The sequence below is a fragment of the Thalassoroseus sp. genome, assembly GCF_984380535.1.
Window position 1 is genome coordinate 1 of the sequence record NZ_CFHRBF010000013.1, and the last position, 115,343, is coordinate 115,343.

At 54.1% G+C, this 115,343-nt stretch carries 100 protein-coding genes and 1 tRNA gene (1 of these 101 running past the window's edge); 54 read left to right on the plus strand and 47 right to left on the minus strand.

Features of this window, described 5'->3' with window-relative positions:
* The 16 genes from AC5DDB_RS18130 to AC5DDB_RS18205 all read left to right on the plus strand — a co-directional run.
* Window positions 1–644 (plus strand): AAA family ATPase (locus AC5DDB_RS18130; RefSeq protein ID WP_491741164.1); only part of this gene is annotated, 644 nt, incomplete at its 5' end.
* 82 nt (window positions 645–726) lie between these two features.
* On the plus strand, window positions 727–1,671 hold the full coding sequence (locus AC5DDB_RS18135) for a hypothetical protein (RefSeq protein WP_491741165.1): 945 nt from the start codon (window positions 727–729) through the stop codon (window positions 1,669–1,671).
* A 5-nt stretch (window positions 1,672–1,676) separates the two neighbouring features.
* Window positions 1,677–1,919: a hypothetical protein gene (locus tag AC5DDB_RS18140; protein WP_491741376.1), complete on the plus strand. Its 243-nt coding sequence runs from the start codon at window positions 1,677–1,679 to the stop codon at window positions 1,917–1,919.
* 41 nt (window positions 1,920–1,960) lie between these two features.
* A complete protein-coding gene (locus tag AC5DDB_RS18145) occupies window positions 1,961–2,335 on the plus strand; it encodes a hypothetical protein (RefSeq protein WP_491741166.1) in 375 nt (124 codons plus the stop codon).
* Window positions 2,336–2,457: 122 nt separating this feature from the next.
* The gene (locus AC5DDB_RS18150) at window positions 2,458–2,652 is read left to right on the plus strand and encodes a hypothetical protein (RefSeq protein WP_491741167.1); all 195 of its coding nucleotides are present in this window, start codon (window positions 2,458–2,460) and stop codon (window positions 2,650–2,652) included.
* Between the two features lie 76 nt (window positions 2,653–2,728).
* The gene (locus AC5DDB_RS18155; RefSeq protein WP_491741168.1) at window positions 2,729–2,950 is read left to right on the plus strand and encodes a MoaD/ThiS family protein; all 222 of its coding nucleotides are present in this window, start codon (window positions 2,729–2,731) and stop codon (window positions 2,948–2,950) included.
* Window positions 2,951–3,051: 101 nt separating this feature from the next.
* Complete coding sequence (locus AC5DDB_RS18160) at window positions 3,052–4,017, plus strand: hypothetical protein (RefSeq protein WP_491741169.1); 966 nt, start codon at window positions 3,052–3,054, stop codon at window positions 4,015–4,017.
* A gap of 1,179 nt (window positions 4,018–5,196) precedes the next feature.
* Window positions 5,197–6,621, plus strand: coding sequence for a TolC family protein (locus AC5DDB_RS18165; RefSeq protein WP_491741170.1), 1,425 nt, complete (start codon window positions 5,197–5,199; stop codon window positions 6,619–6,621).
* Window positions 6,622–6,632: 11 nt separating this feature from the next.
* A complete protein-coding gene (locus AC5DDB_RS18170) occupies window positions 6,633–8,060 on the plus strand; it encodes an efflux RND transporter periplasmic adaptor subunit (RefSeq protein ID WP_491741171.1) in 1,428 nt (475 codons plus the stop codon).
* Window positions 8,061–8,174: 114 nt separating this feature from the next.
* Window positions 8,175–11,600 (plus strand): efflux RND transporter permease subunit, encoded by a 3,426-nt coding sequence (locus AC5DDB_RS18175; protein ID WP_491741172.1) that lies wholly within the window; start codon window positions 8,175–8,177, stop codon window positions 11,598–11,600.
* A gap of 46 nt (window positions 11,601–11,646) precedes the next feature.
* Window positions 11,647–12,138, plus strand: a complete 492-nt coding sequence (locus tag AC5DDB_RS18180; protein WP_491741173.1) for an EexN family lipoprotein — start codon at window positions 11,647–11,649, stop codon at window positions 12,136–12,138.
* A gap of 102 nt (window positions 12,139–12,240) precedes the next feature.
* Window positions 12,241–12,582: a DUF3147 family protein gene (locus AC5DDB_RS18185; RefSeq protein WP_491741174.1), complete on the plus strand. Its 342-nt coding sequence runs from the start codon at window positions 12,241–12,243 to the stop codon at window positions 12,580–12,582.
* Between the two features lie 436 nt (window positions 12,583–13,018).
* Entirely contained in the window at window positions 13,019–13,399 is a 381-nt protein-coding gene (locus AC5DDB_RS18190) for an efflux RND transporter permease subunit (RefSeq protein ID WP_491741175.1), read from the plus strand.
* A 15-nt stretch (window positions 13,400–13,414) separates the two neighbouring features.
* The gene (locus tag AC5DDB_RS18195) at window positions 13,415–13,570 is read left to right on the plus strand and encodes a hypothetical protein (protein ID WP_491741176.1); all 156 of its coding nucleotides are present in this window, start codon (window positions 13,415–13,417) and stop codon (window positions 13,568–13,570) included.
* 99 nt (window positions 13,571–13,669) lie between these two features.
* Window positions 13,670–13,990, plus strand: coding sequence for an IS630 transposase-related protein (locus AC5DDB_RS18200; RefSeq protein ID WP_491741177.1), 321 nt, complete (start codon window positions 13,670–13,672; stop codon window positions 13,988–13,990).
* Window positions 13,991–14,016: 26 nt separating this feature from the next.
* Window positions 14,017–14,586: a transposase gene (locus AC5DDB_RS18205; RefSeq protein WP_491741178.1), complete on the plus strand. Its 570-nt coding sequence runs from the start codon at window positions 14,017–14,019 to the stop codon at window positions 14,584–14,586.
* A gap of 17 nt (window positions 14,587–14,603) precedes the next feature.
* Here the strand turns inward: AC5DDB_RS18205 and AC5DDB_RS18210 are convergent, their stop codons facing one another.
* From AC5DDB_RS18210 to AC5DDB_RS18225, 4 genes are all read right to left on the minus strand, one after another.
* Window positions 14,604–16,925 carry a protein kinase domain-containing protein gene (locus tag AC5DDB_RS18210; protein ID WP_491741179.1) on the minus strand — a complete coding sequence of 774 codons (2,322 nt, stop codon included), beginning with the start codon at window positions 16,923–16,925 and terminating at the stop codon, window positions 14,604–14,606.
* A 75-nt stretch (window positions 16,926–17,000) separates the two neighbouring features.
* Window positions 17,001–18,839, minus strand: coding sequence for a TRAFs-binding domain-containing protein (locus AC5DDB_RS18215; RefSeq protein WP_491741180.1), 1,839 nt, complete (start codon window positions 18,837–18,839; stop codon window positions 17,001–17,003).
* A gap of 259 nt (window positions 18,840–19,098) precedes the next feature.
* Window positions 19,099–19,713 carry a hypothetical protein gene (locus AC5DDB_RS18220; protein ID WP_491741181.1) on the minus strand — a complete coding sequence of 205 codons (615 nt, stop codon included), beginning with the start codon at window positions 19,711–19,713 and terminating at the stop codon, window positions 19,099–19,101.
* Complete coding sequence (locus AC5DDB_RS18225; protein ID WP_491741182.1) at window positions 19,706–20,008, minus strand: hypothetical protein; 303 nt, start codon at window positions 20,006–20,008, stop codon at window positions 19,706–19,708. The genes AC5DDB_RS18220 and AC5DDB_RS18225 overlap by 8 nt, the downstream gene beginning before the upstream one ends.
* Before the next feature lie 194 nt (window positions 20,009–20,202).
* Between AC5DDB_RS18225 and AC5DDB_RS18230 the strand changes: the two genes are divergently transcribed.
* Window positions 20,203–20,829, plus strand: a complete 627-nt coding sequence (locus AC5DDB_RS18230) for a hypothetical protein (protein WP_491741183.1) — start codon at window positions 20,203–20,205, stop codon at window positions 20,827–20,829.
* A gap of 242 nt (window positions 20,830–21,071) precedes the next feature.
* Here AC5DDB_RS18230 and AC5DDB_RS18235 read toward each other — a convergent pair whose 3' ends face one another.
* The 10 genes from AC5DDB_RS18235 to AC5DDB_RS18280 form a co-directional block, all read right to left on the minus strand.
* Window positions 21,072–21,383 (minus strand): LamG-like jellyroll fold domain-containing protein, encoded by a 312-nt coding sequence (locus AC5DDB_RS18235; RefSeq protein WP_491741184.1) that lies wholly within the window; start codon window positions 21,381–21,383, stop codon window positions 21,072–21,074.
* 112 nt (window positions 21,384–21,495) lie between these two features.
* A complete protein-coding gene (locus AC5DDB_RS18240) occupies window positions 21,496–21,879 on the minus strand; it encodes a hypothetical protein (RefSeq protein WP_491741185.1) in 384 nt (127 codons plus the stop codon).
* 425 nt (window positions 21,880–22,304) lie between these two features.
* Entirely contained in the window at window positions 22,305–22,739 is a 435-nt protein-coding gene (locus AC5DDB_RS18245; protein WP_491741186.1) for a hypothetical protein, read from the minus strand.
* 11 nt (window positions 22,740–22,750) lie between these two features.
* Window positions 22,751–23,824 carry a hypothetical protein gene (locus AC5DDB_RS18250; RefSeq protein WP_491741187.1) on the minus strand — a complete coding sequence of 358 codons (1,074 nt, stop codon included), beginning with the start codon at window positions 23,822–23,824 and terminating at the stop codon, window positions 22,751–22,753.
* Complete coding sequence (locus AC5DDB_RS18255) at window positions 23,821–24,420, minus strand: hypothetical protein (RefSeq protein ID WP_491741188.1); 600 nt, start codon at window positions 24,418–24,420, stop codon at window positions 23,821–23,823. The genes AC5DDB_RS18250 and AC5DDB_RS18255 overlap by 4 nt, the downstream gene beginning before the upstream one ends.
* Complete coding sequence (locus AC5DDB_RS18260; protein WP_491741189.1) at window positions 24,417–25,520, minus strand: TOTE conflict system archaeo-eukaryotic primase domain-containing protein; 1,104 nt, start codon at window positions 25,518–25,520, stop codon at window positions 24,417–24,419. The genes AC5DDB_RS18255 and AC5DDB_RS18260 overlap by 4 nt, the downstream gene beginning before the upstream one ends.
* Before the next feature lie 364 nt (window positions 25,521–25,884).
* Entirely contained in the window at window positions 25,885–26,133 is a 249-nt protein-coding gene (locus AC5DDB_RS18265; protein WP_491741190.1) for a hypothetical protein, read from the minus strand.
* Between the two features lie 580 nt (window positions 26,134–26,713).
* Window positions 26,714–27,040: a helix-turn-helix domain-containing protein gene (locus AC5DDB_RS18270; protein ID WP_491741191.1), complete on the minus strand. Its 327-nt coding sequence runs from the start codon at window positions 27,038–27,040 to the stop codon at window positions 26,714–26,716.
* A 330-nt stretch (window positions 27,041–27,370) separates the two neighbouring features.
* Window positions 27,371–29,338 (minus strand): hypothetical protein, encoded by a 1,968-nt coding sequence (locus AC5DDB_RS18275; protein WP_491741192.1) that lies wholly within the window; start codon window positions 29,336–29,338, stop codon window positions 27,371–27,373.
* Between the two features lie 69 nt (window positions 29,339–29,407).
* A complete protein-coding gene (locus AC5DDB_RS18280; protein ID WP_491741193.1) occupies window positions 29,408–30,688 on the minus strand; it encodes a tyrosine-type recombinase/integrase in 1,281 nt (426 codons plus the stop codon).
* Here AC5DDB_RS18280 and AC5DDB_RS18285 point away from each other — a divergent pair.
* Window positions 30,687–30,809, plus strand: a complete 123-nt coding sequence (locus AC5DDB_RS18285; RefSeq protein WP_491741194.1) for a hypothetical protein — start codon at window positions 30,687–30,689, stop codon at window positions 30,807–30,809. The two genes, AC5DDB_RS18280 and AC5DDB_RS18285, sit on opposite strands and share 2 nt — an antisense overlap.
* 71 nt (window positions 30,810–30,880) lie before the next feature.
* On the opposite strand, the gene AC5DDB_RS18290 is transcribed toward AC5DDB_RS18285, so the two are convergent.
* From AC5DDB_RS18290 to metF, 5 genes are all read right to left on the minus strand, one after another.
* Window positions 30,881–30,966, minus strand: a tRNA-Leu gene (locus AC5DDB_RS18290).
* A 127-nt stretch (window positions 30,967–31,093) separates the two neighbouring features.
* Window positions 31,094–31,747 (minus strand): DUF998 domain-containing protein, encoded by a 654-nt coding sequence (locus tag AC5DDB_RS18295; protein WP_491741195.1) that lies wholly within the window; start codon window positions 31,745–31,747, stop codon window positions 31,094–31,096.
* Between the two features lie 14 nt (window positions 31,748–31,761).
* Entirely contained in the window at window positions 31,762–35,478 is a 3,717-nt protein-coding gene (gene metH / locus AC5DDB_RS18300; RefSeq protein WP_491741196.1) for a methionine synthase, read from the minus strand.
* A 49-nt stretch (window positions 35,479–35,527) separates the two neighbouring features.
* A complete protein-coding gene (locus AC5DDB_RS18305) occupies window positions 35,528–36,304 on the minus strand; it encodes a hypothetical protein (RefSeq protein WP_491741197.1) in 777 nt (258 codons plus the stop codon).
* 24 nt (window positions 36,305–36,328) lie between these two features.
* Window positions 36,329–37,228: a methylenetetrahydrofolate reductase [NAD(P)H] gene (gene metF, locus AC5DDB_RS18310; protein ID WP_491741198.1), complete on the minus strand. Its 900-nt coding sequence runs from the start codon at window positions 37,226–37,228 to the stop codon at window positions 36,329–36,331.
* A 399-nt stretch (window positions 37,229–37,627) separates the two neighbouring features.
* Between metF and ahcY the strand changes: the two genes are divergently transcribed.
* Window positions 37,628–38,974 carry an adenosylhomocysteinase gene (ahcY, locus tag AC5DDB_RS18315; protein WP_491741199.1) on the plus strand — a complete coding sequence of 449 codons (1,347 nt, stop codon included), beginning with the start codon at window positions 37,628–37,630 and terminating at the stop codon, window positions 38,972–38,974.
* Between the two features lie 110 nt (window positions 38,975–39,084).
* Here the strand turns inward: ahcY and AC5DDB_RS18320 are convergent, their stop codons facing one another.
* Window positions 39,085–40,626 (minus strand): glycerophosphodiester phosphodiesterase, encoded by a 1,542-nt coding sequence (locus AC5DDB_RS18320; protein WP_491741200.1) that lies wholly within the window; start codon window positions 40,624–40,626, stop codon window positions 39,085–39,087.
* Window positions 40,627–40,902: 276 nt separating this feature from the next.
* Here AC5DDB_RS18320 and AC5DDB_RS18325 point away from each other — a divergent pair, with 276 nt between their 5' ends.
* The gene (locus AC5DDB_RS18325) at window positions 40,903–42,150 is read left to right on the plus strand and encodes a M14-type cytosolic carboxypeptidase (protein WP_491741201.1); all 1,248 of its coding nucleotides are present in this window, start codon (window positions 40,903–40,905) and stop codon (window positions 42,148–42,150) included.
* Window positions 42,151–42,200: 50 nt separating this feature from the next.
* The gene (locus AC5DDB_RS18330) at window positions 42,201–43,937 is read left to right on the plus strand and encodes an amidohydrolase (protein WP_491741202.1); all 1,737 of its coding nucleotides are present in this window, start codon (window positions 42,201–42,203) and stop codon (window positions 43,935–43,937) included.
* A gap of 5 nt (window positions 43,938–43,942) precedes the next feature.
* On the opposite strand, the gene AC5DDB_RS18335 is transcribed toward AC5DDB_RS18330, so the two are convergent.
* Together AC5DDB_RS18335 and AC5DDB_RS18340 are read right to left on the minus strand one after the other, a co-directional pair.
* On the minus strand, window positions 43,943–44,143 hold the full coding sequence (locus tag AC5DDB_RS18335) for a hypothetical protein (protein WP_491741203.1): 201 nt from the start codon (window positions 44,141–44,143) through the stop codon (window positions 43,943–43,945).
* Window positions 44,144–44,279: 136 nt separating this feature from the next.
* Window positions 44,280–44,843: a Cif family virulence factor gene (locus tag AC5DDB_RS18340; RefSeq protein ID WP_491741204.1), complete on the minus strand. Its 564-nt coding sequence runs from the start codon at window positions 44,841–44,843 to the stop codon at window positions 44,280–44,282.
* A gap of 193 nt (window positions 44,844–45,036) precedes the next feature.
* Here AC5DDB_RS18340 and trpB point away from each other — a divergent pair, with 193 nt between their 5' ends.
* From trpB to AC5DDB_RS18360, 4 genes are read left to right on the plus strand one after another with little or no spacing between them, the layout of a single operon-like run.
* A complete protein-coding gene (gene trpB, locus AC5DDB_RS18345; protein ID WP_491741205.1) occupies window positions 45,037–46,245 on the plus strand; it encodes a tryptophan synthase subunit beta in 1,209 nt (402 codons plus the stop codon).
* Window positions 46,246–46,302: 57 nt separating this feature from the next.
* On the plus strand, window positions 46,303–47,133 hold the full coding sequence (gene trpA / locus AC5DDB_RS18350) for a tryptophan synthase subunit alpha (RefSeq protein WP_491741206.1): 831 nt from the start codon (window positions 46,303–46,305) through the stop codon (window positions 47,131–47,133).
* Window positions 47,134–47,189: 56 nt separating this feature from the next.
* Window positions 47,190–47,537 carry a co-chaperone GroES gene (locus AC5DDB_RS18355; RefSeq protein WP_491741207.1) on the plus strand — a complete coding sequence of 116 codons (348 nt, stop codon included), beginning with the start codon at window positions 47,190–47,192 and terminating at the stop codon, window positions 47,535–47,537.
* A gap of 58 nt (window positions 47,538–47,595) precedes the next feature.
* Complete coding sequence (locus AC5DDB_RS18360; RefSeq protein WP_491741208.1) at window positions 47,596–48,789, plus strand: molybdopterin-dependent oxidoreductase; 1,194 nt, start codon at window positions 47,596–47,598, stop codon at window positions 48,787–48,789.
* A 61-nt stretch (window positions 48,790–48,850) separates the two neighbouring features.
* Here the strand turns inward: AC5DDB_RS18360 and AC5DDB_RS18365 are convergent, their stop codons facing one another.
* Entirely contained in the window at window positions 48,851–50,809 is a 1,959-nt protein-coding gene (locus tag AC5DDB_RS18365) for a DUF1598 domain-containing protein (RefSeq protein ID WP_491741209.1), read from the minus strand.
* A gap of 417 nt (window positions 50,810–51,226) precedes the next feature.
* Between AC5DDB_RS18365 and mutM the strand changes: the two genes are divergently transcribed.
* Complete coding sequence (gene mutM, locus AC5DDB_RS18370; protein WP_491741210.1) at window positions 51,227–52,072, plus strand: DNA-formamidopyrimidine glycosylase; 846 nt, start codon at window positions 51,227–51,229, stop codon at window positions 52,070–52,072.
* A 16-nt stretch (window positions 52,073–52,088) separates the two neighbouring features.
* Here the strand turns inward: mutM and AC5DDB_RS18375 are convergent, their stop codons facing one another.
* A complete protein-coding gene (locus tag AC5DDB_RS18375; protein WP_491741211.1) occupies window positions 52,089–53,576 on the minus strand; it encodes a PQQ-binding-like beta-propeller repeat protein in 1,488 nt (495 codons plus the stop codon).
* Between the two features lie 209 nt (window positions 53,577–53,785).
* Between AC5DDB_RS18375 and AC5DDB_RS18380 the strand changes: the two genes are divergently transcribed.
* The 6 genes from AC5DDB_RS18380 (at window position 53,786) to AC5DDB_RS18405 (ending at window position 59,680) form a co-directional block, all read left to right on the plus strand.
* Window positions 53,786–55,135, plus strand: coding sequence for an HD domain-containing protein (locus AC5DDB_RS18380; RefSeq protein WP_491741212.1), 1,350 nt, complete (start codon window positions 53,786–53,788; stop codon window positions 55,133–55,135).
* Window positions 55,136–55,318: 183 nt separating this feature from the next.
* A complete protein-coding gene (locus AC5DDB_RS18385) occupies window positions 55,319–56,113 on the plus strand; it encodes a sugar transferase (protein WP_491741213.1) in 795 nt (264 codons plus the stop codon).
* 116 nt (window positions 56,114–56,229) lie between these two features.
* Window positions 56,230–57,303, plus strand: coding sequence for a mannose-1-phosphate guanylyltransferase (locus AC5DDB_RS18390; RefSeq protein WP_491741214.1), 1,074 nt, complete (start codon window positions 56,230–56,232; stop codon window positions 57,301–57,303).
* Between the two features lie 2 nt (window positions 57,304–57,305).
* Window positions 57,306–57,788 carry a Holliday junction resolvase RuvX gene (gene ruvX / locus AC5DDB_RS18395; protein WP_491741215.1) on the plus strand — a complete coding sequence of 161 codons (483 nt, stop codon included), beginning with the start codon at window positions 57,306–57,308 and terminating at the stop codon, window positions 57,786–57,788.
* A 4-nt stretch (window positions 57,789–57,792) separates the two neighbouring features.
* Entirely contained in the window at window positions 57,793–58,479 is a 687-nt protein-coding gene (locus AC5DDB_RS18400; protein WP_491741216.1) for a HEAT repeat domain-containing protein, read from the plus strand.
* Between the two features lie 4 nt (window positions 58,480–58,483).
* Window positions 58,484–59,680, plus strand: a complete 1,197-nt coding sequence (locus tag AC5DDB_RS18405) for a class I SAM-dependent methyltransferase (RefSeq protein WP_491741217.1) — start codon at window positions 58,484–58,486, stop codon at window positions 59,678–59,680.
* On the opposite strand, the gene AC5DDB_RS18410 is transcribed toward AC5DDB_RS18405, so the two are convergent.
* Window positions 59,638–60,606: a DUF455 family protein gene (locus AC5DDB_RS18410; RefSeq protein ID WP_491741218.1), complete on the minus strand. Its 969-nt coding sequence runs from the start codon at window positions 60,604–60,606 to the stop codon at window positions 59,638–59,640. The two genes, AC5DDB_RS18405 and AC5DDB_RS18410, sit on opposite strands and share 43 nt — an antisense overlap.
* Window positions 60,607–60,674: 68 nt before the next feature.
* Between AC5DDB_RS18410 and AC5DDB_RS18415 the strand changes: the two genes are divergently transcribed.
* Together AC5DDB_RS18415 and AC5DDB_RS18420 are read left to right on the plus strand one after the other, a co-directional pair.
* Complete coding sequence (locus AC5DDB_RS18415) at window positions 60,675–62,111, plus strand: DUF1501 domain-containing protein (protein WP_491741219.1); 1,437 nt, start codon at window positions 60,675–60,677, stop codon at window positions 62,109–62,111.
* 157 nt (window positions 62,112–62,268) lie between these two features.
* On the plus strand, window positions 62,269–63,876 hold the full coding sequence (locus AC5DDB_RS18420) for a PAS domain-containing sensor histidine kinase (RefSeq protein ID WP_491741220.1): 1,608 nt from the start codon (window positions 62,269–62,271) through the stop codon (window positions 63,874–63,876).
* 192 nt (window positions 63,877–64,068) lie between these two features.
* Here AC5DDB_RS18420 and AC5DDB_RS18425 read toward each other — a convergent pair whose 3' ends face one another.
* Together AC5DDB_RS18425 and ispE are read right to left on the minus strand one after the other, a co-directional pair.
* Window positions 64,069–64,740, minus strand: a complete 672-nt coding sequence (locus AC5DDB_RS18425) for a septation protein SpoVG family protein (protein ID WP_491741221.1) — start codon at window positions 64,738–64,740, stop codon at window positions 64,069–64,071.
* A gap of 23 nt (window positions 64,741–64,763) precedes the next feature.
* Window positions 64,764–65,663, minus strand: coding sequence for a 4-(cytidine 5'-diphospho)-2-C-methyl-D-erythritol kinase (ispE, locus tag AC5DDB_RS18430; RefSeq protein WP_491741222.1), 900 nt, complete (start codon window positions 65,661–65,663; stop codon window positions 64,764–64,766).
* A 295-nt stretch (window positions 65,664–65,958) separates the two neighbouring features.
* On the opposite strand from ispE, the gene AC5DDB_RS18435 reads away from it, so the two are divergent.
* Window positions 65,959–66,735 (plus strand): hypothetical protein, encoded by a 777-nt coding sequence (locus tag AC5DDB_RS18435; RefSeq protein WP_491741223.1) that lies wholly within the window; start codon window positions 65,959–65,961, stop codon window positions 66,733–66,735.
* On the opposite strand, the gene AC5DDB_RS18440 is transcribed toward AC5DDB_RS18435, so the two are convergent.
* The 3 genes from AC5DDB_RS18440 to AC5DDB_RS18450 form a co-directional block, all read right to left on the minus strand.
* Window positions 66,718–68,730, minus strand: coding sequence for an alpha/beta hydrolase-fold protein (locus AC5DDB_RS18440; protein WP_491741224.1), 2,013 nt, complete (start codon window positions 68,728–68,730; stop codon window positions 66,718–66,720). The two genes, AC5DDB_RS18435 and AC5DDB_RS18440, sit on opposite strands and share 18 nt — an antisense overlap.
* 48 nt (window positions 68,731–68,778) lie before the next feature.
* The gene (locus tag AC5DDB_RS18445) at window positions 68,779–69,000 is read right to left on the minus strand and encodes a CDGSH iron-sulfur domain-containing protein (protein ID WP_491741225.1); all 222 of its coding nucleotides are present in this window, start codon (window positions 68,998–69,000) and stop codon (window positions 68,779–68,781) included.
* A gap of 105 nt (window positions 69,001–69,105) precedes the next feature.
* Entirely contained in the window at window positions 69,106–69,663 is a 558-nt protein-coding gene (locus tag AC5DDB_RS18450) for an RNA 2'-phosphotransferase (protein WP_491741226.1), read from the minus strand.
* A 95-nt stretch (window positions 69,664–69,758) separates the two neighbouring features.
* On the opposite strand from AC5DDB_RS18450, the gene AC5DDB_RS18455 reads away from it, so the two are divergent.
* Window positions 69,759–70,934: an amidohydrolase family protein gene (locus AC5DDB_RS18455; protein WP_491741227.1), complete on the plus strand. Its 1,176-nt coding sequence runs from the start codon at window positions 69,759–69,761 to the stop codon at window positions 70,932–70,934.
* Window positions 70,935–70,978: 44 nt separating this feature from the next.
* Here AC5DDB_RS18455 and AC5DDB_RS18460 read toward each other — a convergent pair whose 3' ends face one another.
* Window positions 70,979–71,455 carry a GNAT family N-acetyltransferase gene (locus AC5DDB_RS18460; RefSeq protein WP_491741228.1) on the minus strand — a complete coding sequence of 159 codons (477 nt, stop codon included), beginning with the start codon at window positions 71,453–71,455 and terminating at the stop codon, window positions 70,979–70,981.
* A gap of 298 nt (window positions 71,456–71,753) precedes the next feature.
* Here AC5DDB_RS18460 and AC5DDB_RS18465 point away from each other — a divergent pair, with 298 nt between their 5' ends.
* On the plus strand, window positions 71,754–73,250 hold the full coding sequence (locus tag AC5DDB_RS18465) for a hypothetical protein (RefSeq protein ID WP_491741229.1): 1,497 nt from the start codon (window positions 71,754–71,756) through the stop codon (window positions 73,248–73,250).
* 110 nt (window positions 73,251–73,360) lie between these two features.
* Here the strand turns inward: AC5DDB_RS18465 and AC5DDB_RS18470 are convergent, their stop codons facing one another.
* The gene (locus tag AC5DDB_RS18470) at window positions 73,361–75,985 is read right to left on the minus strand and encodes a hypothetical protein (RefSeq protein ID WP_491741230.1); all 2,625 of its coding nucleotides are present in this window, start codon (window positions 75,983–75,985) and stop codon (window positions 73,361–73,363) included.
* A gap of 538 nt (window positions 75,986–76,523) precedes the next feature.
* Between AC5DDB_RS18470 and AC5DDB_RS18475 the strand changes: the two genes are divergently transcribed.
* On the plus strand, window positions 76,524–79,811 hold the full coding sequence (locus AC5DDB_RS18475) for a heme-binding protein (protein WP_491741231.1): 3,288 nt from the start codon (window positions 76,524–76,526) through the stop codon (window positions 79,809–79,811).
* A gap of 78 nt (window positions 79,812–79,889) precedes the next feature.
* Here the strand turns inward: AC5DDB_RS18475 and AC5DDB_RS18480 are convergent, their stop codons facing one another.
* From AC5DDB_RS18480 to AC5DDB_RS18495, 4 genes are all read right to left on the minus strand, one after another.
* Window positions 79,890–80,828 carry a cell division protein FtsQ/DivIB gene (locus AC5DDB_RS18480; protein WP_491741232.1) on the minus strand — a complete coding sequence of 313 codons (939 nt, stop codon included), beginning with the start codon at window positions 80,826–80,828 and terminating at the stop codon, window positions 79,890–79,892.
* Window positions 80,829–81,090: 262 nt separating this feature from the next.
* Entirely contained in the window at window positions 81,091–81,291 is a 201-nt protein-coding gene (locus AC5DDB_RS18485) for a hypothetical protein (protein ID WP_491741233.1), read from the minus strand.
* An 86-nt stretch (window positions 81,292–81,377) separates the two neighbouring features.
* Window positions 81,378–82,847, minus strand: coding sequence for a DUF1501 domain-containing protein (locus AC5DDB_RS18490; RefSeq protein ID WP_491741234.1), 1,470 nt, complete (start codon window positions 82,845–82,847; stop codon window positions 81,378–81,380).
* Between the two features lie 98 nt (window positions 82,848–82,945).
* The gene (locus AC5DDB_RS18495) at window positions 82,946–88,042 is read right to left on the minus strand and encodes a DUF1549 domain-containing protein (RefSeq protein WP_491741235.1); all 5,097 of its coding nucleotides are present in this window, start codon (window positions 88,040–88,042) and stop codon (window positions 82,946–82,948) included.
* 218 nt (window positions 88,043–88,260) lie between these two features.
* Between AC5DDB_RS18495 and AC5DDB_RS18500 the strand changes: the two genes are divergently transcribed.
* The gene (locus AC5DDB_RS18500; RefSeq protein WP_491741236.1) at window positions 88,261–89,013 is read left to right on the plus strand and encodes a helix-turn-helix domain-containing protein; all 753 of its coding nucleotides are present in this window, start codon (window positions 88,261–88,263) and stop codon (window positions 89,011–89,013) included.
* Window position 89,014: 1 nt separating this feature from the next.
* On the opposite strand, the gene AC5DDB_RS18505 is transcribed toward AC5DDB_RS18500, so the two are convergent.
* The 6 genes from AC5DDB_RS18505 to AC5DDB_RS18530 form a co-directional block, all read right to left on the minus strand.
* Window positions 89,015–90,256 (minus strand): outer membrane protein assembly factor BamB family protein, encoded by a 1,242-nt coding sequence (locus tag AC5DDB_RS18505; RefSeq protein WP_491741237.1) that lies wholly within the window; start codon window positions 90,254–90,256, stop codon window positions 89,015–89,017.
* 188 nt (window positions 90,257–90,444) lie between these two features.
* Window positions 90,445–91,821: an adenosylmethionine--8-amino-7-oxononanoate transaminase gene (bioA, locus tag AC5DDB_RS18510; RefSeq protein ID WP_491741238.1), complete on the minus strand. Its 1,377-nt coding sequence runs from the start codon at window positions 91,819–91,821 to the stop codon at window positions 90,445–90,447.
* Entirely contained in the window at window positions 91,818–92,420 is a 603-nt protein-coding gene (locus tag AC5DDB_RS18515) for an alpha-ketoglutarate-dependent dioxygenase AlkB (RefSeq protein ID WP_491741239.1), read from the minus strand. Before AC5DDB_RS18515 ends, bioA begins: the two co-directional genes overlap by 4 nt.
* Window positions 92,421–92,425: 5 nt before the next feature.
* The gene (locus tag AC5DDB_RS18520; RefSeq protein WP_491741240.1) at window positions 92,426–92,917 is read right to left on the minus strand and encodes a gluconokinase; all 492 of its coding nucleotides are present in this window, start codon (window positions 92,915–92,917) and stop codon (window positions 92,426–92,428) included.
* Window positions 92,918–92,960: 43 nt separating this feature from the next.
* Window positions 92,961–93,950: a malate dehydrogenase gene (locus tag AC5DDB_RS18525; RefSeq protein ID WP_491741241.1), complete on the minus strand. Its 990-nt coding sequence runs from the start codon at window positions 93,948–93,950 to the stop codon at window positions 92,961–92,963.
* A 124-nt stretch (window positions 93,951–94,074) separates the two neighbouring features.
* Window positions 94,075–94,863: a type III pantothenate kinase gene (locus tag AC5DDB_RS18530; protein ID WP_491741242.1), complete on the minus strand. Its 789-nt coding sequence runs from the start codon at window positions 94,861–94,863 to the stop codon at window positions 94,075–94,077.
* Window positions 94,864–95,302: 439 nt separating this feature from the next.
* Between AC5DDB_RS18530 and AC5DDB_RS18535 the strand changes: the two genes are divergently transcribed.
* On the plus strand, window positions 95,303–96,010 hold the full coding sequence (locus tag AC5DDB_RS18535) for a peptidoglycan recognition protein family protein (protein WP_491741243.1): 708 nt from the start codon (window positions 95,303–95,305) through the stop codon (window positions 96,008–96,010).
* On the plus strand, window positions 96,007–96,882 hold the full coding sequence (locus tag AC5DDB_RS18540; RefSeq protein ID WP_491741244.1) for an alpha/beta hydrolase: 876 nt from the start codon (window positions 96,007–96,009) through the stop codon (window positions 96,880–96,882). The genes AC5DDB_RS18535 and AC5DDB_RS18540 overlap by 4 nt, the downstream gene beginning before the upstream one ends.
* A 63-nt stretch (window positions 96,883–96,945) precedes the next feature.
* Here the strand turns inward: AC5DDB_RS18540 and AC5DDB_RS18545 are convergent, their stop codons facing one another.
* Window positions 96,946–97,422 (minus strand): DinB family protein, encoded by a 477-nt coding sequence (locus AC5DDB_RS18545; RefSeq protein WP_491741245.1) that lies wholly within the window; start codon window positions 97,420–97,422, stop codon window positions 96,946–96,948.
* 31 nt (window positions 97,423–97,453) lie between these two features.
* Window positions 97,454–99,271 (minus strand): sensor histidine kinase, encoded by a 1,818-nt coding sequence (locus AC5DDB_RS18550; protein ID WP_491741246.1) that lies wholly within the window; start codon window positions 99,269–99,271, stop codon window positions 97,454–97,456.
* A gap of 248 nt (window positions 99,272–99,519) precedes the next feature.
* On the opposite strand from AC5DDB_RS18550, the gene AC5DDB_RS18555 reads away from it, so the two are divergent.
* A complete protein-coding gene (locus AC5DDB_RS18555) occupies window positions 99,520–99,843 on the plus strand; it encodes a hypothetical protein (protein ID WP_491741247.1) in 324 nt (107 codons plus the stop codon).
* 13 nt (window positions 99,844–99,856) lie between these two features.
* Here AC5DDB_RS18555 and AC5DDB_RS18560 read toward each other — a convergent pair whose 3' ends face one another.
* Both AC5DDB_RS18560 and AC5DDB_RS18565 read right to left on the minus strand, forming a co-directional pair.
* A complete protein-coding gene (locus AC5DDB_RS18560) occupies window positions 99,857–100,717 on the minus strand; it encodes an SMI1/KNR4 family protein (protein WP_491741248.1) in 861 nt (286 codons plus the stop codon).
* Window positions 100,718–100,738: 21 nt separating this feature from the next.
* Window positions 100,739–102,169, minus strand: a complete 1,431-nt coding sequence (locus tag AC5DDB_RS18565; RefSeq protein WP_491741249.1) for a sigma-54-dependent transcriptional regulator — start codon at window positions 102,167–102,169, stop codon at window positions 100,739–100,741.
* A 15-nt stretch (window positions 102,170–102,184) separates the two neighbouring features.
* On the opposite strand from AC5DDB_RS18565, the gene AC5DDB_RS18570 reads away from it, so the two are divergent.
* Both AC5DDB_RS18570 and AC5DDB_RS18575 read left to right on the plus strand, forming a co-directional pair.
* Window positions 102,185–102,364 carry a hypothetical protein gene (locus tag AC5DDB_RS18570; protein WP_491741250.1) on the plus strand — a complete coding sequence of 60 codons (180 nt, stop codon included), beginning with the start codon at window positions 102,185–102,187 and terminating at the stop codon, window positions 102,362–102,364.
* Window positions 102,365–103,244: 880 nt separating this feature from the next.
* Window positions 103,245–103,817 (plus strand): helix-turn-helix domain-containing protein, encoded by a 573-nt coding sequence (locus tag AC5DDB_RS18575; protein ID WP_166825192.1) that lies wholly within the window; start codon window positions 103,245–103,247, stop codon window positions 103,815–103,817.
* Between the two features lie 394 nt (window positions 103,818–104,211).
* Here the strand turns inward: AC5DDB_RS18575 and hpt are convergent, their stop codons facing one another.
* On the minus strand, window positions 104,212–104,730 hold the full coding sequence (gene hpt, locus AC5DDB_RS18580) for a hypoxanthine phosphoribosyltransferase (RefSeq protein ID WP_491741251.1): 519 nt from the start codon (window positions 104,728–104,730) through the stop codon (window positions 104,212–104,214).
* Window positions 104,731–104,834: 104 nt separating this feature from the next.
* Between hpt and AC5DDB_RS18585 the strand changes: the two genes are divergently transcribed.
* The 10 genes from AC5DDB_RS18585 to AC5DDB_RS18630 form a co-directional block, all read left to right on the plus strand.
* Complete coding sequence (locus AC5DDB_RS18585; RefSeq protein WP_491741252.1) at window positions 104,835–105,260, plus strand: arsenate reductase ArsC; 426 nt, start codon at window positions 104,835–104,837, stop codon at window positions 105,258–105,260.
* A gap of 66 nt (window positions 105,261–105,326) precedes the next feature.
* Window positions 105,327–106,094: a class I SAM-dependent methyltransferase gene (locus tag AC5DDB_RS18590; protein ID WP_491741253.1), complete on the plus strand. Its 768-nt coding sequence runs from the start codon at window positions 105,327–105,329 to the stop codon at window positions 106,092–106,094.
* Window positions 106,095–106,253: 159 nt separating this feature from the next.
* Window positions 106,254–110,264 carry a DUF1549 domain-containing protein gene (locus tag AC5DDB_RS18595; protein ID WP_491741254.1) on the plus strand — a complete coding sequence of 1,337 codons (4,011 nt, stop codon included), beginning with the start codon at window positions 106,254–106,256 and terminating at the stop codon, window positions 110,262–110,264.
* Entirely contained in the window at window positions 110,254–111,666 is a 1,413-nt protein-coding gene (locus tag AC5DDB_RS18600) for a DUF1501 domain-containing protein (RefSeq protein WP_491741255.1), read from the plus strand. Before AC5DDB_RS18595 ends, AC5DDB_RS18600 begins: the two co-directional genes overlap by 11 nt.
* 167 nt (window positions 111,667–111,833) lie before the next feature.
* Window positions 111,834–112,220 carry a 30S ribosomal protein S16 gene (gene rpsP, locus AC5DDB_RS18605; RefSeq protein ID WP_491741256.1) on the plus strand — a complete coding sequence of 129 codons (387 nt, stop codon included), beginning with the start codon at window positions 111,834–111,836 and terminating at the stop codon, window positions 112,218–112,220.
* Window positions 112,221–112,246: 26 nt separating this feature from the next.
* On the plus strand, window positions 112,247–112,942 hold the full coding sequence (trmD, locus tag AC5DDB_RS18610; RefSeq protein WP_491741257.1) for a tRNA (guanosine(37)-N1)-methyltransferase TrmD: 696 nt from the start codon (window positions 112,247–112,249) through the stop codon (window positions 112,940–112,942).
* 46 nt (window positions 112,943–112,988) lie between these two features.
* Window positions 112,989–113,351 (plus strand): 50S ribosomal protein L19, encoded by a 363-nt coding sequence (gene rplS / locus AC5DDB_RS18615; protein WP_491741258.1) that lies wholly within the window; start codon window positions 112,989–112,991, stop codon window positions 113,349–113,351.
* 3 nt (window positions 113,352–113,354) lie between these two features.
* Window positions 113,355–113,735 carry a YraN family protein gene (locus AC5DDB_RS18620; protein ID WP_491741259.1) on the plus strand — a complete coding sequence of 127 codons (381 nt, stop codon included), beginning with the start codon at window positions 113,355–113,357 and terminating at the stop codon, window positions 113,733–113,735.
* A gap of 47 nt (window positions 113,736–113,782) precedes the next feature.
* On the plus strand, window positions 113,783–114,814 hold the full coding sequence (locus tag AC5DDB_RS18625) for a DUF933 domain-containing protein (RefSeq protein ID WP_491741260.1): 1,032 nt from the start codon (window positions 113,783–113,785) through the stop codon (window positions 114,812–114,814).
* Between the two features lie 101 nt (window positions 114,815–114,915).
* A protein-coding gene (locus AC5DDB_RS18630; RefSeq protein WP_491741261.1) for a mechanosensitive ion channel family protein crosses the window boundary here: on the plus strand, window positions 114,916–115,343 show its 5' portion. Its footprint extends 574 nt past the window's final position; the window shows 428 of its 1,002 coding nt (coding positions 1–428); the start codon lies at window positions 114,916–114,918; its stop codon lies off the right edge, out of view.

The following is a 115,343-nucleotide window of genomic DNA, read 5'->3' on the forward strand; positions in this document are numbered from 1 at the left end:
GGACTGTTGGAAAAGTACCACCGCAAGGTGGCAACTCGCTGGCAGTCTATCCTACAGAGCGGACTCGCCAGGCGCTACGGATCGTCGATGCAATGAGCCCCTGTGTCGCCATGATCGACGAAGTTGAGAAAGCGTTTGCCGGAATGAACGCGAATGGAGACTCGGGTGTGGCATCGCGGATGTTTGGTCAGTTCTTGTCGTGGCTCAATGATCATCAGTCTGATGTGTTCGTGGTTTGTACCGCCAACGATGTGTCCAAACTCCCTCCCGAATTTGGTCGGAGTGAACGCTTCGACGGCATCTTCTTCCTCGACCTTCCCAGCCGTGAGGAACGGGATGCCATTTGGAGAATCTATCTCGGTCTGTATGAGATCGACCAGGACCAACCGTTACCGAACGATACAAACTGGACTGGTGCAGAAATCAAAGCATGTTGCCGGCTGGCAGCGCTGCTTGATGTGCCACTGATGCAAGCGGCTCAAAATGTCGTACCAGTCGCAGTGACTGCTGGTGAATCTGTCGAGCGTTTGCGGAACTGGGCGAGTGGGCGTTGTTTGTCGGCAAATCAGCCTGGCCTGTATCAACACGCACAGGGAAATCCAAAGTCGCGGCGACGTGAGAATCGCGACCCATCACAAAACTAGTCGAGCAGTTTTTTTTTGTTACAAAAGCCGTTAGGACTCCCTCTGGGTCTCCAAGCGGCTTTTCTCATTGAAAGGCCCAATCATGACGGAATTACTGGATGAACCAGTGACTCAAGAAACAGAAAGCCCAAGCAAACGGCTACGAACAACGATGGCCGCAGCCCGGCTTGGATTTACCTGGTTAGGGGTCAGGAAGTCCTTGACATCGGCTCAGAAGAATCAAGCCGCCGACTCGTTCGGTGCTGAGGGCAAGTTCCTCTCGGCGGGAAAGAAGCTGCTCGACACGACCCATCCAGCCTACAAAGCTGTGACCGCGATTCGAGGACGTACGATCGCCTATTGGAAAGGCGTGAGTCTGCCGTTTCCGGAGCCGGGAATTCGGTTAATTCAACAGCATTCTATTCACGAGTTCGATGAACACATCGCGGGATTCCGTGACGAGCTCGATGACGCGGTATTGGAGCTGGATCGTCACTACGAAGAGTTGCGAATGGCCGCGCGGGAACGGCTCGGTGAATTGTTTGACTCCAGCGACTATCCCGCGTCGCTCGTCGGCATGTTTGCGATCGAGCACGATTATCCAAGTGTGGAACCTCCAAACTATTTGCGGGACCTCAGCCCGGAGTTATACGAAGGTGAATGTCGACGGGTGCGGGCTCGATTTGATGAAGCGGTGCAATTGGCCGAAGCGACGTTCACTGAGGAGCTTACCAGGCTCATCGAGCATCTTACCGAGCGTTTGCGAGGTGATACCGATGGCAAACCTAAGGTCTTTCGGGATACGGCGATCTCGAACCTGACTGAGTTTTTCGAGCGGTTTCGGATGTTGAATGTCCGTTCCAACGAGCAGCTTGACGAACTTGTCGCCAACGCGCAGCAGATCGTACAGGGCGTCCGGCCTCAACAACTTCGCGAGAACGCCAATCTGCGTCAACACGTCGCCACTGGACTTGGTCAAGTCCGAGAGGCTCTCGATGATTTGCTGATCGATCGACCTCGTCGCAACATTTTGCGGAAACCGAGGTGAGCGGTATGCAGATCATCGTCACGCCGCAAGGTGATATTCGTTGCCTATATGACGAAACGCTCGACATCCACCGACTTGGACAACCGAGAATCGCGCGTGGCTCCCAGGTCGAGCCAAACCCTGAAAGCGAATGGACCGCGGATTTGAGCTTGGTTAGCGGCCCGGTCCTGGGGCCGTTTCGATCGCGTTCCGAGGCATTACGGGCCGAACGCGAGTGGTTGGAGCAAAACTGGCTGATCCCGCATTGACTGAACTCAAGGTCCAAGAATTTTGACAAGGAGATGACCCGATGCTGTGGATTTTTCAAAAGATCAGCGAGCGACTCAAAACTCTATTAGCCGCTGATGCCCACTTCGAACTGGAAGCTGAGTTTCTTAGCCGCCATGCCGAACGGAAAGCAGAACTTTTGCAGAAGGCCAATGAATACGAACAGCAAGGTCTCGACGAGGTCGCAGCCGAACTTCGTCAACAGTCATTAGCGCTGATCGTTGGGCAGCGGCTGAATGGATCAGGTGATGTCACAGCTCTTGGTAGCGAAACGATTGAAACACAGACTGCACGAATCACGGACGAATCCAAGCTTTCTGCTGGCCGTTCGCATCCGAATGGGAAATCCAGTCCAAATTCGAAACATCAGTCGACCCGCAAACTGAAAAAACGGTGACAGTTTGATCTCCGTCCTTTGACCCCACCGAACTATTCGCCTCGTGGTGAGGCGATTGCGTTTTTCCACGCGATCGTCCATCAAGGGCGGTCGCAGGTTTCCTGACCATGAAGGAGCAAGCGATGACACAGAACGATTTGAACCGCGCCGTAGCCCAGTCCACTCGCGAATCGATCAACGAGATTTCGCGTCGTGGTTTTGTTCCCCTCGAAGACCTCGAACGTGATGACGAGTCCCTGATCGATTGGGACACCGTCGAAGCTGGTCGAAATGTCGAACTCAGTCCACGGCGAAAACGCCCTGCCTTTGCGAATTGAAACGACCGTTGAATTGCTAGACGCTCGTTAACGACCAAACTCAACGTTGAGACTATCAATCCACAAGGATACGACTATGAAAGTTTTTGTCATCGCGAATCACGGCGGCGGCTTTGCAGACACGCAAGAACTTATTGAAGGCACAACGATTCAATCGCTGTTCACGAAGACGATCCCACACGCTAAGGCGGATGACTATTTGATTCGCCTCAACCGCGGTCCGGTCTCCGCTGACCACGTTTTGCAAGACGGCGACCGTGTTTCCATCACGCCACGGAAAATTGAAGGTGCCAACTAACGAGCACTGAAACCTATTGAGATTTGCAGCCGGAGGGTTTGGCGAACTTGCCATCCCGCCGGCTGTTCTCGTTTGCAACCCAAAGTTCAATGGGGAAGCCTATGCAAATTCGATCCGACAACCGTTATCAAATCATTCGGATGGCAGTCCGTCTCCACGAACGTCTATCCGATGCGAACCAACTTCAGTCGCTGTCTTTGCCAACATCTCAATGGACCGAGTGCCAACGGCTCAGCGAGCTTTATCAAATCGCAATTAGAAAGGGATGGTCAACATCTGCTCGACGCCTCGGCTCGCGGCTCGAACAAGCCTTGCGGGCCTTGGAGACCTCACTGACTCAATTAACCGTGCAGTGGACACTCGCCAGGCCGTTCGTTTTCGTTTCGCTACGGGAACTGTATGCCGAACTCGCGAGCTTGTTCAACGAGTTTCCGCATGTGGAAATCAACCTTCAACAAAAGCGGATCGCCGTAACGACCGAGTCTGTGGTGCTCGAAGACATTCAACTCGGACCGTTCCGAATCGAACTCAATCTCATGGTAACTGAGAGTCTACCGACCTACACAGTGATTGCGATCGAACCAATCCACGCCTCGGACGATGAACACGTCACCCATCCGCATATTCGCGACGACTGTCTCTGCGAAGGTGAAGGATTGTTGCCGATTCGGAACGCGCTTCAGCAAGGCCGATACGGGGATTTCTTTCAGGTCGTCAATCAGTTGATACACACCTACAACCCCGGCAGCGCCTACATTGCGTTGGAGGATTGGTCGGGAGTGACTTGTGAGTCGTGCGGGGCATCCATTGATGCCGACGAACAAATTCGCTGTTCTCAAACTTCGGAAGTCGTCTGCCAAGAATGCGTCATGACTTGCCACGAGTGTCACAACACTTTTGCTCCTGAGGTTGTCGAATCGTGTGGCCAGTGCGATGAAGACTTTTGTTCTGAATGTCTTGATGAAGGATATTGCCGTGCCTGCCGAGAACAAAACCGAGTCTCTGAGTCCGAGCAGAAGACTTCGGACTCCAGCTCAAACACGCGACTTGTCCCAAGCGTTGGATGAGGGTCCAACCTGGACACATTCTCGGCGTTGGCACCCATCCACGACCAATGGCAATTCGCCAACTCTACGGTTTTCTCCGTATGCATGGAGCAAGCTGCTCTATCTTCGCGATGTGGGAGACACTGCAGTCGGCGGCTTTGGGATCAGTGCCAAGCGACAATTTTTTACCTATCAGCGAACCATCGCGTTGGTACCATCATCGCTTGCGAACGATCAACAGTCAGCTCTGCTGCATCTTCGAGAGATTTCTTGAATTTACCTTGGTTTCATTCGACTTTTATGGGGCTTTGATGCTAAAAATACCGATCAATAAGTTTGTATGAGGAGCCAATGTCCCGCTGATTTGAAGGCTCTCATACAATTCTGGTCTTGAATCCAGAGAATTGCCCATTGACGAATCTCGGGATATAATTCGAGGCGTCAGCGGCATCGAAGGGGAAATAGTGGTGGAAATCCGTGTTCTGCGAATCGGTTTGACATCGCTGCTTTTGGCGGCGGTGGTTTTGGGGAGTGTCATTCCCCCAGCCGTTCAGCATGCGCACGCGGGTCATGATCAAAATCCCACCTCAGGCGTGGCATCTCAAAATGTCCCTCACCCCCATACTCACCAACATCCGCACCATCATTCGACGGCTGCTGATGAACTCCCAAATCGTCACATACACGTGAGCCTGTTTGGATGGGATGTGACTTGGCCTTCAGGTGACATGCCGCATGAGTCGCTTCCCGGATCAAAAAGCTTGTGCGGTCCGGGTGAGTACTTGGTTCGTCTTGTGGATGGCGATTCGATTTTGATGGCCGTTCACGCGGTCGAGTGGCTCAAGTTCGATTGGCCTTGTTTCACGTGCTGCGTAAACACGGCACGACACACAGCCGCGACTTCATTCGACGCAAATTCCCCCGATTCACCGCTGTTGTGCGATCGCGCGCGTGGTGAACGGTCGGGTGTGCAGTTGATCTAAATCTTTCTTTGCCAATCGCTTTTGGCATCCCAGCGTCTTGCTTCGTCGCTGTTTTTTTCCATGTCGTTTTCGGCGTTGACTTACGCTGCGCCGGTCGCATGGAAACTCGACTTTTGTCGTGATGTATCCCGCCTTCGTCATGGTGTGACTGGTGGCGGCATCCGAATACGTCGCTTTCCCATACTCAATTCTTCGCAAGGATGCGGGGGAGGTACGAATGTGCAAATTCATTTCGGTATTGCTTGCGCTCACCGTTTCGGTGTCCGTCGGATGTTCTTCGCCACCTGTTTTGAATGGCAAGGTGACGGGGCCAGTTGAGACGTTGACCCGGTATCAGCCGGTTGCTTATTCGGAAGGCAAGACCGACAAGTCTGATGAGCCAGACGAGCCGGAATCCGCACTAGCTGTTCCTGAAGAATTGGCCCCTGGGCCTTCCGAATCGATCGTGGTCTCTGAAGTGACGAGTTTGCCGGAATTGGTGAACTTGACCGTGGAGAACCATCCGCGACTTGCGGAAGTCAGTTGGGCGGTCAACGCTGCACGAGGCCAGGCTGTCCAAGCCGGGCTCTATCCGAATCCATCTGTCGACCTCACCGGCAATGAACTGGGTGATCGCACCGGGCCGGGAGGAATTTGGAGCCTGTTTGCCAGTCAGGAAATTGTGACCGCGAACAAACTCGAATTGAGCGAAGCGGCCAAACTCAAGGAAGTCGATCAAGCATCATTGACGGTCGTCAGCGAACGATACCGCCTGCTGACCGATGTCCGTCAAGCATTCTTCGAAGCGTTGACGCTCCAGCGTCGGGCCGAAATCCTCACGAACCTTGTCCAGCTGGCTGAAGAGTCGGTTTCTAATGCCAACGAGCTGATGAAGGCAAAAGAAGCCGCCGAACTCGATGTCGTGCAATTGGAAGTGGACCTCGAACGCTACCGAACAGACTTGCAAGCGACTCGACAAGCCTTGCCCGGGGTATACCAAAAACTCGCGGCGAGCGTTGGCCGACATGACCTACCCATCTCCAAACTCGTCGGGGACTTGGAAACCCAACTGCCGGATTACGATCTCAACGAAGTTCGGTGGTACGTCCTGGGAATTCATCCTGAAATCCGGTCGGCACAAATTGGGGTCGAACAAGCACGTTTGGAGTTGTGCCGAGCGGAAGTCGAACCCATTCCGAACGTCACCGTGGGGGCGGGTTACACCCACCAGAGTCAAAACCGTTCGGAGGACTGGGATATCGGTGTGAGCTTACCGATTCCGGTCTGGAACAAGAACCAAGGCAACATCCTCACTGCACAATCTCGGGTGCATCGAGCCGCGAATCAGGTCGGCGTGATTGAAAACGAAATTGCCACTCGGTTGTCAGCGGCGTTCGCCACGTATTCCGCAGCCCGAGAGCGTTCAGAGCGATACAAAACGGCCATCCTCCCGAAAGCCGAACGTACCTACGAATTGTCGCGTAAGGCGTACCAAGGCGGACAGTTTGAATACCTTCGTGTTCTCCAGGCACAGCGGGCCGTGGCAGAAACCAATCTCGAATACATTCGCTCGTTGGGCGAAATGTGGCAAGCCGCGAGTCAAATTGCCGGGCTGATGCTCGAAGACCAGTGGCCGCTCACCCCAGTAGAGCCAGCACAATAAAGGTGTCCCGCATGAAAACCATTTTACGAATTCTCAAGCCCGTACTCGTTCTGGCGTTGTTCGCTGCCGTGGGTGTTGCGGGGTATGTGACTCGGGATCGCTGGTTGCCATTGCTGCAACAGAAACAGTCTGAGGTTAACGAGACCACGCCGTCGACAGCGGCAGACGAGTCCGAGACTCAAACAAAAATCGTGCTGTCGGATCAAGCGATCGACAATCTCGGCCTCACTGCCAAGTCGGTCAAACCGCAGACCTATTGGAAATCGATTCAAGTTCCCGGGATGGTGATCGATCGGCCTGGTCGAAGTGACCTGGGAGTTGTGTCTCCCGTGGATGGTGTGGTCTCGCAAATCAACAACTTCCCAGGCGATACCGTCCAGGCTGGTGAGGTGCTGTATACGATTCGGTTGTTGAGTGAGACGCTGCACCGAACTCAATCCGATCTGTTCAAAGCCACGCAAGATATCGAACTGGCGGAAGCGACTCGAAAACGGCTGAAAAGCGCGTCCAACGCCTTGCCGGAGTCTCGGATCATCGAGGTCGACAACCAAATCACTCGGCTGCAAGTCTCCGTACGTGCCTATCGGCAAGAACTCGCTACCCGTGGTTTGACGCCGGACCAAATCGATCAGGTCGCTCAGGGGGAATTCGTCCGAGAAATCGACGTGGTCGTGCCTTCGCAACCATCGGAGTCGAAACCACCGAAACCACAGCCCATCATCCAGACAACTGCAGACGAAACTGCACTGCGTCCGGTCGCCACCTTCGAGGTCGAAGAGTGTGAAGTCGAACTTGGACATCGGGTCGAAGCCGGACAAGTCTTGTGTCTGCTTGCCAACCATCAGCTTCTCAGTGTGGAAGGCCGAGCATTTCGTGATGAAACTCAGTTGCTCGAACGAAGTGCCAAAGCAGGTTGGCCAGTCGACATCGATTTTCAGGAAAATGAGGCAGCGGATTGGCCGCCGATCGAACAGACATTTCCGATTCGCTACATCGCTAACAATATCGATCCCGTCAATCGCACCTTTGGCTTTCGGATGCCGCTCGAGAATGAGTCGCGCGTGGTTCAACACGAAGACGGCGTGCAATTGCTGTGGCGGTTCCGACCAGGGCAAAAAGTACGAATCTTAGTGCGGGTGGAACGACTTGATGATGTGTTTGTTCTCCCGTCCGATGCTGTCACCCGCGACCTTGCCGAAGCCTTTGTCTTCACGCAAAACGTCAACACATTTGAGCGGAAGCCTGTGCGAATTCTCGCGGAAGATCGTCAGCACACCGTCATTGCCAACGATGGTTCGGTGATCCCCGGAACGTATGTCGTACAGAACGGGGCCGCTCAGTTGAACCGCATGACGAAGTCGCAAACTGGCAACGATTTGCCCGAAGGCTACCACATTCACGCAGATGGCAGCCTGCACAAAAACGAGAGCGAAGACTAGTGCCTTATCAAGGCTTTGATTTGGAATACGTATCAACAAAACCGGCTCCGATGTCGCTCATCACCTACGCATCAGTGCCAATTCGTTGAGTCGACGCACGACAAAGAGAATCCCATGTTGAATGCCATTATTCGCCTCGCATTGACTCACCGGACATTGGTGCTGGCTGGTTGCGTTGTCGTACTAGTCTACGGCGGGTACCTGTCGACAACGCTGCCGATCGATGTATTTCCGGACTTGGACCGTCCGCGAGTTGTGATCCTCACAGAATGTCCGGGGCTGTCGTCGGAAGAAGTCGAAACACTGGTGACCTACCCAATTGAAACGGCGGTCTTGGGCGCGAATGGCGTGGAGGATGTTCGTAGCCAATCCAGCCAGGGTATGAACGTCATTTACATTGAATTCGGCTGGGAAACCGATCCACGTTATGCCCGCCAGATCGTTTCTGAACGACTCGCAAATGTGCCGATGCCACCCGGGATTCGTCCCATCATGACACCACAGGCGTCGATCATGGGGCAGATTCTGCATCTTGGAATCCATCGGCGGACTGGTCCACAGGGCGGTCAATTGACCGCAATCGAGCAGACTGGCCTCGTTGCTGAACGGACGATGGCGGACCACAAATCCCAGCTCACCGTTTGGAATCCCACCCAACGCAATGATCTCGAAACCTGGGAACGAGTTTCGGTCGAGAATGTGAGTTGGGCCGAAGGACAACCGGATCGCCTCGTGACATTCGATTGGGATGGCCGTTCGCACTCGGTGGAGTTTCTCACCGATCTCGAAGACCGCATGGATTTGCGAACGACCGCGGATTGGTTGATTCGGCCCCGTCTGTTGAAATTGCCCGGCATTGCCGAAGTCATCGTGATGGGCGGTGACACGAAGCAATATCAGGTCCTCGTCGATCCGAATCGGCTGCAAGAGTACAACGTCACGTTGCAAGAAGTCGAAGATGCAATTCAAGCGAACAATTTGAACGCCAGTGGCGGGTTTCTAGTTGAAGGCCAAGGCGAGCGTTCGGTTCGGGTGATTGGTCGGTTGGGACCATTGCCGGAACAAGTCATCACCGATCTTCGCCAAACACCTGTCAAGATGAACGCCGATCGGGCCGTCTTGCTGCATCATGTGGCCCAAATCGTTGAAGGTCCGGCCCCGAAACGTGGCGATGCGAGTATCGATGGTCACCAGGGCGTTGTGATTACCATCGTCAAACAACCCCACGCGGATACACGAAAACTCACCGACGATGTCAAAACCGCCCTTCGCGATGCCGAAGCCGCGCTGCCTGCCGATGTCGTGATCAACACTGACTTATTCCAACTCAAGAACTTCATTGATCGCGGCATTTATTACGTCGAAGAAGCCCTCGTCATCGGGGCGGTTCTCGTGGTGATCGTGTTGTTCCTGTTTCTACTCAATCTTCGAACCACATTCATCACTTTGACCGCGATTCCATTGTCGCTAGTGATCACCACACTCGTCTTCCGACTCGTGGGCAAAATGACAGGAGCAGAACTATCGATCAACGTGATGACACTCGGCGGGATTGCGGTCGCCATTGGGGAACTGGTGGATGATGCCATCGTTGATGTCGAAAACATTTTCCGCCGGCTGGGTGAAAACAACTCAAGCCCGAACCCCAAGCCGTCAATCGTGGTGGTTTATCTGGCGAGTATGGAAATTCGCTCGGCCATCATTTTCGGGACCGCGGTCGTGGTCTTGGCCTTCATGCCGCTGTTTGCCTTGTCCGGTGTCGAAGGGCGACTGTTCGTGCCGTTAGGTGTGGCTTACATCGTTTCGATTCTCGCCTCGCTGCTGGTGTCGCTGACTGTGACACCCGTCTTATCGTATTACCTGTTGCCACAAACGCAGGCGTCGCATGAACACAAAGACGGACTGCTTTTGCGGTGCCTCAAATGGATGGCAGGTTTTCTAATCCGGTTCAGCATGCGGTATGCCGCCATGTTGCTGCTTTTGACCTGGGCCATCGTTGGCTTCAGTGTTTGGCAACTGACCCAATTGGGGGCCGACTTCCTGCCGAAGTTTGATGAAGGAAGTGTCCAAGTCAACGTGTCGCTCCCGGGCGGTTCCTCACTGCAAGCCTCCAACGAAGCATCCACGTTAATCGACGCCGAACTACGAAAGCTACAGAAATCGCCGGACAATCCCGATGGCCCCGTGTTGCACTTCTTCCGTCGAACCGGTCGGGCTGAGCTAGACGAACACGCCCAGCCGGTCAACGTCGGTGAATACATCCTCACGATGAACTCCGAAGCCGACTATGACCGGGATGAGTTCATCGATCAGTTACTTGACGATTTAAGGGCCAACGTGCCGGGCGTGGGTATCGAAGCGGAACAACCGTTGTCGCACTTGATCAGCCACATGCTTTCAGGGGTCAAAGCACAGATCGGGATCAAAATCTACGGGGACGACTTAGACAAATTGCGAGAGTTAGCCGGTGACGTGCGGAGTGCCATCCAAGATATCCCCGGGGTGACACCCCCGATTATCGATCCGCAAGAACGGGTGGATGAACTCCATGTCGTGCTACGTCCCGACGATCTTTCGTTCTACGGGTTGAGCCGGGAGTATGTGGCCGATTTTGTACAAACTGCCCTCAAAGGGGAAGCCGTCTCACAAGTCTTAGAGGGACAGCGGCGGTTCGATTTGGTGGTCAAACTTGATGAACCATACCACTCGGACCCTTATAACCTTCGCGAGCTAAGACTCGAATTGCCAGACGGACGCGGCCAGATACGTCTTCGAGAGGTCGCGGATTTCCCGCAGTCTGCGAGTGGTCCCAACGTCATCAATCGGGAAAACGTCAGGCGACGGCAAACAATCCGGTGTAACGTATCGGGACGTGACATGGAAAGCGCTGTCACCGAGATTGAAAACCGAGTGCGAAATCAAATCGCAATGCCGACCGGCTACTTTGTCGAGTTTGGTGGGCAGTTCGAGGCTCAACGCTCGGCGACTTTGCTAATCACTATTCTCGCCGGTGTTTCGGTTGCGGGCATCTTCATAGTCTTGATGATGCTCTATCCGTCCGCCCGGATCACGTTCCAGATTCTCAATGCCATTCCCACCGCATTCATTGGCGGCGTGTTGGCACTCGTAATCACTAAACAATCGCTGACGGTAGCTAGCATGGTCGGCTTCATCTCACTGAGTGGGATTGCAGTCCGCAATGGCATTCTGCTCGTGACGCACTACTTCCACCTGATGGAAGAAGAAGGCGAGGGTTTCACCGACAGCATGGTTTTGCGTGGCAGCTTGGAACGTCTGGCACCAGTGCTGATGACCGCTATTACTGCGGTGATGGGACTGCTGCCGATCGTTGTTGGCGGACAAAAACCTGGACTAGAGATTCTCTATCCGGTTGCCACGGTGATTGTGGGTGGATTAGTGACTTCGACGTTCTGTGAGTTCTTGATCCACCCCGGATTGTTTTGGAAGTTTTCAGGCAAGGATGCCGAGCGTTTGGTTCGCAGTGAGAGTTCCGATGAGGAACTGCTGCGGGCTGCGTAACACTGCAGGATGTACAACTTGTTTTTGTGAGAAAAGGATTGCAGAGATGGTACGCACGAAGATTTTGGGACTGAGCCTTTTGGCCAGTGTGTTTGCATTCGCGGGCTGTTCGGAGAAGACCGAGACGACGGACGCTAAACCCGAAGGTCATGCTGAGAGTCCGACGAAAAACACTTCAGGGCATTCGCATGGCACCGGTCCAAATGGAGGAGTGGTCTTCGACTTGGGCAAGTATCACGCGGAGTTCACCGTCGATCACCCAAATGAAACTGTCATGGTTTTAATCTTGGGAGATGATAAAAACACAACAACGCCAATTGATGCGGAAGAATTCACGCTGAGCATCAAAGAAACGAAAACCGCAGACGGGACAACCGTCGAGCCCATGACGATCACACTCAAACCAGAAGACGCAACCGACGGGAATGCGTCCAAATTCGTGGGTAGCGATCCCGGCATTGGCAACGTCGCTGACTTTGAAGGGACTGTCGTCGGTGAGATCGACGGCAAACCATCCCAAGGCGAATTCAAAGAGTAAACGTCTGCCATCGCCTTATCGATGTGATGAGCAGCCGCCTTCGTGGCAGACAACGGCGGCGGTTGCTTCTTTTGGCATGCTTTCCGCGTTTGGAGATCAAATATGCGGTGGACTGTCACCAAAACGGTCATTGCCGCTGTGACTATCACGGCGGTCTCGGAGATATCCAACCGCTACCCCCGACTGGGAGCACTTCTGCTCACGCTCCCAACAATCAGCATCCTGGCATTCATCTTCACCTGGACCGGTCAACGCGATTTGACCACGATCTCCCGATTGGCCCGGGAAACCCTCGTCCTGGTACCGCTCGGTCTGCCGTTCTTTCTCCCATTGGCCTACGCATCGCGTTTGGAACTGAGCTTTTGGCCCGCATTCATCACTGGTGTGCTGTTGGCATCCGTGACAATCGGCCTGTGGTTTTGGTTGGGGCCAGAGACGACATAGTGTTTTTTGACGTTCGCTCGAATGGCGTTCTACCAGTCGATGAATCTTTAATTACTTCCAAATGCAACCCTAACTTCAATCGTTCTGGGTGATCATAAACAACGCACCGCACAGATCGGTTTCAATGCTTGCGACGAAATCGCAAGCTCTTTCCTGCAAGCAATTCATAGAGCATCTCAATGCTATCGAATAAACAACGGCAAGGCATGAACCGGTGGTTCCTGCGACGACAGCGAAAACGTGACCTTGTGCAACTCTTGATCAGCAAGCTGACAGGTCGTGGAATCGGCTCACTACTTTCGAACATACACCCGCGCGACCTAAGTCTCGAAGGCTGTGCTGATAACATACAAAAAATCAGCCCATTCCAAGATGTGGAGTTGCTGAGTGATCGCTTAATGCTTCGGGAAGTCAGCATTGATGACATGAAAAATTGGTGTCACTCTTCCCGACAGTCGCCGTAGACAGCAAGGACGTTTTTTGGACGGACCAGTACACCTTGCTGAGAGAAGTTGTCACTATCCGCAATGCGACCGTCGAAGCAGGCATGAAGAGAATCCGCCCCTGCCTGATGACGACCTTCACAACGTTTATCGCATTGATGCCGGTCATTTACTCGACCGGGCGTGGTTCCGATGTCGCCAAGGCGATGGCGTGGCCGGTCATTGGCGGCATGGCTGTCGAACTGTTGACCCTGTTCGTCGTGCCGGTCCTGTTTGCCGATTTCAAAGAGTTCAAGATGAATCTCGGCATGGAAGACCGACATTGGGCCGGGATCGACGACACGAACACAACCGCAATGAACGAACATCGGTAGGGAATATAATTATTCATGGATCAGTTTATCTCGAATTGGGGAGACGCAGCTCTCACGTCGCTGGGCTTCTTTTGGATGGCGTTTTGGGCGTTTGCGCTCGGATATAGCCAAAGCCATGGATACGGCAAACTCGCCGCTCGAGAGTCGCAGTCGATTGCAGCCGGAACCTAGAGCAGTTCACGGTTTTCTGTATCGTTTTTCTATTCATGTTGTCATCCTGAGGGCGGTGCTGAACCTAAACGGGAGGGTGATGGGGTGAAGGCGTATTCGATGGACCTGCGGGTGCGCGTCTTGGCTGCTTGCGATGCTGGTCAGAGGACCGGCGAGGTGGCTGAGGCGTTTTCGGTGTCGTCAGCTTGGGTTCGGCGGCTAAAGCAGCGACGGCGGGAGTCTGGCGAAATCGCTCCCAGGCGGCAATCCGGTAGACCCCGCACTTTGGCTGGACGGGAGGACGAACTCCGGGAGTCGGTGCACCTGGAACCGGACCTCACACTGGAAGAACGCCGGATGAGGTTGAATGTCTCTGGCTCGATCATGGTGCTCTGGCGGGAACTGCATCGATTGGGGCTGGTTCACAAAAAAAGACGTTGATTGCCACCGTACGCGAGCGGCCAGACGTGCAGGATCGCCGGCGACGCTGGGCCTTGTCTCGTGGCGGATTCCGTGCCGAACGGCTGGTATTCGTCGACGAAACCTGGGCGAAGACGAATATGACTCCACTTCGCGGTTGGGGTACGATTAGCCAACGATTGACGGCGAGCGTGCCATACGGCCACTGGCAGACAACCACTTTTCTGTGCGGCCTGAGGGCCGACGGTCCGGTCACTCCTCTGGTCGTGGACGGAGCCATCAACGGAACGCTGTTTCTGGCTTGGACCCGACTACAACTCGCTCCGGTTCTTCGCCGCCGAGACATGGTGGTGCTGGACAATCTGAACGCTCACAAAGTTGCCAGGGTTCAAGAATCCATCGAGAGTGTCGGAGCGAAAATCCGCTCTCTGCTGCCGTACAGTCCTAACCCCGGTCCGATCGAACAGTTCTTCACCCAGCTCAAACACCTCGTTCGCAAAGCGGGTGAGCGAACTGTCGAAGCCCTATGGAATCGCCTCGGCGAACTCCTCGCACACTTCCCAAGCCCCGAATGCCGCAACTATCTTCGACGCTGCGGCTACAACCGCTACACATGATCGTGAGCGGCTCTAGATCAGGTTGAATTCGATCGGAAAATACTCGAAAGCCAACCTAAGAAGCTCCGCCTTCGACGCGTGTGAAGAAAGAACAGAATTGAGTCGCCAAAGTGCAAATGCTCCAACTCCGACGGCGGTGAGGGGACTGGCGGTCCCTCAATTGCGATTGGCTGGATAACCGAATCACCCTTCTCTGTCAAAGCGAAACGCCATTCCCGTTCAACCCACTTAGATCGCTGGGCAGCCGAAGACCAGAACAGGAAAAAGACATCACACTGCACAATGTGCTCTTGCAGTTTTCTCGCCCATAATTCTCCTGCAGACAGATGCAAGACATCCTGAAAGAAATCGATTCCGACCGCCTTCAACATCTGCACACGTCTGAGTACTTCTTTGCGATCCTCGGAGGCATAGGAAACATAAGCGTGTCGATAACGAAACGGCGATCCTATCGGTAAAGACTTTGCTTGGCTTGTTGAATGATCAACAGTTAGCTTGAATACGATCTTACCAATTGGGATTGAATCTTGTGAGATATGGGCATATCCCAGAACATTCTGCGGGGGTAAATCAGGCGGCGTTCTCACGCTGAACTGAGCTGCTACCGGTCGCCCACGCCAGACGATGTCGCAGCTAGCATCGTCAACGTCTAAATTGTCAATTTGCAATCGAATGCTAAGTCTCGATCCGCGAGCAATCTCTGTTCCCAGCGAAGTTGCACCTCGCTCTTCCGTGTCTTCGTCCCGATCTTTGGCAAGTTGTTTTATTTGAGTATGTTGACTTGGCAAATGTAAATAGACTTGCACCAAGAAACTGATGCCAACACCAACGCGTGAAGGTGCATACAACGTACAATCGACTTCGTCTCGCCGAGATTTCGGATCGTTGTCTACGCCCTTGATTACCGGCTTCGCATCTCCCGAACGGTTTTGCAGTTGTTGAAGCTCTCGTAGCGTTTCTATGGAAACGTTAGTTGTCCGTTTCGACTTCCTTGGAGTCTTCCAGGACTTCCGTCGTCGATTTTTTCCGAAACCCGGCCAACCCAAGTCCTTGGACGGTGATGTACCGGTTGGTAGTGAAAAAGAGTCGCTTTCGTCATCGGTGTCGTCGAAGGCAGCAGGACCTTGACGTGAACCATTCGGCTCAGGAAATTCTTCACGTCGTGGTAGCGATCCTGTACCTGGGAGTTCTTCGGTTTGTGTATCGTGCGAGGCGAATCCATCATCAACGGAATGCGAAACGCTGCCGGCTTCCCTCATGAGTTCATGGACATCGGAAAGCTGCGTGGAATTGGACTGTACGACGAAGCGGTCCAACGCCTTGATCAACGACCGCCACGTTTCAAACCGGTCGTCCGGGTTCTTGGCAACCATCTTCGCGAAGACTTCGTCCAACTCTTGCGGAACATCCGACCGAACACTTTGCAGCGAAGGAATCGGCTGCTGCACATGAGCCAACATCGCCGCCATGAAGTTGTCGGTCTCGTACAGCGGCTGACCGGTCAGCAGATAATGAAACGTACAGCCGAGGCTGTAAATGTCGGACCGGTGATCCGCCATTTTCGCGTTCGATGCCTGCTCGGGAGCCATATAATCCACGGTGCCCAACGTTGTGTTGACGGCGGTCAAACTCTGCTCCGGTCGTTCTTCGCCAACCAAGTCGCGTTTGGTGGCGACCCGAGCGAGACCGAGATCGAGAATCTTGACGGTTTGCATTCGGCGGATGAAGTCGCCTTCCTCGTCAGCCAATTCCAACATCAAATTAGAGGGTTTGATGTCCCGGTGAATCACACCTTTGCTATGGGCGTAGCCGAGTGCGACAGCCGCTTCGATGATCAATCGCAATGCCGCCTGGACGGACATTGGTCCGTTGTCGGCCACCAATGCCCCGAGGTCCCGGCCTTCGACAAGTTCCATGACCAAGAATGGCGAACCTTTGTGTTCGCCCGCATCGTAGGACATAACGATGTTCGGATGTCGCAATCGTCCCAACGCGACAATCTCACGGTTGAACCGTTCCAACCACTTGGTTCCGAAGTTGTCGAAGTTCAGCAGCATTTTGATCGCAACGGTCCGTTCGACCCGGCAATCGAACGCTTTGTAAACCAGCCCCATCTCGCCACCGCCGACTCGATCGCATACAAAATAGCGGTCATCCAATACAAGCGGTCCTTGTGCGTGGCCTAGTATTACGGAACGCTGATACTCGGTAAGCTGCTGTTGACTTACCAATTTGTCGACGAACCTTCTGATCGCACTTTCATCTTTGAGATCGACATCGATACCGGAGAGCACACCTAGTTGAACGAGCTGCTTTAAAAACGCTATCGCTTGATTCATGATTGGAGGATTTCTTAGGTGTGTGTGATTCGTGCTCTTGTGCCAGTTATCAACTCGTCTCTACGAGTTTTTTAGTCATCGCCCGACACAGTACAGAGGACAGCGATCATATCCTTTTGCAAGATCGGACGCACCGACATACTCACATCGGTAGCGCCCACTTCCTTCCAGTGACAGGATTGCGGCAATTTGCTCGCTAGCATAGACACACCCGGGCATTGTCACAGGCTCGATGCGAGCTGTCCGGTTGACATGACTGCCAAAGTAATTGTCGCGTTCAAGAATCGGATCGGCTTGTCGAAAGACTGGACCAACATGAATCGCGATTCGGACGCCAATGTCAGCAGGTAAACCAAATCGTGTAAAGTCGGTCTGGCCGATGCGATCTCGCAGCATCAATGCGAAGTCGGCACAAGCCGTCGCTTCTTCAAACACCAGAAACAAGCCATCTCCCCAGGTGTTCTTGAACACCGGTCGCATGGACTGCGCAGTAAGCGTATCTGCAACGACCTGTAGAAAATGGACGAAGAAGGCAGGAGTCTGCTCTTCCCGGAGTCTACTAGACCCTTTGATATCGGCAAACAGCATGGCTCGAACTTCCCGTTGGCCTCGATTGAGGCTTGAAGGCTGTTCTGATTTCGTCGCAACAACATGTTCATCGCGTAGTTGCTCAAGGTCGATTAGCTTGAGTCGCCGTCCGACTCGCTTCCAAGACTCGATAAATTCTAGTGTCCCCCCTGTCCGGGCAACAGCTTTGCTATCAGCCAGTGCAACTGCGATCGGCTCTAAACACAACTCCACACTTCGTGTGATCGCGAGTCCTTGCATAAAACGATTGGCGAACTGAAATAGGAAATCGTCGCCGAGATGATTTTCGCGAGTTGCATAATGCACCTCGGCTTTCGCAAGAACACGTTCACAACGACTTCGCCATGAAGACATTTCCTGCAATCCATAGTCAACACTCGTTGCGAAGAAGTCTGACTTCTCGAACGGCAAAACAACGTGTAGTTCCGCCTGTCGATCAAGCATTGCTTCTGCAAACAGCAGGTCGCCTCCACAGGCGCACGAGCTGAATCCGACAGCTGCATCAATTTCGTCGAGATGAGTTGAAATCTGTTCCGACACTGCTTGCTCAAGGCCCACATGAGGAGGAAACCGTGGTTCTCGGCCACTCAATTGGCGTGTCGGGTGATCGATCATGTGTCCGGAAAAGGCCACAACGGAACCGCCGTTCAACAGGGTTACTAAACTCGACGGGATTGCAATCGCTCTCGATAGCAGCCGGACCTGGTGCCGGATCGCTGCAATATCACCTGCGTTTCCAGCTGCTCTGCAGAGCGCCAAGGAATACGCCGACTCTGACGCCGCGATGTCCCCCAGTAGCAGATTCGCTTCGCCGAGTGTAGCCGGCGTCCAATAATCATCGGACGTTGGTTCGATTGCTGAAAGCGTTGTCGCAACTCGTTTCGCGAAGGTTCGACATCCCGCTTTATCGCCTGCCAAAAGGCACATCGAAGCCGTATTGATTCCGGGGTATGGTTTGCCAGTAAGCTTGAATGCCTGCAGGTAGTACTCGAAAGATCGGCGTGCAAACTCCGATTGTGCACTACCGCTTGCGGTCCGACAGCGATCCTTTTGGATTCGGCCCATGAGACTCAGCGCGTCGGCCCGCACGTGGACTGGCAACTTGCGTTCAAGTAGCTCGACCACGATCTTCTCGGCTCTGCCATAATTTCCCCCGCGAGCGAGCGCGAGTGCCGCAAGAAAGGTTATTTCTGGACAAGCGGTGGAAAGCACGCCACCTGCAAACTCGCGAGCCAACTCGAATGCACGCGTTGGTTGTCCCGTCTGAATCAAGCCTCGAATCGACTCAGTGTTGTTCGGAGACGATTTACGGTCCGGCGGAGTCATTAGGACGACCTAATTGCGTGAGAACGTTTCCAACGAGGCTCCTGAAATCGTAACACTGATCGGACAAAACTTCAAAACTGACACCGGGATTGCTGCATATCAACTCGACGTTGTCCGACAACCAGGAACATTGTTTCGCGACAGGCATCACATCGTCCAAATTCTTGTTGTTCTATGGCGGCCGACTGGCAAGTCCTAAATCACTCGATAACGTTGAGAAATTCAACCATTTCCTTCACGTATCGTAGCTCCCCCCTCGTCAATTTTTTGCGGCAGCTAGCAAGTCCTTGATCCGATTCTCTGGAACTCGCATTCGCTTCGGAGACTGTTTTGACGTCTCGCCAGAATCATCGTTCCTTCTCAACTTGGCCTGAACTTCACCACTGAGAATCACTTCAACCGGCCGAGTGTTCGGCAGCAACTTCTGGATGCGAGCTAATTGGACGATCGCCTGCTGAAGCCGATTGTCTGCGACTTGACAACGTTTGTGTAAATACTCACTCGTCTCCGTCGGCTTAAGGTTTTCAACTCTTGCAAGAATCAATTCGTAATAATTGATCTGAATACTCAAGGCGACGATGCGTTCAATTATCAGCGTTTCCAAGGGACTCGCCTCGGAACCAGCGAGTTCGGCCCGCAGGTCCGCGGCAAAGCGTGCGACCACTTCTTTGAGGTACACATCCTGTCCGGCGATTAGTTCCAGCCACTGGTTTTGAGCATGACAAGCGAGATTTCCCTGTGTCCGCCACAACTCAGGGTGTTTGTCGAGAATTTCTCTCAACTTCGGTATCGCCTCCTGACAGCCTTGGCGAACCAATTCTTTGAGCTCACCCCAAGTCGTTTCGTGTTGCTGGTGCTTGCTTTTCTCAGCCACGACGCTTCCTCCAGTGCCCTCGGTGTTGGTGAAATCCTGCTCCAATCAGTGTCCCAGCTGAGAGAACTCGAACAGCTTCGTCGAGTTTCTTCATCAGCCGAATTCCCTCTTCCATGTCTTCCTTGATTCGACGAAGTTCATTGCGATCTCGGTCGCGTATCTCGCGTGCGGTTCTGTCGGCCTGTGCTGCCAGCTCCGCCTCAAGGCCACTCCCAAAGTATTGTTTCACGACCTTGCCGTTGACCCGCCTTGCCCGATAGTAGACGCGTTTTCCGTTTCGATGTTCCCATGCCACAAGTCTCACCTCCGTGTGCAACAAAACGAAAGACCACCGCTTCCTTGGCCTGTCTCTTTTAAAAAACGGTTTTGAACTGTAATGTGTCGACCAATTGTATATTCGAGTTGGGATGTTCGCATCATCAATTTGCCGAATTGCTTTTGAATAACGTATCCCTCAAGCACCGCGACTGGACTGAGAAGGAGGATTGAATGAGCACAAGACGTGAAGACCAAGCGTCGAAAGATATCCAATCAGCGATCACCAAAGTTCGGGACTATTGGCTTGAAGGACATGAGAGCTTGCAACAACATGGTGAACGAGCTCCGTATGGCGAGTCTAGCGAATGGCTCCGGAAGGCTCGAAGGTTCGCTCATCGTTATACCGAGAAGCAGCTGAACGCACTCCTGGATAAGTGTGAAAGGCATGAATTTACTCTCGGGACGTCATTCATTGACCGATTGGTGACGGTTCCCGACCGCCGAGAACGGTCTGCTTTGGAAACAAAGGTGGTCAAAGAACGGTGGTCACGAGCTCGTTTAGATCGCGAAATTCGCTCCCGCTATGGAAGCCGGCGGAATCTCGGAAGGCGTCCGAGCCAACCCACTTCGACAAGCGAAGCGTTGTCAGCATTGTCGCGGCTCGCCACAAAACTCACTCGCTGGGGAGCGATGATGGGTTGGAATCCAGATACCGATCGAGTCCGTAGCGACGTGGAAGGTAATGTGTCACTGACTGATTTACCGAAGGACGTAAGTAGTCTCGCGAAAGAGGTCTTTCATACTGTTTACAAGCTTCAAATTGCTACCGATAACGCACTGTACCGTGACCGAGCCTGATTATTTTCTCACAGACACCCATTGTAAACGACTCTAGGGACAAACCTACGTCGCTTTGATGCGCCGGGCATTGCGCGCTCTGCCAAGACTTAAAACGGCTACTTGCCGAGAGGCTTGTAGCTTCGGAAGTAGCACTTCGGGTTTCGACGGAGTGAACCGTTCTCTAAGGCTGAACGATGACCCGAATCCATCGGTCTAAAGACTACCATCCACTAATTGCCAGACGTTAGTCGCTGAATCTCTCAAGACGGTAATGCGCGGTCGTAAATCCGTACGTCCTTCATCCGTCCGTTGAAGTAATCGTGCTGAACAAAGCCAATCTTCAGCGGCATGTCCGGTGTTAGGTTGTAAGCTGCCGGTTCAAAGTTTTTACTTTCGGCGACTTCGACTCTGTCAACCAACAGTTGGATTTGGCTGCCTGTTCGGATTGCTGCTAGGTGTCGCCAGCCCGCTTTGAGTTGTTTGTCGTAGCCTATCGCTTTCCCGGCCTCTAACAAATACATATGTCCTGAGGGAAGTACGCCGCAATAGAGTCGGCCGTCGTACACCGCCATCGACCATGCGCGGCGGTAGCGGAGGTCTGGTGTTTGGATCAGTCGGCCAGTGTCGGTTCAGTTTCCTATTCCGTCGCAACGATAAAGACTATGATTGGTGGCACATAAACGGCTATCTAGGGACTGGCATAAGCGCTAGGAAGATCGCGTCGCCGCCGATAACTACGACAGGAAAACTGTTGCCGGGTGCTATCGCTGACCAACGACTCATAAGATTGCTGATTTCACGGTTTTCTTCGGGCAACAAGCTTACAGTGACTTCGCCCTCTAGGTGCCACACGGCAATTGGAACGCCATCGTATTCTTCGCCTAGCTTGACTATAAGATCGCTTTCTCTTTGATGTTTAGCGGTCGCAATAATTGACTCGGCCGTTTGATCGTTGAGATCAAGGACAAGCACCGCTGGATTTTGTAGGCGTTCTAGAAGGGCCTTGTGATAGGCCTCATCAATCAGGCCTCTCGCGGCCAAAAGCAATGTCTCTTGGTGAATTTTCACTTTCTCTGAAATTATTCCTATTTTCTATGGCCTTCCATCCGAGGTTTTTGTCGGAAGAAGCTCGTCGGGTTTTTCGGGAGTTCTTCGCGTTTTTTTTAGGAACTTTATTGTTTGCAGCTCGCGATACGGACTTCAAACTATGTAACGCTTTGACACTTTCTTACATAGGATGAGGCAAATTTCGATCTCCCCCCCAACGTAGGAACCGCTAGGGGAATGCGGGCGGTTGTTGTATTTTGTGTAGGTCATGTAGGCAAATTCCTAATCTTCAGAGTCAACTAGCACATAGTATCTAGTCTTTTTACTCAGTTGACTTTTTTGGAAATCACCTACACCACCTACATCAGTCCTCCTAACCCTCATGCAAGATTAGACTTGGGGACATCCCGCCTACATTTCACGTACATCGAACCTACAGCCCGCCTTCATGGGATACCGTGAAAGTCGTTTTCTAACAATTGGTCATAGTCCTCTGTCTTCTTGACCTTGCAGTTACCTCCTTTCCAAATCCAACCCGCTCCACGGGATTTGCGTTTCTGGGATTTTAATTCGGAAAGGTTCAAGGCTCGTAAGTACCCAGACACTCTTGCAGGAGTAATCCTCTCCCCTGTTGCTTCATACACCCACTCAGATAGATATTTGGCACGGATGAAAACCTGACAGTTATCGGGGTCCCTCCCCACTCTGCGGAATTGTCGTCGAATTTCTTCGACGACGAGGTCCGATTCATCCTGATCGTCATCAACATCATTTTGCCTCTGGCGGATCAATCTCTGGCACTTATCCGGACGCGCGACCTTGTTCAGAATGGCATCTCCCCAGGCTGCCCAGCGACTATGCTTCTTGATTTGAATCGACATGTAAGAATTCCTTAGCTTTCGATTTGAGAACGGATTTCACTGAGGATTTGCCACCGGTATTCCTGGATGAAATTCCGCACGTCTGCTTCCCAATTGGGATCAAATTCCGGCCTCCCGAGCTTGATATTGATACATCGATCGGCCATGTCCTTCGAAAGGGTCGCCCCGTTAACGGTGAGAAACCAAACGAGACTGTTCGGCCGGTGTCCCTCACCGACGTACATTTGATGGCCGCTGATTGTGGGCGACGTAATCAGCCCCTCCAAATCGGCCCAGCTGAACTTCAAGGTTTTTAGATTGTCGAGCAATGCGACGCGAATCCCTTTTGACTTGGGTGACAAAAGACGCTTCTTGATCGCAGCGATGTCCTCTCTCTGAGAAAAGGTCATCATGCCTCCTACAAGTTCACTCAATACAAAAACGAACGTCGATTTCCCGATACCTCGTCCTTTCTTGTTCGGTTCGGGATCATTGTCCGGACCGGTAATGAGAAACGCAGGGCGAGTACCAGGAGGCCCTCCCCAAAGCAGTGTCAAGATGCATGCATGGATTAGGTCCCGGTCTAGAGACGTTGCAGGTTTGAAGAAGTTGATCAGTTCCTCAAGATACCCCGCCGTCGACTCGGGGATTTCCGAGTGCATATAGTAGGTCTTCTCGTGAGGTGGAAAGTGCGGTGAAGTTTCAATCGACTCAAAGCGCTCGGCGTTCATCTGTAAGTAGGCAAACAGACGTTCCTGAGTCACACAGTCGATCCCTCGGGACCATTCGACATGAGCGACACTATCTAAAAACGCAAATAACCTTGTCGCCGAATCCAGTTCGACGGGCCGATTATCTTCTCCTTCAATAAAAAGCATTCGCCCGATCCGTTTCGGCCATCCATGAGTTATCTCGCCGAGGTCTTCGACGATGTGTTCGATAACCATGCCGCGGGAAGTCGTTTTCCCTCCGCTAGTTACGGTTTCGAAATTTCTAAAAACCGGTTTTTGGTTTTGTGTGTCATGATTGATTTCTGGTTCGACAATTGATTGGTTGTGTAGCAGAAACTCAAGCAGGTCCTCTCCGTTCGCATTGTCATCGCTCATGACTGGACGCTCCTTTCAAGAAACGCCCGGATGTCTTTGATCTCACGCGGTGGCAATGACCACCCGATATTGCGTCCTAAACGATTTGCGAGCTTCTTTGCCGTTTGCCTCGCACCGTCTCGTCCAGGCCATTTCCCATCGGGCTTTCGATCGATTTCACCGATGATGATGATCTCTCGGGTCGTTTTCCCTAGCATCTTCTCCAGAAGGTCGAATCCACCATTTGACGACGGCCGACCAATGGAACACAAACCGTAGGCTAATAACGCCGCTGTGTCGGATACTCCTTCGGGGACCAAAATTGGTCCAGGAAGTTCTTTCCAGTCACTCGAAAAACAGAGTCCTCGCTGACTTCCCTTTAACATCCGCTTTCTCCCCGTTTCCGGATTGCGGATTAGGATGCCAACGACACGCCCATCCGCATCTCGCTCTGGGAATGTAAACATCTTTGTGGCTCGACTCCATCCGACACCGAGGGCCTTGAGAATGGATTTGGAGACCAACCATTGCGAGGACAGCGACTGCAATTCTTGATCACTGATCGCGGATTCAAACTCCGCCTGCCTTTCCTGCCAACATACTTGCGTTTTCTTCATTCTGATGCCTCCCGTCCCATCGATCGGAATTGGCGAGGTGGGCGAACGCGACGGACACGTCGTAGCGCACTTTGCTGCGAGAAAAAGCTTGCGATTGGAAGGTTTAAGGAGTCAGCGATGTCTTCAAATTCGCAACCGGCGTGGCAATGAATCAGTACCCGTCCGTCCTGCCCTTCACCAATCGAGAGGCTATTGTGGCGGTCATTGTGGGCCGGACAGCGAGCGGACCATTGATCACCACAAGGCACGACATTGTCGAGTTGCACGAGCACAAGGTCGAGAGGAGATATAGGCCGACTGGGCGGGATGTTATCTAACACCTGTTTTGGTTGTCGTTCCGCTTTCGTTGGTGGAACCCATGAAAGAGCCTCGCTTGGTATACAGGCTTCGGACTGACCATTGACCGCCAAGATCGTATCAATTGCAGCCCTCCCGGCGAGCCAACGTTTTCCGTTAAACACCTGAGAAAAATGCCGAAGAGTATGGTGTAGGCCTGGAAGCCGCAGCCAGTTTCCTAGACGACATTTAGCAGTCAACTTCGATTGCTTTGGAAAAGCTTCAGGTTTTTCTTGTAAGCCGAGTTCGTTCCAATCCTTGATAAGCCATTGAGCAAATTGATAAGCCCTCAGAGAAGGAACTGGCCGATCAAAAACGACCCAGAGATGATAACCGCCACGTCCATTGCTAGAAATCAGCAACGGCTTGAACCCCATTTTACGCAGCCGACGATACAATTCGATGGCTGCCTTGCGATTCGCAAGGTGGCGATCTCGACATTTCTCGCCATGTTGATCAATATCGATCGCGATCCAGCGGCACGTATGTTCGGGGCTAATTGCGTGAATGCCGACGAGAGCCCCTTGTGACTCACCGTAGAAATGTTTGATCAAGGTTGCTTTTGAGAGATTGCCTCGCTTCGTCACAGCTTTTCGCTTCGCCGAACGGCAATTCTTCGAGAGATATTGGCCAAAGGCATTGTTCCGGTTGATTAAATTGTTCAACACCCAGAGCGTCAGCTCATGCGCGAAGGATGCCCATTCTTCGCCGACGCAGTCGAGCTTGCTGTTGATTTTTACAGCATTTCGCTGTATGTTTTTCATAAGTCGCTTTCGTTTTTGAAGGACGGATCGACACTCATGTCTTGAGCTTGCTGGCTGCATGTGTGGCGATCGCTAAGTTACTTGTGAGGTCGCTGTGGACAATCCACAGCGGCCTTTTCCAGTGCATCAGCTTTATCCGGGTTGCTCACCTTCTTTCCGTTTTCGACTGTCGCGAGGAGCCTTCTTCTGTTTGTCGTAAAACGCCTTCAGCACTGTCAAACCTTTCCTCCGTGAACTCTAAACCTGACATGGATCAACTCGCGGTCGATCCCAATACGAGCAACTTTGAGCGGCTAAAGGCCGCATAGTCACCAAGCTCAGGAGTTTGTGATTGTGTCGGGCGTGTGTCCTCTCCATATCAGCCTTAGAACTCAGTAGGGTCGATCTCGTCGGTCCATTCCTCTGGCGACCAATCGCTTTCTTCAAAGTCGATTACGGCCTGTTCGGAGGCGATGTCATTTCGAAATATATCCGCTAACCTTGTGATGAATGGCTCATATCGGTGCATTCCAATTGTTGTCTCGTCATCGACATTCAACTGGCCTAGTGAAGGCAAGTTGATGAATTGCGGATGATTGTGCACAATTGCAAACTCGTCGTTCCATCTTGTCACAACACCGATTCCCCGGCCGAAATTGTTGAATTGGAATTCGGGGATCAAGCATCTTGCCAGTATTGTGGATTTCAACAGCGGCCAGAGTTCGTCTAAGCTCGTGTCCTCTGTCTGAGGGCAGCGATAGTAAAAATCGAGAAGCAACGGAAAACGAGAGAATTCTTGATGTTCGCACACACGACGCATCTGGACCCAGTGATCGTAGCCTCTTTTTTGATCAAGAAAACTGCAATCGTCAGCTAAGTCGGTACGTGCGAAGGTTCTTAGAAGAAGCATTGACGCGTCGTGTTCTATACTCCAAATCGTTCTTTGACGACTATAAGCGTCGTATTCTTCCTTGGTCATCATAATCAAATCTTTCTGTTGGGAAGTTATTGATTGTGGTACGAATTGTGATTGATGTTACGTTTCAGCATTGAGTTTTAGGATACTCACTTTTTACCGGTGGCCCCCGTGCTGGCAGCAATGCTGATCTATCTCGCCTACGAATACCGTTGCATCGTTGTTTTCTATCAATACACACTTTTCAATCTCCGTGCCTCGGTTCTCGGGAATCTGCCGGTCCACAAGTGCGTCACACCTAGCTTGATGCAAATGCAGACATTTGAGCGGCCTTGCCATCGCCGATTAGTCGCTTCAGCTCGGCACGGGGAACCAACAACCGTCCTCGAGGCCCACTCCCATCAATTCGAATAGCTTTCAGCTTTTCGTCACGTATCCAGCGGCGAACTGTGTAAGGGTCCCGGCCGGTCGCGCGGGCGACCTCTTCCACCGTATAGTGCTCTTTGGTCACTCCCGCGATTCGTTCGCGAATCTCGTCGACAGAAATTCGGATGTCGCCAAGTGTTGACATGATTTGCTCAAGTCTTGCGTCTGAAAAAATTTCGAGTTGTTTACTCTGAGTCATGGTAAAAAGCTCCTGACTAGCTCGGACTGTATAGCGCGCAGCAACAACTGCATGCAGAAGCAGTGGGGAGAAGAACAGGCTCAAGAAGCAAAGAACCTGAAACCGGACAGAAAACGAACGCGAAGGTGGCTGTTGAACGAGTTCAACTCCACACTGCGAAGGTTGCCGGTTGTTAAGAAGTCAACACCGTAAGAGGTGTTGGTAGCGTATGGCTGCGGCAAAGCCTGACCTAGCGTCTCTAGGTGTCAAAGCTACTGTTGGGGATGATAGCAAATCGGTATGATTGTTTCAAGCTCATGTCACGACATAACATTGTTAAGATTTCTGGCTTTACCAATCATGAACAAACTCAACGTGGGGATTGATTGGGACATCGATTAAAACTCCGCCATGAGCGTATGCCAATCTTCTCACGCACGCTATGAGCGCGTTCCGAATCTTAGCTGAGACTGTTTCAGTCGACTCGGTTTTTTTGACAGGTATGACGAATTCCTTCGCTTCGTCGACCGCGGCGATCAAGAAACCGGCCGCAGAGAGTTCGAAGAGAAGCATTTTGAGCACTTCGTCGGCCAATTCTTGAACTTCGAGGCTGAAAGCCTGATTGATACTTACTCGTGGTCCAATACGTCCAAACGGAGTCACGGATCGATGCTGCAAGGACTCTTTAAGCTGATTTGTGTGAGCTTCTCCTTGAGCGTTCGTATTGACCAAATTGCGGATTCTTTGTTCCAAAGTGCCTGGATTCCGCATTGCTTCGTCGAGGCTTTCAGGCGGGATATTGAGGTTCCTCGCAAGATGTCTAACTGTTCGATCGCGAATGTTAGCACCGATCTCGGGGCAAGTTCGGTCTTTGAAGAAATTAAAGAGTCGGCCAATTTCGGCCATGCTCAAATTGGATTGCCCAGTTTCGTATCTCAGTAGTTGACCAACTTGCTCTATTGAAAAGCCAAGGTATACGCACTTGAGCAGTATCATCGCGACATGGAACTGCTGATCAGACTCAAATTGCGGAAGACGAAAATTAGATTCATCTTCGCTGCGTTCACGTTGGCTGAATAGTTTTTTGACTACGTTCTCGAGTAAATTTTCGCGATCACGAAAAGCTTTGGTAATTTGACCTTCCTGAGCAAACTGGTCGCAGATGACTCCAAGACAGATAAATTCGATGTCTGCTACGTAAACTTTGACAAAGCGCATACCGTCGGGGGCGAGAAAAAGTCCAGGTGCACTCTGGTGGAGATAGGAAAGTTCTGGTTCAGACGTCCCAATCCGCGGAGCGACGTGGTATTTAGGCTGGATAGACCGCCTGTCTCCCGACCTAAAAAAACGCTTCAGGCGGGCGGAACATACTACGTCACGCCAAGCTCGAAGAGAGTCGGTAGAATACACGTGCAATCCCCAGTGCTCGGGAATCAAAGATATTTGCCCACGATCGTCAAGAGGTGCCGTCAAATTTTGGCCATTAATATCTGGTAAGGTTGGTATTAGTGATGCTAACCACTGGCGAAGCTTAGCTGGCCGATAACATGGTCTCGATTCCTCGTCGAGTTGGACCACATCATCATCCCATTGGAAGACTTTTCTCGCATTTCGATCAGACTTTAGATCATGTGAAGACGCGGCGTAGATCGCCTCAAGGCGAACTTCAAGGTCCTTGAGTTTGGCGACGTCGAGACGCAATTCTCGGTCAGGATTTGAAACCGCAATAGCACCTTGCACATCGATTGCGTGGCCAAGTGGTCCAAAATCTTCAATGATGGCTTCTGAAGATGTTTCGGAAGCGATGAGTCTGGCTCTCTCACACTGCTTCTCATAGATTTCTAAGATTTGCCTGTGGTGGCTCTCCGGACTGCCTCCAGTGTCTGATACATTGTATTTGCGTGCGATGGTTTCGAGGAGGTGTGGCTTTGGAAAGACGCCACACTCTGCATGACGCAGGCGTTGTTCCAGAAGGAGCACGTCATGGAAATTGCCCTGCCGCGATAAGTCCCACAATCGTTCGAGGAGCTTCGAGTTCGCTATCGCTTCGCAAGCATTGACATATTTCCAGTGCATGGTAGCGACATCGCGGGCAATGAACTGGCATCCTCTGTGCGTGTCGAAGAAGGTTAGCAAGTTGCTAAATGGGAGAAGCAACATCTGCTGTCGGTCTTGTGCGGACATGACTGTGACCATCGGAGACGATATTGTACATAGCTCAGAACCAATGTCATCAAGCAACTCAAACGAGATCACGCCGTTTGAAATTGACTTTTCGTTCCAAAGCGGCCATTGAAGGGATTCGCAGCCTTTGTTCATTTGGTGGTACTCTCGAAATGATTACTGGCAGTAATGGGTTGGAGAAACTCTATTTTTGCGTGTTGGCAATCAGATGCCAGAGTTCACCGGCAATTCGCTGGCACCGATGTTTGCGAATGACAACGTCTCTATTGCAGCCTGACGGTTGGCGGGGAATAGATGTTGATATCGTTTTCGCATTTCTTCGGTTTGGTGCCCCATCATGCTGTCGATAATCCGCTGATCGACGCCGTGCATTGCTAAGTTGCTCGCGAAGCTATGACGGAAAGTGTGAAATCCGAGCACGATTTTGCGTCTGCCATCCGACATTGTGCGTTCCCAGGGCGTGCCTTTCAATGTTCGGGAGAAGTGATCGTGCGCCATATCCATCGTGATTGGTTCGATTACCCCGGCGTGGCAAATCACAGACTGGCCGTGCGGACGATTTGATTGATGTTCCGTGAGAATACCCTGCAACACGGGGTGGATCGGAATATCCCGGGAGGTTTCAACCGTTTGCCGACTTTGTTTCCGGCTGCGTGCGGTGACTAGCCCAGCGTCCTGATTGATATCAGACCACCGGAGTCTTAAGATTTCTCCCCGCCGCATGCCAGTGTATGCTGCCAAAGCAACCATCGGATAGATAAAATCGTGCCGGGCTTTCGTCCGAAAAATTTCTAGTAGCTTTCCAATCTGATCTTGGTCCAAGTACAAGCATTTCCAAATATCATCGACCTCTCGATCTTGGAGTCCTCCGCGGTTGAGAATCTCGTCGATCTCGATCAGAGTGCGAAAGCGTTTTTTCTCTCGGTCTTCCTGAAAACTGCAGAGCCTCACGGCCGGCGATGAACGAAGTGCAATCTGCTCCTTGCCTGTTGCCCAACCGAAGAACGAGATCAAAGTTTGGCGTTCCTTCATCACGGTTGTGGCCGAAGCACGTTTTCTCCGTTGCCGGAGAGCGTTTTCCAGGTCATCTCTCGTGACCCGATGGACGGCAACGTTCGCTTTCGGGCCGAGCACCATGCATAGATTCCGCAAGTGCGTTCGCTCTGTTTTCAGCGAGGAATCGGCTTTTTGCCCGCTGTGCTCCAATAGGTACCGCTCGATCAGCTCAGAATAGCTCTGCAACCCCGTGGTCGATTTCTTCTCGCGAGGGGTAGTGACGCCGTTTACGATGAAATCGCCGGGATCGACTCCTTCTGGGATTACTTGATTCCCGTTCGCGAGTTGAAAGAGTGTGTGTGCGATCTTGCCGAGAATCGCGTCCGCTGCCTTGCGATTTTGAGTCTTGAGAGATCGCTGGTACTGCTGATCGGCATATCGAAAGCAGATAACATATTTCCCTGATTTCGTCTTCCGAAGTGAGGCCATGCCATTTCCATCCAACCAAAGAATTCGTCGAAAACTGTTGGAATGGTTGGGGGGCTTAGAGGGCGGTCAAGCGATTTTCGTGAAGGGCAACACGACGCCACACGAACGCCCGTTGTTGTAAGAATGTTGTAAAGCTCGACACTTCACGAAAAAAGGGTTTACGCCGTTTCGACGTAAACCCTTTGAAAATAATGCGCAAGAGAGGACTCGAACCTCCACGGGGTTTAATCCCCACTAGGCCCTCAACCTAGCGCGTCTGCCAGTTCCGCCACTTGCGCGTCTCTGTATTTGAGGGTCCAACGTGTGTTGAGTTGTCTTTATGAAAGAGGACACTCGCTCTGCGTTGGATGTTCGGAAAATATTAATCAGCTTCGCGATTGGTTTCCAGAGAAACGGCCATGAAAATCAATTTTCTTCGGGGATTGTTGGCTGAGAAATCACTTCAGCTCGACGGGTTGCTAAATTCCAGGCCGTGAAACAGGCCCATCCGAAGAAACCGAGCTCGGCGATCCGTTGGAATGCACCTTTCCAACCGGGAAGTATGATCATGCCTGCAGCACCCACGACAGCCAGGACAATTCCTAGCGTCGTGATCGGTACAAGATTTCTCCAGACACGTTGAGAACGAAAGGCCGACAAGAAGAGGCCAAGCCCAAGGATCGCACCGCCGTAATGATAGTAGCCTGTGATGGTATGCACGTTCTGGCTGAGTGTTCCCCACGTTGGGCATCCGGGATCGCATGGTGCCAATCCGGCGGCAATGTATCCGATCCCGACACCCATCGAGGCGATGATCCCCCATGTCGCGCGTCGCGATGACGGCAAAAACGCCTTGAGCGCAAGTAGGAACGTGAGGATCAAAACGCCGGTCGGAAGAAAGCCGGCATTGCTGACCCACGTTCCCGTCGGAGCCCCCGATTGCCCCAGTTCCGAGAGATACTGGTGCAGGTGACTGTAATTCGGCGTGTGCAACCCGGCCCAAATCGGCACGCTGACTTCGAGCGTTGTCGCGGCGAATGCGCAGACGACCACGATCCACCGCCACGAATTGGCCGGCATTAAATTGTTCCAACTCACGCCGCCGATTCCGCGGTCTCGGCAACGGTCTCGGGATCGTACCCCAAATTCGGTGCGAGCCAACGCTCGACTTCATCGACGGGTTTCCCGCAACGGGCGGCGTACTCTTCAACCTGATCTCTCGTGACCCGGTCGACGGAAAAATACCGGGATTCCGGATGTGCGAAATACAGTCCACTGACCGAAGCGGCCGGCCACATCGCGAAACTTTCCGTCAGTTGAATGCCGGTGGCATTTTCGACATCGAGCATCTCCCACAAAGTCGCTTTGGGTGTGTGATCGGGACACGCCGGGTAACCGAACGCAGGACGTATCCCACGGTATTTTTCGCCGATCAATTCGTCGGTCGAGAGTTGCTCCTCTTGACCGAACCCCCAATCATCCCGAGCTTGCTTGTGCAGCCGTTCGGCGAATGCTTCTGCCAAGCGGTCGGCAAGGGCTTTCGCGAGGATCGAGTTGTAGTCGTCGTGGGTCTTTAAGAATTTCGCGGACAACTCGTCACACCCCAACCCAGTGGTCACGGCAAACGCACCGATCGTGTCAATTCTGCCACTCTCGACGGGAGCGATGTAGTCGGAAAGCGAGCGAAACTCGGTTTGGCCTTTTCGTTCCCATTGTTGTCGAAGCATGGGGAAACGTGTCATCTCGACTTGCGTACCGGGCTCGTACAGAATGATATCGTCACCATCGGACTGGGCAGGCCAGAACCCATAGACGGCATGTGCAGTCAGTAGGTTGTTGTCGATGATCTCATTCAGCAATTGCTGGGCATCGTCGAACAGTTTTCTTGCTTCGACGCCCACGTGCGGATCGTCGAAAATCTTCGGATACTTGCCCCGCAGTTCCCAGGTTGCAAAGAACGGCGACCAATCGATGAAGGACTCCAATTCACGCAGAGAAAAGTTCTTCAGAACTTTCGTGCCCTGAAAGCTCGGCGTGGCAATCGGGCTGGTCGACCAATCGGTTTGGAAACGTCGCTCGAACGCGGTGGCATACGAGACAAGGTTCTTCGGTTGACGGTCGGCAAACTGCTTACGATCGCGTTCTTGCTCGATGCGAACTTTCTCCAGAAAGCCCGCGCGTCGCGATGGATCGAGCAGTTTTTCCACAACTGGAACAGACTGCGATGCATCGAGGACGTGAATCACAGGGTGCTTGTACTTGGGAGCGATTTTTACGGCCGTGTGCTTGGCGGACGTCGTGGCTCCCCCGATTAGAAGCGGAACATCGAACCCTTGTCGCTGCATTTCACTCGCCACGTGAACCATTTCGTCCAGCGAAGGCGTGATCAATCCGGACAAGCCGATGATGTCGACGTTTTCCTCGCGGGCGGTTTCGAGGATTTTTTCCGCGGGTACCATCACGCCCATGTCGATGACTTCGAAATTGTTACATCGCAACACGACAGCGACGATGTTCTTTCCGATGTCGTGCACGTCGCCTTTGACGGTTGCAATCAGAATTTTGCCACGCGAATCCTGTTTGTTGCCGCTGGCTTCTTTCTCGGCTTCCATGAACGGCATCAGATACGCGACGGATTTCTTCATCACGCGAGCACTTTTGACGACCTGTGGCAGAAACATTTTGCCGGCACCGAACAGTTCGCCGACGACATTCATGCCATCCATCAGCGGACCTTGGATGACGTCTAACGGCTTGTCGTATTTCTGGCGAGCCTCTTCGGTGTCTTCGTCGATGTACTCGGTAATGCCTTTGAGCAATGCGTGCTTCAATCGCTCTTCGACGGTGTTTTCTCGCCAAAGTTCTTTCTGTTCCGCGCCCTGGCTCTTTTCCTTCACGGTTTCCGAGTAGTCGATCAGGCGTTCGGTCGCATCGGGTCGTCGGTTGAGCAACACATCTTCGACATACTCGCGAAGCTCCGGTTCGATTTCTTCGTAGACTTCGAGTTGCCCGGCGTTGACGATCCCCATGTCTAAACCAGCGGAAATCGCGTGGTAGAGGAAGCACGCATTCATCGCTTCGCGGACGACATTGTTCCCCCGGAAGGAGAACGACACGTTACTCACACCGCCGCTTGTGCGGGCGCCGGGACATTCCTTTTTAATTCGGCGAACCGCTTCGATGAATTCGACCGCGTAGTTCGCGTGTTCCTCCATGCCGGTGCCGACGGTGAGGATGTTCGGGTCGAAAATAATATCTTCGGGCGGAAAGCCGGCTTTCTCGGTGAGGAGTTTGTACGCACGCTTGCAGATCTCAACCTTCCGATCGCACTCCGCCGCTTGGCCAATTTCATCGAAGGCCATTACCACGACCGCCGCACCATACTTGCGAATCGTTCGGGCTTGTTCCAAGAATTTCTCTTCTCCGAGATCCTTGATCGAAATGGAATTGACGATACCTTTGCCCGCCAAACACTTCAGACCGGCTTCGATCACTTCAAACTTGGAACTGTCGACCATGATCGGAACACGGTTCACGTCTGGGTCGTCGTGGATCAAGTTGAGGAACTGCACCATTTCCTTTTCGGAATCGAGCATCCCCTCGTCCATGTTGACATCGATGACGTTTGCCCCGCCTTCGACTTGGTCGGCCGCAACACTCAGCGCTTCGTCATGTTTCTCTTCACGGATCAGTCGAGCAAACTTTTTGGAACCGGTGACGTTGGTTCGTTCGCCGATCATCATAAAGTTGCTGTCGGGCGTGAGGACCAATTCCTCAGAACCGCTGTAAGTCGAATAGCGTGGCAGGTTCGGCGTCTTGCGTGGTCGCAGATCCTTCACGGCATCGGCGATGGCGGCGATGTATTCCGGCGTCGTGCCACAACACCCACCGACGATATTTACCCAGCCTTCTTCGGCGAAACTGCGAACGATCTCCGCAAATTCGCTAGCGGTGGAATCGAAACCGCCCATTCCATCGGGCATACCAGCATTCGGATAGAGACTAATCGCACAACGGGCATGTTGATTGAGGACATCCACATAGGGACGAATCTGCTTCGGCCCGAGCGCACAGTTCAGGCCAATGCTCAACATCGGGAAGTGTTCCAACGCGATCAGGAACGCTTCGAGAGTTTGCCCTGTCAGAGTACGACCGCCGTTGAAAATTGTCCCTGAGACCATCACGGGCACTGTCATGCCACGTTCGGTGAAAACTTGGTCAATCGCGTACAGACACGACTTCATATTGAGCGTGTCGAACGACGTCTCCGGCAATAGAATGTCCACGCCGCCGTCGAGCAAACCGCGAACTTGCTCGGCGTAGGAGTCGGCCATCTGGTCGAATGTGACCGGGCGGAAGCCGGGTTTGTCGGCGTTGAAGGAAAGTTGAACTTTCGTCGGGCCGATACTGCCGGCAACGAACCGCGGTTTGTCCGGGTTTTTCTTGGTGAACTCGTCCGCCACTTTACGAGCGATTTCGGCGGCCTGTTTGTTCATCTCGTGTGTGAGGTCGGCCAGACCGAATTCCTCAAGCGTGAGGATATTCGCACCAAACGTGTTGGTCTCGAAGATGTCCGATCCAGCTTCGCAGTAGGTGCGATGAACGTCTTCGATCAGTTTGGGCTGAGTGAGACAAAGAACATCGGTTGCGTTTTTCAGATCGATGTTGTGATTCTTGAACCGTTCGCCACGGTAGTCTTCTTCGGTGGGGCCCGTCTGCATGATGAGCGAACCCATCGAACCGTCCAGCAGCAAAATGCGGTCGGTCAGGAGGTTTTGCAGACGATCGGCGGTTGAGTCGGTCATAGTCATTCAGTCCAGACAGGTAGTCGCGTTTGTCTCGGTCGAGACAATCGGTGAGTCAGACGGCGGGTTGCAAGTACTCGGCTAGATCTCGGAATGTTTGGATAGAGGCTGGTAACGGGTTTAGGGTTCGGTCCAGCTTCTCCACGAGCCATGCTCGCGTGGTCCACTCCAATACCAGCAATCCGAGCAACCAGTACGGACTCACGTTCTGTGTGAGTAATAATACAGGGATACCGATCAGGGCAATCCACAAATTAGTGAACGCGGTGTACCAGTTTCGGGGGAGCGATTGCAACTCGCCGTCGGTCCAATACTGCAATCGCTGCCAAAATCGTCGCAATTGACGGCCCTGGAGAACATCACGAATCGGCGTGCTTGGGACAAAACGCCGTTCCACGCGGAAGATATGATTGACGATCGGACGAAACGACAAGAACACCCCCGCCGGTCCGCACTCATGACCGGCGACCATCACCGCTTGAAACTTGGGGGTTCGCTGGTGAACGAACTCCGTCAGTTCCGCGAAGGTCAATTCGTTGAGTCGATCTTCGTCGTTGTCGAGCTTGTCGCCATCAACCTGATACGCAAGGAACTCTTCCAGCGCTTGGTTGCCGCCTTCGAGATCAAAGGTTCGGACGATTTCGTCGAACAGAAACAGGTTGTCATCGTCCAACATCGGATGTTCTGAGACAAACGCGATGAAACGGTCTTCCGGTGAATCCGGTGTTGCTCCGAAGAAATTCGTGAAGATGTCCTGAAGCTGAATCCAACAATCTCCAAGCGTCCAGGTTCGCAACTGCGGTCTTTCAATTCCCGATATGTCATCCGTCATAATCGGTGTTCCAACAGATTGTCGTTATGCGAACTGTGCTTCCGCCGGTTGCCAGTTGAGTTCGCCGAGAATTCGTTCGCACGCGTCGGACTTGTTCAACACGTAGAAGTGGATTCCCGGCACGCCTTGGTCAATCAGTTCTTGGCATTGTCGGATCGCGTGGTTGACGCCGATTTCGAACTGAGCATCCGCGTCATCTTGGACGGCCTCCAACTGCTTGGACAGCCCCTCCGGGAAGACGGCCCCACACATCGCGGTGATGCGTTGGATGCGAGCGAACGAAGTGATCGGCATAATGCCAGCCACTAAGGGCACGGTGATGCCGACGCGTTCGTATTCGTCGCGGAAGCGGAAGAAATTTGCGTTCTCGTAAAAGAGTTGTGTGAAGACGGCATCCGCACCGGCATCGACTTTCCGCTTGAGATTGTCCAAGTCGGTCGCCGCATCCACACACTCGACGTGCTTCTCCGGATAGCCCGCGACTCCGATGCCCATCTCTGGGTGATGTTCGCGAATCAACGAGACCAATTCATTCGCGTATCGCAGACCGCCTTCGACGGCTTGAAACGTGGTTTCGCCCTGCGGAGGATCACCTCGTAACGCCATGATGTTCGTGACACCAACGGATTTGGCTTTATCCAACCAGGCGAGCAATTCCTCGCGGGTCGAGCCCACACACGTGAAGTGGGCGGTCGCAGGGATGTTCAGCCGATCTTGAATTTCTTGGCACCACCGTAACGTCCGATCGCGCGTCGTACCACCGGCTCCATAAGTGCACGAAAAGAACGCCGGTTGAAATTTCGCCAAGCGGTCGAGGGTCTGCTGAAGAGCCTGTTCGCCTTCATCGGTCTTCGGGGGGAAGATCTCGATCGACAAACCAAAACCACCAGGGCGATAAAAATCTCCGACACGCATCAATGCCATCTCCTCTCCGTTCGTCAAAATCCAGTCCGGTGCTGCTTCTCCATGCGGACAACAGAGCCGCGCTACTTGTCTTAGTCTAGCAGAGTCCTCATAGCAAGGCAGCCCGTGCTAGGGAGAAACCACCCCGAAGTTTGATCTTTTCGTCGTTCACGCCAGCTTTTCACCATCGGCCATTGTCGGCTGCGGGTAAATTGCCTATGTTTTCCCGAAGTGGTGGTGTGGAACGGCTGACCATTCCACGTCTTCACTTGTTGTTGGACTTCGCCAGTTCCGCAGACGCGGACGGAATAAAGACGGGACTCCACCAACCCCATTCGCCGGAAATCTTGACTGTAAAATGTTCCCGATGAATCTCGTTGGCCGGTTCACAGGGTCGTCAGCCACTAGGAGAGAAAATCGATGTCAGATGTTATGCCGTTGCCTTACAAGGTTCGTGACTACAACGAAGAACAGTTCGAGAAGCTAGCCCAGTGGGGGCGGATGGAAATCGAACTCGCGGAAAACGAAATGCCGGGGCTGATGGCTCTCCGCGAAAAGTATGGAAAAGAGCAACCGTTGAAAGGGGCCCGAATCGCCGGCTGTCTGCACATGACCGTGCAAACCGCCGTGCTGATCGAAACGCTGACCGCTCTCGGTGCTGAAGTCCGTTGGTCGAGCTGTAATATCTTTTCCACCCAAGACCACGCCGCAGCCGCAATCGCCAAAGCGGGTATTCCGGTCTTCGCTTGGAAAGGGATGACCGAAGAAGAATTTGATTGGTGCATCGAGCAAACCTTGTTCTGGCCGAATGGCGAAGGCTTGAACATGATCCTCGACGACGGTGGCGACCTCACCATGATGGTCCACAACAAGTTCCCCGAATTGTTGGAGAACATCCGCGGCCTCACCGAGGAAACGACCACCGGGATTCATCGTTTGCACACGTTGCACCGTCATGGCAAACTCGGTTGCCCGGCGATCAACGTGAACGACTCCGTTACGAAGAGCAAATTCGACAACCTCTACGGCTGTCGGGAAAGTCTGGCGGACGGTATCAAACGGGCGACCGACATCATGGTTGCCGGGAAAGTCGTGGTGGTCTGCGGTTATGGCGACGTCGGTAAAGGCTGTGCCGATGCCATGCGTGGGCTGGGTGCTCGCGTGGTCATCACTGAGATTGACCCCATCTGCGCACTACAAGCCGCGATGGAAGGCTACGAAGTCACCACGATGGAAGACGTCGCAGCTCGCGGCGACATCTTCGTGACCACAACGGGTTGCTGCGATGTCATCTGCAGCCAACACCTCGACGTGATGAAGAACGAAGCCATCGTTTGCAACATTGGCCACTTCGACAGTGAAATTCAGATCGCGTATCTCAACGGTCGTAGCGACATCAAAAAAGTGACCATCAAAGATCACAACGATGTCGGAGGACCGGTTCATAAGTATACATATCCCGATGGCAAGTCGATCCTCGTTTTGGCGGAAGGTCGATTGGTGAACCTGGGCTGTGCCACCGGACACCCATCGTTCGTGATGAGCAACAGTTTCACGAACCAAGTGCTTGGGCAAATGGCTCTGTGGAACGAGACCGATTCCTACACGATCGGCGTCCACGTTCTACCTAAGAAATTGGACGAGGAAGTCGCCCGCCTGCACTTGGCGAAACTGGGTGTGAAACTCACCAGCCTTACGCATGAACAAGCCGACTACCTGGATATTCCAAAGGAAGGTCCTTTCAAACCGGATTACTACCGGTACTAAGACCAAATCACGGTCTTTGGCGTCCGTGATCGAATATTGTGAAGAAGACCGGCAGGCATAAAAACCTGCCGGTCTTTTCATGCGCTGAGCAAGGCCTATGAAGCTCTGCTTTATCGGGATCGATAGACCGGGCGTAATCGTTTGATCTTGTGTCGGTCGGCGACTTTGAGCATGGCTTCGAGTCGGTCTACCAACGGGAACTCGACACCGGCCTGAAATAATGCGTCGACACGTTCCGCTTCATTTGCACAACAAAAATTAATATGCACATCGTGCTCGCGGAGTCGTTTTGAAAAAGCGGGAGCGACCGACGTGCCGCCGAGTAATTGAATGAATTCCGCATCCATCTCAATGGTGTCGTTCACATAGTCGAGTGTGTTCGCCTGTCGTTCCATGTTGCAAATTTGAATGCGTTCGTCGACTTTTTGGGCCGCTTTGGCAGCCGCAAGTCCGCACGCCAAAAATACTTGATGTAATCGGTCGGCGGCGACAATCTCCTTCGTCACTTCCTCAGCGAGTTGTGCACTGCCCTTGAGATGCACGTTGAGCCAAATATTCGTCGGCATGATCGCAAGCGTCTCCCGCAAAGTGGGAATGGTTTCTCCCTGAAACCGCGTGTGCTTCCAACCGCCGGCATCGAGTTTCTTTAACTCGGCGAGCGTCAATTCATTCACGCGACCGTGACCATCCGTGGTACGGTCGACTGTTGCATCATGCATGATGACCAGTTTATTGTCTTTGCTGAGAGCGACATCGAACTCAATCATCTGCGCTCCCAAGCGGATGGCCTCGCGAAATGAGGCCAGCGTGTTCTCGGGATGTGTGTCACTAGCGCCCCGATGGGCACAGATGCCGCGGGTCGGCATCGCGATTGCTTCGGGAGATTCGCCAGTCGTGTTCACGAAAATGACCTTGCCTTCTGCACGGCTAATGCCGACCAGTCCGTTCGTATGCGGATCGATGGCAATCCCTTGGCCGGTAAACGGCACGGATTCTCGCCCGACGAACTCAAGCACGTTACCGGTCTTCGCAAGTCGCAGGCGGTACAGTTCGCGTTTATCATGACCGGTCGTGAGCAAATCGTTCCCGAACCATACACCTCCAGAAAGGCTATAGCGGCCGAGATGGCGAATGACAGCATCGGGATAGGTCCAGCGTCCGAGTTCGTTCCAATCATTGTCGAAACGCACGAGAAACGTTTCATGGTTTCTATCCCCATACTTGGCGAAATTGCACCACCAAGAGTTCTGATGTCGCACGACCCAGACGAGACTGCCTGCGTAGTCACCGAGATTTCGGTAGGTTGACAACTTCATCGTCTGGGGATCGAGGACTTTGATCTCGCTGCGTTCCGGCGTTTGCGGATAATTCGAGTGGGCACACAGCAACTGTCCCCGCCAAAGAAATCCGCTATTGAGATGCTCCGCGTCACCGGTACTGACTGCGATGCGTTTCCCGGTCGAACGATCGTACTTAGCCACGTTTTGACTCGAGATGGCATACGCGAACCTTGCATCGGCTGCAGCCGCTTGGATTGCCTCCGTCGCGGGGAACTCGCTGACTTTCTTCCATTGATCGGCTGCCATCGCAAACCAGGGCTGGCTAATCACGAACATCACGAAACAACCAAACCGACCCAGACGCGACTTCATCTCAAGTATCCTTCGGTCAATTCCTCGGTGATGGCTCTCAATCCGGGCAAATTATGGCCCAGTTATGCTGCAGTTTGCCCGGCATCCTAACACGGCCTGAAGCAATAACGATAGCCGCCGCAATGGTGATTTCGTGACCGCCAACTCGCGGAACATATCAACCGACTTGATTGGGACTGGAATTCGTGGATGATACGGCGAGAATGACAAGTTCTGTCGATATGGCTTTCGGTTTGCAGGGGTGATAGCCCTCCGACACTCTTGCGGAGATCGCACATGAAATACGGGTTCTATGTCGTATTCACTCTCGCCTTAGGCAGTGGGGCGAGTGTGTTCGCGAGCGAAAAGCTCCAGGTCGCCTCAGATTTTGAAGGGGCATCTGTCCGGGTTCTGGGGATCGACCAGGAATCGCGGACGATTAGTTTCACGCCCGGAGGTGATCCGGAACGTGGATGGCCATGCTGGTGGTATTTTCGTGTCGATGGATTGACGCCCGGAGAGACGATCACGCTTCGTTTGCAGGGTTCGCTTGCAGCGATTGGCACTCAGAAACCATTGGCGGCATCCTGGGCCATGCCAAAACAGGCGACGATCTCCACTGATGGGGAAACTTGGGAGCACAGCGAGCCAGGCCGACGAGAAGCCGACTGGATGATCTACGAACTCAATCCCGAGGCAAAGTCGGTCTTTGTCGCATGGGGGCCGCCGTACACTCCGGCGGATGCCAGCGAATTTGTTCGTAAGATGGGCGAACACTCTCCGCACGCGGTTGCCACCGAGTTATGCCAATCGCGACAAGGCCGCAGCGTTCCCATGTTGCATATCAAACAAGGAGACCGCACCGATGCCGAACGCTTTGGCGTTTGGGTTCAAGCCCGCCAACACGCATGGGAAAGCGGTTCGAGTTGGGTCGCTCAAGGGTTTGTCGAGTGGGTTCTGAGTGACGAAGAACAAGCCATCTGGCTTCGACAACACGCCGAGATTTTCGTGGTCCCGATCATGGATATCGACAACACCGCGACTGGAAACGGGGGCAAGAACGCACTTCCGCACGATCATAATCGCGATTGGTCGGAAAAGCCGCATTGGAACGAAGTCCGCGCAGCTCAGAAGCATGTTCAAAAACTGATCGACGCCGGACGCATGGATGTGTTTCTCGATCTTCATAACCCGGCCCCGGGAGATCCGAGTTTCTTCTACATTTTGCCTCGTGAATTGCTTGAGGAACCCATGCTCGGGCTACGCGACCGGTTCATTGAGTTGGCATATTCGCGGATCAGCAAGATCAAACCACTTATCCCAATGAGCAATCAACCGAAAGTCACCGGGGCAAGTTATCATCCACTTTGGAAGCAGATTAGTTCGAACTGGGTTAGCATGAATGGCAACCCGCACACAGTTAGTTTGACGCTGGAAACCATCTGGAATTCCAAGAACAGCACGGCAACAGGTTATCGATCGGTCGGCGCGAATCTCGCCAAAGCGGTGAGCGACTTTCTTTCCGAACGTTCGTCACGACCATAGGTCCGTCGGCCACAACTCCCCCCGCGAACTCGACACGAGGATCTTGACGAATGTGGAAAACCGCTGCTGTTGTCATCCTGATTTTGATGGTCGGAACCGTCGCAAACGCGGAATCGGCCGCCGACTTGGTGTTGATGTCAGGGCGAGTCGTCACGGTCAACGCGGAATTCGAAGTCGTCGAGGCACTTGCGATTCGCAACGGTCGTGTGCTTGCTGCCGGTTCCAATGACAGAATTCAGCAATTCATCACCCCGGCTACCAAGGTCATTGACCTGAAGGGGCGGATGGTTCTGCCAGGGCTGATTGATTCCCACACGCATCCAACCTCTGCCGCCCAATTCGAAGCAGATCACGACATTCCCACCTTCGAAACGATCGCCGAGGTGTTGGACTACGTGAAGAAACGAACCCGCGTGGTGCCCAAAGGTGAGTGGATCGGGCTGTCGCAAGTTTTCATCACACGTCTCCGCGAGCAGCGATACCCCACGCGAGCCGAGCTAGATTCCGTAGCTCCCGAGCACCCGGTCGTCTTCCGGACGGGACCGGACGGCAGCGCGAATTCACTGGCGCTCGCTGAAAACGGGATCGACAAGGAATTCGCCGCTAAGCATCCTGAGAACGTGATGACCGATCCCGCAACCGGCGAACCAAACGGAATCCTTCGACGGTTGTCTTCGGTCTTGAAATCGAAATCAAACTCCGTTGGCAAACGTCTGACGTCGGCCGAGCGAGACCAACGACTTGTCGACTTGTTCACCGATTACAATCGCTCTGGGATTACGGGAGTGATTGATCGCAACTGTAGTGACTCCGCCCGTGAGCAATACGAACGCCTGTTGCAAGCCGATCGGTTGACGGTCCGCGTGCGGATGTCGCGTGGGCTCAGCCCGAATGGCAAGGTCGAAGAGATTGAAAAACGGCTCGATGAATTTGTTTCAGACCCACTTTTCGAAGAGCCGCACCCGATGTTGGGCTTGATCGGTGTGAAAGTGTTCCAAGACGGCGGCATGCTTACCGGCAGTGCGTTCTTCCGGCGTCCGTGGGGCGTCAGTACCATTTACGGCATTGAAGACCCCGCGTATCGGGGGATGCGTTACATCGAGCAAGCACGACTCGAAACCCTGGTGCGTGCCTGCGTGAAACGTGGACTGGCATTTACTGCTCACTGTCAAGGTGATGCCGCCGTGGAAGCCCTGGTAGCTGCGTATGAAACCGTCAACGTTGACATCCCCATCGCCCCGACGCACTCGACGGTCACACACTCCAGCTTCATGAGCCGGCAAGCCATCGAGACTGCTGCAAAACTGGGCGTGGGTGTCGACCTGCAACCGGCCTGGCTGTATCTCGATGCACGGACGTTGGTGCAGCAATTCGGGGACGAACGGCTCGAATATTTCATTCCCTTGCGGAGCCTGTTCGAGGCCGGTGTGATCGCAGGTGGAGGGAGCGATCACATGCAAAAGATCGGCTCACTGCGAAGCGTTAATCCGTATCACCCGTTCTTGGGAATGTGGATCGCCGTCACGCGGACGGCGCGTTGGCACGATACGCCAATCCATCCCGAGCAAGCTTTGTCTCGCGAACAGATGATTCGCTTTTACACGAGCAACAACGCTTGGCTGATGCGGGCGGAAGCGGAACTTGGTTCACTCGAACCCGGCAAACGGGCGGATTTTATCATCATCGATCGCGACTTGCTCACTTGCTCTGCGAATGCCATCAAAGACACGCAAGTCGAACAAACGTGGTTGGACGGCCAAAAAATCTATGACCGCGATACCCAGTAATGTCGTCAACCGGCCGAGAACATTCGGGAACTCGAACCGCTGCCATCGTTGGTGATTTCGACCCGCACTGGTTGTGCGCAACGCGGACACCAACCGGCATACGCATCCTTTTGCGCCGTCATGTAAATGCGAGTATAGACGTTGCAGCAGCGAAGATGCAGACCAAGGAATGGTTTCGCATTCGGTTGGGGAGATGAATCCGACATCATGCAATCCCGTAGTTTTTCTTCCGAGAGCAGTCTACCTGCGAGCGGACTCCTTCTGTCGTGCGGGAGTCCGAAGCGTGTTTTATGATGACGTCGTGATCGCTGCAAGATGAATTACTGGCCGAACGACGTGGCTCTATCGAAGAAACCGGTCTAACCAACCGACACGGGTTCCGTCGATAGGGTTAAGTTGCTGAATCTGTACGATTTTCCATTGGCCATCAGTCTGTTTCTCCCAGGTCAGTTCCCACCGAGTCGGACCGCTTCGCATAGCAACTTCGCCCCGACTGCTCACGGAACCGTTTGCCCGGAAATGGGAGATGGCTTCGGTAAACGGTTCCTCTGTGGTCACATAGAGATCAGTGATGTCCAAATCGGTACCGATGTCGTAGATCGAAAGAACACGATCCAATGCAAATTTGACTGCCTCTCCGTAAGGGTTATCGGCAAAGTACGATTGGGCTCTTTCGATGTCTCCATCGACCACGGCTGCCGCTAATTCGCGAACATTCTGCTCGACGACTTCGCCTTCGGTCACAACGGAAACTTCGACCGCGTAGATGACGAGGCAACTCGCCAGGAACACACCGCCGGTGATCAGATAGATCAGTCTTTGGACCGAGTACCATTTGAGCAAAAACGCGACGCCGATCGTGGCGGCAATCATCACGGGCGGCCAAGCCGTTTCGGTAAACCACATGGGGATATTCTCTCTCGGTCGTAAGTTTGTTCTTATAGAGGTAAACGGATTGTAGGCGGTTCTTCAACAAATTACGTCCCGAATTTGTCCGTTCCCAAGTGAGTTGCTTGGCGTTTGGCAGTCTTCCGCCTAAAATCGGACGTCCAAACCACGAGAATAACTGTCATTCATAATTTGCACCGAACGGTACTTCATGTCCACAACCAGCGTTCCCCTGAGTCAAGTTCCCGATTCCGCCGGGCGATTCGGCGAATTTGGACGGCGTTTCGTACCTGAAACGTTGATGCACGCCTTGGAAGAACTGACAGAAGCCTACGCCACTGCGAAGGCCGATCCCGAGTTCAATCGGCAACTTGACGATCTGCTGATGAATTACGTCGGACGACCGAATCCGTTGTATCATGCGGAGCGTTTAAGCGAGCAAGCCGGTTGCAAGGTGTACCTGAAACGGGAAGACTTAAACCACACCGGTGCACACAAGATCAATAATAGCATCGGTCAAGCGTTGCTCTGCCTGCGAATGGGTAAAAAACGGGTGATTGCCGAGACTGGGGCCGGTCAACACGGCGTGGCGACGGCAACCGCTTGTGCAAGATTCGGGTTGGAATGCTGCGTCTACATGGGTGAGGAAGACATTCGACGTCAGAAGCTGAATGTCTTCAAAATGAAAACCATGGGAGCCGAAGTTCGCCCGGTGACGTCTGGTTCTCGGACACTTCGAGATGCCACGAACGAAGCCATGCGTGATTGGATGGCTACGGTCGAAAACACACATTACATCCTCGGTTCCGTCGTCGGTCCGCACCCGTTTCCAATGATCGTCCGCGACTTACAATCGGTCATTGGCAAGGAAGCAAAGAAGCAATGCCAGGCGGCATTCGGACGCTTGCCGGATGAGATCGTGGCGTGTGTCGGTGGCGGTTCCAACGCCGCCGGGATGTTCTACCCCTTCATCGACGACGACGTGAAATTGACCGGTATCGAACCCGGCGGACGTGGCCCAAATGCCGGTGATCATGCGGCTTCCCTGTCCCATGGCGAGAAAGGCGTGCTCCATGGCAGCTACAGTTATGTGCTGCAAGACGATGATGGTCAAACCTTAGATGTGCATTCGGTTTCTGCCGGTCTGGATTACCCTGGCGTCGGCCCGGAACACAGTTACTGGAAAGACGCGGGTCGGGTGCAGTATCTCAGCGTCTCTGATGACGCCGCGTTGGCCGCTTTTCAAAAGATGGCCACGCTTGAGGGGATTCTCCCGGCACTCGAAAGCTCGCACGCAATTGCGCATGTATTGGCAACCAAGGAACAACGATCCGGCGACGAACACATCGTGATTTGCCTATCGGGGCGTGGCGACAAAGACGTGCAAGAGGTCGCTCGCGTGTTGGGGCAAGAAATTTAGGTCGCGTTTCGTTGCTACGGTCGTCGCCATCATTCATTCATCGAGAGAAATCAATTCGTGTCCACTTCACCGATAAGCCAGGTCTTCGAGCAAACACGGTCTGAAGGACGAATGGCGTTTATGCCTTTCGTAACGTCCGGCGATCCTGATATTTCCATGACCGCGGAATTGATCAAAGAGCTTTCGCGTCAGAACGTGGATCTCATCGAAGTCGGTTTCCCGTATAGCGACCCGATCGCGGACGGCCCGGTGATTCAAGCGTCGTACACCCGCGCGTTGCAAAACCGGATCAAGGTCAGCGAAATCTTTGCGATGGCCAAGTCCGTGACGACCGAGGGCTCCGCACCGCTGGTCGCGATGGTGGCGTACTCGTTGGTGTTTCGGGTGGGAATCGAACGATTTCTATCTGAAGCTAAAGCAGCAGGATTTGCGGGTTTGATCGTTCCTGACTTGCCAGGCGACGAGGCCGGTGAGTTTGCCGAGCACGCGAAAAATCATGAGTTGGACTTGGTTCAACTCATCGCGCCGACAACCCCGGAATCACGGACCGAAAAGATCATCCAATCCGCGAGCGGCTTTTTGTACTGCATTTCGATCGCAGGCACCACCGGTGCACGCGATCAACTCCCGCCCGAACTGACAGACCACCTCGACCGTCTGCGTGCGAAAACGGATTTGCCGTTGGCTGTTGGGTTCGGTGTCAGTGGGCCAGAGCAGGTCGAAACTCTTCGTGGACATGCGGACGGCGTGATTGTCGGTTCGAAGATCGTTCGTTATTTGGAACGACTGACGGCCGAGAATGCGAATCGCGACGACATCGTGCGTGAGGTCGGCGAATTCGCGGCCACGATGGTGGAAGCCGTTCGGCAAACGGCGAATCAAACTTGATTGGCACACGCTCCAGGCTAGAACTGCATCCATATTGAACACTTGAGGAAATACCGTTGACGGAATTTGTCGAACCCCTGGGAAATCGCGTTTTGATCCGGAAGGACGAAGCGAAACAAACCACCAAAGGCGGTATCGTACTGCCCGATGACGCGGAAATCCCCACGATCACCGGTCGCATCGTCGAGATCAGCGTGCAGATCGATCGTGACGAAGATTTCCCGATCCGCAAGTACGACAAAGTTCTCTTCCATCCGAAGAACGCAATTCCGGTTGATTTGGAACCCGATAACGTATTGTTCGTTGTTCCCATTGCGGATGTCTGTGCTGTCTTTCGTCGAAATAGTGCAGAAACTCCGTCTGCGTTGACGGATGATCCCGATGCATCCAACGACGATCTCTGATGACGGTGACGGATCACTCACCGGGATGGATCATTTGTTTTCAATAGAAAGCTCGCTAATGCGTAACCTCTCGACACGACGTCAGTTTCTTCGAACCGCGAGTCAAAGTGTCATTGCCGCCGCTGCTCTCGGTAGCGGTTGGCGACCGACATGGGCAGAAACAAAGGCCAACGCCGACGGTGGGTTGATCTATCACACCGAAGTTCCGCCGAACGCTGAACCGCCGATCGAGGAATTGGTCAAAAATTGGATCACGCCGGAGAAGCATTTCTACGTTCGCAGTCATGCACCGTCGCCGAAAATCGATGCCGACCAATTTCGATTGAAGATCGAAGGCCTGGTCGATAGTCCCGGTGAGATCTCGCTCGCCGAATTGATGGACAAGTTCCCGGCAAAAACCGTGACGGCCACAATGACGTGTGCCGGCAACCGGCGGAACGAGCATAGCGCAATTCGTGCGGTCGACGGTGTCCAATGGCAATCGCAAGCTATCGGGAATGCATCATGGACTGGAATTCCTTTGTCGACAGTTCTGAAATCCGTTGGCTTAAAGCCCGACGCGAAACACGTTTGGTTCGAAGGGCTTGATCAGCACCAGAAAAAGGGCAAAACGATTGTGTTCGGCGGTTCGATCCCGATCACGAAAGCCATGCACGATACCGACGAAATGCCGGGGGCGTTGCTGGTCAATCAAATGAATGGGGAACCCCTGACGCCCGATCATGGCTATCCGCTTCGCACAGTCGTGCCAGGCTATATCGGAGCGCGGAGCGTGAAATGGCTGGGCAAAATTGTGGTCAGCAACCGCACCATGCCCAATCACTATGTGCAAGATGCGTACAAGTTGGTTGAGGAAGACACGCCCGGTGCCTGGTCGGAATCCGCGCCGTTGTATCGCTACCCGATGAACTGCGGAATTGCGCGAATTCAGTCGCGATCGACCGACACCCGAGAGGTGATGGAAGTTGTCGGGTATGCATTGCCACCGGGAACCGGGCGTACGCTAAAACGTGTGGAAGTTTCCCTGAACGGGGGCGAGTCTTGGCATCAAGCCAAGTTCGAACGCAAGCCGCAGCCTTACGTCTGGTCGTTGTGGAAACTCGAAGTTCCCGTTCAAGCGGTTCGGGGAATCGCGATCGCACGAGCGGTCGATTCGGCCGGCGAGGCGATGCCAGAGCGTGTCGAATGGAACATGAAGGGGTACATGTTCAATTCCTGGTACCGCAAACCGTTCGATCTCCGCTTGCCTTAAACGCAAACAACGCCTCTGGAAACTCCAGAGGCGTTGTCAGTTTCTGTCGTGACACGAAGTCTTACTTCGCGTCCCACCACCAGCGACCTTCCGGCACGGCAGCGGTGTCGATTTTCGAGGTCAGGCCTGTGAGTCGCTCGGCGACTTTGTAGACCGACTGATCCTTCAGGACGGAAGCCAAATCGGCTCGCACGCCACCAGCCACCTGCACGATCACGTCTTTGCCACCGTAGACTCGGTGATTGACGACCGTGTCAACCGTCTTCGGCACTGCAAATTCTTGCGGTTGGTATTGGCCGTTCGAAGCGAACACGCCATAGCCTTGTGGGTAGCTCACGAGGTTTTCGTGCTGCACAAGGGCGGCGACCAATGCCAGGTCGAAGATGTTCTGAAGGTCAGCGAAGACCGGCTCGCGTTGGGCGAGTTGTGAGTAATTCGCAGTGAACTTCTGAGCGAATTGCGAGTTCGTGGCGGTGGACTCTCCGGTGTGAATTCGTTCGCCGGCGGCGGTCACGAGTTCGTTTTCGGATTGGCACAACACCGAAGAACCCTGAATTTCAAAGACTTGTCGATTGGGGTCGTGCAAGACGGCCTCGTACTTCATCGTCAACCACCATCGCAATGCATCCAGCGAGGGCGGGTTCTGTTGCACGGTTTTTGCGTCGAGCAGATCGAAGAACGACGGAATTTGTGATCCGGCGTCCAACTTGTCGATCCCGATCAGTTTCATTTTGTAGTCGGCTTCGAGCATCACCCGTGCAACACGCGACGTGTTTGGAACACCTGCGAAGACGGCATCTTGCGGGCCGAGTGCTTCACCACATTTGCGGACGAAGCTACGCACACCGGCACCGGCGGAAAGTGAACCGCGAGCGTTGGAACGTTCGACAACTTCCTTGAGATTCTGCATGCCTTCCGGGCGTGGGTCGATCGAGCAGCGGAAGATGTTGCTGCCCGCTGGCGAGAACACACGGAGAACCGTAACCAAGTCGTCGAGGTGCATCATCGGACGACCGGAATCCACACCGACCGGACGGCCGAGTTCGTCGTATTTCCACGCTTCGGCAGGTCCACCGATCAGAACGTCACGATTCTCGGTGTCGAGGAACACGAACTGCACGCGAGACAGACCCGCCAAGTGTTGCATCGTGCTCAAAACCGGTTCGGAGTGGTTCAAGCGGTTAGCAACTGCTTGTTCCAGACGCTTGAGCGAGATGATTCGTAAGTTGCTGGCCTGAGCCATGTCTTCATTAAGATCGGCCTGGCGAGCGCGACGGCTAATCCCCATCAAACGATTTCGGGTATCGGCCTTGCTAACCAACGCCAGTTGGCCAAGCGGATCGACCGAGATCCCGCCGGAGACCATCCCGAATGGCGTTACGGTTTTTTCTGGATCATCCGGGGCCCAAGGGCCGGAGGTTGCGGTTTGAATCAACTGCAAGATTTCACTGAAGTTGGCTTGCGAACCACCACCAGCGAGAGTCTGCTCGGTTTGACGAGCCGATTCGGCTTGCCCGCGAACGCCTGGAAGCGTGATGCGTCCGATGGCATCACCAGCAGCGGCGAATTCCCCGGCTTCGAGTTGCACGTCCGCGATCCGTCGCAGCAGCAAATCGCGTTCTTGAATTTCGGCGATTGTCTGAGCCACTTCATTGGCCAACCCGAACTCACCGGCAGCCAAATGGGCTTCGATTTGTTCTCGGGTGGTCGGTGTTTTGGGCTCGTCAATCACTGGTGTCGTGTCGACGGCCATGACGACCGGTTCCACGACTGGCTGACTGGCTTCGACAGAAATTGCCGGCTCGACTGCTGGTGCGATCTCCGGGGCAGTTTCATCGGCAACGGCCACGTCGGCGGGTTGAGGTTGAGCGACCGGTCGATCACTCGGAGCAACCACGAACCAAGCGGCTCCGAGAACAACCAAGAACCCCGCGACTGTTCCCAGAACGGTCAAACTGGTGTTCCCGCCGCGATTTCGCCCGGCTTGCGGTCGCGGTTTTACTTGCTGAATTTTAAACATTCTCCACTCCCATCGGGGAAAATTGGTCGAGCGGAAACTCCGCACGTCGGCGACATTATGAAGTCAAACGGTGTCTCTCTCGGTAAGAATGCGGCTCGAACGCAGTTTCGCGCAGCGAATTGTCGGAACTCGGCAATCTTGGAGAGTTTTGTCTTGATGGTTGGAAGCCCGCTGAAAACTCAGTTTCGCTTCCTAGACCGGCATCACAAGACGTATTACGGTCTATTAACGAGCATCCCTCGGGAATTAGGCCGCGTCAAGTAGGCGGTGAAATGGAACGCCGTTTCCCAAAGAACCTGTTTTCCCGGAACTGCGGCATCGTAATGAAACGCGGAGACCGTAAAATCCGGGAAATCAATCGATTCGGTACGATCCTGACCACCCGTTACAACCTTCAGAAAACTGGAACGACATTCCATGCCGGAATTGCCGGAAGTCGAAACGATGGTGCGAGGGATTCGTCCACATGTCGCGGGAAAGACGATTGTGTCGGTTTCTATGTGTCGCTGTGCATGCAAACCCATCGCCGTGGCACCGACCGTTCGCACGATGCAAAAGCGGACACGTGGCGAAACCATCTGCACCGTCGAGCGATTGGCGAAACGCGTGGTTCTGAAATTGTCGTCCGACGACGCATTTGTGATCGAGCCCCGAATGACCGGTTTGATGTTGCTTTCGGACCCGCCGGATCCCGAACATCTGCGGATATGTTGGACGCTCTCGGATGGTAAAACTGAGTCGCAGTTGTGGTTTTGGGACCGACGCGGATTAGGGACAGTGCGGTTATACCGAGCGGCGGAACTGAACGAATTGCGAACAATCAAACTCGGCCCGGACGCATTGACGATGACCCGCGAGGAATGGCTGATTCGTTTGGCGAAGACCAACCGGGCGGTCAAGGTGGCGATGTTGGATCAGAAAATCGTCGCGGGAATTGGCAACCTCTATGCCAGCGAGATTCTCCATCTCGCGAGAATCTCACCTTTTACACCATGTGCAGATCTGGTGGAGTCACAGGTCGAACGGATTCACGAAGCCACGCAGCATGTACTTTCCGAGGCAATTCAGTACGAAGGTTCCACACTGTCTGACGGAACTTACCGCAATGCGCTCAATAAGGAGGGTGGGTATCAGAACGAACACCGTGTTTATGCCCGGGCGGAGGAATTCTGTTCGACGTGCGGGAAAACACCGATTCAACGTGTCGTGCAAGCACAACGAGCGACGTTCTACTGTCCAACCTGTCAACCGTCTCCGGAATAGTCGAGCCGCTGCGTGATCAGTCGTCTTCGCGTAACTCCAGACAAACCAGATGGTCTTCACTTCGCAAATACAGACGACCGCGTGACAAAACCGGCGCTGGCCATGCGGGATAGTGAATTTCGGGGTAGTAGGTTCGTTCGAGTTCGACGTATTTTTGGGGATTGACGTCCGCCAGGGTCAGCGTGCCATACTCACCAAGAATAATGAAATGCTTGCCCACTCGGATCAACGAACCCCGTCCGAAAAATGGCGGCGTGACTCGTTTATTGGTTGATCGATCGATGACTTCACCAGTCCGTCGATTGAGGGCAAGAATCGGCAGTTTGTCGATGTCGCCCTCGTAACCGCTTGTCGACCAGACGACTTCCCCGGTCTTCACGGAAATGCAGCGGAGTTCGCCTTCGTGTTCATGCCGACCCGAGAATCCATAAATGTAGCCATCGACTTCAATCGGTGTCGACCAGTGCCCTTGGAGATTGTCCCGGTCTCGCCAAAGTTCCTTGACGGATTTTCCGTCCGCTGCCACCTGCAACAAGACGGAACCAGCTTTGTAGGCTGCGGTCAAGAAGATTTTGTCGCCGTCGATCACTACCGGACGAACCGCGTTGACCGATTCGTGATTCCGCACACGGAACCAGTATTTGAACCGAACTTCTCCGTTCTCAGGATTCAGGGACACCAAACCGTGTCGCAAGAGACACAGCACATGTCGCTGGCCATAAATCGTAGCGGCGATTGGTGAGGAATAACTGACGATTTGCTCTTCACCCGTCCATTTGTAAGTATCGCCTTCCCGATAGCCAGTTTCGACCCCGTCCCAAGTCGATTTGCCGACGTTCTCCCAAAGTGTCTTGCCGGTCTCTGCATCGAACGCCACCACACCGGAATTGGGTTGACCGCCGACCAACACGATGAGTTTGTCATCCTCCAAAATCGGTGTGCAACCGACGCCGAAGAACCACTGCGGAAGTTTCCAATCAGCTTTGACGTCCCGCTGCCAGAGTTGTTTCCCGGTCTTCAAGTCGGTGCAGACCAGTTTGCCTTCGGCTCCGTAGGTGTAGCAACGGTCCTCAGTGAGCAATGGTGTGCAACGCGGTCCGTTGTTGTAGCCGTAGGGATCGGAATACGTGGACGGATAACTTGTTGTCCACATGGTTTCGCCGGTTGCAGCATTCCGGCATTCGATAATTTCTTCATCCTCCTGTCGATGAAAAATCACCAACCGATCCCCAAGGATTGACGGTGCACTGTATCCGGTGCCGATTGGTTGCTTCCAAATCACTTGCGGGCCGGTATCCGGCCAATCACTGATGAGGTTCGTTTCCTGCGACACTCCCGTGCCGTCCGGCCCAAGAAACTTCGGCCAATCCTGACCGGAGCGGAGTTTCGAAGTTGCGGGAGTGGAATCCGCTGACGTTGGTTCTGTGGCCGAACAATCCGCCAAGAAAATGGTGGTCATGACCACAAGACACAGTTTGACTCCGACAAGCAATCGACGACCCATTCGGGGAATCCTTCCAACGACAAAACTTCGAGTGGCATGAAGATATCAGTGTATCCGAGTGCATTGACGATGTCTAAGCCAAGGATCTTCAACGTTGCGACATCTACCGAACGGCGTGCCCTATTCGTTATACTGCGGCGATGAGCACGTCGATTTCGTTGACACAGTCATGAAACCCTTTTTGGATTTTCGGTGGAAACAAAACGTTCATGTCGAGTGTACTTCAGGATGTGCCGGAGTTGGCCCAAAGCGGGGATGACCGTGGATTGGTGCGGATTCCGGTTGAACAAGACGTGCCGTTCACGTCTCGTGTGCGAGCGTTGGTCGACACACCACAGTTCCAACGACTGCGTCATATCACCCAATTGGGTTTGACGTCCCTGGTTTATCCCGGAGCCACCCATACGCGGTTCGAACACGCATTGGGCGTGTTCCATAACGCCATTCGTTACCTGAGACAACTCGGGAAAGATCCTCGGTTCGAGTCAATCGCCGATCGACATTCCGTCGACGTTTTGCTGGTTTCGGCTTTGCTGCACGATCTCGGGCATTGGCCGTTCTGTCATCCGATCGAAGACATGGGGCTTCCGGATTTGCCTCCGCACGAAGCGTTCGCGCGGGAGTTCCTCATGGAACCGAAACTGTCGTCTGTGTTGCGAGCACAATGGGACATCGATCCCGACGAAGTGTTGGCCGTTCTAACGCATTCGGCGACGACGCCAGGATTGCGGTTAGCGGACTCGGTATTGTCTGGGCCAATCGACATCGACAAGATGGATTATCTTCATCGAGATAGCTTGCACTGCGGCGTGCCCTATGGCCGGAATTTTGACCGCAATCGGTTAATGCAATCGTTGATGCTGGATTCCAATGGAACGGGTTTGGCAATCAGCGAAAAAGGCCGCACCGCCGCCGAGATGATGGTCTTCGCTCGCTATGTGATGTTTAGCGAAGTGTATTGGCATCACACCGTTCGCGCAGCGACTTGTCAGTTTGCCCGGATTTTCTATGACCTGTCATCGGAGCTCGATTTGAAATCGTTCTTCCGGATGGGGGACGCTCAGGCGATCGAAGAATTGAAACGACAAGCCGCCGGGCGAGCAATCGAGACGATGATCGACGAACTCTTCGGTTCTCGGCGAGTGCTGTATAAACGCGTGCACGAATTAAGCATATTCCAGCATGAGGAATCGTACCGTCTCCTCGCGGGGCGTCCGTTTGGCGAGTTGGCCGACATCTGCACGCAAGTCGCTACGGAGGCTGCAAGACATCTGGGTTGTGAAGTTCGCTCGACGGATATCTTGATCGATGCGCCGCCTGTTCATCGCGAAGTTCAATTCCGCGTGCAAATTCATTATCGGAAAGAGAACCAGACCCGTTGGCTCGCGGATGTTTCGCCGGTCGTTGCCTCTCTGGCTCGCGAACAGTTCGATGACTTTGTGAAACGTGTCCGCGTATTCGTTCACCCCGGTCTTAAGGATCGGCTGCGGGGTTGGACGGGCTTTTTACCGTGTATTCGGGATGCGGCTACGTCGCTGCCAACTGCAAAAACCGACTGAGAATGATGCCGAATGTCGACAGATTCGCACAACGATCTCGTTCACAAGGAAGATTCGGTGCCATTGGTTCTCTGAGCGGAAACGTGCTTTCCTACGGGGTTAGGCCGGGAGTATCTTCGGCGATGTTCATCCAGTCCATCGGCCGTCTCTTGCGACCGCGTCTTCGTAGGGAGATTTTGTACCATGCAAGTTTGCGAATCAACGGTGCCGAGTTCACTGAATACGCGACCACCCCGTGCTGAAGTGCGTTGGCTCCGTCGTATTGATTCCGAAACGCCGTATCGGCATCTTGCTGATATCTCGCCGACCACTCGAGTCGTGAAACGCACATTGGATATTGTGCTGGCTGTGGGAATGCTGCTCGTTCTTGCGCCGGTCATGCTGATCGTGGCGGTACTCGTAAAGTTGACATCGCCGGGTCCAGTCCTGTTTCGACAAGTTCGCGTCGGGTTAAATTCCCGCCGCACGAGGAGACGCACCTCCGGATCGTCGCATGTTCCTTGGGAACGACGTCGTCAGGATCGTCGCCAGGCATCTGGCTACGGTCGGCCATTCACTATGTACAAATTCCGAACCATGCGGACCGACGCCGAACGCAACGGCGCTCAGTTCGCCACCAAAGGCGATCCGCGAGTGACACGCATCGGGCGGTTTCTGCGTCGCACGCGGTTAGACGAATTGCCGCAACTTTGGAACATTCTCAAGGGGGACATGTCCCTCGTTGGGCCACGACCGGAGCGGCCGGAGTTCGTCGGAAAACTGGCGGCCGATATTCCCAACTATCCGCAGCGACTCGGGCTGAAACCGGGACTCACCGGGTTGGCACAAGTGGAGAATGGCTACGATAACGATTTGGAAGGCTTTCGCCGCAAGATTCGTTACGATCTGATCTACATGGAAAACTGCTCACCTGACAATGACGCCCGAATACTTCTACGGACGTTCGGAGTCGTTCTCACGGGCAAAGGTGCGGTGTGAACTGAATTCCGGGCGATGCAGCGGTCAACGCACTCGCCTCGGATCTCGGCAGTTGCTAAACTACGCGACGTTCAGGGATGAAGTTGCAGGCAACATGTCGCAAAGGATCTGAGACAATGCTACACGCAGTGATTATGGCGGGAGGCAGCGGAACGCGGTTTTGGCCACAAAGTCGGCACGAGCGTCCGAAGCAATTGCTGAAATTGGCTGGTGATCAAACCATGATTCAGGGCACGCTCAATCGCGTTGTCCCTTGGATTTCCAGCGAAAATGCTTGGGTCGTGACAAACCGTAGCCAAGCCGTCGAAACCGCTCGTCAATTGGCCGATGTGCCGTCCTCTCAGATCCTAGTCGAACCCTGCGGTCGCAATACGGCTCCCTGCATTGGACTCGCAGCGATTCAACTGCTCGCGAAAGATCCCGACGCGGTCATGCTGGTGATGCCGGCTGATCATGTGATTGGGCCGGTTGAAGTTTTCCAAGACGCCGGCAAACGGGCCGCTGCGATTGTCGAGGCCGATCCGAACGCGTTCGTGTTGTTCGGTGTCCCCCCGACCTATCCGGCTACCGGGTTCGGTTACATCGAACGCGGAGAGAGCATCCCCGCCGCTGAAGGGGCATTTCAGGTGGCCGGGTTCAAAGAAAAACCTGACGCCGAGAAAGCCGCCGAACTCGTTGCTGCCGGTAAGTTTTATTGGAATTGCGGCATTTTCGTATGGCGGGCGCAGGCAATTCTCGACGCCCTCCAAGAATACGAACCCGCGATTCACACCACTTTGATCGAACTTTCTCATGCGATCGAAAGCGGATTTGACGAAGCTTTGGAACGCTTGTTCCCGGAAATGAAATCAATTTCCGTCGACCATGCCATTCTGGAACGAACGTCTCACGCGGCAGTCATCGAGGCCCCGTTCCAATGGGACGACGTTGGAAGTTGGGAAGCATTGCCCCGTTTGTTGCCTCAGGACGAACATAACAATACGATCGACGGTCAACACTGCGGACTCAACACGACCGGTTGCATCATCCGTTCGTTGGACCCCGATCACCTCATCGGCACCGCGGGAATGCAGGATTGCATCATCGTTCACACGCCGGACGCGACACTTGTCGCCAAGAAAGACGATCCGGGCGCCGTGAAGGAATTGGTTGGCAAACTCAAGGAAATGGGCTTCGAGGGATACTTGTAATCATGAATGCCGAAGTCGACACACCCACACCGCCCGATTTCCCCGAGGAGGGGCGATTGTTGGGTGTCGACTATGGCACTAAGCGTGTTGGGTTGGCGGTGTCCTCGCCGGATCAGAAATTTGCCGGCCCGCTCGAAAACTATACCCGCCGCACTGAACCGCTCGATGCGAAACACTTTACCCAGGTGATTTCGGAAAATCGGATCAAAGGGCTCGTGATCGGGTTACCGGTGCATCTCAGTGGTGACGAGGGTCAAAAAGCGGTCGAGTCGCGTGCGTTCGGGCAGTGGTTGGCAGAACTGACCGGATTACCGATCCGCTTCTGGGACGAACGGTTCACATCGGCACGTGCGGAGGAAGCGTTATTGGAAGCGGGATTGAGCAAGAAGAAACGCAAAGCCCGGCTCGATAAACTCGCGGCCCAATTCATGTTGCAGGCGTACCTCGATGCTCCCGACCGCGAGAAAACTCCCGAGGCAATGTAGCCACATGGACTGTAGGAATCGCACGCTCAATCGTCGTAATTTGCAGCCGATCCAGTCGTTCGTTGGCGCAGTTGTGCTTGGCCTGGCGGGATGCGGAAGCAGTGAAGTTGCCGAATCGGTGGAACGACTGCAATCGGAAGAAGCAACTGTTCGTCAGTCGGGAGCGAGACAACTCGCGGAGATGAAAAGCGAACGAACCGAGTCAATTCCAACACTCATTCAGTCGTTGGACGATGCTGATTCCGATGTTCGCCGGCTATCCGCTGCCGCACTGGGACGACAAGGAGCCAATGCCAGCGAGGCGGTTTCCGCGTTGATCGAACGACTGAGTCGAGAAGACGAGCAATCCGTACAACTTGCGATCGCCTATGCGATCGTCCAAATTGATCCGACACGAACGGAACCGCTGGATGTATTAATGAACTCGGTGCGGCGACGTGAGGTCGGTTCGATCGTGAAGTTACAACAAATGGGCCCCGCGGCGAAAGATGCAGTGCCATTATTGACGGAAGTCTTGCGTGACTCTCGGAGTCTCATCCGGCTGCAAGCGGTTCAAGCACTGGATGCCATCGGGCCGGACGCCACATCCGCATTGCCAGCGCTAAAACGATTGCAAAACGATCGTGACGAAAGCGTCCGTGACGCTGCTGTGTCCGCAGTTCGATCCATCGAGCAATCTTCGGTGAAATAATACGATGGCAGAAACGCAAACCGATTGGGAAGATTTCTCGACTCACCTACAGCGAGCGATTGAACAACATGCGTTGAACCGTCTCGTTCTCAGTCGCCCCAAGAACCGCCAAGATTCCCCACGCAAAATTACCGTTTCACCACTGAAAATGGCGGGGGAAACCTACTACCAATTCGCATCAAGGTTCGAACGCGAGGAGACGCATCAGAATGTCGCGGCCTCCGAGACCCATGCCGCAATTCTGGAACGGGCAGGTTCGCAGTTCCGCGACTGTCATCTCATGACGAACGAAGCCGACTATCAGCTCCGAACCAATAAGAAGGGGCGTGTTCGACTCAGCAAATCGCCACCATCTCATATTGCCATCCCGGTTCAAGACCACGATCGTCGCAAGCAATACTTGATTCCTGATGGCACGCCCTGTGACTTTCTCCATGCAATTGGCGTGATGTCGGCGGATGGCAAAGTGAAGGCGAGTCGACAGAAAAAGTTTCGACAGATTAATCGTTATCTCGAGTTGGTCGACCACATCATTCCAAGTTTGCCGACGGATGGCGTGTTGAACGTCGTGGACTTCGGCTGCGGGAAAAGTTACCTCACTTTTGCATTGCATCATTTGCTGTCGAACATCCGCCGCCGCGACGTTTCGATTGTCGGACTCGATCGGAAAACCGAGGTGTTAGCCGACTGTCAACAGATTGCAGATAGACTCGATCATCGTGGATTGCGTTTTCAAGAAGGCGATATTGCAGCGTTTGATACCAGCGAACCAGTACACCTGGCGGTTTCGCTTCACGCTTGTGACACCGCGACGGATGATGCCATCGCTCAAGCGGTGCGATGGAGATCCAACGTTATTCTCGCGGTGCCTTGCTGCCAACACGAATTGGCTCGGAAGGTTTCGCCGACATGGTTACCCGGAATGCAACAACACGGCATCCTTCAAGAACGCCTTGCCACGCTGTTGACCGACTCGCTTCGTGCAAAAGCGTTGGAGGCGATGGGCTACCGCACCCAAGTCGTTGAGTTCATCGACATGGAACATACCGCCAAGAACGTGCTCATTCGAGCGGTCCGGCGGGAACAATCGACGGCTGATCGGACTGCTGCCTACGAGGAGTATCGACAACTCAAACACTCGGCCGGCTTGGAGACCATTTATTTGGATTCCGTGCTCGATTGGGAATCGGCCGGTTTCTGATTTCGAGCGGTCTGCGAACCGATCGGTTCCGCGGTCTCCCAGGCGTGTTTCAAGGTTTCGATAAATTCCGGACTCATTCCCGCTGCGAGTCGCGGTGCCAGATGAAATTGATTGCCCACCGATTTCTCCGGACGCAGCGGCCAATACAGATGTTGCTCGAAGGCGGCCCAATCGGATTGATCTTTCAGTTTCAGTTGCCTCAGCCATTCCAACCCAAACCGTACGTGCTCGATTTCGTCATCGTGGATCACTTGCATGCAGGCCGCACTTTTCGGATCACCAGCATCTTCAAACGCTGTCTTCCATTCCAACGAGTGATCCAAATTCGCGCCCTCGAACGTCAACGGAATGCCAGCGAGGTAGTCGAGTACACAACCGAACTCTAACGATTTCTTCCAGATGTAGCAGTTGACCGGCAATGAGCCGAACTCTACACCGCATCGCTTCGCATGGATGGCGTGCATTCGGGTGTGCCGTTGTTCATCCTGAATAACTCGTGCAAGTCCCAAGCGAAACTTCTGAGGCGCTTGAGGAAATGCAACTAATGTGCGAGCCATGACTTCGCAGGCCTGCAACTCGTGGTTCGCCATGATATGATGAGCCACACCCCGACGCTGCGGGTCTCTGAGCGTATTCGGATGAGGCATCTTCGGAGCCGAACGCGCCGGAGCAAATTGCAGATTCTCGGGACGGATAGGTTCGGTCGGAAACCAAGCGTTTCCGGGAGACTCGTCGGTCAATAATGTCTCTGGTGCGGCGAGTTTTTCATCGAGCGAATTGGATTTCAAAATTCGCTCGGCAAATTCACGCAGTTCCATTTCAATATCTCGAAGTTGAATCGCAATTCGTCGTTCGGCGAAGAATATCAGTTCGCGATTGGGAAAACTAACCGCGTTTGGGCGAATCTGCGATTTTCTCGCTTTCAAATTGTCGTTTGTTTATATTAGACATGAATCCGCCACGGAAATTATCGAATCGAGAGTGAGCGTCCGCAATGCACCAACTTCAACATCGCACTCGCCGACACTTTTTCGCGGACTGTGGAGTCGGTGTGGGATCGGTCGCGTTGGCGCATCTGTTGGGAAAAGACGCGTTTGCGGATCGGCGGACGCAACCGATGGCTGTTCAGCCGACGCACTTTCCTGCACGTGCACAGAATGTCATTTTCCTATTTATGGCCGGTGGCCCCAGCCATTTGGATTTGTTCGATTACAAACCCAAACTGCAACAGCATGATGGCGAAGTCATCCCGGAAAGCTACACGGAAGGTAAGCGATTCGCATTCTTGAAAAAGGACGCGAAACTCTTGGGGACTCGACGGAAGTTTCGGAAGTTCGGCGAGTGTGGCATGGAACTGTCGGAACTTCTGCCGCATACCGCGTCGATTGCGGACGACATTTGTCTCATCCGTTCGATGAAAACCGATGTGTTCAACCATGGACCCGCGAAGTTGTTCACCAATACGGGGTCGTCTCGGTTCGGTCGTCCCAGCATGGGGGCATGGGTGACTTATGGGATCGGCAGTGAGTCCAGTGATCTCCCTGGTTTCGTCGTTCTGCAGTCGGGGCCGCGAGGCCCACGCGGCGGGGCACCTCTATGGGGCAGCGGCTTTCTCCCCACCACTTACCAGGGAGTCCCGTTTCTCAACGGTGCGGACCCGATTCTCAACCTTTCCAATCCGGCCGGTTTCGATTCCTCTGCACAAGGCAACTTTGTTCGCACTGTGAATCAGATGAACTCGCTACGTCATCAAACCGTGAACGATCCCGAAATACAAACGCGAATCGCAGCGTATGAGATGGCCTACCGGATGCAATCCAGTGCACCGGAACTTATGGACCTACGCGGCGAAACGCGGGCCACGCTGAATTCATATGGTGTCGATCCCGCAAAGCCATCGTTTGCTCGTAACTGTTTGCTCGCCAGACGACTCGTCGAGAAAGGCACGCGGTTTGTGCAGATTTATCACACAGACTGGGATCACCATGGCAACCCGGGAACGGATCTGGGAAAATCTCTTGATGCACGTTGCCGAGAGACCGATCAAGCCTCCGCCGCTTTAGTGCAGGACTTAAAACAACGCGGGCTCTTGGAGAATACGCTGGTGATCTGGGGCGGTGAATTTGGTCGGACTCCGCAGGGAGAACCACGCGACAGTCTGGGGCGAGATCACCATATCGATGCGTACTCGTTGTGGATGGCGGGCGGCGGTGTGAAGGGCGGGCAAGTCTACGGGCAAACCGATGATCTCGGTTACTACGTGACCGAAAACCCAGTTCACGTCCACGATTTTCAAGCGACTGTCTTGCACTTGTTAGGGTTGGATCACGAACGGTTGACCTATCGCTTCCAAGGTCGTGACTTCCGCTTGACGGATGTTGCCGGCGAAGTTGTCAAACCGATCTTGCAGGAAGAGACGAAAAATTCGTGATTCTCGCCAACTTGATCATTTGTTCCTTTTTTCGGGATGCCACCTCCACGGTTCGGGGTATGATTCCAGAGTCAGCATCTAGGCTGATTTCTCTTGTTCGCTTCCTATCTAAGTGGGCGGGCATTTCTAGCCCGCCGACAGGTGAGGTTGTAAGCCGATGAATGACCTCATCGATTCCCGCTACCGAGACGAATTTGAGCACTCGCTCGATCCTCTGGTTGTCGTCGATTGCGAAGACGCACGGATTGTGCATTTCAATCCTCAGGCTCTTATGTTCCTCCGTTATCCGGCGGAGAGTCTGGTCAAGAGGCCGTGGAACGCCATTCGCGAATTCCTAAAAACTGCGGATTCAGAGAACGCATCTGAAGATATCCCTGAGGGGTTCCATCTCGTCTGCGTTCAGTGTGGCGACGGATCGCAACCTGAAGTGCCAATTCGATCCGAGAGAATTCGATTCTTCGATCGAGATTGCGAATTGTTGACGCTACGGCTTGCCGACGAGGCTGTTATCCCAGCCATGGTGCCTGAACCCGAACTCCCATCAGATGCCGAACGCGTTCGTTTCGAGAGTCTGCAAGCCGACGCCCGTTGGCAACTTCTCGCGGCCGAGGTCCCAGGTCTCATTTATCAAACCAGTGGCCCAACCGACCGGTTCGAGATGACCGTGCCGTATATCAATGATCGAGTCGAGGAATATCTCGGTTGGACGCCCGCGGAAATTTACGAATCGCCACTGCGATTGCTACAGGGAGTGCACCCGGAAGACTGGTCACGGTATTGTGACACCGCTTTAGCTGCCATGACGACACTTTCACCATTCGTCATTGAATTGCGATTTGTCTCACGAAAGACGGGGGTGGTTCGGTGGTTCAAAGTCTGTTCCAGCCCGCGTGTGCTTGATAACGGTCATCAACTTTGGTCGGGGTTGGCGTTGGACATCGATGATCTGCGGCGGTCGCAGGATTCATTACAACAACTTTCGCATAATCTCGAAGCCCGGGTGGAAGAACGGTCTCGGGAGCTGCTCGAGGCCCAATCCAAGTTGATCGATCTGCAAACGATCTTGCACCGGACCAGCCGATTTAACTTGATCCGCCAGATTGCAGCGGGCTGGGCTCATCAAGTGCATCAACCGCTTGCGGCGATCGTTAATTATGCTGGCGTTGGCCTACGGACTGCAGAACCCGCCAGTCCGCGTGCTCGTCAAACGACGGAAATCTTTCAAGAGATCCAGGATCAAGCTCTGCGAGCCGGGGAACTTCTCCGGCAAATCCGTAAATTCGTCTCGGAGCAATCAATCGAGCCGACCACGCATGATCTTTCCGCCATCGTCAATAGTGCGTTGGCATTGGCGAAGGTTGTGTTTCAACAAAATGAGATCGAATACGATGTCTCTCTGCCCGAGGCCGAAGCTTGGGTGCGTGTCGACGAGAGTCATCTTATCCAGGTGATCGTCGATCTACTGATCAACTCCGTGGAGGCGATGACCGATGCACAGGTCGAGAATCCACGAATCGGGATTCAAATCCAAACGACCGATGATCACATTGAACTGATCTTTCAGGATGACGGTCCTGGCATATCCAAATTGGATGCATCGCGGATCTTCGATGAATTCTATACCACGAAAGAGAATTCCCTGGGGTTGGGACTTGCGATGAGTCGAGCCGTGGTTGAATCTTACGGGGGGACTTTGGATCTGGTTCCAAGCACGACCGGGGCGGTCTTTCAGATGAAACTCAAACGCGTGCCCGCCGAAAGTTGAACCTGGCAAAAAATCAGCCGATGCGAAATGAAGTTCGCATCGGCTCGGACCTTCAGAAGGCCTAAAAGAAACGTTTTTGTCGCGTTGTTCCTGAACAACCTAGAGTCGTTCACGGTCCAACGTAGCGGGTGATGCGGATAGCTGACGTGGTTTTTCTAGCCGTCTGCCCGCTACACATGTGTGCGATACGCACTAGAGCACGCCCTCGCCGAAGCCAAGGTCGTCATCTCCGGTTAGATTGTCCCGGAAATTGCCGGACGCGACGGTTTTCTCGTGACCATTCCCAGACGAATTCCCGATTCGCGGGCCGCTCCGGTGTGGAGCGTTTGGCGTCGTCTGAGCCGGTTCGATTCGGTGACGCACGTCGCGTTCGTCTTGAAACGTGCGTGTCGGAGCCGGGGTAAATTCAACGGTGGTTTCTGATTCGTACTCGAAATCGTCGTACGACTCTTCACCATAATCATCGTAAGTACATACGTAGTCCGGCGATTTTGCTAATTCCAGTTCTTCTACAAACGCTGCGAGAACTCGCTCTTGGATTAGCTCCCGACATGCGGAATTGATGGGGTGCGCGATGTCGGCGTATAACTTCGCCCGGCCTTCCGTATTACGCGTGGCTCGTTCTTCGTCGAGTTTGAGCCCACAATGATTGCAGTGTTGCGAACGAAGATGGTTTTTACACTGACACCGCGGACAGCGGTCGGTGAGTTTGCGGCTGGGCATCGCCACAAATGACCCCTTCGATCCTTGGATAATCTTCAGATCGCGAATGACGAAGCAGCTATCGAACGTAATCGAGCAGAAAGCCTGCAGCCGATCGTTCGGGTCTTCCATGAGCTTAATGCGGACTTCGGTGATCTCCACAGCCGTCCTCCTTCTCCGGTGTTCTAAAACAGGGTGCGAGCCACGAAGACGCGTCCGATGCGTCTGGCTCTAAGTCGGGCGGCCACTGTTCGGGCATGACGAAGAGATCGACAAATCCCGAAACAACTGGATCCGCTCCCACTCATGAGGTGGCCAATGACGGACTCTCGATTCAAAATTGATGAAACACGATTGACGTCTGGATTCAATGCTCGTGCAGGAGACTCCAGGGTGTTGCACATACTCGTTGACAAAGCCGATAAGGGGCTGCTTGCGAGTTGCTTCACAAACTCCGACGCGGACGGACCGTCCGGGTTCGGGGTGCATTCTTGAAAGACCTTCGCCGTTGATAACCCGCTCGGGGGATGCACAACGACAACCGGCCAATTGGCGACTGGTGATACTGGCTGAATCACCTCGCCGCGTCCGCTACACAGTGCCGTTCCGGTCGACCCTAGGAAGAAATTGACATCGCTTCCCAGTTGACCGCCAAGGTCGAGTAACTGTTCACGCGACCAATCCAAATTCCATAGCCGATTCAATGCGACAAGAGTTGCCGCCGCATTGCTGGAGCCACCAGCAAGTCCCGCTTGCATCGGGATACGCTTAATAATGTCGATGGAGACCGCATCGGAGCGACCTGTCTTGGCACGAACGAGGTCGACTGCCTTGCGAATCAAATTTCTGTCATCGGTCGGAAGCGGTTCTCCGCCAATCTGTGATTGATCGATCCGTAGAAGCGTGGCTTCCGAAGACGACTCTGTGACTGATTCAAAGGCCAAAGTGTCGTAAAGGTCGATTGCGACCATCACGGTTTCGAGGTCGTGAAACCCATCACTTCGACGTCCAATGACGCGAAGAAAGAGGTTGAGCTTGGCGGGTGTGTCGACCGCCAATGCATGGCCAATCGACCGAAACCGCATGGCTGCATCATCCTGTTGACTGCATCGATCCGCCAGCGCCGGGGGTATTGCCATCCGCTAGCGAAATTCTTGGGATCGATTCATCTCCTGTGAATCAAATCGGCTTGTCTGAAAATTGATGCTAGCTCGATTTGAAAATTCCGTCAAGACGGCTTCCGCAGTGTGGGGGTATGTTCACTTTCTGGCTGACGGTCGGGATTGACAGATTCGGATGGTCGTCATAGAACGCCTGCCTCTTCCTCTCTATCAATCCAACTCTCGGAATCCGCTGGTCGACCAGACGGTAGGTGATGATATGCGGCAATTTTCACGACTGCTGATCATCCTTCTTATGGCAACATACCCTGAGACGTCGATTGCGGCGGACTGGGAATTCGGCACTCTGATCGCACCAAGCGATGTGTTTGGACCGATCGAAGAACCCTGCTTTCGGTTGGATGAGGTGATCGCCAGTTGCGTGACACCGGCTGAGCACGAGACGACCGCGGGCAGTACAGAGGCGGATGTTTTCTATCGCTCGGACGTGAACGACTTGCTGCGTGAGACAGAAGCAATTGTCATTCGGGCGCAAAATGGCGGCATGTTCGGGGCGGGAACCCGATTACGGTTTGATTATTCCGAAGACTACAATGACGAAGTCCGTATCCACGGACAGCTGATGACGCAACTGTCAGGACAGTTTGGTATGGACGCGGAAGCGACCTGGTACGACAAAACTCGGAATTCGGATGTCGTCGGGGAGTTGTGGACGGGCGATGCCAATCTCGTCTACAAGCTCGACGTTAGTCGTATCACCCTCCGGTTTGGCGGCGGAGCGGCGTATGCCCTTGAGGAAGGCGATACGAAAGTCGGGTACAACTTTACCTACGGAACAGACTTCTACATTCGCCGTCCATTTTTAGTCTCCGGCGAAATCGACTGGGGCCAAATTTCCAGTGACCAGCTCTTTCACTGGCGAGTGACCGCCGGGTTCGTGTACGGATCACTCGAAATCTTCGGCGGCTACGACTCCTACGAACTTGGTGAGTTCGACATCGATGGCCCAGTGGCTGGTCTAGGGATTGTCTTCTGAGTCAGCATGATCGGGAACGTTCTGACTTGGCAATCGCCATCCGCTATTGAAGATCTCAGCCCACGCGATTTCCTCGCGGAATCCGTTGTCTGTCTTCTCGAATTTCACCACAGCCACGTCTCCGAGCCTAGGAAATAACCACGAGTTCGACGCTTTGAAGTCCTTATCGTGGAAGGTGTGGCCGCTGTTGATGACCACGTACCGGCGTGGATTGAGCGGATTCGGGAAAATCATGCACAGTCCGTGAGAGTGAGCGTCGTAAGAGTTATTGCCAATCTGAATCTTATCTTCCGTCCAACGCACCGGCAGATCGGGCAGAATTTTGGCGAGAACAGCATTCGAGCCCGGATCGCCGAACAGCACGATATTGTTGTTCTCGATCATTTCGTCGGTCAGTTCAGTGTCGTTGACCGTCGGGATATTGGCACGCATCCATTGGTCGAACTCGGTTTGGAAGCGGTCGTAGGTCCAATTGGCCCATGCGTTTTGAGGCTCGGTCCAAGCCGTGCCCGTTCCGCGGACACAGATAAACGATTGCATGAACGCATCGTCGATCGGGCCTTGTAAGTCGCGATGTTTCATCCGGTCGGAGTTTGCGTCGAAGTTCCGCGATTCTTGGTAGTTCAGAACTCGCCAGCCTCGGCCACGATGCACATAGTAGACGTCTGGCAAGAGACCATCAGCAGCGAAGCTCAGCGGCAACGGTTGACCGTCGATCTCGATTTGCGCTGCCACCTCACGTGCGATCTTGAGTGCCACCACGTTTTTGGTTGTGAGGCTGAGAATCCCGTCGTTTGTTCGGCCTCCCTCGACCACCGCCGGTTCGTACATCCGGCCAAGTTGACTGACTTCCAGCCAATCGCAGCGATTGTATTTGGGAGTGTAAGTGATGAAGCGAAGTTGCTGGCGTCCGGGATAACCAGGTCGTCCGGTGGCGTTTTGTTCGCTGAGGAACTTCATGAACTTTTCACGACTATCCTCATCGAACTTGTGCCCCATGTTTTTGCCCACGAGCACGTCAATTTCGATCCCCACTTCGTGTGTAGCCGCAGCGACACTTTCGGCGGCGGCACGTTGCGGGTCGTTCTCTCCGCCGTAGCCAATCATCGGAACATTGAAGGCGTTCAACGAGTAATCGACGGCATCGTAGATGTGCAGCGTGGAATCTTGCCAAGCCGGAAGTTTTTCAGACTGATTTTGATACTTGTAGAAGTCCACAAACCCTGCACCTGCACCAACAGATGCCCACTTTCCGGGGTGATGCAAACCAAGATGCCAAGCACCGGCTCCACCCATCGAGAAACCCCACAGCGAAATGCGGCGGTGATCGATACGGTAGCGTCGGCGAACATCTTCAATTGCTTCGAACACATCCGTTTCACCCGCCCAACGGTACGCGTTGTTGCCACGTCCGTAGACATCGAGCTGAATCCACGGTTGCCCTTCAGGAGTGGCTTTGCCGTCGTGGCGATCGATGAAGTTCACCTCGTTCATCTGATTCGCTCGGCCATGCAACACGACGTACAACGGCCAACGTTTCGTGCTCTCGGAGTCGAAATCTTTGGGCAGTGTCAGTGCATACGGTTGGACCGACTGATCGATTTCCGAGTAATACCCGCGAATTGTGGTCGCTTTGACGTCGTTCCAAACCGATTGATCAGCCTTCAACATGGCCAACCGATTCATACCGGTTACCAAAGCCTTTGTTGTTTCGCCGTACGAACCCTTCTTCGGAAACTCATTCCAGCGAAGTGCCCATTCGACGGCTTTGGCGTAGATCTCGACATCCGCGACCGATCGCATGTCTAAACGTGTGCCGTTCTCCTCGGCATTCGATTTTCGACGGTCTTTCTCCGCGTCGATTGCATTCTGAAGTGTGGTCAGTTGTTTCTGCAGGGACTCACGCTGCTTGTCAGATATCTCTTCGGACAACAGCGGTGCCGTTAGGAACAAAAACAGAAACGCTTGCAAACCGACAACAGTTAAAGGCTTCATACCCGGAGAACTCCCGAACGCGATGGACAACGCACGACCGAATCGAAACTAGGCTTCCGGCGGGGCAAGGTGCTGAGCTTCGAATCCGCACGTCTTGTGCGTTCCATCGCAGAACGGCATTTTCTCGGACTTCGTACAGCGACAGAGGGCAAATTTTTCTTTTTCGCCGAGGTTGTAAGTGTTTCCGAGATGATCTTTCAAAGTGACCGGTCCGGTAATCAAAATCGGACCGTTTTCGCGAGTCATCACTTCCACTTGGGCTTCGGACATCAGTTCACTCTTTATCTTCAAGTTTCAATGGTTATCAAAGTTTGCTCGAAGATAACGTCGCCCGCTCCGAGACGCAAACATGACGAGTAGGAGAGGCGTGGTTCGTCAGTCCGGCGGTGAGGGCGGGAAAATCAAATATTGCGGCGGCACATGTTCAGTCAGCCAAACACCGTTATCCGAGAGAAAGAACTCATACCCGGCGACACTCATCGCGTGTGATCTCACTTGCAACACCACCGGTTTCCCACGACGAGCACCGACCTGTGTCGCTGTTTCTTTTTCGGCCGAAAGATGCACATGATGTCGCTGGCCTCTGAGCAAACCATGCGTGCGAATGGAATCCAGAAACCGAGAGACCGTGCCATGATGGAGTGTTTCCGGTGGAGATTTTGGAGTCAGCTCCAAATCCACCGCTACGGAATGGCCTTGATTGGCTCGGATGCGTTCTCCATCATCGCTGATGTGGAATCGTTGTTTCTCGGACTCGCGAACGATCCGTTCGAGATCATGTCTCGACATACGGGAACCATCCGCGTTCGCGCGAAGCAGCAAGGTGTCGATCTCGGTCCAACCGGCTGAATCCAATTCGATTCCAATCGAGCCGGGATTGTGTCGGAGGACGTAGCTAAGAAACTTGCTCAGTTGCCGATCCGAATTCTTCATTTCCCTTTCTCCAAGACATTTGTTTTGAGACGTTATACGATTCGTTGCCCCCGCAGATTCAACTTGTTCGCTACAGATTCGAAATTGGTTTCGTTATGCACGTTTTGAGAATTGTCTTTGCTTGTATTTTCGTCGGTGTCGGTTCGCCGCTGCTGGGACAAGAGTCTGAACAACCGAAGCAGCCCCGGCGGATTTACTTGGACGAGTTTCGTCCACAACCATCGTTGAAGGTCGAGGAACATATTCTCACGCGGGCCAAGTTCCCGTGTGTCAATGTGCACACTCACCCGAAAACGCTTTCGGATCAGGAACTCGACGACATGGTTCAAGCGATGACGGAGGCCAACATTCCGGTCTCGGTTTCGCTCGACGGTGTCGTCGGGCCTGCATTTCTTCCGCATTATCGTCGTCTGACGGAACGACACCCGGATCGTTTCGTCGTGTTTGCAAGAATGGATTTCATCGGCGACGGCGACAAAGACGAACCGGCGACATGGGCAGTCAATCGACCCGGCTTCGGGCTCAAGACCGCCGACGCTTTGTCTGAAGCCGTCAAACTCGGAGCGTCAGGCTTGAAACTGACAAAGATGCTTGGGCTTTATCTGCGAGATGCAGAGGGCAAGCTGCTGGTCCCGGATGATCCGCGATTCGATCCGGTCTGGCAACGGGCAGGGGAGCTTGGAATTCCCGTCTTGTGGCATGTCGCAGATCCGATCGCGTTTTTCCGCCCGACAAACGAATACAACGAACGTTGGGAGGAATTGTTCCGCCATCCGGAATGGAGTTTTCATGGCAAGGATTTTCCGAAACATCAGGAACTGATCGATGCACGAAATCGGGTGATTGCGAAACACAAGCAGACGACTTTCATCTGTGCGCACATGGCGGACATTCCGGAAGACTTGAAAAAGCTGGGCTCGTATCTCGATCGGTATCCCAATATGAACGTCGAGATCGCTGCCCGAGTTGCGGAACTCGGGCGGCAACCCTACACCGCGCGGAAATTCTTTTTGAAGTACGGTGACCGCATTCTCTTTGGCACCGACGGTGTGCCACCGATGTCGGAACTCATCCCGCACTTTCGGTTTCTGGAAACGTACGACGAAAATTTTCCGTATGAGGACAATCCATTTCCACCGCAGGGACTATGGAACATCTACGGGTTAGGACTGCCCGACTCGATCCTTCGGATGGTTTACCATCGGAATGCCGAACGGCTGATTCCCGGCGTGAAGGAAAAAGTCGCTGCGTGGGAGAAACGGAACAAGTAGGATGCGTAACGAATGGCCAAGGTCGGCACTGGCCATTCACAGCATCATGACTTGCTCGAACTTATCTTTGGGAACATGTTCTCCATGACAAGATAGCCGGGACGCGTCCAACCAAGTTTCTCGTAGACGGTTTGAGCTGTTTGGTTGTCTTTTTCCACGTACAACCGCAGCCCGACCGCTTCGGGATTCGTTCGCGCCTCCGTGACGGCATGTTCGCATAACGCCCGAAAAACACCACATCGTCGATGCTCAGGAGCGACGTAAACACTTTGGACCCACCAGATGTTGCCGTTCCGCCAGTCGCTCCATTCGTAAGTGATCAGCAAACAACCGGCCACTTCTCCCTTGCGCTCGGCGACGAAGTACTGGCCACGCCGATCGTCCGCAATAGCTGCTCGAACGCCTTGCTCGACAACGCTGCGATCTAATTGGAGTTCTTCGGTCTCCAATGCCATCCGAATATTGAAGTCAGCGATGATCGAAAAATCGTCACCGGTTGCAGGGCGAATTACTGGAGCCATGAGATCATTATGTTGATGGAAAAACGAGAAATTTGACGCGAGCAGATACCATGCGGCAATTCGAACTGGAATTCCATGCCGAACCTGCAAAATCGGCAGAAATCCCGAGGTCTCCCGGAATCCCGCAGGTTTTGCAACAGGAGGTATGGGTAGTTTGGCGATACTGGGTACTGTGAAAAGGAGTTTGTAAGTCTGGCAATTTTTTCCGGGCCATTGGCAGACACCAGGCGGACTTCTTGAAGACCCCTTAGCTTACGACGTTCGATTTCGAACGCCACCGATCCCAAGGAGGAATCGCGTGCAGTACACAGAAGGAACCCGCATCGCGGGGAACGAAGCAGAACCAAGACACCATTGGGGCATGTTGGCTTTCGGCTTGTTTGCCGGTTTGGTCGGTGTGTACGTTTTGGTTGTCGAGCCGATGAATCAACGGCTTGAAGCGGTGAATCGCGAACTGATTCGCATGAAACGTAACATGGATTCGCTGGTCGGCGTGGCTGGTGAAGCCTCTCGAACGAATAGCTTGCTGGCGTCCCTCAAAGAGCAAGCCGTGCGTGTGCACCAAGCCGAACGTGTCGTGCCTGCGATCTCTCGCTTCCGACAAGACGTGGAAGCCGAAGCCGCGAAAACGCCGGCTGCGTTCGCATCACTCGATCGCTTGGCTGCGTTGCAAACGTCGGTTGCCGGTCAGTCGCGGATGACGGACTCTGCTGTCGAAACCCTCCGGTTGATTCAAAAACTCCACGAGCAAATTCTCGAAGAAGGTGAATTCGACGAGCAGGCTACCACCGGGCTGAACGAACTGATCTCGTTCAAACGGCGTGCGATGGCCGCAGGTGAGAACATGGACGAAGCCAAAGCCACATTGGCTGGGCTCGTTGGTCTCAAAGACACCGTTCGCGAACAAGCCGATACCTTGGCACCAACACAGGCAGCCTTGAACGGAATGCATCGCTTGCAACTCGAAACGATTCGAGCCGGCAAAAATACGGCCGAAGCCGCACAGACAGCTGATGAACTGATCAAGCTGAAGGACACAATCGTTGTGCAATCTGTCGGGGCTGATGTCGCTCGCGGGCAGGTAGCTGAGTTGGTCAACTTGAAAGACGATGTGATCGCCGGTTCGGCAGGCACGAGCGATGCGATTGACTATGTCGCCGAAATGGTGGACCTGCGGGACGATGTCATCGCCAGCCACGATGGAATCGACGCGGCTGTTGCCACTCACAACGATTACGTGGCCCTGAAGAACCAGATCAATACGCAATCCGAAAACATCCCGACAGCGACCGATTCCGTGCAAGCCTTGGTGAAGATCAAGGAAACGCTGGTCTCTCGCGGTGGAGACAACGAGTTGGCCGCCGCCAATGCTGGCGAGTTGATCACGCTGCGTGATTCGCTCAACTACGACGAAGACACGAACCTCGTTGCCGGACGGAACTTGCGAGCCTTGCTCGAAATGCAGACCGATCTCGCATCGCGGACGGAAGAAGTGATCACAGCCGTGCAATCCCTCGAAATCCTCTCTGACTTGCGAGATGAACTCGACGGGCAACTTCACACGCTGACGGAACTTCGACGTCAATTCATCGAGTTGGCGATGAACGAGAATACGATCAACCGAGCGATGAACGTCATCAAGCCACTCGTCGAAGCGAGCAACTTGCGATACATGAACGATTCCCAAGTTCGCGACGTCGCCCGTCGATTCTTGGACAAACGCAACGAACGGATTGCCGCCGAGCCCAATACGGTGCCAGTTCGAAATGCGTCGAGCACCCAAATTATCAAGTAAGTAATTTCACACCGAGCAACAAAAAAACAGCCCCGGGGTTTTGGCCTCGGGGCTGTTTGCGTTTTTGCAGATTGATCCGCAGGGTGCATCACGTCGCACCAGAATACCCGTTAGTACGTCAAAATCAGTTCGAGGAAGTTCGAGTACTGGTTGGCGACTTTTTCCTCTCCGACACCGGCAAGTGCTCGGTCGGTGTCGGCTCGTCCGAAGAGGTCGTCGAAACCGGCTCCCGGAATCAAACTCGCCAAGCCCGCGACCACAATGATGTTGTCGTTGAGCAGCGGTCGATACTCGATCCCCATGCTGATGTCGACGCCGATTTCCGGATCGATGTTGTCTTGGAAGGCGACCACTTCTAGCACCTCGGTCGTGTCGAACCACAGGTAGTTATAGTTGGTGATGACCTTGAGCTTCGGCGTGACTTCGAAGTCCATCCCGAAGTTGACAATGTCGATCCCCGGGTTCACGAAGTTCGTTTGGCCTTGGAATTTGCTAGACCGCAAGTTCGCGACCAAGCTGTTCACGTTCGTCACATTGACGCCGAACAAGCGAATCGCTTGACGTTGCCAGTAGCTGAATTCCCCCCCGACAAAGTTCGGGTTGTCGAAGATCGCATCGAACCCGCGAGCTTGGTCATCGAAGGGATCGTCGTCACCACTCGCCCGGAAGAACGAAGTGCGGAAGCGGACCCAGTCACGGTCGATCGACAATTCAAACGCCTGCATGTTCGCGTTGATGTCTTGCTTTTCACCGGCAATCGGGTTGCGGGAGTCTTCCCCGGTTACCCAGTAGAACGCGTTCGAGACGTTAATCCGCCCGATGTGCCCATCGCCGGCGAAGCCGAAGTAGTGCGACGTCACCCGGTGCGGTTGGAACACCCCAATCGGGTCCGGCCGGACGAGGAAGTTGTTCTTATCGAACTCGGTGCTCGGTTGGTCATCGTTGAAGTGATAGCTGAATTGAGCCGTGTAACCGGGGAACACGAAGTCTTGCCGGTAGTAGTTGGCGATCAACGTGTTTTGATGTCGGTCCTCAAACGTGTTGAGCAGCGTGTTCGTGTCTTTTTCGGTTTGGTCGAACAGGATCAGGTTGAACTGATCGCGGTTCCCGAAATTCGTCCCGAACAGGCGGACCCCACGGTTGATATCGGAGAAAATCAAGCCACGAAAGTCTGAGTTGAAGAACTGCGACCCGGCTCGCATGGAGAGGAAGTCGTAATCGGGACTGAGATCCGCGAGTTTGACTTCACCGAACCATTCCTCCAATGCAAAGTCGCTGCGAATCCGTTTACGTCCTTTACGGACATCGGGATTCACACCGGCGAGTTCGCCGACGAACAGGTTACTCTCGGCCACCACCGGTGTAACACGCAATTGCCAGTCCAGCGGTTTGAACACGGCCGTGTTGCCGTGGAACAAAGTGATTTGGGCCGAAGTCGTATTCAGAATGAAGTCGAAGTTTCCATCGCCGAAGAACTCTTCTTGGCCACTGGCCCGCGTGCTTTCAAACGGTGTTGTCGCTGTCGGCACGTTTGCATAGTTCAAGATGAGGCGGTTCTGCAGCGTCACGTTCAAGAAGGTATGCTGCCCCATGATTGGGTAGTCGCCCTTCAGCACGTTCTGGTTGTACGGATCCCACCAGTGGCCTTTGACGAACGGGTAATCGTCCGTGACCGGATGATTGCGACCGTAACGGTCCCACTCGGGATAACCAATTCGCCACCGGTCCTCGACGGGCACGAAGTGATTGCTCGATTGTCCTTCCCGAGGCAAAACACTGGATGGCCCGGAAAAACCGTTCGGCGGCTCGAACGCAGTTTGCAAATATGGCGGTTGGTCAGCGTAGACCGGATCGTAGTATGGGACTTCGTCTTGTTGGAATGGCGGTGTCAATGGGCGACCAAGCAAGTCGTCACCATCGCCATCGGCGAAGCCCGGAGGCGGATCACTGGCCGCGAAACCGTGAGGCGTCATCAGCGGATTGCCGTCGTAATTGGAGATTGGTGAGGCTTCCACCTGGTCCCAATAGCTACCGATCCGCACGGGGCTTCCGTCCGCCGGTCGTGCGACACGAGGGTCATGTCCATCCGGTTCGCTGTTGCTCCAGAATGGTTGAATCGGAGACAACGCCGTATCTTGTCGTAATGATGGCAGATGATCGTTTTCCGCCGGTGCGACAAATCTCGGATCAACCGGGGCAGGTGCTAAGACTGCTTCCGGATGCGGAATTTCGTCTGAAATGGTCCGCACGCTCGTCGAGCCGAACGGCTGTTCCTCGGGTTTATCGATAAACCCGGTTGACGTCGGTGGCGAAACGGAAGGCCCGGTCAGCCCGTGTTTCATTTCCGTGGCGAGCAGCCGAGCATTGCCTTTGACGAGCGGATCGGAATCCTGCATCGCCATGTGCTCGATCTGCATCTGCAGCTTCGAGTCTGGACTCGCAGCTCGAGCGGCTTCGATCGCTGCCAATCGTACACGACGATCAGGGTCGCGGAGCAACTCTAAAAGCGTGGACGCTTCTTGGTTTGAAGACATGCCCGGTGCAGACGCGATCAGGTCCGGCTTGGGAACCGTCGGCCATGGTTCCGCAGCGACGGATTCTGTGACGGACCCGATCGCAAGCAGCCCCGCAGTCGCGGAAGTCAGCCACCGCCAACGCGTGTGGTTGTCGTCGCGATCGTGTCGTTGGTTTGTCGGTCGCGTATCGAAGACGCGATTAAGAAATGCTCGGATCACTGCTCGGCCCCACGAATTCCCGCTGCTGGAATGCGACCCAACCCATGTCCGAACGGGCGAGTGCAACAATTCTGGCGAACGGTGAGTGGTAGAAAAACATCCAGGAGACGAGTGGAGAGCAACGGGAGTAGAACGGAACCGTAGTGCCGGGCCATCCCGCTTGCCGACACGATTCATCAAGTTTCCAGGCATTGGCTATATAAATGGCCGCCGTGAAAAACGATCTGATTGTGCCCGCAAAGTATTGATCGTCCGACCAGGCTGATAAACTGGAGAGATTTTACCGGTTTTTCCGATGATTCCGGTTTTTTCGTTCAGTTTAGCTGGATGAATGCTGCGGATTGTTCCGATCAATGATCATGTGTTTTCCTCTCATCCCCGTGGTGAACGGAAAACAAGTCGTTTTCGTCAGGAATTCGAATCAGGCCGCGGTTGGAGAGCCTGCGGTTTGGATCAGACGCCACTGACAAGGCGATGGATTCGGAGGCGATGCGTGTCGACGTCGCCAGCTACTTTGCCGCAATCGGGAGCCTGACTCGTGAAGTGGTTGAAGAAAACACTGAACCGCCTTGCGGCGCAGCAATCCGCCGAGCCGCGACCAGACCGGGATGCGTCTCTGTCTCAAGTCGAACATTTAGAACCACGTTTGTGTCTCGGTGCATTTGATGCCCCCGAGATGGGAAACTGGGCACCGCCAGAACCGGCGATGATCGCTCCGGCGAATACCAACGCCGGTGTCTCGACGTCGCAGCCGCCCCAGGGACCGAACGCCGCGTATGATTATCCACCTGTCGGCAACACGGAAACGTATTCGCCGACGACTACCACGAACCTTGCCCCGCCGACTACGAATCCGCCGACTTCAACCGGCACAGTTGGTAGCGAACTCGATGGCGGACTCAATGCGTCCGCGTTGCCGCCGTCCTTCGCGGACACTCCGACCAGTAACACGCCAAATGGCTTTGCTGTTCCGACTTCATCCCCGACAACCGGTTCTTCTCAGACCGAAGGCGAATCGGGAGCGTTCGGTGGAAACATCGGTGCGGGACCGGGCGGTATTGCCGTCAATGCAGGTGCGGAAGGCACTGGCATCGAGAACGTCACCACCATCGACACCGAAGCGGCCAACGGAGCGGGAGCCGAAGGCAGTACGGAAACAGAAGTTCGTTTTCCCGCTTGGTGGGAAGACCTGGAAGAACCCGTCACCGTCAAATACGACTTCCGCAGCATCGGTGATTATGAGAACTACATCACCGATGAAGAAATCGCCGTCGCGGAACAAGCACTCGCGGATTGGTCGTCGGCAACCGGCGGAATCGTGCAGTTCGAACGCGACATCTACGCCGAGAACTACGAGATCATGAATATTGGAACCGGAGCGCTAGAAGCCTTCGGTTACAATAGCAGTCAAGGCGGGACGCTTGGTCTCGGTGGCGGGGCCGTTACCCGACTGAATGACGACGCGTCGATCAATGTCGCGGGAGTCGCGTGGCTCGATGCCACCGAGAACTGGGACCTGGAAATCGGCAATGGTGACGTCACCGATACGGTCGATTACTACACCGTTCTCTCGCACGAAATCGGTCACGTACTCGGTATGCAAGACGGCGGAAGCCTGTCGAACCCGGATATCATGCGGGGTTTCTATAACACCGAGATGACGTCCGATGCCATCGAATATTCGGCAGAGCACGGCTCGTTCTACACAACGATCGAGCAAATGGCAGCAGAGAATGCGACGTTCAGTGTCTATGCAATGTCTCTAAGTCAATTGTCCGCCGAGGAAGTCGAACGACTCCTTCGTCGAGCGTCGGCTGCCACCGCAAGCGATGATGCGGTCATCGCGGTCGTCGACCGTTCAGGGAGTATCCTCGGCGTGTTGGCTGAAGACGGCGTGATTCGAAACATCAACGATTCGACGAACACCGCTTCCTTCGGCAATGGCAACATGCTGATCGATACACAAACCGAACGCGAAGCATTTTCATTCTTCGTCGAAGGTGCTGTCGCGAAAGCTCGAACTGCAGCCATCTTCTCCAACGGCGATCCGACTAACACGGACTCGTTTAGTCCAGGGGGAACACTAGCTCCGCTGACGAGCCGACTCATTCGGTTCATTAGCCAAACCACGATTACGCAACGCGAAGTCGAAGGCCGGGCGACCGTTCGTGCGGACTTCGACGACACACTCCGCGGTCCAGGTTATGTCGCCCCGATCGGCATCGGTGGACACTTCCCGCCGGAAGTCAACTTCACCCCACCGGTCGACCTCTTTGCGATCGAACATACCAACCGCGATCGTGTCGCTGACCGAACGAATGTGAATCCGAACCAGGACGTCAACAATCCACCTGCTGCCGGCGACATTCTCCGTTTCAACATTCCCTTTGAAGCCGTCGATCCGCAACTGGTGGATGCTCTTCGTGAGCCGCTTTCCTTCGGGGAAGTCTCTGGTCTCGATCCGAATGCCCGCTCGCGTGGGGTTGCCACGTTGCCTGGTGGGATTCCGATCTACCGCGACACGAATGGCGACGGGGTAGGCGAAACGTTGATCGGTGGCATCGGGGTCTTCTTCCCGGGGCGCGATGGTTTCGCCACCTTCGAGCAGAATTTCATCCCCGGGATTGGTCAAACCGAGGAACAACGGACCAATGCTCCGAAAGTCCTCGAAGCAGAATACATGGCCCTCACCGCAGTGGGCGGAAGTCTTCTGGCGGGGGCGGTCGGTATTCCCGGTGCCAAAGCTGATATTTTCGCCGGTGAAGGTTTGCTGGAAGCGATTCCGAGCATCGATTTGCCATTTGGCCGTCTCGATTTGGTCGGGATTACGCTGCAAGTTGTGGGACCGATTGCAAACCGTCAAGGTGTGGGTGAAGTCCTTGCTCATGGCATGTCGATTGGACGCGCCGAGGGAGCCAGCGGATTGTTTGCAGCTCCTGATGGCACACTGACGACGGTGAATCCCAACGTGGAAAACAACGCTGCGAACTTTGTGGATGGTCGCGAAGTTCCCTTTGGATTCGTCGTACCGCCGCGTGACGGTTCCACGCCGGGTTCCATCACCGCGAGTGAGGTTCAGCAAGTCATCGATCAAGCCGTTGCCGCCGCCCAGCAAGTGCGGGCTGCAGTCCGACTCCGCGGCGACACAGGAGACCCAAGCAGTCGGACACGGATGGTGATTTCGATCACGGATCTCGATGGCAATGTCGTCGGTCTGTTCCGCATGCAAGACGCCACGGTGTTTTCGATCGATGTAGCCGTCGCCAAGGCTCGCAATGTGACGTACTACGCCTCGGACGAACTGCTGGAATCCGACCAGCTCGAAGGCGTTCCCGAAGGTACCGCGTTTACGAACCGGACATTCCGCTTCCTAGCCGAAGGCCGATTCCCATCGGGGATTGACCAATCTCCGCCCGGCCCGTTCTCGACGCTGAATAACTCGTTCATCAATCCCTACACTGCCGAAAACAATGGCACGCCGCAAGACGCGGAGGCGTACCAAGACACGGTTCTTGGACGGAATTCATTCGATCCAAGCGTGATTGACCAGACCACCAACTTCAACTTCGCCGACGTGCCGGGCAACGATCCGGACAACCAAAACGGAATCGTCTTCTTCCCGGGTAGCACCCCGTTGTACCGCGATGGCGTGTTAATCGGCGGGCTTGGTGTCTCCGGTGACGGGGTCGATCAGGACGACGTCGTGACATTCCTCGGAGCCCAAGGATTCCTGCCGCAACAGAACGGCGTGCTGAAGGCCGATCAAGTCAAGTTCCGTGACGTCCGCCTGCCTTACCAGAAGTTCCTACGGAATCCCTTTGGTTGATCGAAGTCTCGAATTCAACAAACGACAAAAGCCCAAGGACGTTAGTCCCTGGGCTTTTTTTATTGGAAACCAGTCCGGTCAACGACGCGATGCTGTGCGTGAATTCAAAAGACGTTGGGTAATCTCTTGCCAATGTCGGATGTCGATTTCGAGCGGTCCGCTTGGATGCACGAAGCTTCCGTAATCATCGAGATACTGCCGAAGCCGGCCAATCTTCTGTTCGGCGGACAACTCACCCGGATGCCCAGTTCCCGGGGCTCGTCCCCATAAGATTTCGGAACCTTGGGTCGTCGTCAACGAGAAGTTGATGTCGTCGACTTCTGTCTCCCCGTCCGTTTCTGGTTCATCGGGGCAATTCACTGCCATCAAACCAAACGCTTCCCAATGACACCGGTCTCGATCGTACGACCGCATCAAATGTTCGGCGAGTCGTGCGGCCCCGACGACCATTGCATCTCCCCATACGCTTCCCGCCGGTCCCTCTGGTAACGACGACACCCCTCGGATGATCGGGTATCGTCCGAAATCTGCCCGGGAAAAGTCAGCCGGTGGCAGTAGGACCGCATCAGCGGAGATCGGGTAATACAGCCCCTGACCAATCTCGACCAACCCGACCGGTTGTCGGTAACTGAGATCGATCTCCACCACATTCGGCGGAATTTTGCGAACTTGGTTCACTCGGCTTACCCATGGATGCCGACCGAAAGCCACTGCCACTTCCTCGGCGAGTTCATCTTCCAAAACGCTTGCACCATTGTTCTCCCATCCAGCGGCGTCGACAACCTGACGGATCAAATCGTAGGGGACCCAGTGCGGTGGGGGCGTGATCTCGATTTTCGACGCCCGCAATTGATATTCACTTTGCTCGCTGAGGTCAGGCAAATGGCGGATAAGTCGCGGTCCAAAGACGGCCAACATGACCAACGATGCGGTTGCGAAGAGTGTCTGCGGGCGGAAAATCCGCTGACGAAGCCGAAGCGCACCGCGACTTTCTTGTCCCGATGATGATGCAGACATGATGTTCGCGACCGAAGAAGGGTTGGCTGACAGGATCTGGACCGTATCACGGTTTTTTGCTTCTGCAGTGGTCACGCCAAATTGGACACACCGCAGAAAGTCGAGAGCCGAAACTCGCTACCGTGAGGCGCGAACCGGTCTCCACGGAATCGGTATCGGCCAATCGTTCAGTCGCAAACGATGGTAAACCGCGGGCCTGTGGAGTTTCGGGCGAGTTGGCCACGAATTGGAGAATTACGCGGATTATGCCGACCGTCCGTTCTCACGTAGTCTGTTTGTTGCGAGAGACCCAGTACAACTGTTTGTGGCCATGCGATTCCAATTCCGCCGCCAACGCCTGAGCCCTCTCGCGAGTCAGATTCGCTTCGACAACGAAACGATTGCCGTTGTCGTCCTGTCGCCACACAACCCAGCAGCGTTGGGAAGTGAGATCGTCTTCACCACTTTCGTTTTGGGAAAACACTTGAATATCCGAACTCAAGGAAACAAAAAAAGCCCTTTGAGACTTTGGGTCTCTCCGGGCATTGATTCGTGGTCGTGACAGAGCGTCTATGCAAACAGGCTGGAAACCGCTTGAGCTTTGACGAGTTCCCGCGGTTGGTTCAGGTGATTATAGACGATCGTTTCGGGATCGATCCCAAAGGTGTGGTAAATCGTAGCGAGCAACTGACCGGGATGAACCGGATCTTTGAGGGGTGCGGATGCGGTTTTATCGCTTTCACCGTAGACATGACCACGACCGATTCCCGCACCGGCAATCGCAGCGGTGTAGCAATAGGGCCAGTGATCACGACCATCGGCACTATTTCCGTTGCCGCTTGTCGAGACTCCACGCTGCGGCGAGCGACCAAATTCGCCGACGCCGACGACCAACGTTTCGTCAAGCATTCCACGCTCGTCGAGGTCTGCAATGAGGGCAGAGAAACCAGCGTCGAACATAGGAGCTGATTGCGTTTTCATCCGCTGTGGCAGCCCCGTATGTTGGTCCCAAGAATGGTTGTCACTGTTGGCAACCTTCGGCCAAACGACTTCCACGACCCGAGTACCCGCCTCGACGAGTCGACGAGCCAGCAGACAGCTTTGGCCAAACGTATTCCGTCCGTAACGTTCATGCGTTTCGTGACTTTCCGCTTCCAAATCGAACGCCTCCCGCGCTCGACCGGAAACAATCAAATTCAACGCTCGATCGTAATAGGTATCTAGGTTGTACGACGCGACGGCATTATCAATTGTGGGCATGCCGTCGTTGATCACGTCTCGCAGACGAGCGCGACGTTGCAAACGTGTCGCAAACACATCGGGCCGAAGCTTCAAATCGTCCACGCGGATTTTGGTCATCTTCGTCATATCCATGTCATCACCGGGTGGATACAGCGTGTAAGGATCGTATGCCTTACCGAGGAAGCCCGCTGTCCCGCCTTTTCCAACCACGTTGGATTCCTGCAGTGGTCGCGGGAGCATCACAAATGGCAGCATCGGCTCTGTGGTTGGCTTCAACCGAATGATGTTGGAACCGAAGTTTGGAAAGTCTTTCGGACTCGGCGGTTCCAACTGACCCGACGGACTGACTTTATCGGTCGTGTAGCCGGTCATCATCTGGTAGATCGCTGCGGTATGATTGAACAACCCATTTGGGGTGTAGCTCATCGACCGAATCAACGTCATCTTGTCGGTTTGCTGGGCGAGCTTAGGCAGGTTTTCGGTGAACTTCACGCCGGCCGTCTTGGTGGAGATCGGAGCGAAGGGACTTTTCACGTTTTCGGGAACATTCTCCTTCGGATCCCATAAGTCCAAATGGCTCGGTCCACCTTGCAAGTAAACCAGAATGATGCTCTTCGCTTTTCCCCACCCGGGACCACCCACGACGGGTTTTTCCTTCGCCTTCGCTTCGAGTTCCAGCAACGAAGCCAATGACAAACCCAACATTCCGGAACCACCAACTCGGATGAGATCCCGCCGGGTCAAACCAAGCCGATCATCACAGAGGTCTCTGCCGCGAGGGCCTTGAATTGTGAGCATGAATGTCGCCTTCCAATATGTGGTGTGAGGGTCGGACAAAGTATTTCAAAGAAGCTGCATCCAAAGCACTTCTAGGATGCAGCTTGGCCTGCAACCGGTTAGTGATTGAACAGAAACGCGGGCGTGTTGATCAGTACCCAAGTCAGGTCTTGAGCGGCGGTCAGTCGTTTGTTGTCGAGTTGCTGTTGGCTCGTTTCTACGATGCGGCGAAGTTCGACAAGCTTCTTGTCGTCTTGCACCGGCTCTTGGGCCTTCGTGAGCTGATCTCGCAACTTTTGCAGTTCCGGATCAACCGGCAACGGTTTCTTGGCCTCGGTGACGGCAGCCAGCCGGGCTTGATATCCCGATTCCTCTTTTTTGTAGTAATCGAGCAGCTTCTTCGATTGCTCTTTACTACGTTTGTCCTCCGCGACCGCGAGAATCTGCTTGATGTCCTCTGGCAGCCCGAATGACAGCGGCGACGGAGCCGTTGTGACGGACCAACGGAAATGCCCCAGACTGTGTTTTCCATCGGCGTAGTTCTGGGTCATTTTGATCGTGACCACAAACTCGCCTTCGGGAATTTCATCCTGGAATTCGAAGACTGCCGTGTGATTCTTCCCGGTTTCAGGCGAAATGGCCCAACCGTTGCCATTATCCGCGATCTTGCCGTCGATCGCGGTCGCGACATCGTAGCTGCCTTGGCTGAAATCAGCGTTCGCGTTGCGTAGACGAATCTTCTGTGTTTTGGACGGATCAGCTTTCGGAGCGATGGTGACTTCCAATTCCGTCAATACGAAGTTTCCGTTTGGCGGACGTCCGGGACCTTTGCTTGGAAGTCGATCGTCTGTCAGTGCTTCCAGTCGCAGCCCAGTCAAACCGCCTGCCGGGATGTCCCCCGTCAGCGTATAGACGGTTTTACCTTCCGGCCCTGAGACGATGATCGCCGAGTCTTTCTCCTGCGTAAGCGTTGCGTTGTTGGACGACTTTGCGTCTTGGAAGGCCAGTGGTTGCCAACTCAATTCGGCGGCATGTCCCTGTTTCCAAGCAGCGAAACGCTCTGGCAGACTGGCTTCGTATGCTTTCAGATCAGCTTCGGCCTGATCAATCCGGGCCTGTCGAGCAGCTTCATTCTTGGCGATCATGGGAGCAAGACGATCAGCAACGGGTTTGAGTTCTGCTTCGGCTTTGGCGATTCGTGCGGCTCGCTCCGCGTCAAGTTTCTCGCGAATCGGTTTCCATTCCGCTTCTTTCTGTGCCAACTTCAACAGCAGTTCTTGATGGTCGACAGAAATCTCATCGAACATTTTCATTGTCGCTGCAACTTCTTTTTCCGTTGCATGCCGATTCAGGACCCGGAGGAAAAGTCGATCAACCAACGCACTGTTATCAGAGTGCGTCTTCACCAACTCCGGCAATGCATTGTTGGGATCGCCGATTGCAGACGAGACCGTGGGCCCACTGATGAAAGCCATCACCGGCCCGAGTTGCATGTCGCTGTTTCGCTCGCATTCGCAGGAACTTTCGCGAGTCGGGCGACCAAGATTTGCCAAGAAACCATCGGGCAACGAGACGCCCACATCGGGCAGGGCAGCCGCACGTGTTCCCGGTGAGACGCCGGGAATCTTCGATTGTGAACCTGTCACGAGGTGAACGGCATCGTAGAGAACTTCCGCCGGCAAACGGCGAGCCGTTGCGTGGGAGAAGTTTAACGTATCGTCTTTGTTCCAGCGGTTCGTGGCGACAGAAAGTTGATACGTTCGCGATTTGCAAATCATTCGCAAAATGTGTCGCATGTCAAAACCGCTGTCGACGAACTCCTGCTCCAAATAGGACAGCAGCATCGGATTCGTGGGCGGGTTACCAGCGCGAATGTCGTCGATCGGTTCGATCAGGCCGCGTCCGTATAGGTAACCCCACAAGCGATTGACATAGCTCATCGCGAAGTATTTGTTATCGGGCGATGTGATCCAGGCGGCAAGTTTTTCGCGGCGAGTCATCTCGCTTTCGGACTGGTACTCCGCCTCAAACGGGAACTCCGGCGGAGTGACTTCGCCCGTGCGGTCATGCACGACTTCGCCGTCACCTTTATCGTAGACTTCCTCGTAAAACGGCTTCGCACCTTCGACGGCCGTGCCGCCGATTCGACGTTTGCCACTTTTCGGATCGGCCTTCAAACCGACTTGCGCGAAGTATGCGGCCGTCTCATAGTATTGGTCCTGAGTCCATTTCTCGAACGGGTGATCGTGGCACTTATTGCAGTTGAACCGTACACCTAGGAAGAGGTGTGTCGTGTTCTCCATGATGTCGACCGGTTCCCGTAGAATCTTGTAGTAGGAAGCGGCAGGATTCTCTCGGTTCGATCCACTCGCGGTGAGAATCTCCCGGGCGAACTGATCGTACGGCATGTTTTTCTCGACGCGTTCGCGAATCCATTGACGAAACGCCGTCGCACCTTCACGGCCGAGGAACTTGCCATTGACTTGGAGCAAGTCGGCCCATTTGTTCGTCCAAAACTCTACGAAGGCTTCGTTGCCGATGAGTGTGTCGACGAGATCGCCGCGTTTCTCCTGAGTTGGTCGGTCGTCGGCCAGGAATTTTTCGACTTGCTCCGCGGTTGGCGGCAAGCCGGTCAAGTCGAGATACACACGACGAATGAATTCATCATCGGTGCAAATCTCGGACGGTTGAATTTTCAGGCGTTGCCATTTAGCGCTTGTAAATTCATCGACCTTGTTGAATTTCGGCGGCTCGTTCCAGACAAAACCAGTGCGGTCACCCATCACAGTCAGCGTGGTTGCTGCATAGGCACCCTCGAATCGCGCGAGGATCGGAGCTTCCCCACGTCGCAGGGCGGACATCAAACCGTTCGTGTTCGCGGTCGCGATTTCCGTGTCACCACTTTCCAAGAATGCTTCGCGAGTAACATCTCGTTTGGACCCATCAGTGTATGTCGCCACGACTCGCACTTGCTGACGACCACCAATCGGGCCAATCGTAGGGTTCTTGGGCAGAATATCGATACCGCTGACACGAGCGACATCCAAATCGAGTTTGGCACCACCGGCGATCCAATTGCGAATGATGAGATAATGAGCATTCCCCGGTTGAATGAGTTGCCCACCAACATGCGGTACCGCGCCTGTCGATTTTTGCAGCATCAAACTGTTATCGGGCGAGGCCACGTTCACGCGTCGTCCGGACAAATCGTCCGTCAGGGCACGGATGTCGTACAACGCGTCATAGCCTCGCAAAGAAAGTTTGAAGCCGTTTTTGCCTTTGAGCGAACCATGACACGTACCCTGGTTACATCCCAACCGGGACAAAACAGGGTTCACGTCGCGAATGAAATCGCTTGTGACGGCATTCAGTTCAACATTACTGACCTTAACAGGCAGAGTGACCGTTTGATCGCTCAATGAAAGTTTCAGAAAGCCCTCTCCGACGGCGATCGGTTGGACGAGTCCCGTAGGATCGATTTGAACCAACGGTTTCGTCAGTTGTGCCTGAACCAACCGAGTGACGTCGATACGGTCTCCTTCGGTGGTGATGCCGGTCACGAGCAGTTGCGTGTAGGCGAATGGATCATCAAGGGAGATCGTGAGCGGCTCGACTTCGAGCGATTTGAGTTGCACATTTTCCGGCAACGGTCGGGGGTCGACGGTCTCGGTTGTGCGAATGCGGTTGGGTTCGATCCCGCCGGCCATCATGGTGACGGCCTCTTTCGCAAGCGGAGCAGCGGGGAAGGTCGATTCAATCGCCCCGGTCTCGGAACTGATCAGACGAACTTGTCCATCACCACCGGCAGCCGCAAGTTTGCCGCCATCGGGGCTGAACGCGAGAGCGTACACGCCGGAGGGCACACCAAGCTTGGCCTTGCGAGAGACGTCTTTCGTCCAATACTCCTCAGCTTTCTTTTTCTCGTCCGCGTTCCACTGTCGCGGTTGTTTCTCCATGATCGTCTTCATGTCGCCCGGCAGCGTTGCATCGAACGAGTACGGATAAATGCTGACTTCGCCCGCACCATCGAGACTGCTACCGGCCGCAATCCATCGGCCATCGTCACTGATGACCACATCGAAAATCCGCCCGGTCATTCCCGGCAACTGACGGAACAAATTGGCATCGTCGCCGATGACACGTTTGGTCAGTCGTTCCATGCGATAGAGCTTTGGCACACCGTCACTACCGCCAATGACGATCTCATCACGCTCGGGATGTCGAGCGATACTGGTGACCCCACCTTTCAGAGCGCCGGGCGTGATGGACGTTATGTTGTCGACAAAACGTTCGGTCGCGACTTCGGTGAGTTTGACCGTCATGTCACGACCGACAGATGCCAAGTGTTCGCCGTCGGCGGAGAAAACAGTATCCCGAACCCAATCGGAGTGGGCACCTTGGAAAACGACTTGCTCACCAGTGTCAGACTTAATCACGCGAACGGTGTTATCCGCACATCCGAAGGCAATCAACTTGCCGTCGGGTGACCAACTTCCGCCGTAGACCGTGTCGTAAGTCACCGGCTTCGAGAGCAATAATTCCTGCTTTGCGACGTCCCAGACTTGGACTTCACCCGTCAAACCCGGGCGTCCACCGGTGGCGAGCAATTTGGTGCCATCCGGTGAGAAGGCGACAGATTGGATTCGGTCCGACAGACCGATCAGTCGGCCAACAATTTTCGAGCCGTCTGCTTGGTGCAGCAGCACTTCATGGAAACCGGCCACCGCCAGCAATTGGCCATCGGGCGAGTAATCCATCGCCGTCACCACTGGCAAACGGGTGTAAACTGGCGGATGGTCGCGATCGTATCGTTCGCGGGCGTTTTCTGGGGTGTCGTCGACGGCTCCCCGTTCGATCCAACGACGAATCAAATCGATTTGCACTTCCGCAAGAGCAGGCTTGTCCTTGGGCATCAAGGCTTTGCCATCCGCATCGGGGACAATCTGCTCGATCAGATAGCTTTCGTCCGGTTTGCCGGGCACAACGGCATTCAACGTGCTTTCCCCACCCGCCACCATTTTGGCAAAGTCGGTCATTACGTATTTGCCGTTAGCTTTGGCGGGCTGATGACAACCTTGACAATGTGCCTGAAGGATCGGGCGGATGTCTTTGTAAAAACTGACCGGTTGCGAATTCTCAGTATCGTTCGCGTGCAAAGCGGAGGGGATGAGAAAGACAATCAGCAGAGTGTGTGTGCACAGCAATCGAGCGAGCATTCAGGAAACTCCCGGGCCATTCGGTCGGTAGGTCGAAAACGAAGAAATGCATAGTTTCTTCTGACTAAAAACTCGATTTTCAACGGAAACGCAGTGGAGAAATCGAGCGCTACAACCTATGACACTTTTCAACAAATATTGATGCATTGATTATGAAGTTACCCGGCCCTCCAGTCTGCGCATTGTAGAAAATCCGCAATTTTTGGTATTATTTCCGCATGGAAGACCCACGCAAATTTCAGCAACAGTTCTTGTCCCGGCTGGACAATCAGCTTTATGTTGCGGAGCTTTTTGACTATCTGCCTGAGGTCTATTTCTACGCCAAGGACCAGCACAGTCGATTCGTGAAGGTCAATAAAGCGTCCGCTGCGATGCATGGTTACAGTAGCGAACTTCAGATGGTCGGGAAGACTGATCACGACTTTCACCCTCGTCATTTGGCGGATCAGTATATTGCGGAGGATCGTCGAGTGATGGCGGGGCGTCAGCCGATTCCCAACCAAGTCTGGCTAGTTCCCGATCACGATGGTTCGCTGAAATGGTTTGTGTCGAGCAAGATTCCGCTGTTCGGTGACGGGGGCCAGGTCATCGGGATTGCCGGGGCCATGCGGGACTTCGAGAAAGCGGAGTCGCTGGTCCAACCGTACCAACAGATGGAACGAGTGCTCGCTTATGTTGTGCAGCACTATGGTGAAAAAATCGAAGTCAGCGAGCTGGCGTCACTCGTGCATTTGTCGGTCAGCCAATTTGATCGTCGCTTTAAAAGTATCTTTCAAATGACGCCGCAAAAGTACATTCTGCGAGTCCGAATCAACGCGGCCTGTCAATCTTTGACCACCACGAACCAGAGTGTGGCCAATATCGCTCAGAGTTCGGGGTTTTACGATCAAAGTTATTTTACCAAGCAATTTCGGCGACACATGGGACTCACGCCGCTCGCGTATCGCCGAAAGTATGCTCAAACGCAGTGATCTACTTCTTCGACACTCGGTAGAGATGGGTGAACGTTCGCAGGATGAAATCATTCTCGACAACCGCCGGTGAGGCGTTAAAACCGTCCTGGAGTTGGTTCTCGGTGATGAGTTCGTATTCGGCACTTGCCGCAACGACCGGTGACAAACCGGTTTTACTCGAAAAATACAGACGGTTTTCTGCGAGCAATGGAGAGGCCCAGTATTCGCCTTCCAATCGCTTCATCCAATGAACATCACCGGTCTTGGCATCTCGACAAGAAATGACGCCGGAATCGTTCGTCATAAATAGCAAGTCGTCTTTAAGAATCAGCGACGAGCGTTTCGGCACGCTTTTGCCGCTGCTCCAAGCGATGTGCGTGTCGGTCACATCTCCCTGCCCATCAGGACGGACCGCCACTAGCGAGGTGCCACCGTCACCGGCGGTGATATAGAGCAAACCGTTGCCATAAATCGGCCGGCAAGCCGCGTTCATTCCGCCATGTTGAACTCGCCAAATTTCTTTTCCCGTCAGCGGCTCATAGGCGACGGTTGCAGTCGCGCTCGGCAGAATCACTTGCGGTTGACCAGCGACCTCGATGACCAAACCGGTCGCGTAGGCTTTTTTGCGGTCGCCATTGTCGGTGTTGTAGTCGATGTCGCGAGGAGTTCGCCAACGGGTTTCGCCGGTTTGTTTGTCGAAGCCCACGACGTATTGCACATCGAATCCGTCATAGGCGACGATCAACACGTCTTCGAACAGAATCGGCGAAGAAGCCGGTGCCCGGAAGTGATCGCATTCCAAGTCCCGTCGCTCCCAGATCTTTTTGCCGGTCGCTGTGTCGATGGCCGCTGTTCCGTAGCTGCCAAAGTGCACGTACAGACGGCCGTCTTCAATCGTCGGGGTGCAAGAGGCGTAACTGTTCGACGGATGACAAAACCGCGGGTTTTCATTTTCGAAGACGACCATATCGTGCAGCACATCGCCAGTCGTCGCATCGACGCAGAGGACGGACTGTTTCGTGCCGTCTTCGGTGGCGGTGGTCAACCAAATTTGATTGTCCCACACGACGGGACTGGACCAACCACGCCCATGGATTGGCGTCTTCCAGACGATGTTTTTAGTCTCGCTCCACTCGACGGGAACGCCCGTCGCCGGTGTGGTTCCGTCGCCGCGTGGTCCCCGAAATGCGGGCCAATTCTCCGCTGCAGCCGACTGAATCAGCAATACAAGAGACACACAAGCAAGGCCAAATATCCGCATCGGTTTCCTCAATTGATTCATTATGACAACGACATCGACGTCTTCGAGACCGTATCGTGGTCTTCTGAGTCTGTGAAAGACCTAGAAATCCTGTACGTTCTGGCTTCCACGAGACAGAAATCGCTACGATCAAAAGTCAGCTGTTCTAAGATAAACGTCTGCCGATCGGATGGCAACATTGGGATGAATCACGAGGACGGGCTTCCGAACGATTTGGTCACTGCATCGATGGACTCTACGGTGACATCGACTAATCGTTCCAATGATTCCTGTGGCATCGCCGGTGCTGGCATCAGCACAACCACGTCACCGAGCGGACGGATGATAACTCCGCGTTCGCGAGCAGCGACTGTGACTTCGTGCCCGATCCGTAATTCGCTAGGGAAAGATGTCATCATGGGGCGGTTGGCCACCAGTTCGATGCCCACCATCAATCCCTTTTGGCGAACCTCTGCAACGTGCGGATGATCGTCCAAGATAGCCAACCGATCGTGTAGCAACGCGGCGTTCTGGTTGATCTGTTCGAGCAGGTTGTTCTCTTGAAACAATCGTAAACTCGCGAGTGCCGCTGCACATCCGAGCGGATTTCCTGTGAACGTGTGGCCGTGGTAGAAGGTTCGCCCTTCGGATGGCTCGCCTAAAAACGCCTCGTAGATCTCGTCAGTCGCGAGCGTTGCCGCCAACGGAAGGTATCCCCCGGACAACCCCTTCGCGACACAGAGAATATCCGGCGACACATCTTCTTGTTCGCAGGCGAACATTGTCCCAGTCCGACCAAAACCGACGGCGACTTCGTCTGCAATCAACGGAATTCCATGGTCTGCAGTCAGCTTGCGGAGATGTTTCAAGTAACCCGGTGGATGCACCCAGATGCCGGCGGCTCCTTGCACGAGCGGTTCCACGACCACACCGGCAATTCGGTCGGCATGCTCTTTGATGACGTCTTCAGCTTCTTGAAAGCACCATGCCAAATACGCTTCCTTCGTAAGTTCCGGAGGATGATGCAACGCCACCGGTGCGGGAATTCGCAGTGTCTTGAACAGCAAGTTTCGATAGATGCCATGAAACAAAGGCATTCCGCCGACACTTACCGACCCGACCGTGTCTCCGTGGTAGGCATCCCCCAGACACACGAACAGATCTCGGTCCGGTTCGGGAGTCGGTTTCTGTCGATGGAATTGGTAGGCGATTTTCAAGGCCGCTTCAACGGCAGTCGAACCGCTGTCGGAATAGAAGACTTTCGTCAAACCCGGCGGCGACAGTTCGACTAACTGCTTGGCGAGTTCGATTGATGGTGTGTTCGATGATCCTAATAACGTCGAGTGGGAAACGCGATCAATTTGCTCTTTGATGGCCGCGTCGATGGCCGGTACGCGATGACCGTGCACATTGCACCACAACGCCGATATACCATCGAGATAACGACGACCTTCGACATCGATCAAGTCGAATCCGTCCGCCCTTTCGATGATCGGTACACCTTCCGCTCGAAAGGCGGACATCGGTGCAAAGGGATGCCAAACGTGCTCGTTGTCCCATTGTCGCAGTGTTTGCGGATCGGTCATGAATTCGTTTCAAAAGCTCGAAGCGTAATGGAAATACGGCGGTGTTTCGCACGTGTCGACTTTGGGACTTCATGCGTCCAAGCCAGATTCGTGGAGTAGGGCACGACAATAACAGTTCCATCTGGCATGGAGATGTCTTGAAAACCCTGTCCGCCGTAGGGCCGCAGTCGGAAAGTGCGTTCTTCACCGAGTGAAACCGTGACTATCGGTGCGTTCTCGATCATGTGGGTTGTTGAATCACGGTGCTTTCCAATGTAGTGCCCGAGTTGGGCGTCGTACCAGTTGAGAAGCAACCCGTTCAGTCGCGTATCGACCGCCTGACATGCCCATTGCCAAATGGATATCAGTCCTTCGGGAATCGGCAGACCACGACTGACTTTTCCGGAGAAATGATAGTCTTCACCGAACGCCTGCTGCCAACGCGGAATCTTAACGTTCCGCCCGTGGAGAAAAATCTCGGGATAATCAGCCGGATGCAAATTCCATAGGGTTTCGAAATCGGCGGTTTCTTCGCGAACATTCGGCGGCAGTGTCGAGACATACACACCGTGTTCGTCGTCGAGGGGGCGATATTGGAAGACATCATCCAGCGGTTGCATTCGGACTACGTTTTCAGCTGAAGCCGTTCGATGATCTCATCCACAATCTCCGGAATCGACGGAGTCACGTCGACCTGGAGAGCGTCTGCTGGTATCTCCAGAGTTTCGAATTGGCTTTGCAACAAAGACGACGGCATAAAATGCCCGCGACGTTTCTGCATTCTCGATTGAATCAATTCGAAAGACCCGTGCAGCAACACGAACCGTACGCAGTCATCGGCCGTTTGCAGAATCTTTTGGTAATCGTGTTTCAGAGCAGAGCAGGCTAGGATAACGCGAATGTTCTTGGCGCAAAGTTCGTCGATCGTTTGTGCCAACGCTTCCAGCCAAGGACGTCGATCATCGTCATTCAGCGGATGACCGCTCGACATTTTCTGGACGTTTGTTTCAGGATGATAATCGTCGGCGTCGACGAACGGGCTGCCTAATCGCTCGGCTAAAGCCCGTCCGACGGCCGTCTTACCAGATCCGGAAACGCCGGTGAGCGCGACGATCACAACGTTTCTCCCGAAGTCGAAAATGAATGCATACTGCTTGCGATTACGGCAGCAAGTCCTTGACGGTGTCTCGTTCTTCTTTGAGTTCCGCAATCGTGGCGTCGATCTTGGCCTGAGCGAATTCGTTATGCTCCTGCCCTTGCACGATGCTCCAAGTCGAACCGTCACTGGTCAGCGGGAAGGAACTGATCAATCCCTCGTCGACACCGTAACTTCCGTCCGAACAAATCGCGGCACTGAACGTCTCTCCCGCAGGTGTTGGGCGAATCACACTTTTGACGGTATCCAAGCAAGCATTGGCCGCCGACGCTGCGCTGGAAGCCCCGCGGGCTTGAATCACGGCGGCACCACGTTTTTGGACGGTCGTGATGAAATCGCCTTGTAGCCATTCATGATCGGAGATGACATCTGTCGCCGGTTTGCCACCGATTTCCGCGTGATAGAAGTCCGGGTATTGCGTGGCGGAGTGGTTCCCCCAAATGGTGACGTTTTTCACGCTCGAAACGGGTTGCCCGGCTTTCTGAGCAAGTTGCGTCATCGCGCGGTTTTGGTCGAGCCGGGTCATTGCGTACCACCGATCACGTGGGACATCGGGAGCGTTCGCCATCGCAATCAGACAGTTGGTGTTACACGGATTCCCGACAACTACCACGCGAACATCTTTCGCCGCAGATGACGCGATGGCTTTGCCGGTGCTGGTGAAAATCGGGCCGTTGACACGAATCAGATCGCCCCGTTCCATACCCTGTTTCCGAGGCACACTCCCGACGCATAGAACCCAGTTGCAATCGCCAAAGCCTTTTTCGAGATCGTCGCTGCTGTGTTTCTCCACGCCAGCCAGCGTCGGGAACGCACAGTCGTCGAGTTCCATTTCCACGCCGTCCAACGCCGGCAACGCGGGTGGAATCTCGACAAGATGCAAAATGACCGATTGATCGGGACCAAACACCTCGCCCGATGCCAAACGGAACGCCAATGCATACCCGATGTTACCGGCGGCTCCGGTGACAGCGACTCGAATGGGACTAGACATGGGACGACGCTCCTTGATTTTCGTTGAGTTGGCGGATCGATGGTGTGTTGCTTGCTCTTTTAACTGGTCAGCTGTCGGCAAGCAAGCGTCGAAACTGGGCATCTTCGTGGGGATTCAATCCCGGCTACCTCGATGGGTTTTGCAAAGCCGCTAACGCCAGACCTTGAAGCGCCAGATGCGGTGCATGCATTGCATCGGGAAAATAGGGACGCAACAACTCGGAACCGCCGCCGGTGAGGATCAACGTCGCTTCGCTCTCCGGCGGCATTCCCAAAGATTGATTGACCCGCGAAACCAACTCCCGCACCGCACCGATCTGGCCCCAGAACAAACCGCTGCGGAGTGCAGAGCGGGTTTCGTTACCGATGGGGGCCGGTTCGGATTCATGCAATTCGTCAATCGGAATCAACGGCAACAACGCGGTGTATCGGTGTAACGAACGAGCCGCCAATTCGAACCCCGGCAAAATTGCTCCACCGACAAATACGCCATCCTTGGTAACGACGTCCACCGTCGTCGCGGTTCCGGAATCGACAATGATGACAGGACAATGCGGGACACGAATGCGGTTTGCCGCCAGTGCGTTCAAAACCCGATCAATTCCCACTCGCTGCGGCTCTAGCAAATCAATTGGCAACCCGATTTCCGTGGGGGAGGTAATCTCGTGAGGCGACGAATAATTCCCAGGCCAGGCTGCTAACAAATTCGTCTTATGACTCGGATTCGTCGTGGCAATCACGCTGGAACTTCCGCACCACTCCGACCAACTCGCGATCTCAGACCAGGGAAAAGGTTGGTCCGCACGTACGCTCCGGGACCGGAGACACGTCGGTAGGCTGTTGGCAGCTTCTATCTGAAACAATCCCACCTTATTAAAACTGTTGCCAACATCGATCGCCAGCACAACGCTCATCAATTCGATCCGGTCAAATGGTTGTCAACGAATCACAAAAGGAGAACGATAACGCACGGCCCGACGATTGATCCACTCCGTGTGTTCGAAAGTAGTCGAATACCGCTTGGTCGCTGAAAACGACGGATATCGGGTTCAATGCACCATTTGGAGAACCTGGGAGGTTTACGCCAGGAATAAGGCAGGTTTTCCGGGTCTCCTAACCTAACCAATTTCCGTAACCAGAACTCCCACGGCCCTGAGAAAACGATTTCGACGCGAAGCGATCTGGATCGGCGAAAGACGCCGTTGACACTCTTTCCGGTCACCGGTAGATTCCAACTCGTCCTTGGTAGTTGCAAAGCCTGGGCGAATGAAGAGTTTAGGGAGTGTAACGGTCAGGCGGACCGGGAGATTCAAACAAGGTGTAGGAATCGGGTCGGCCACAGTGAGTTTGACGATGCGAAGTCTTGTTCTCATTGTAACTTTCACACTCCCGGCTGCGGGGTGTCCGGCGGAATCGGCCGATGCGGTCTCGTCGACATCTTCGACTTCCCTGGTCGATGTCGTGTCGACCTCATCGGATTCACCAGCCGCTCAACCCATCGAGACGAAAGCGTCTCACCGAACTACCCAACCAGATCCACCAACGACGGATTTGGAAACGGTCGCGAATCCGAGTCAATCGGCTCGTGACTGGACCGCGATTGTGGTGCATCATACGGCAACGGAACAAGGGAATGTCGAAAGCATTCATCAAACGCACTTGGCCCGGAAGTGGCTGGGCATTGGATATCATTTTGTGATTGGCAATGGCCAAGGCATGGAAGACGGTCAAGTGGAAGAAACGTTCCGGTGGCGTGGGCAGATGCACGGCGCTCACGCGGGACGGAAAGAGTATAACGAACATGGAATCGGGATCGCCTTGATCGGAAACTTTGAAAAGACAGCTCCCACGACCGCCCAAATCGAGTCGCTCACGGGATTGGTGACGCGACTTTCGGACGACTATCAAATTCCGCCGGATCGGATTTTCGGTCACGGTGACCTCAAGACAACCGCCTGCCCCGGACGGTTATTCCCTCTCGCGGATCTTCGCTCGGCTTTCCGAACGGAACCGCAAACGGCTGATCGGCCTGAATACGCATTCGAAGGATCTGCACGATGAACTCCCGCTTTAGCGATCAATTTTGGTTGCACCACCAGGGCGAATTGGACTCCACCGAGCCGTCCGTTCCGGCGCCGCAATTCTGGACCAATCTCCGGCCTGTCGGGGAGACTCCGACCAACAACACGCCAGAGTTGGACGCGATGGTCGCCGAAGATTGCCTGGGGTTGGCCGACGAGCTGAATACCGACGAGGGCCCCTGTCGTTGCGTCGTGCGAAACTTGCATCCGCGACGACGACCGACCGGCTTGTTTCTTCCAGAAAAATACGAGCCGAACTACGCTTATCCGTTGATTCTGTGGTTGCACGGCGACGGCGGAACCGAGTTCGAGATGTTCTCGGGGATTTCCGGCATCAGTTCCCGGAACTATATCGGACTGTCACTACGCGCTCCGGAAAAACAGGAATCCGGCGGGTACAGTTGGGACCGTTCGCCGGAGGGATTGGCGAAACTCGAATCCGAGCTGTACGCCACGGTTTGCCAACTGCGTCGGGTGTTCAACGTGCATAGCGAGCGTGTCATCCTGGCGGGTTTCGATACCGGTGCGACAACCGCAATGCAACTCGTGCTGCGACATCCGGAATGGTACGGCGGAGTTGTGTCGATGTGTGGGGAACTGCCGACATTAATGGACTTCCAAAATCTGCCCGGCTCGGAAACCGGTGAAGTCGAAACGCGACGGGCCCTGTTAATCGCCGGTGATGCCGACGACGAGTGCTCGGCAATCAATGTCTTGAACGCAAAACGCGTGTTGCAAGCCGCTCCGCTCGACGTGACAATCGCCATCGAATCCGGCGGGCACGAAGTGACTCGTCCGATGCTTCGTCAGATCAACCACTGGATTATGAACGGCTTGTACGCGACGGTCTGATGCTAGGATTCAGGAAACAGGGGAAACATCAACGCTGATTCCTGATCTGTGACACCTGACCAATCATTCCCAACACCCCAGCGCTTTCCGGACAATGATCAATTGGCCGATGTGGTAGGCATTGTGGTCTGCGACGAGCATGGCTTCACGCAGAATTGTTTGTCCATCGCCATGGGGAATCGGTACGAACAGATCGGTTGACGGGTCACAGACAAGTTCTACCATCGCTTTTCGATCCGCGAGAAACGACGCGATACTGGCGTCCCAAGCTGCGTCGTCCGCTGGGGCTTTCGTGGGCGGCCAATAACCATCGGGGAATACCGGCGAAACGTGGGAAGCATCTCGGCTGAATTCCAGAATGTCCCATTGGCAAAGTCGAAGATGCTCCAAAAGTTCCCAGGGCGAATGTTCGACATTCGATGGCGTCAGACCGCGGAACTCGCTTGGTAAATCCGCAATGGCATTTTCGAATGAGATATGAGCGTGGCCCGTCTCAATCAACCACACCAATTGCTCGCGAAGTTGCTGAATTTGATCCATATCGGGTTTCCTCGTCGTCTCGCCTGAGTCATCAATCGAGCGAACGACTTTCTAAAGAGACGTCAGCTGGAATTGCCCGTGGGAGCCGAACTTTAAACGTGGTGCCTTCACCCACTTCACTGGCTAGGCTCACACTACCGCCAAAGACCTGCGTTAGGTGCTTGACAATCGACAAGCCCAGCCCCGTGCCACCCAATTCTCGAGAGCGAGCTTTGTCGACTCGATAGAATCGCTCGAAAATTCGCTGGTGATCTTGCATGGGAATCCCACAGCCAGTGTCTTGCACCAAGATGACGATCTGATTCGATTCCGCATACCAACCAATTGTGATTTCTCCCTCACTCGGCGTGTACTTGAGCGCATTGTCTACCAGGTTGTCCAGAATCGTCCGCAGACCCTCTGCGTCTGCATTGACATAGAGTATGCGGTCGGAGGCTTCTAAATTCAGCCGGACATTCTTCGCGTCCGCCCGTTGCTGGATACCTGATAGAACCGACTCGGCCAGTTCATCGAGCGGCACCGGCATGAGATCGAAGACTTCATGACCGGATTCAATTTTTGCAAGGCTCAACAAGTCGAGAATCAACGTGTGTAACCGATCGACTTGATCTTCAATCTGTTCCAGAAATCGCCGGTTGACCGCTTCATCCTCTAATGCCCCATCCAGCAAAGTGCTGGCGTATGCCTGAATGGACGCCAACGGCGTCTTCAATTCGTGGGAGACGTTGGAGACAAAATCGCGGCGAAGATTTTCCAGGCGACGAAGTTCCGTGACGTCGTGAAAGACCAGCACAACTCCCGGGCAGGGATTTCCCGGCAACGCATTCGCGAACAATTTCACATCTTGTTGGCTTCGCGACAACTGAATTTCCGCGGATTTCGAGGACTCTCCACGCAGAGTTTCCCGTACGAGATCAATCACTTCCGTTTTTCGAATAACTTCGAATACCGGCCGCCCGACCACTTCCGTGCTCGAGATGTCGAAGAAACGCGCGACCGCTCGGTTGGCGAATAGGATACGAAAGGACTGATCGACCGCTAGCACACCTTCGACCATACCGGCGAGCACCGTTCGCAGTCGTTCGCTGTTCTCGGCAACCTCGCGATTCTTGCGTTGCATCTCTGCGACGCGATCGGCAAGTTGATCGCTCATCGAATTGAAAGCCTGCGTGAGCGTGCCCACTTCGTCCCGTGTTGTCACTGATACCTTTTGAGCCAGATCGCCCTTCGCCATTCCGTCGGCGGCTTTGGTCAGACTTGTCAGCGGGCGAATGACCTGCGAGACAGCAACACCCAGAACCCCCAATGCACCAAGTGCGGCCACTGCTGCCACGAGCCAAATTCGTCCGGAGATCATCGCCACATCCCGATGGATCGCGGTGAGATCCGTACTGACCTGCACATATCCAGTTCCGTCTTCTCCACTCAACCGTCCGGCGACAAACATGCGATCGGGTTCCAGCGGATGACTTTTCTTCGGAAAAATCGCCCGACCAGTGCGAGCGGCTTCCCGGATTTGCTGCATGGGTAGCGGCTTGAAACGAAAATGATGACCTTCCGACAGACGAACCACCGGCGTGTCGTTATGATCAATCAGACATAGCCCCAATTGCCGTTCTCGGGAAAGTTCCTGCAGTTGGTGAAGCTGATTATCCGCGATCTCTCCAGACCAATCGTCGCCAATCAGCAAACGCACCGCAGTTGCAGTGTCGAGCAGACGCTGATGACATTGTTCCTCGGAAACCGCGGACTGCGTTGATGTTGCCACATATGCGATGAGTACGGTCGATACCGTCGTCAAAATCGCGTATCGCAAAAACAGCTTCCAGAACAGCGAGGATTTGAGCACGAGACGTCTCGGATGGGTGCAAAAGAAATTTCGTCGGGAAGTCGACTACAACAAGATCCTGGCCACTGTACGAAACTGGAAAACCTGCCGACAATACTCCGGCTGTCTTTGTGAATCATTCTTCAAAATAATTCCCAGAGATATTCGGTGCTTCATCGCAGCGACAAGAAATTTGGTCCACCTGATTTCCCTGCATAGCAAATTCGGTATAATCGGGCGAAGTCTCTGTTCCGGACCGGAGCCTGATAATGAATCGGATCGTTGTCGAACGTGACCTCGGCGGATTGTGGACGGCGTGGTTTTCTGAGTTGCCCGAAGAGGTCCAAATTGGGCGATCACAAGGCGAGGCCGTTCGGCGGTTGCTGTACCGAACGCGGGACCGTCGAAAACCAGCCCGCGACATCGTGATTGATTCGTCCGCCTGTCATGATGGGCATTTGGAGTTCATTGTCTATACCGCAGCGAAACCAAGTGAGTGTCCCGATTGCGGCGGAAGCGGAAGTTACGTCGGTCTCAATGTCATTGAGGCATGTCAAACCTGTTCCGGGACCGGGGTAGCTGTGCCGACGTAAAAGGTACTTGTTCTTAAAAGAGTTGCGATTTCAACCGGTTGAGGACATCTTTGCTGCGGGATTCGAACAAGACGTAAACCGGAACTCCTTCGTTCCGAGTGTTCTTCCACGAACCGTCGCCATCCTGGATCGATTCCTCCTCGACAATCCCATCCGTGTCTTGCGGCTGTAGATGGAGTGTGTACGTGGTAAGCGGGTTCGGTCGGTACGGCGCGATTCGTGCCCAATCCGCATCTAACGGTTGTGGCAGCAGAGTTTTGCTCAGCCGGATGCCTTCCGGAGTCTCTTCGCGTTGAAAGAACATCAAACGATCTTCGAAGACACCGAGAATCTGGTCGATCCGAGCCGATGTGCCCCAGAGCCGACTAAGATCAATCGATTCCTGCGCTACCGTTTGTAAGTCCTCGGTTTCCTGCCAGTTCACCAGCGGTTCGGTCGAACGGGTCAGGAAGGATTCCAGGAACTCCGTCACGGAATTTGCTGCGAATCTGGCATCACCTGGATCGGAGAAATATTCCAAGACGAGTGGTTCGTGTTGGGGACCATGACGGTTGTAGTCGAGGAAGTACGCCCCACCTAATAAGTGTTCGTGACAGAAAACGAACACTCGGCTGGGGTCGTAATTCTCGACTTCGTCTTCCAAATCCCACTCGATCCACTCCCGCTCTTCCTCTTCCAAAGGCTTGATATCATCGAGCGGAAGAATTTCAAGTTCGCATCGATTGACGTATCCCCCGTTCCGCAGAGTCAGCAGTTTTTGCAAGATCGCCGGAAGCGCGACTTGGGTTCGGGACTCCCAAGCAGAGATGTCTGCCCTCGCGATGCCCGAGTCGTCGGCAGAGTCACGCCAAAATTGATTGATGTCGAGAGGCATCGATGACCCTCAGTTCGCAATCTACGGTTTGACACCCTCTGCACCGTAATCTTTGATTTTGCGGTACAGTGTACGTTCGCTGATACCCAGCGTGTTCGCGGCTTCCTGGCGGTTCCCTTCTGCGAGTTCGAGTGCACGCTCGATATAATAGCGTTCGACATCCTCCAAGGTTTGACCGATCAAGTGTTCCGTGCCGACGGCTTGTTCGAGGGGCGTGTCATCAGATTCGCCTTGTACGCTTTCGCGGAGTTCCATCGGTAGATCGTCGACGTCGAGCAATCCATCAACGTCGAGGATCAACATTGCCTCGATGGTGTGCCGAAGTTCACGGATGTTTCCAGGCCAGTGATACTTCATCATGATCTGCCGGGCCGCTTTGGAAAACCCATGACACTCCTTGCCGGTCTTTTCAGACAGTTCGCGGAAGAAGTGATCCATCAGCAGCGTGATATCCCCGCGACGTTCCCGTAGCGATGGCAGTCGGATCGACACGACTTTCAAGCGGTGATACAGGTCGATGCGAAACTTCTTCTCCTCAACCATCGTTTTCAGATCCGCATTGGTCGCAGCGATCAGACGCACGTTGACTGGGATCTCTTCGTTGGACCCGAGCCGCGTGATTTTTCGGTCTTCGAGCACGCGAAGGAGTTTGACCTGAGTGTCCAACGGCATCTCACCGACTTCGTCGAGGAAGAGTGTTCCACCGTTGGCGTATTCAAATTTGCCGATCCGTTTGGCGGTCGCGCCGGTGAACGAACCTGGTTCGTGTCCGAAGAGTTCGCTTTCCAAGATTGTCTCGGGAATCGCAGCGACGTTGATCGGTACGAAGGGCTTGCTTTTGCGGTTGCTGTTCTGGTGAATCGCCCGCGCGACCAAATCTTTCCCGGTGCCGTTTTCGCCAGTGATCAAACAACTCGCATCGGTCGGTGCGACCGCTTTGAGCCGTTCGATGACTTGCTGCATCTGGGGGCTGTTGCCGATGATGCCTTCGAAACCGAACCGTTCATCAAGTTGCCGACGCAGTTCCTGGTTCCGGCGAATCAACCGCAGTCGATCGGCCGCATGAATGACGGCGTCCTGCAATTCTTTGACGTCTAATGGTTTGAGAAGATATGTATACGCACCGTGTTGCATAGCGGTGACGGCAGATTGAATCGAACCGTGTCCGGTGAGCAAGATCACACCCGCGTCGGGCAGTTCTTCTTTGGCCTTCCGCAAAATTTGTAAGCCGTCGATGCCTTCCATCTTCAGGTCGGTGATGACGACGTCGTAGGTTTCGCTTTCGATGAGTTGAGCCCCCTGCTGTCCGGAAGCTGCAACCGTACACTCGCTGCCCGCGCGCTCTAGACACTCAGCGACGGTTTGGCCATGGGCTTCGTCGTCATCGATGATCAATACGCGAATGGGCAGGTCGGCGGAATCGTTTGTATTTTTCTTTTTCGCAGCGGGCATGGAAGCAGAACAATCATGGAAACCAGCGGGGTAGCCGCGAAGCGGCCGGGCGTTTCCGCATATTATGCCGCTGAAGTGCCCAAAACGGAACCGGTCAGTCTCGGGTTTCTCGATAATCCGAAACCAAGACCTGAACTTCCGGTCTCAGGCGACTTTTCGACGCCGTTCCTCAATGGGAATGCGAAACTGGTGTGAAAAATCCGCCAAAATCTGTTCCCAAGATTACAACGATTTTGCTTCGAATCAATTTTTCGAAATCGCTTGTCGGTCAAAATATACCGGTTCTAACGCCTACGCAGAAGCTGCATTGCCAGGGGAAAACGATGGTTTTTGAATCAAGCTCTCGTATTCGCCAGGGGAAACGGTGTTATTAGGCATGCGAACTGCTTAGACGAATTGATCGTTCGAATCGGGAAATCGCTTCGAGAGCAAACAAGCGGAAGTCTGTCAAGACAAACTCGCTAAAGAAGTCATAACCAGCGGAACGATACAATGTATTAGATGACCAACTCCAAAACTTCCTGAGAATCGTCTCTCAACAATTGTAAGGCGAAGTTTCAGGATGCGGAAGATGCGGACATCGACTTGGGGGGTAGATACAGTATCGGTTTCCGGCCGGGATGGTCGCAGGATCGCGTTGTGCTTTCATCGAAAGTTCGCGTGATCAAGCGAGCGTTGCGATCGGTCCGGTAGTGTCCTGCCGCTGAAACTGACAACCTTTGGCGATTGGTTGTTGGTCCTGCCTTGCCCCTTCCCGTTGTGTCAAGTGCGATTTGCACTGCCGCGACAGCTTGTGATTTCGATCGATGGATTCCTTTTCACGCACCGGTGGGGACTGAGCGTTCCTGCTTGGTGTCGCAATGTCAACCAGGAGAAATCGGGTTTTCGCCGAAAGCCCAATCCACCTTGATTCGAACCCCAACCCAATGACCGCAACGGCAATGTCCGTCATGGAGCCTGGTCTTTTTAAGACCCAGAACCGGCCAGGAAGTGCCAACCGTTGTGTTAGGGGTGAGTATCCGGAGGGCCCGACAAACCCTCTTTGTTGGCATGATCGATTATTGGAGAGCCCGCGATGAGGACGATCTTCACTACTGGACAAGTAGCCAAGATCTGTAAGGTGGCACCTCGCACTGTCAGCAAATGGTTTGATTCTGGCCGTCTTCGTGGATACCGGATCCCCGGTTCCCAAGACCGCCGAATCCCCCGCGAACACCTAATTCGTTTCTTGAAAGAGCACGGCATGCCGCTGGGCGAACTCGAGGACGAGGCCATGGGCAAGGTGCTTCTCGTGGGGGCCGATGCCCCAGTGCGAAACAGCCTGACAGATATGATGGGCGAGAACGATTTTAAAATCGAATCCGCCGCCAGTGGGTTTGAGGCTGGTATTCAAGCCGAAAGCCTACACCCTGACTGCGTGGTTGTGGACTTCACCATGGGCCGTAATGAAGCCCTGATGATTGCCCAAAACCTCAAACGCAACAATGAATACACTGAGACGGTCCTCATTGGCTTATTAAGCGATGAAGACAGTCAAAGCGGTTTCGACCGCACTCTGTTCAACGAGACTTTTCGGAAGCCTTTCGACGCTGCCCTGTTGGCCGAACGGATTCGGACATTGGTCGGTCGCAAAAAGCAGATCGCCTAATCGGACGCATTCGAACGCTGTCGACGGGAATGGCCCCACGGATTGCTCGCCTGCGAGCAATTTCTTCGGACTATCGAAGCGACGATGTTCCAACGCCCCGATGCCAAGCGATTGCTTGTGGATGGTCCGCCCAGGTTTCAGGGACGGGGCCCAAGCAGTTCATCCTGCATAACGACCAAACTCGTGAACGGAAGCTCGAAGTAAAGCTCGCGATGCGTCGCGATTGCGAAAATATAGATTCCGTTTAACCGGTTCACGGCAAATCCGCCGCGAACCGGTTTTTTTGCTGCGCTATCTTCGTCGTGTATCCCCGTTTTACCAAGCCGACCGCACACGGTCGGTCCGCCGACATGTCAGCGGCTTAGAGGGATGAAGTTCAATGAAGTGACGACAATTACAGATCACCATCTTCCAACACGGCGATGTGTGGCAGATGCCGGTAATGGTCGTTGTAGTCGAGTCCGTAGCCGACGACGAATTCGTCCGGGATTTCGAACCCGACGTAATTCGGTTGAAGATCCACTTCCGTCCGTTCGGTCTTCCATAACAGCGCTGCGGTCCGGAGTGACTTGAGATTCTGCGCACTCAAATGTTCCATCAGTCGCGACAGGGTCCGACCGGTGTCCAGAATGTCATCGACAAGCAGCACGTTCCGATTGGCGATGTCTGGAAGCAGTGAGAAGTCGACCGTCAGTTCTCCCGGCCGAGTCGCGGTGCCGCGGTAACTCGAAGCTTGAATCAATCCAATTTGGGTTGGCGTCTCGATCTTGCGGACGAGGTCGGCGAGGAAGATCAAACTTCCTGTAAGAACACCGATTACGGTCAACGGTTCGTCGCCGATGTCGCTGGTGATCTGTTCTCCGAGATGACGCACCCGGTCGGCGATTTCCTCGGTTGTTAAAAGTGTCTTCATAAACGGACTTTCGCCGTGGTTTGGATTGCAAAGGAGCGCGAAGTCCGCATGATATCAGCGAGATTCCGATTCACCAATTCACCCCGCCTGGGAGCGCGACGAAAATGTCCAAACGAGTTCTGATTCTATGCACTGGAAACTCGTGCCGCTCGCAAATGGCGGACGCTTTTTGGAACCAACTCGGCGAAGGTGAATGGAAAGCCGACTCCGCAGGTTCCAAACCGGCAGGCTATGTGCATCCACTCGCGATTGAAGTGATGCAGGAAGTTGGCATCGATTTGTCGAACGCCGAGAGTAAGCATCTCGATCAGTTTCTCAATGAGCAAATCGACTTGGTGATCACCGTCTGCGACAACGCCAACGAAGCTTGTCCGACGTTTCCGAATGCGGCGGAAAAACTCCATTGGCCCTTCGAGGACCCCGCCGACGCCACAGGCTCGCACGAAGAAAAATTAGTCGTGTTCCGCCGCATCCGCGATGAAATCCGTGCGAAGATCGGGGAGTTTCTTGGTAAAATCGAGGGGCGTTAGTAAAGGACTGGTGGAGGAATCGAGTTGTTTGGTTGGTTTCGACGCAAGAAATCTAGTGCCGACTCTATGGCACCGGATGAGAAAGTTGACGTCTGGAGACCCCCGCTGCTAACCGAATTACGAGCGGAGGATTGGAACAGTTCCCCGTACTGGCAAGCACATTACGCTCGATTGTTTTCCGAAGAGAACGCGTGGCGATGTGAATTCGCGGTTTACTGCGAAGTCGACCAACTCATGCGGATGCTGATCAGTGCTGGCGAGTTGCCCCGATCGTCACCGACAAAGCTTCTCGATGCCGGTTGCGGGATCGCTTTGCTTCCTCAGGTCTTGGCTTATTGGGGATTCGAAGTGACGGCTGTCGACATATGCCCTGCAGCAGTCGAGTTCGCCATGCGTCACCGGTCGACCGAAGCCGACTTAGCCAAATGCATTCCGATCTGGCAGTCAGATGGTAATTCTCTCGGTACTTGGACATTAGTCGAAGATCCGTCCCGCTCACTCGAACGCTTGCGGGAATTCCAATCCCCGGGTGGGGTGGTGAATTACTCCGTTGGCGATTGGTTCACGTTGGACTTGGCAATTGGCGGATTTGACGTGATCCACTGTCAGAACAGTTTGCGGCGTTCAACGGCAGAATATTGGCGGCGATCCCTGCTTCGGTTCCATGAATTGTTGAAGCCGGGTGGAGTGTTGTTGCTGCAAACGGTTAATGTCCTCGAAATCCATGAAGAAGTCTTCAATTTGCTCGATCAATGTGGCTTCGTGGAACACCTTCCCGACACCAACCGAAAACCATCCAGCAAGTATTTCATTAGCATTTGGCCGACTGGATAAGATTCACTTCGACTGTGTCTCAACAAGGCAGAATAACAGTCAACGCATTGACAGCCATTGATTGTTCCCGGTATGTGTGGAGCAACTATCCGCGTGTCGGTTTTTCTGATTGCCGAGTTCTTCACGGTCCGCAGAGCGTGATTTGTCGGGACGGTTGTTATGAGATGTTTCTTGTTGGTTGGTTTGGCGTTTGGCTGCGTTTCGTCCGTTGGTCTGGCGAATGATGCGGCGAAGCTCGAATTCTTCGAAACCAAGATTCGCCCTGTGCTCGTCGAACATTGTACGGGGTGTCATAACAGCCTTGATAAGAAAAAGGGCGGGTTGGCTCTCGACTATCGGCAAGCGGTGCTTACGGGCGGGGACTCGGGCGAGATCATCGTCCCGGGCAAGCCCGAGGAAAGCGTGTTGCTATGGGCATTGCAGCACAAAAATGGTTACGAGATGCCCGCGAACGCTCCGCAGCTGGATGCAGTGATCATCCAGGACTTCGCCGAATGGATTCGCACCGGGGCGTACGATCCACGTTTGACCAAACCGACCAAAGACGATTTGAAATCGAACAAGTCGTGGGAGGAAACTCGCGAGGAACGCAAACGCTGGTGGTCGTTCCAGCCGGTGAAGGAACACCCGGTTCCGCAGGTCGACGATGATGAGTGGTCAGGCACGCCGATTGATCGATTCGTATTTGCACGCATGCATGAAGCAGGTTTGTCGCCCCAACCGCTGGCCGACCCAGCCACGTTGATTCGCCGCGTCAGTCTGATCCTGACCGGTTTGCCACCCACGCCTGAACGCACCGCCGAGTTTCTGGCTAATCCGTCAGAGGAAGCGTATGGCAAGTTGGTCGATGAACTCCTCGCGTCCAATGCGTTCGGGGAGCGGTGGGCACGACATTGGATGGACTGGTACCGCTACGCAGAAACGCACGGCAGCGAAGGCGACCCGCCGATTCCCTATGCGAGCGAGTATCGCGAATACCTCATCCGTGCCCTGAACTCAGATGTGCCTTACGACCAACTCCTGATCGAACACCTCGCTGGCGACTTGCTCGAAAACCCGCGTCTCAACCACGCACTCGAACTTAACGAATCCGCAATCGGCCCGGCACATCTGCGAATGGTGCCGCACGGCTTCGGTGTGACAGACGCGTATGGCGAGCAGATCACGTTCACCGATAACCAAATCGATGTGATTTCCAAGGCGATGCTGGGCGTGACCGTCTCATGTGCGCGTTGTCATAACCACAAGTTCGACCCCATCAGCCAGAAGGATTTCTATCGGCTGTTCGGCATGATGATCAGCAGTCGCCCCTCGACCGTACTAATCGACACCCCCGAGAAACTCGCCACGAACACATCGGATATTCAAGAACTCAAAAAGGAAATTCGTCGTGAGTTGAGCACGTTCTGGCTGAGTGAAGTCGACAAAATTCCCGATCGCCTCAAAGACATCGACGAAAAACTGAACGACATCGATGCCATCCGCGACCCGCTTGGGCTTTGGCAGGTCTTGAGTAATGTCTCACCGGACAAATACCCATCGGTCGTGGAACAACACCAAAACGAAATACGTCGCATCGACACGCAAAATGCCAATGCGATTGCAAACGCCGAGTTCTACTTCGATCTCCGTGATCCAAAGCAAGCGGACAAATGGTTCACGAACGGCAACGGGACGACCTACGTAGCAAGCCCAGCGGGATCGTTCGCCTTGCAACCGGATGGAGACGGTGTTGTTCGTGGCATCTACCCGCGTGGGGTATTTACGCACCTCGTTTCAGACAAACATGCTGCCGTGCTGAGTTCGGTGGATGTTGTCGCCAGTGGTCAAGGAACTTGGGTACGAGTCGCGGGGAATCAAGCGGAGTTGCGAGTACCGGTTCGGAATTATCCACTGACGCACGGCGGATTGCACCCCGCGACGGCGATCAACAATGCGTCGACGCTCACTTGGAAATCCACGCAACCGAAGTGGAATTATTGGCTCGGCGAAAAGCTTCACTATGAGTTACGAACCTCGAAGGATACCATCCCACGTGCCGGTTCCGCTGATCGTTCCTGGTTTGGAATCGCGGAAATCTACGCTGGCGAGAACCCGCCGGAAGCTTTGGGGGCATCCTTACTGCGAGTCATGAACAACCCGGATTCGCTCCGTGATCGTGGTTCACTCGCGCAGGCTTATCAAGAAACCACGCGAAGAATTCTTCATGAGTGGCACGACCAAGATTTGTCCGACGCGGAAGCTGAGTTTCTCAATCGTTTCGTCGAGATTGGATTGCTTTCCAACTCGATTAGTGAATTGCCGAATTCTCTGCAGGGATTGATCGAGAAGTACCGGCGACTTGAGGCGGAGATTCCGATTCCGCGACGAGCACCCGGGGTGTTGGATGTCGCACCAGTTGCCCAACCGTTTCTCGTTCGGGGAAATCAAAACCAGGAGACGGAACCAGTTCACCACCAGTTCTTGGAGGTCATTTCGGAAGCCCCCTTTGCGGACGATCGCCCCACACGGTTGCAGTTGGCGGAGTGGATGGTCAGTCCCGAGAACCCACTCAAATCGCGTTTACTGGTCAACCGATTGTGGGCGTATTGCTTCGGTCGTGGAATGGTTTCGTCGGTCGACAATTTCGGTCGATTGGGAAGCGAACCCACCCACCCCCAACTGCTCGATTTCCTTGCACAGGACTTCGAGCGAAACGGCTTCTCGATCAAACACGCTCTCCGGCAACTCGTCACCAGTCGGGCATTCCGCTTGGCCAATTCCGCGTCTGCCGCCACATTGGAACGCGATCCGATCAATAAGTGGTTGTCGTTTTACCGTCCGAGACGATTGGACGCCGAAGCCATTTACGATTCAATCGGGCAACTTGCCGGCGATGGTCGACGTGCCGTGCGACTGCCGATCGTGCGAAATCGTCTGAATCCCTTTCTAGCGGTGTTCAACGCACCCGTGCCGGTGTCAACAGTCGGTAGCCGCACTCACGCTGATGTGCCTGCTCAATACCTGGCTTTGATGAATGGTACAATCGTCGAAAATGCGGCCGATGCCTGGTCGAAACGCATCCTGCAAGACACCACGATGGATTCACCAGCAAAGAAAATCTCTGCGATGTACCGGCAGATCTACGCCCGCGGTCCGTCCGAGGAAGAATTGGAACTCTTACAAGGCTATCGGGATGGCGGTCGTGAACTGACGGGACAGGTAGCCGAACTCGAGACACAAGTTCGCAAGACCGAAACGGCTCTCCAGGATGCTCGGCGCAATTGGGCCGACTGGTTTGAAGGACTACTGCCCAAAGAGGATTCTCATATCGAACCAGTAGCGTCTGTGGATCTCGAACCGATCGCTCGCTGGGATTTCGAAAAAGACGCCCATGATTCCGTCGGAGGCTTACAAGGTCGACTGATCGGCGACGCACGTGTTGAAAACGGTGCGTTGGTCCTGAACGGCGGTTGTCTAATGACCGCTCCGATCCCGAAGCCTTTACAGGCAAAGACGCTGGAAGTTCTGGTCCAACTCGACGGACTCGATCAGCGTGGCGGGGGGGCGATGTCGGTGCAAACACTGGATGGTCGCTTCTTCGACTCGATTGTTTACGCGGAGGCGATTCCGAACCGTTGGTTGTCCGGCAGCGATCATTTCGCCCGGACCAACCCGCTGCCGGGAGAGTCGGAATCTCAAGCCGGTGACCGGGCTGTCCATCTGGTTTTTGTCTACGAACCTAACGGAACGATCCGCACTTACCGTAATGGCGAACCCTATGCGAAGCCATATCGAAAAGCGGGTCTACGGGAGTATGCTGCCGGGGAGTTTCAGGTGCTCTTTGGCCTACGACACGGGAACGCACCGACTGGCGGTCGCGTTCTCAAAGGGCGGATCGAAGCCGCTCGGCTGTATGATCGTGCTTTGACTGTGGACGAAGTTCAAATTGCGAACCGGTCGATCCCTGGTCGCGGGCCAAGTGAGGCCGAGATTTTTGCCAACCTGTCACCGGTTCAGCAGGAAAGTTGGAAGACAAGACGTGCCGAACTCGATCGGCTTCAAGCCGACCTGATGAAGCAGAAAGAACAGGTTGCCAGGCTGCGAAAGAGTCCTCGTCTGCGGAATGACGGTTACTACGCGATTGCTCATGCTTTGCTGAATTCGAAGGAGTTTCTGTATGTTCCCTGATACATCAAACCGACGCGACTTCCTCAGGGCGGCCACCGCTGGCGTGAGCGCATGGGCTGCATCCGGGTTGATCAACTCCGCCGTCGCAGCACCGGCGGCTTTGCCGGAGATGCATCATCCGCCGAAAGCGAAATCCGTGATTTTGCTCTACATGTCCGGCGGTTTTTCGCATGTGGACTCCTTCGACCCGAAGCCGCTATTGCGGAAAATGCATGGCGAACCAATGCCCGGACGTGTGGAACGCACGCAGTTCGACAATGTCGGAAAGATTCAGCAGTCGTACTGGCAACATCGAAAATACGGTGAAGCCGGGATCGAGATGACCGATCTCTTTCCTAAAATCGCTAGCCATGCCGATGATTTGGCGATCGTGCGTTCGATGACGGCGAACTTCTCCGAGCATGCCCAGGCGAATTTTTTCTTTCACACCGGGTTTCCGTTTCTCGGACACCCCAGTGCCGGCGCCTGGGTGGCCTACGGGCTTGGTACAAACAATCCGACTCTGCCACCGTATGTCGTGCTGAGAACCGACCGCAGCGGCATTCCCCACGGTGGCGTCAGTTTGTTCGGGAACGGTTTCCTCCCCGCGAATGCGGGTGGTTCCATCTTCAATCTCACCGACAAAAATGCGGTTCCCAATATCACACCGAGTATTGCACGGCAGCAACAACGCACTGCGCTCGATACCATTCGTCAGCTCGATCGCGGTTTTGCCGATCGCGTCGCCGTTGAACAAGCCGTGATGGATTGCGTCGCCAATGCGGAGACTGCATTCGAGATGCAACAAGCCGTCCCCGAGCTCACGGATATCACCGGCGAACCGCAACATATTCACGAATTGTACGGTGTACCCGATGAGAACCCACATACGGCACAGTACGGTCGCCAATGTCTGATGGCTCGGCGACTAGTCGAACGAGGCGTGCGATTTGTGGAGTTATCGTGCAGCAGCGTTCGTATTGGTGCGGGGAACGATGCAAATCCCTGGGATCAGCACGGCGACATTGAACGTGGTCATGGCGCGATGGCGACACAAGTGGATCGACCGATCGCCGGTTTGCTGACAGACCTCAAGCAACGTGGTTTACTCGATTCAACTCTCGTCATCTTCGCCGGTGAATTCGGACGGGCTCCATTTGCGCAAGGCAATGGACGAGACCACAACCCATACGGATTTAGTCTGTGGTTGGCAGGTGGGGGAATGAAAGGTGGAACCGTCTACGGAGCGACCGACGAGTTTGGCTATCACGCGATTGAGAATAACGCCACAATTTACGATCTTTGGGCCACAGTATTGCACCAACTTGGCATTGACCACGAACGGCTGACATATCGTTATAGCGGTCGAGATATGCGGCTAACAGATGTTCACGGGCATGTCTGGGAAGACCTTCTTGTGTAGAAAGTGTTGACAAATTCGAGAATTTCCCTCGACTCTTAAGGTTTCAAAACCTCTCTGCCTTGCAACCCAAGCATAGACGGCTACAATCTGCGTTTTGATCAGTGGCGAGATTTCGTCCCAACTGTGGGGATTTTCGCCGTGAGAGTCACTTCAGTGAGGAGTTTAGCGTGGCAGTTCGCATTCGGATGAAGCGGATGGGACGCCGCCATCGGCCGTTCTATCGCATCTGTGTGATGGATGCGCGGCGGCCGCGTGACGGCAAAGCGATCGAAGAGGTCGGCTTCTATGATCCCATGGTTCGTGACAAGAGCCAACGGGTTCGGATGGATCTGGAACGGGTTGATCATTGGTTGGGCGTAGGTGCTCAGCCATCCGAGAAGGTTGCCGTTCTGATCAAGAAGTTGCGGGAGGATAACTGGGGTGAAGCGGCTGCTCCGCCACCACTCACGCCTCCAAAAGCTCCGCCAGAACCGGAACCTGCTGCCGAAAGCTCAGAAGAGTCGGCTGGTGAGGGTGAAGAGTCGGCCGCGGAAGGCGAGTCGGCTGAAGGTTAGGTTGTGGGGCAGGCAGGCGGATTATTATGCGGTTCGATGTGCTAACATTGTTTCCGGAAATGTTCGCCGGCTATGTCTCGAATGGTTTGCTTCGGCTAGCGATCGAACGTGGTCTCGTCGATGTTCAACTCTGGAACTTCCGGGATTGGGCAACTGGCTTGCGGCGAAATGTCGATGACCGTCCCTATGGCGGCGGTCCTGGCATGTTGTTGTCGTGTGATCCGATTTATCAGTGTGTTGAGTCGGTTCAGGCGGAAGGCGAAGAGCCTGGTCAGTTGGTGATGTTGACTCCGCAAGGTCGGCCGCTGAAACAGTCGGTCGTGCGAGAGTTGTCGGAGTACCAACGGCTTTTGCTGTTGTGCGGTCGTTACGAAGGGTTTGACGAGCGGGTTCGGATTGGCCTGAAGCCGATGGAGATTTCCGTCGGCGACTTCATCGCAAACGGTGGTGAAGTGCCAGCGATGTTGCTGATCGATACCGTGATTCGCCTGATTCCCGGAGTGCTGGGCGAGGAGACGAGCAGTCAGTTCGAATCTTTCGCCGACGAAGGTTTGTTGGAGTACCCTCAGTATACGCGGCCTCGTGAGTTTCGCGGCATGAGCGTTCCTGAAGTGTTGCTCAATGGTAACCATCAAGAGATTGAGGATTGGCGGCGAGTTCAAAGCCAACTCCGTACAAAAGAGCGGCGAAACGACTTAATTGACGGTCAGGCTGGCTCGTAGTTTTTTGACGATTTGAATTCGTATTTAGTAGCGAGACGCGTGAATCATGCAAAATCCTCTTTTAGTCGCAGCCGAGCAAGACAGCCTTCGCGACGAACCGATCAAGTTCGAAATCGGTGACTCGGTCGATGTTCACCTGAAGATTTTGGAAGGCAACAAAGAGCGAATCCAGGTCTTCAGTGGCGTTGTGATTGCCCATCGTGGTGAAGGCACCCGTGAGATGTTCACGGTGCGGCGGATCGTGGCTGGCGAAGGTGTCGAGCGAACGTTCCCCGTCAACTCACCAAAGATCGACAAGCTCGAAGTTGTGCGTCACGGTGTTGTGCGACGAGCGAAACTGTTCTACTTGCGTGACCGCGTCGGTAAGGCAACTCGTTTGGCCGAACGACGTCCAGCGAAAAAGTCATAGGTCGTGCGGCGTTGGTTCAGCCGGCTGTTTGGGGACCGTGGCGAGCGACAAGCGGCTCGGTATCTCCGTCGACAGGGTCTGAAAGTTATCGCCCGGCAATACCGTAATCGCTTCGGTGAAATCGACATTATCGCGCGTGACGCCGATCGAATTGTGTTTGTCGAGGTCAAGACTTGGCGGGTTCCCAAGGGTGGGCTTCCCGCCGATGCTGTCACTCCCGATAAACAGCGTCGCATTTCTCAAACCGCGACAGCATATCTCAAACGTCGAGGCTTATTCGGCCAAGTGCCGGTTCGCTTCGACGTTATTGGTATCGTCTGGCCGGACCACGAGGAACCGTCGATCATCTGGTATCAGAGTGCGTTTGAATCGACGATTGCTTGACTCCCGAAATCTAGAACGAGCTCTTCAACACTTGGGGCAATTGACGGATGAAAATTGGTCTGGTTGGCTACCAAGGTGGTGGTAAGAGCACTGTGTTCGAGTTGCTCACGGGGATCGCGCCGGATATTGCGAAAGCGCATACCGGTCAGGTTGGAGTCGCTGATGTCCCTGACGAGCGGTTCAACCGCTTAGTGGCCCACTACAATCCTAAGAAGATTGTGCCCGCACGTATTGAGTTGTTCGATACGCCAGGTCTGAGTCGAGATAGTCAAGATTCCAACGGGCAACGACTTGGCATTATCCGTGAAGCGGCGGCTTTGGTGCAGATCGTCGGTGTCTTCGCCGGGGCAGATCCCGTCGCGGAAGTGCAGGCGTTCGAGGAAGACCTGATTCTCGCTGACCTTCAGGTGGTGACAAACCGGATCGAGCGACTCAAGAAAGACGCGAGCAAACCACGACCGGATCGCGACGAACTGCAAGAGGAACTCGAAGCCCTGAAGCCGATTGCAGAACGATTGCAGAACGTGCAACCGATCCGCGAGATGGAGTTCACGGAGAAACAGGAGAAAGCGGCCCGTGCGTTTTCTTTGCTGAGTCGTAAGAAGCAACTTGTCGTTCTGAATACGGCCGATAGCGACATTCCCGAAGATGCAATCGCCGAGATCGAAAAGCTTGGCCCGCGGGCAATTGCAGCTCCCTTCGGTCTGGAACTCGAAGTCTCCGAACTCTCCGAAGATGAACGTGCCGAGTTCGCTGCGGAGATGGGGCTTGGCGAACCGAGCCGGGGACGACTGCTACGGATGATCTTCGAAGTGACCGACCAGATCACGTTTTACACATCCGGCGAAAAGGAAGTTCACGCCTGGTTACTCAAACGCGGCTCCAGCGTTTTGGAGGCGGCTCACTCGATTCACAGCGATCTCGCTCGCGGCTTTGTGCGGGCAGAAATTTGGCAAGCCGACGACTTGTTGAAGCTTGGTTCCGAACGAGAATTAAAAGCGGCTGGCCTAAACCACGTCGAGGGTAAAGAATACATCGTCAAAGACGGCGATGAAATCTTCATTCGCTCGGGCGTGTAGTTGCCCAAACCCTTGATCGACCACCGTCGTCAAGTTCTCTGCCCGATTGTCTGCGACAATGACGTTGAGCGAAACGTGTCATTTGAACGTAAGGCAGCGAGATGCAAGGAACGACCGAGGGAATCGAAAAGTTAGGGGCTGGTGAAACCGTCAAAGGCATCGAGTTTCTCGGTGTCCGTTGGATTGGACTCAATCCGACGAACGGCCAGAAGTTGTTGGCTACGATCGCTTTGATCGTAATTATGCTTCTGCTTGCCGCCTTGCTGCGTTGGGTGATTCACCGTTTCTCTCGGGGGCGGACCAATATCGGTTGGATTACCGCGTCGAAGCAGGTCGTCAATCTGCTGTCCACTTTTGTCATCACAATAGGCGTGTTGTCGATTTGGTTTGACGATCCTTCGTCACTGGCGACAGCGTTTGGACTGGTGACCGCAGGGGTCGCTTTCGCCTTGCAGAAGGTTATCACATCGTTCGCTGGTTATTTCGTCATTCTCCGCGGCAAGATCTTCAAGGTGGGAGACCGGATCGC

Coding starts and splice junctions, on each gene's coding strand:
- AC5DDB_RS18150 (WP_491741167.1), top strand. CDS start 2,458: ATGACACAGAACGATTTGAACCGCGCCGTAGCCCAGTCCACTCGCGAA.
- AC5DDB_RS18195 (WP_491741176.1), top strand. CDS start 13,415: ATGGATCAGTTTATCTCGAATTGGGGAGACGCAGCTCTCACGTCGCTG.
- AC5DDB_RS18145 (WP_491741166.1), top strand. CDS start 1,961: ATGCTGTGGATTTTTCAAAAGATCAGCGAGCGACTCAAAACTCTATTA.
- AC5DDB_RS18255 (WP_491741188.1), bottom strand. CDS start 24,420: ATGAAGAAAACGCAAGTATGTTGGCAGGAAAGGCAGGCGGAGTTTGAA.
- AC5DDB_RS18380 (WP_491741212.1), top strand. CDS start 53,786: ATGTCGAGTGTACTTCAGGATGTGCCGGAGTTGGCCCAAAGCGGGGAT.
- AC5DDB_RS18160 (WP_491741169.1), top strand. CDS start 3,052: ATGCAAATTCGATCCGACAACCGTTATCAAATCATTCGGATGGCAGTC.
- trmD (WP_491741257.1), top strand. CDS start 112,247: ATGCGGTTCGATGTGCTAACATTGTTTCCGGAAATGTTCGCCGGCTAT.
- AC5DDB_RS18375 (WP_491741211.1), bottom strand. CDS start 53,576: ATGGGTCGTCGATTGCTTGTCGGAGTCAAACTGTGTCTTGTGGTCATG.
- AC5DDB_RS18535 (WP_491741243.1), top strand. CDS start 95,303: ATGCGAAGTCTTGTTCTCATTGTAACTTTCACACTCCCGGCTGCGGGG.
- ahcY (WP_491741199.1), top strand. CDS start 37,628: ATGTCAGATGTTATGCCGTTGCCTTACAAGGTTCGTGACTACAACGAA.
- AC5DDB_RS18390 (WP_491741214.1), top strand. CDS start 56,230: ATGCTACACGCAGTGATTATGGCGGGAGGCAGCGGAACGCGGTTTTGG.
- AC5DDB_RS18415 (WP_491741219.1), top strand. CDS start 60,675: ATGCACCAACTTCAACATCGCACTCGCCGACACTTTTTCGCGGACTGT.
- AC5DDB_RS18275 (WP_491741192.1), bottom strand. CDS start 29,338: ATGAACAAAGGCTGCGAATCCCTTCAATGGCCGCTTTGGAACGAAAAG.
- AC5DDB_RS18545 (WP_491741245.1), bottom strand. CDS start 97,422: ATGGATCAAATTCAGCAACTTCGCGAGCAATTGGTGTGGTTGATTGAG.
- AC5DDB_RS18445 (WP_491741225.1), bottom strand. CDS start 69,000: ATGTCCGAAGCCCAAGTGGAAGTGATGACTCGCGAAAACGGTCCGATT.
- AC5DDB_RS18515 (WP_491741239.1), bottom strand. CDS start 92,420: ATGCAACCGCTGGATGATGTCTTCCAATATCGCCCCCTCGACGACGAA.
- AC5DDB_RS18285 (WP_491741194.1), top strand. CDS start 30,687: ATGCCATTTCCATCCAACCAAAGAATTCGTCGAAAACTGTTGGAATGG.
- AC5DDB_RS18460 (WP_491741228.1), bottom strand. CDS start 71,455: ATGGCTCCAGTAATTCGCCCTGCAACCGGTGACGATTTTTCGATCATC.
- AC5DDB_RS18320 (WP_491741200.1), bottom strand. CDS start 40,626: ATGAAGTCGCGTCTGGGTCGGTTTGGTTGTTTCGTGATGTTCGTGATT.
- AC5DDB_RS18540 (WP_491741244.1), top strand. CDS start 96,007: ATGAACTCCCGCTTTAGCGATCAATTTTGGTTGCACCACCAGGGCGAA.
- AC5DDB_RS18420 (WP_491741220.1), top strand. CDS start 62,269: ATGAATGACCTCATCGATTCCCGCTACCGAGACGAATTTGAGCACTCG.
- AC5DDB_RS18440 (WP_491741224.1), bottom strand. CDS start 68,730: ATGAAGCCTTTAACTGTTGTCGGTTTGCAAGCGTTTCTGTTTTTGTTC.
- AC5DDB_RS18270 (WP_491741191.1), bottom strand. CDS start 27,040: ATGACTCAGAGTAAACAACTCGAAATTTTTTCAGACGCAAGACTTGAG.
- ruvX (WP_491741215.1), top strand. CDS start 57,306: ATGAATGCCGAAGTCGACACACCCACACCGCCCGATTTCCCCGAGGAG.
- AC5DDB_RS18560 (WP_491741248.1), bottom strand. CDS start 100,717: ATGCCTCTCGACATCAATCAATTTTGGCGTGACTCTGCCGACGACTCG.
- AC5DDB_RS18450 (WP_491741226.1), bottom strand. CDS start 69,663: ATGAAGAATTCGGATCGGCAACTGAGCAAGTTTCTTAGCTACGTCCTC.
- AC5DDB_RS18590 (WP_491741253.1), top strand. CDS start 105,327: ATGGCACCGGATGAGAAAGTTGACGTCTGGAGACCCCCGCTGCTAACC.
- AC5DDB_RS18305 (WP_491741197.1), bottom strand. CDS start 36,304: ATGACGGATGACATATCGGGAATTGAAAGACCGCAGTTGCGAACCTGG.
- AC5DDB_RS18135 (WP_491741165.1), top strand. CDS start 727: ATGACGGAATTACTGGATGAACCAGTGACTCAAGAAACAGAAAGCCCA.
- hpt (WP_491741251.1), bottom strand. CDS start 104,730: ATGAAGACACTTTTAACAACCGAGGAAATCGCCGACCGGGTGCGTCAT.
- AC5DDB_RS18295 (WP_491741195.1), bottom strand. CDS start 31,747: ATGCCGGCCAATTCGTGGCGGTGGATCGTGGTCGTCTGCGCATTCGCC.
- AC5DDB_RS18575 (WP_166825192.1), top strand. CDS start 103,245: ATGAGGACGATCTTCACTACTGGACAAGTAGCCAAGATCTGTAAGGTG.
- AC5DDB_RS18500 (WP_491741236.1), top strand. CDS start 88,261: ATGGAAGACCCACGCAAATTTCAGCAACAGTTCTTGTCCCGGCTGGAC.
- mutM (WP_491741210.1), top strand. CDS start 51,227: ATGCCGGAATTGCCGGAAGTCGAAACGATGGTGCGAGGGATTCGTCCA.
- AC5DDB_RS18570 (WP_491741250.1), top strand. CDS start 102,185: ATGGAAACCAGCGGGGTAGCCGCGAAGCGGCCGGGCGTTTCCGCATAT.
- AC5DDB_RS18165 (WP_491741170.1), top strand. CDS start 5,197: ATGTGCAAATTCATTTCGGTATTGCTTGCGCTCACCGTTTCGGTGTCC.
- AC5DDB_RS18565 (WP_491741249.1), bottom strand. CDS start 102,169: ATGCCCGCTGCGAAAAAGAAAAATACAAACGATTCCGCCGACCTGCCC.
- metF (WP_491741198.1), bottom strand. CDS start 37,228: ATGGCATTGATGCGTGTCGGAGATTTTTATCGCCCTGGTGGTTTTGGT.
- AC5DDB_RS18335 (WP_491741203.1), bottom strand. CDS start 44,143: ATGTCGGATTCATCTCCCCAACCGAATGCGAAACCATTCCTTGGTCTG.
- AC5DDB_RS18435 (WP_491741223.1), top strand. CDS start 65,959: ATGCGGCAATTTTCACGACTGCTGATCATCCTTCTTATGGCAACATAC.
- AC5DDB_RS18210 (WP_491741179.1), bottom strand. CDS start 16,925: ATGAATCAAGCGATAGCGTTTTTAAAGCAGCTCGTTCAACTAGGTGTG.
- AC5DDB_RS18385 (WP_491741213.1), top strand. CDS start 55,319: ATGCAAGTTTGCGAATCAACGGTGCCGAGTTCACTGAATACGCGACCA.
- AC5DDB_RS18280 (WP_491741193.1), bottom strand. CDS start 30,688: ATGGCCTCACTTCGGAAGACGAAATCAGGGAAATATGTTATCTGCTTT.
- AC5DDB_RS18325 (WP_491741201.1), top strand. CDS start 40,903: ATGAAATACGGGTTCTATGTCGTATTCACTCTCGCCTTAGGCAGTGGG.
- AC5DDB_RS18495 (WP_491741235.1), bottom strand. CDS start 88,042: ATGCTCGCTCGATTGCTGTGCACACACACTCTGCTGATTGTCTTTCTC.
- AC5DDB_RS18180 (WP_491741173.1), top strand. CDS start 11,647: ATGGTACGCACGAAGATTTTGGGACTGAGCCTTTTGGCCAGTGTGTTT.
- bioA (WP_491741238.1), bottom strand. CDS start 91,821: ATGACCGATCCGCAAACACTGCGACAATGGGACAACGAGCACGTTTGG.
- AC5DDB_RS18555 (WP_491741247.1), top strand. CDS start 99,520: ATGAATCGGATCGTTGTCGAACGTGACCTCGGCGGATTGTGGACGGCG.
- rplS (WP_491741258.1), top strand. CDS start 112,989: ATGCAAAATCCTCTTTTAGTCGCAGCCGAGCAAGACAGCCTTCGCGAC.
- AC5DDB_RS18215 (WP_491741180.1), bottom strand. CDS start 18,839: ATGACTCCGCCGGACCGTAAATCGTCTCCGAACAACACTGAGTCGATT.
- AC5DDB_RS18585 (WP_491741252.1), top strand. CDS start 104,835: ATGTCCAAACGAGTTCTGATTCTATGCACTGGAAACTCGTGCCGCTCG.
- AC5DDB_RS18235 (WP_491741184.1), bottom strand. CDS start 21,383: ATGGCGGTGTACGACGGCCGACTCTATTGCGGCGTACTTCCCTCAGGA.
- AC5DDB_RS18625 (WP_491741260.1), top strand. CDS start 113,783: ATGAAAATTGGTCTGGTTGGCTACCAAGGTGGTGGTAAGAGCACTGTG.
- AC5DDB_RS18155 (WP_491741168.1), top strand. CDS start 2,729: ATGAAAGTTTTTGTCATCGCGAATCACGGCGGCGGCTTTGCAGACACG.
- AC5DDB_RS18175 (WP_491741172.1), top strand. CDS start 8,175: ATGTTGAATGCCATTATTCGCCTCGCATTGACTCACCGGACATTGGTG.
- metH (WP_491741196.1), bottom strand. CDS start 35,478: ATGACTATGACCGACTCAACCGCCGATCGTCTGCAAAACCTCCTGACC.
- AC5DDB_RS18525 (WP_491741241.1), bottom strand. CDS start 93,950: ATGTCTAGTCCCATTCGAGTCGCTGTCACCGGAGCCGCCGGTAACATC.
- AC5DDB_RS18595 (WP_491741254.1), top strand. CDS start 106,254: ATGAGATGTTTCTTGTTGGTTGGTTTGGCGTTTGGCTGCGTTTCGTCC.
- trpB (WP_491741205.1), top strand. CDS start 45,037: ATGTCCACAACCAGCGTTCCCCTGAGTCAAGTTCCCGATTCCGCCGGG.
- ispE (WP_491741222.1), bottom strand. CDS start 65,663: ATGCGGTTTCGGTCGATTGGCCATGCATTGGCGGTCGACACACCCGCC.
- AC5DDB_RS18250 (WP_491741187.1), bottom strand. CDS start 23,824: ATGAGCGATGACAATGCGAACGGAGAGGACCTGCTTGAGTTTCTGCTA.
- AC5DDB_RS18170 (WP_491741171.1), top strand. CDS start 6,633: ATGAAAACCATTTTACGAATTCTCAAGCCCGTACTCGTTCTGGCGTTG.
- AC5DDB_RS18455 (WP_491741227.1), top strand. CDS start 69,759: ATGCACGTTTTGAGAATTGTCTTTGCTTGTATTTTCGTCGGTGTCGGT.
- AC5DDB_RS18530 (WP_491741242.1), bottom strand. CDS start 94,863: ATGAGCGTTGTGCTGGCGATCGATGTTGGCAACAGTTTTAATAAGGTG.
- AC5DDB_RS18365 (WP_491741209.1), bottom strand. CDS start 50,809: ATGTTTAAAATTCAGCAAGTAAAACCGCGACCGCAAGCCGGGCGAAAT.
- AC5DDB_RS18600 (WP_491741255.1), top strand. CDS start 110,254: ATGTTCCCTGATACATCAAACCGACGCGACTTCCTCAGGGCGGCCACC.
- AC5DDB_RS18330 (WP_491741202.1), top strand. CDS start 42,201: ATGTGGAAAACCGCTGCTGTTGTCATCCTGATTTTGATGGTCGGAACC.
- AC5DDB_RS18260 (WP_491741189.1), bottom strand. CDS start 25,520: ATGAAAAACATACAGCGAAATGCTGTAAAAATCAACAGCAAGCTCGAC.
- AC5DDB_RS18480 (WP_491741232.1), bottom strand. CDS start 80,828: ATGTCTGCATCATCATCGGGACAAGAAAGTCGCGGTGCGCTTCGGCTT.
- AC5DDB_RS18185 (WP_491741174.1), top strand. CDS start 12,241: ATGCGGTGGACTGTCACCAAAACGGTCATTGCCGCTGTGACTATCACG.
- AC5DDB_RS18360 (WP_491741208.1), top strand. CDS start 47,596: ATGCGTAACCTCTCGACACGACGTCAGTTTCTTCGAACCGCGAGTCAA.
- AC5DDB_RS18405 (WP_491741217.1), top strand. CDS start 58,484: ATGGCAGAAACGCAAACCGATTGGGAAGATTTCTCGACTCACCTACAG.
- AC5DDB_RS18505 (WP_491741237.1), bottom strand. CDS start 90,256: ATGCGGATATTTGGCCTTGCTTGTGTGTCTCTTGTATTGCTGATTCAG.
- AC5DDB_RS18400 (WP_491741216.1), top strand. CDS start 57,793: ATGGACTGTAGGAATCGCACGCTCAATCGTCGTAATTTGCAGCCGATC.
- AC5DDB_RS18230 (WP_491741183.1), top strand. CDS start 20,203: ATGAGCACAAGACGTGAAGACCAAGCGTCGAAAGATATCCAATCAGCG.
- AC5DDB_RS18490 (WP_491741234.1), bottom strand. CDS start 82,847: ATGCTCACAATTCAAGGCCCTCGCGGCAGAGACCTCTGTGATGATCGG.
- AC5DDB_RS18140 (WP_491741376.1), top strand. CDS start 1,677: ATGCAGATCATCGTCACGCCGCAAGGTGATATTCGTTGCCTATATGAC.
- AC5DDB_RS18340 (WP_491741204.1), bottom strand. CDS start 44,843: ATGTGGTTTACCGAAACGGCTTGGCCGCCCGTGATGATTGCCGCCACG.
- AC5DDB_RS18200 (WP_491741177.1), top strand. CDS start 13,670: ATGGACCTGCGGGTGCGCGTCTTGGCTGCTTGCGATGCTGGTCAGAGG.
- AC5DDB_RS18245 (WP_491741186.1), bottom strand. CDS start 22,739: ATGTCGATTCAAATCAAGAAGCATAGTCGCTGGGCAGCCTGGGGAGAT.